Raw genomic sequence first — 115,343 nt, 5'->3', positions numbered from 1 at the left:
CTGTTTGTTGCCCGTATCGCCTGCGCCAGCTTTATGGCTTACGCGCTGGGTCAGATCCTCGACGTTCACGTGTTCAACCGTCTGCGTCGCCTGCCACAGTGGTGGATTGCGCCGGGCTGCGCCATGTTTCTCGGGAATATCAGCGATACGCTGGCCTTCTTCTTTATCGCCTTCTATAAAAGCCCCGATGCGTTTATGGCGCAGCACTGGGTTGAGATTGCCCTGGTGGATTACAGCTTCAAAGTGCTGATCTGCATGGTCTTCTTCCTGCCCGCCTACGGCGTGCTGCTCAACGCGGCGCTGAAACGTCTGGCTGAACGCCAGACCGCCCGCCAGGTCAATTTCGGCTAAGCGCCCATACGGTTTCCACTACTATCCGCTAAGATCTTCTGACAATCATCAGGTTGCGTTTGCAACCTGATTCCTGTTGTATTAATGCCTGACTGGAAACTTAAAAAGGGATTCTGATGCGCAACCTGGTGAAATATGTAGGAATGGGTTTACTGGTACTCGGCTTAGCGGCCTGTGACCAGAAGAAAGATGAAGCGGCGAATGACAACGGCGTCAGCGCCAGTCAGTCGGCGCAAACCGTCACGCTGATGGATGGCAAACTGAGCTTCTCGCTGCCACCAGGCATGTCCGATAAAAGCGGTAAACTGGGTTCGCAGACCACTAACATGCACGTTTATGCGGATGAAACCGGTGCCCGCGCCATTATTGTGATTGCCGGTGACCCGACCAATGATGGTCTGGATGTGCTGTCGCAGCGTATGGAACAGCAGCAGCGTAACCGCGATCCGCAGTTGCAGGTGGTGTCGAACAAATCTGTGACGCTGAAAGATCAGCCCGCACAGCAGCTGGATACGGTGATCTCTGCCAACAACCAGACCTCATGGTCTTCAGTGGTTCTGGCGAAAGTGGATGGCAAACTGGTGACGCTGCAGATTACACTGCCAGGTGATAATCAGCAGCAGGCGCAGAGCGATGCTGACAACATCGTGAAAAGCATTACGCTGAAGTAAAACAAAAGGCTGGCTTCCCTGCACGGGGAAGCCAGCCTTCGGTCAGAAGGGCTTTTTATAAACCTGCATTCTCGCGAATATATTTCCGCGCTTTCACCGCATATTCAAACGGATTGGCCAGTGCCGGATCCTGCTCCGCTTCAACCACCATCCAGCCTTTATAGCCGTAATCATCCAGGATTTTGAACACCGGTCTGAAGTCGATCACGCCATCGCCCGGTACGGTAAAGGTGCCCTTTTTCACTCCTTCCAGGAACGAGAGATGGTTCTCACGCACCTCGGCGACCACCTCATCACGCACATCCTTAAGATGCACGTGGAAGATGCGCGGCAGATATTTCTCCAGTACCGCCAGCATCTTCTGCTGGGAGCCTTCGGAGTAGTAGACGTGGCCGGTGTCATAGAGCAAACCGACCTGCTCGTCGGTCATCTCCATAAACCGGTCAATCTCTTCAGTGGTCTGAATGCCGGTGCCCATGTGGTGATGCAGCGTCACGCGCATCCCCTTCTCCGCCGCGATGCGGGCCAGTTCGTTGTAGCCTTCCGCGGTTAACTGCCACTCTTCATCGCTGAAAATGGCCTTCTCTTCAAACACCGCAAGCCCGGTGCCCTGAATACTTTTACTCTGTTCAGAACAGCCAATCACCCGCGCGCCCATCGCATGCAGGAAGTTCATATGCTCGATGAACTGTTCGATGGTTTTCTGTTTGTCGCCGTTGGCGAAAAAGGTGCTGAACCAGGCGTTACAGATTTCGATGCCGCGAATGTCGAGCATCGGTTTCAGGATCGCCGGATCGCGAGGATATTTGCTGCCTACTTCGCTGCCGGTAAAGCCAGCCAGCGCCATCTCACTGACGGTTTGCTGGAAGGTATTCTCACTGCCGAGATCCGGCATGTCATCGTTGGTCCAGCCGATCGGGGCGATCGCCAGTTTTACATTCTCTTTGTTCATTATCTTATTCCCAGGCGGAGAGCGGCCATGCCGCATAGACAGCTAAATCAGTTATAGAAAGCAGGACGCGGCGGCATCTCTACCGGCTCAATCGCACCACTGTTCTGCGCTTTAATGCAGGCATCGGCGGCGACTGAGGCGGCAAAGCCATCCCAGGCAGAAGGACCGGTCAACTGGCCCGCTTTGATGTCGTTGATAAACGCCTGAAGCTCAACGTCATACGCCTCGATAAAGCGATCTTTCCAGTCCACCAGAATGGTGTTCGACAGGCGGGCCTCTTTGCGCAGCTGCACCGAAGAGGGCTCTGGCAAGCGCGCAATCCCCTCTTCACCCACCACTTCACACTGGATGTCATAGCCGTAAGCGCAGTTAACGAAGATCTCGACGTCAATGCGAACCCCTTTCTGGGTTTCAAACAGCACGATCTGCGGATCTTTCAGCTGACTGTGTGACTTCGAGGTGACGCGCGGGAAGACCACCTGCACCGTTTTATAGTCATCGTTTGTCAGCCAGCGCAGCACATCCAGCTCGTGGATCAGGGTGTTGGTAATCGCCATCGGCGTGGTGTAGTTCTCCGGCACGGTCGGGTTGCGGTGCGCGCAGTGCAGCATCAGCGGCTCACCGATATCGCCATCGGTGATCACTTTTTTCAGTGCACGGTAGCCCGCATCGTAAGGACGCATAAAGCCGACCTGCACCAGGCGTTTACCCGCCTGAATCTCTGCATCCACGACCCGGCGGCAGCCCTCAGCGCTCATCGCCAGCGGCTTCTCACAGAACACCGGTTTACCGGCTGCAATCGCCGCTAAGGTGAACTCTTCATGGGTCGGATCCCATGAGGTGACCAGCACCGCATCAACATTCGGAGACTGAATCACGTCGTGTCCATTTTCGAATACCTCCGCCTCAATATTCAGGCGTTGCAGTGCGGCACGCGCGCCTTCGACATTAATGTCAGAGACGGCAACCACCTGTGCACCCTGCAGCACATGGCTGCAGCGACGAATATGTTCCTGACCAATTGCACCTGTACCGATGACGCCAAGTTTCAAAGTCATAATTACACCTGTGTAGGGTTCGTACGGAGAAGAGCAAAACGGGCCGCGGCACGGCCCTGAAATTAATATTTTCGTGCCTGATCCAGATGGCTGTTGAGCTTGTCCGCCACCGCCTGAGAACGTTCGGTCTTCGAGGCCTGCGCCACGCCGACGTGCCACCAGCTGAAATATTTGTGGATCATGGTTTTTGGCAGCACTTTGATGTCGATAAGGGTGGAAACCGTCTGGGTACGGGCATCTTCCAGCGCCGCTTTGAGCTGCTCCAGCGTGGTCACACGATAGGTTTTACAGCCATAACCGGCGGCGATAGCGGCGAAATCGACCGGAATAAAGCCGCCGTCCAGCTTGCCACCTTCCGCATTACGGAACCGGAACTCGGTGGTAAAGCTGTCCATGCCGTGTTCCATCTGCAGGTTATTGATGCAGCCGTTGGTCATGTTATCCAGCAGCACTACGTTGATCTTCGCCCCTTCCTGAATCGAGGTGACCAGCTCTGAGTGCAGCATCATAAAGGAGCCATCACCGACCAGCGCATAGACCTCGCGCTGCGGCTGCGCCAGCTTCACACCCAGCGCGGCATTCACTTCATAACCCATGCAGGAGTAGCCATATTCAACGTGGTAGGCGTTGTAATCTTTGGTGCGCCAGACGCGCTGCAGGTCGCCCGGCAGACTGCCCGCCGCTGCCACTACCACTGCGTCTTTTGGCAGTTGCTCATTTAAGGTGCCGAGCACGCTGCTTTGCGTCAGCAGCGACTGGGTCAGGCGGTTAAACTCAGCGAACACCGCTTTACGGTCGAGATGATCCGCAATCTCCGGCACAAAGTCGCCATCGTGATATTCCACCTGGTAGACACGCTGCGTCTCTTCCAGCAGTTGGCTCTGTGCCTGCTCAATCTGGTTGCCCCAGTCGTTGCTGTAGTGCTGCGAGGCCAGACCGGCGGTGAGCGCGGTCAGCCCTTCGCGGGCATCGGCCAGCAGCTGCACGCCATCGAGCTTGTAGCTGTCAAAGTTACTGACGTTGATGTTCAGGAAGCTGACATCGGGATGCTGGAAAATCCATTTCGACGCGGTAGTGAAGTCGGTGTAGCGGGTGCCGATGCCGATCACTAAATCGGCCTCTTTCGCCAGCAGGTTAGCCGCCAGACAGCCGGTTTCGCCCACGCCGCCGACATTCAGCGGATGGTCAGAGACCAGCGTGCCTTTGCCCGCCTGCGTCTCCGCAAAGGGAATCTGATAGCGCTCGGCAAACTGGCGCAGCGCCTCGCCCGCTTCGGAGTATTTCACTCCGCCGCCGCAGATAATCATCGGCTTGCGCTTACGGTTAATTAGCGTCAGGGCATCTGCCAGCTGCGCCGCCACGGGCAGGCGGCGATCCAGACGGTGCACCCGTTTCTGGAAGAAGTAGTCAGGGTAATCCCAGGCTTCGCCCTGCACATCCTGCGGCAGCGACAGCGTGACCGCGCCGGTTTCTGCCGGATCGGTCAGTACGCGCATGGCGTTGATACAGGCGGACATCAGCTGTTCCGGGCGGCTGACGCGATCCCAGTATTTGCTGACGGCGCGGAAGGCATCGTTGGTGCTGATGCTGAGATCGTAGCTCTGCTCAATCTGTTGCAGTACCGGATCGGGCTGGCGGGTGGCGAAGACGTCGCCTGGCAGCAGCAGCAGAGGAATGCGGTTGGCGGTAGCGGTCGCCGCGGCGGTGATCATATTGGCCGCACCAGGCCCCACAGACGAACTGCAGGCGATAATCTGGCGGCGCAGCGACTGGCGCGCAAAGCCGGTGGCAGCATGAGCCATGCCCTGCTCATTACGGCCCTGGTAGACCACCAGATCGCCGCTATCCTGTTCCAGCGCCTGGCCCAGCCCCAGCACGTTGCCATGTCCGAAAATGGCGAAGATGCCTTTTACGAACTTCGTCTCAACGCCATCGACATCAATGAATTGATTATCAAGAAATTTAACCAGCGCCTGTGCCGTGGTCAGTCTGATAGTGCCCATATTCTTCCTTACATGCTGGTGGACCCCGACTTCCGCGACAGAACGCCAGGCGTTGTCATCGGCGGAAAAGGCGACCTGAATAACTGAAACGTGAGGCGATTATAAACAAATATATTTTTCATAAAACACGATTACAGAAGAAACATTTCATTTTGCGAGTGAGATCAAATTTAATGACGGCAACAGGTCTGGCGGGCGATTGCAGTGGGGAAATCTGGAACGTTTAACAGAGAGTGGTGCCTGATGAAAAAATTCATTTCAATGCAGCAGCTTGCCTGACTGGCGTGCGGATTCCTGCGATCCCCTTCACAACCCTGACATACCGCACATCACGCTGGCAGAGTTCGCGCAGGCGGGCGGCAATCAGGAGTTTTACCTGGTTCACAAAATTGCGATGGATATTTCATTTCGTATTGAATATGGAATTTTTATTCCTCATACTCCCTTCATAGCCAGTCAGACACCTACAGACCCGGAAGCAGAGCGTAACTGGTGTCGGTCTTTACGCCCGCCAGCGCTGCTAATCACAGAAGGAAACCACAGGTATGAGTACACAACAGAAACCGCTTGATGTGATTTGTATCGGGCGCATCGCCGTTGATTTTTATGGCCAGCAAATCGGGGCGCGACTGGAAGATGTCACCTCCTTTGCTAAATATCTGGGCGGCTCCTCGGGCAATGTCGCCTATGGCACCGCGATTCAGGGGCTGAAATCGGCGATGCTGGCGCGGGTGGGAGATGAGCATAATGGTCGCTTTCTGCGTGAAGAGTTGCAGCGCGTAGGCTGTAACACCGATGCGCTAATCACCGATCCGCAGCGTCTGACCGGACTGGTGATCCTCGGCATCAAAGATGAAGAGACTTTTCCGCTGATTTTCTACCGCGATAACTGCGCCGATATGGGTCTGGTTCCGGACGATATCGATGAAGCCTTTATTACCTCTGCGCGCGCAGTGGCGGTTACCGGCACCCACTTATCCCATCCTCAGACCCGCGAAGCGGTGCTGAAAGCGCTGGATATCGCCCGCCGCAACGGCCTGCGCACGGCGCTGGATATCGATTACCGCCCGGTGTTGTGGGGACTGACCTCTCTGGGCGACGGTGAAACGCGTTTTATTGAGTCGTCACAGGTCACGCAGCAGTTACAGGAAGTGGTGCACTATTTCGATTTGATCGTCGGCACCGAAGAGGAGTTTCATATTGCCGGTGGCAGCACCGACACCCTGACCGCGTTGAAAAACGTGCGTCAGGCGAGTCAGGCGACGCTGGTCTGCAAACGTGGACCGCTGGGTTGCGTGGTGTTTGAAGGCGAGATCCCGGATAGCTGGGAACAGACTGAGCTGCACACGGGCGTACGCGTCGAGGTTCTCAACGTGCTGGGCGCGGGCGATGCCTTTATGTCTGGCCTGCTGCGCGGCTGGCTGAATGATGAGGGCTGGACTCAGGCGTGCCGTTACGCCAACGCCTGCGGAGCGCTGGTGGTATCACGCCACGGTTGTGCGCCCGCCATGCCAACCAAAGCGGAGCTGGATGATTTCCTGAGTCGCGACAAAGAGGTGAAACGTCCCGATCTCGACAGCCGTCTGAACCATCTGCACCGCGTGACTACCCGCAAGCAGCAGTGGCCGGAGCTGAATGTCTTCGCCTTCGACCACCGCAAACAGCTGGCGGATATGGCGCAGGAAGCGGGCGTGGACGAGAGCCGCATTCCGGAGCTGAAACTGCTGCTGCTGGAAGCCGCTCAGCAGGCTGCCAGAGAGGCAGGATTAGAGAATAAAAGCGGGATTCTGGCGGATACGACCTACGGTCAGAAGGCGCTGAACGCCATTACCGGTAAGAACTGGTGGATTGGCCGCCCGATTGAGCTGCCGAGCTCGCGTCCGCTGCGCCTGGAGCATGGCAACATCGGCTCGCAGCTGATCGACTGGCCTGCCGAACACGTGGTGAAATGTCTGGTCTTCTATCATCCGCATGACAGTGCTGAACTGCGTAAAGAGCAGGATGAGCTGGTGCTCGACGTCTGGAACGGCTGTAACAAAAGCGGTCATGAGCTGCTGCTGGAAGTGATTCTGCCTGACAACAACCCGGATAAGAACGAAGCGTATTACTTTGATATGTTGAGCCATTTCTACAGTCTGGGCATCCAGCCTGACTGGTGGAAACTGCCACCGCTGTCGGCGGAAAGCTGGCAGGCGATCAGCGGTCTGATTGAGCAGCAGGATCCCCACTGTCGCGGCATTCTGTTACTCGGTCTGGATGCGCCCGAAGAGAAGCTTAAAGCGGGCTTCGCCGCGGCGGCCAAAGCGCCCTGGGTGAAAGGTTTTGCGGTAGGCCGCACGATCTTTGGTCAGCCTTCCCGCCAGTGGTTACAGGGGGAGCTGGACGATCAGGCGCTGATTGAGACGGTTAAAGGCAACTATCTGCGACTGATTGAGTACTGGCGCGCTGCCCGCGCCTGATTTGCTGCTATGCCAGAGGCTGTCTCAACCAGGATAGCGTTGAAGGTCAATGACGACGTCTGTTACGGGCCGCTGTGAAACCGTGCGGACGCAGGGAACACGGTCAGATCGGAAAGACGCAAAAGCCGCCATCCATGGCATGCTCGGCCCGCGTCGTCCCTGACGCGGGACGCTTTCCTCCTCTGACCGTGTTCCCTGCTCATTTAGCTAATGCGTTGCTGCCAGACCCGATGCCTCAGCAATCTCACGCCATTCCAATCAGAATGGCATTTTTACTGATTATCCTTCCTCCCCTGCTGTGATTTCATCCGGGTTTCCACCCCATTATTGCCTGTGCAGAGGCGCGCCTCGGGTGCTGAGGCTAATCTGTGAACCATTTCATAAAGCCATGAAATAAACCGCGTCGTTGACGCAAAGAAATGAAATTTTCCATCCATCTGATACTATAGCGCTCATTATGCAGCCATTATTCTAATTATACGGGCAGAAGTGATGAACAATAATCCCACCCAACTTTCTCTCTTGCAGGACGATATTCGTCGCCGCTACGAAACGCTGAGCAAGCGTCTTAAACAGGTTGCGCGCTACATCCTTGATAACAGTAACAGTATTGCTTTCGATACCGTCGCCTCGATTGCTCAACAGGCCGATGTGCCACCGTCGACGCTGATCCGCTTTGCGAATGCTTTTGGCTTCAGCGGCTTCAACGAAATGAAACAGGTTTTTCGTCAGCATCTGATGGAGGAGACGGTCAACTATACCGAGCGCGCTCGCCTGTTTCGCCAGACCTCCACGGACGACAGCGCCAGTGCGCCTGAAAGTCCGGCGGAAATCCTCAACGTCTTTACCATGGTTAACAGCCAGGCGCTGCAGCAGCTGGCGATGCAGGTTAATCCTGAGCAGCTGAACAAAGCGGTGAAACTGCTGAATGAGGCTGAGAATATCTATGTTATCGGCCTGCGCCGCTCTTTCAGCGTCGCCTCCTACCTGGTCTACGCGCTGCGTCATCTTGAGCGCCGCGCTTTCCTGATTGATGGCCTGGGCGGGATGTTTACCGAGCAGCTCAGCCTGGTAAACCCGAAAGATGTGGTGATTGCGATCAGCTACTCGCCTTATGCACGTGAAGCGGTCGAGGTGGTTGAAATGGGTGCCAAACGCGGTGCGCATCAGATTGCCATTACCGACAGTCAGGTCAGTCCGCTGGCCGCCTTCAGCGATGTCTGCTTTGTGGTACGTGAAGCGCAGGTCGATGGCTTCCGTTCGCAGGTCGCTTCACTCTGCCTGGCACAGACGCTGGCGGTTTCGCTGGCACTGAACAACGCAAAGACCAGCTGAGTTCCACACACAAAAAAGGGCAGCGCGACAGGCTGCCCTTTTTACTGATATGAACGCGGGTTATAAACCGTGATTGCTGTTTATTTTTCTGCGATGACTTACGCTTTCCGCGGATAGCTGTCGCTGTTCACCCAGGCGTGATCTTTCTCCCAGGTAAATTTCCACAACCGCACCGGCCCCGCCATCACGTTCAGATAGTAGTTATTGTATCCCGCCAGCGTCGCTACCGGATGATAGCCGCGCGGTACCATCACCACGTCGCGATTATAGGGTGCCATACAGACATCCAGGGAACGGTCGTCGGTGTAAACGCGCTGCATGGCAAAGCCAGGTTCCGGATCGAAACGGTGATAGTAGGTCTCTTCCAGGTAGGTTTCGTTTTCACTCTCCTCCTGGTCGTGCTTGTGGCTGGGATAAGAGCTGGTATCGCCCTCGTTGGTATAGACTTCCACCACCAGCAGGCTATCAGCCGGTTCATTGTCAGGCAGGATATTGTGAACCAGGCGCTGGTTGCGCCCTTTTCCGCGATGCTCAACGCCGACATCGGCTGGCGCAATCAGGCGCGCAGGCAGATTCCCCTGACCGGGCGCATTACAGACCGCCAGCTCAAGATCGCTGTCAGCGTAAACCTCTACTTCATCATCATGCGGCACATAAACGGAATAAGGCGGTACGCGCTCAAAAGGCGACATGCGCTGACCGATACCGGGAAAATCAGCATGGCGGGTTTTTACCGAGGCCAGCCCGGCCACCAGCACCAGACACAGCTCTTTGTCACCACTACTGAGGCGCAGGGTTTCCCCTTTCTTCAGCAAATAGGCATCAAATCCCACATAACGCCAGCCGGCGCGCTCAGGCGTCACATGCTGAATACGACCCTGCGCGTCAGGGGCTTGTGCTTTCGACAGTAAAGACATCCTGATACTCCTCTCTGTCACGATTGACGCTGCGGTGGGCTCGCGGGCGCGGTGCCAGCGAACAAAGCGACCGGCAGATTATCCTGCCGGTCGCGCACCGGGATCAGCGTTGAAATGAATCAGCCTAAGGTTGGCATACTGAATTCAGACACAGTCTGCTGACCGGATGGCCAGCGTACGGTGGCCGTTTTCATGCGGGTATAGAAACGCACGCCATCCGGCCCATGAACATTGAGCGCGCCAAACACTGAACGCTTCCAGCCGCCGAAGCTGTGGAACGCCATCGGCACCGGAACCGGCACGTTGACACCGACCATACCCGCTTCAACGTTCTGCACAAACTCACGTGCGGTGTGACCGTTGCTGGTGAAAATCGCGCTGCCGTTGCCGAATTCATGGCTGTTAACCAGTTGCAGCGCACTGTCGTAGTCCGGCGCGCGCATGATGCTCAGCACCGGCCCAAAAATCTCTTCACGCCAGATCACCATCTCAGAGGTGACATGATCAAACAGCGTGCCGCCGACGTAGTAACCTTCGGCGTGACCTGCAACCTGCACGTTACGCCCATCGACCACCAGCTTCGCGCCTTCCTGCTCGCCTTTGTCGATGTAGCCCAGCACTTTCTTCTGGTGCGCCGCTGAAACGACCGGTCCCATCTCATTTTCATCAGCGCCCTGATTAATGCCAGGGCCGATACGCAGCGCGTTCACCAGCGGAGTCAGACGGGCGATCAGCTTGTCGGCGGTATCATCGCCCACGGCGACCACAACCGGCAGCGCCATGCAGCGTTCACCAGCAGAGCCAAACGCACCGCCCATAATGGCGTTGACGGTGGCATCCAGGTCGGCATCCGGCATAACGATAGCGTGGTTTTTCGCCGCGCCAAACGCCTGTACCCGCTTGCCGTGGGCACTGGCGGTTTTATAGATATGCTCAGCCACGCCAGAAGAACCGACGAAGCTCACCGCGGCAATACGCGGATCTTTATAGAGCTGCTCAGCATCTTCATTGGAACTGTGTACGACGTTAAATACGCCATCGGGCAGGCCCGCTTCGGTCAGCAGTTCAGCCATACGCACTGCCGCAGAAGGATCCAGCGCCGGTGGCTTCAGCACAAAGGTGTTACCGCAGGCCAGGGCTATCGGGAACATCCACAGCGGCACCATCGCCGGGAAGTTAAACGGCGTAATGCCCGCCACGACGCCGACCGGTTGCATCAGCGAGTAACTGTCAACGCCGCTGCCGACGTTCGGGGAATATTCGCCTTTGAGCAGATGGGGGATCCCGCAGGCAAACTCAATCACTTCGATGCCACGCGTCAGTTCACCCAGCGCATCAGACCAGACTTTGCCGTGCTCAGAGACAATCAGCGCCGCCAGCTCGTCACGATGCTGCTCCATCAGGGCTTTGAAGTTGAACAGAACGCGGGCGCGACGCAGCGGCGAGGTTTTCGACCAGGCGGCAAAAGCGTCATGCGCGACACCAATCGCCTGGGCCACTTCATCAGCGGTACTTTGCGTCAGTTCACGTACCACTTTGCCGGTTGCCGGATCGTAAACAGGAATGGTTTCGTTGCTGGCGCTGAAAGTGGTTTTACCGCCAATAAAGTTACCTATGATTGTCATGATGTTGCCTCTTTAGATGGTTAAGTTCCCTGCAGACGGACCATGCGACCTGCCACACTGCCTGACCAGGCAAACCTGAAAGCGTGCTATGAAGCTATTACAGTGGAACAAATTTTTCAAATGGTTCTTTTTGGAAAATTTGATTTTAGCGGCACAGATCGCATTTTTCCCGCCACTTAGTCTCTCCCGGCATCACGATGACGGGAGGCCACTAATAGCGGCCAGCCTTAGCGTAGCAGGGTAATAGCCGGGGAGTGGTTTGAGCGTTTTACTGCGAAGTCGATCCAGCCTTTATGCATCAGGCTGAAACGGAATATGAAATTAATGCGAGGCTGATCTAATAATTTGTGTTTCATTATTCACTATCAATGAAATAAATGTTCTCTTTGGTCACATCATCCTCCTGTCCCGGAGTCAGCGCATGGCCATCGATCCAACCCGTTTCTGTATCAACCGCAAAATTGCGCCCCGGCTCTCGCTGGAGGCATTTTTTCAGCTGGTTCAGCGTCTGGGGCTGAGCAAGGTTGAACTGCGTAATGACATGCCGGGCGGCAGCGTCACTGACGATCTCAGCACCGATCAGCTGCGCGCTCTGACCGACAGGTATCATATTGATATCATCACCATTAATGCGCTCTATCCGTTTAACCGCATTGATGACGCGCTACTGGCCCGGGCCGAAGCACTGTTACAGACAGCACAACAGATTGGTGCAAAGGCGCTGGTCATGTGTCCGCTGAATGAGGGGATTGCCGTGTCGCCTCAGCAAACCCAGGCGGCGATGCAGCAGCTGGCCCCGCGTTTTGCCCACTATGGCATTCAGGGGCTGGTGGAGCCGCTGGGTTTTCCGGTCAGCTCGCTGCGTTCGGCGGTACAAGCGCAGCAATTGATCGCCGCGGCGGACGTGCCCTTTAAGTTATTGCTGGATACCTTTCACCATCATCTCTATGAGCAGGCTGAGCAGGAGTTTCCAGCCGGCATTGATGTTAACCAGATTGGTCTGGTGCACCTTTCGGGCGTGGAAGATCGCCGTCCGACCGCCGAACTGACCGATGAAGAACGCATCATGCTGAGTGATAACGATGTACTGAAGAGCGTGGTGCAGGTGAAGCGGCTGGAGATGCTTGGCTATAAGGGCGTTTATGCCTTTGAGCCTTTCTCCAGTCAGCTCAGCAACTGGACCCCTGCGGAGGTTGAACGCCAGATCCGCAACAGTATTGAACTGCTGCAAGCCTGAATCCTGTTCTGCGCTTTGCGCGCACCATTAATCGGTTTATCTGTGTCTGAAAAGACGTTCTGGCCCGCTGCTGGGCCATTTTTTTTATCCTGAAGAATCGTCTGCTGCCGGCAACACCGCCTGACGCCGCTGCATGCGCAGCGTGCAGAAAAAAGCGACGCAGACCAGCAGCGCCGTGAGCAGGTAGACGCGTGAGACACCCGCATAAGTCATGATGAATCCGGCAAGTGGCCCGGTTATCCCCAGCGACAGATCCATAAAGGCGGTGTAGGTCGCCAGCGCGCTGCCCTGATTCTGCTGCGGCACCACTTTTACCGCCACCACGCCCAGCGCCGGGAATACCAGCGAGAACCCGGCACCGGTCAGAAATGCGCCCGCTTTTGCCATCCAGGGATCACCCGCTGCGGCCACCAGAAACAGTCCGGCGGCTTCAACCGCCAGACAGATGCTTGCGACCCGCAGACCGCCGTGGCGGTTAATCGCATTCGGGAACAGCAGGCGCGCGCCGACGAAAGCGCCGCTGAACAGGGAGAGCGCAAAGGCGGCCCCTTCCCAGCCTTTATCCTGATAGAACAGGGTAATAAAGGTGGCGATGACACCGAAACCCGCCGAACCCATCGCCAGAATCGCACCAAAACCGGCGATTTTCCCCAGCACCGCACGAAACGGCAGGGGTCTGGCCCGGCTGGCTTTTACGGCCGGACGCGGCACCGCGCAGACGATGCCTACCACGCAGATAGCAACAATGACCAGCGACAGCCACAGCAGGCCACCCGCCCGGAATATCACCACGCCGAGCGGCGCACCAATCGCCATCGCGCCATAAGTGACAATGCCGTTCCAGGAGATAACCCGGCCAATGTGCAGCGAACCCACCCGCGCCACACCCCACAACGAGGTGCCGGTGCCGGTAAAACTCTGACCCACGCCCAGAATCAAGCGGCCCACGCAGAGTAGCGTCAGGCTTAACAGCGGTGATTCGATGAGCGCCGCCAGCAAAATACACAACCCGCTGATCAGACAGCCCACCAGGCCGGTCACCACCACTTTCTTTGGCCCCCAGAGATCGGCATAGCGTCCGGCGTGTGGGCGGCTCAGCAGCGTCGCCACATATTGCAGGCTGATCACCAGGCCCGCCCAGAATGCGCTGAAGCCCAGCTGGTCATGCACCCATCCTGGCAATACCGCCAGCGGCAGACCGATAGTGAGATAGCTGGCAAAGTTGTAGGCCACGATAGAGAGGATCAGCAGAGAGATGTTCAGGTTTCCGGATGGGGTGTTCGGTTCCGCGGCAGGTTGTTCAGGCATGAGTCCTCGCGCTCGTATTTGGCTGAATGATAAGGTTTATCCTTTAACTATACCCGCTTTCGCCACTGGCGCATCTTAATGACACGGTTATCGGGCGGCTGCCCCTGCCTGGACGTGCAGCAGAAAGGCGGGTTAAAACCGGCACAATGGGGAGTTGCTGCTCTGCCGCGATAGCTGAGTGCTGTGGCGCTGATTACATCACCCACCTGCCACCGCGCTTTACCGTTTCTCTGATAAATCAGATTGTTAATTTTGTTTCAGCTACACTTTCAACAGCCAAATTACGTTATGAGAGAGAGAATGAGCGAGCTGCAACGGGAAAAGATCGGACAAAATATTCTGATAAAACTGGCGATGCTGGTCATTATCCTCGCCGGGGTTCGGGCAGCGTCAGACATTCTGGTCCCGCTTCTGCTGGCGGCGTTCTTTGCCATTGTGCTGAATCCGCTGGTGACGATGCTGATGCGGCGTGGCTTCCGCCGTGGACTGGCGATTGGACTGGTGATCACGGTGATCTTCTGCGCTCTCGTGCTGCTGGGTGCCATTATTGCCAGCTCAATGAGCGAGTTTTCCGATCTCTATCCGCAACTGCGCGCCACCATGGAGCAGAAAATGACGGTGCTGCAACATCTGGCGGCGGGCTTTCATCTTAATATTTCAACCGATGCGCTGGTACAGCGTTTCGATCCTAATACCATGATGAACCTGGCTACCGTGGCACTGAGCGGCTTTTCCGGCGCGATGACCAATACCGTGCTGCTGGTGCTGACCGTGGTCTTTATGCTGTTTGAGGTCCATCACCTGCCCTATAAAATGCGCAACGCGCTGGTGAATCCGAAAATCCGCATCGCCGGACTGCATAAAGCGCTGAAAGGCGTCACGCACTATCTGGCGCTGAAAACCCTGGTGAGTCTGATAACCGGCATCGCGGTCTGGCTGAGTCTCTATCTGCTGGATGTGAAGTTTGCGCTGTTATGGGGTGTCGTGGCGTTTATCCTCAACTTTATTCCCAATATCGGCCCGATTATCGCCGGTATCCCGCCCTTCCTGCAGGCGTTGTTACTGAACAGCCTGTTTGATGCCGCGATGGTGGCGGCGCTGTTTACCGCGATTCATATGGTGTTTGGCAATATGCTGGAGCCGCGCCTGATGGGCCGCGGTCTTGGCTTATCGACACTGGTAGTGTTTCTGTCGCTGGTGTTCTGGGGCTGGCTGCTCGGTCCGGTCGGCATGCTGCTCTCGGTGCCGCTCACCAGCATTACTAAAATTCTGATGGAAACCACGCCAGGCGGCAGCCGTCTGGCGATTATGCTGGGCACCGGACGACCCAAGCGGGCGCGGGCATTAACCAAGTAGCCGCTGCTGCACGTGCTGGAGATGGCTCTCCATCGCCTGACGGGCTGCTGCTTCATCGCCCGCCACAATCGCATTGGCGATCTGCTGATGGTCAGCGTTCATCTCCTGCGCGAAGCTGTTATCGGCATAATGGCGCTCCAGTCGCTGCACATGCGGGCTGTGGCGCCGGTTCCATAACTGCTCCAGCAGGTCGCGTAATACATCATTGCCGCTCATCTCACTGATCAGCAGATGGAAGCGCTTGTCCTGCTCCAGAAAGGCCGCGTCGTTTTCATTGTACTGCTGCAGTTCAGCGGTCAGCGCCAGCAATGCTGCCCGCTGAACGGTAGTGCCGTTACGTGCGGCAAATCCTGCCAGCATCCCTTCAAAGGCTTCACGTGCCTGCAACAGATCCTGCAGACTGCAGGTTTCGCTCTCCTGCGGAACCGCGGCTTGCGGCAGCGGCTGGGCGACGTAAACGCCGTTGCCAGTGCGGATATCGACCCAGCCGGTCATCTCCAGCGCAATCAATGCTTCACGCACTGATGAACGACTGACACCCAGCTGTTTTGCCAGCTCACGCTCCGGTGGCAGTAAACCACCTGCCACAAAGTCACCGCGCGTGATACCGGCCATGATGACGTTGGCGATCTGACGGTACAGGCGCTCGGTTTTTATTACTGGCAGCGTCATCACCCTCTCCTCTGATTGCACGTAAAAGCGATCTCTTCACCGATGCAGTTTGTCATGCTGCGATCCGGATCACGGCCCTGTTTTGTCCACTATCATACTCTTGGTCCAGCGGCCTGACCACTGGGCCACATCACAGTTGAGGAGTAAAAATGGAACATACATGGCGATGGTACGGCCCCAACGACCCGGTCTCACTGGATGATGCGCGTCAGGCGGGCGCGACCGGCATTGTGACGGCGCTGCACCATATCCCTAACGGCGAGGTGTGGCCGGTTGAGGAGATTAAAGCGCGTCAGGCACTGCTGGCGGAAAAAGGTCTGGTCTGGTCGGTGGTGGAGAGCATCCCGGTCCATGAGGCGATTAAAACCCAGCGTGGTGACTACCTTCGCTATATCGCTAATTATCAGCAGTCGATACGCAATCTGGCCGCCTGCGGCATTGATACCGTCTGCTACAACTTCATGCCGGTGCTGGACTGGACGCGAACCGACCTCGCCTGGACGCTGCCGGATGGCGCAAAAGCGCTGCGCTTCGACGCCGACGCTTTCGCGGCCTTCGAGCTTTATCTGTTGCAGCGTCCGGGGGCGGAGCAGGATTACAGCGCTGCCGAGCAGCAGGCCGCCGCTCAGCGCTTTGCCGCCATGAGCGCAGAAGAGAAAAGCACCCTGGTGCGCAATATTATCGCCGGTCTGCCAGGCGCCGAAGAGGGTTACACCCTGGAGCAGTTTCAGGCGCAGCTGACGCAGTATGACGGCATCGACAAAGCGAAACTGCGCGAGCATATGGCCACCTTCCTGCGCGCCATCGTGCCGGTTGCGGAGGAAACGGGCGTTAAACTGGCGGTGCATCCGGATGACCCACCACGTCCTATTCTGGGCCTGCCACGCATTATTTCTACCCAGGAAGATATGCAGTGGCTGAAAGAAACCGTGGACAGTCTGCACAACGGTTTCTGTTTCTGTACCGGCTCCTATGGCGTGCGTGCCGACAATGCGCTGGTTGAGATGGCGGAAACCTATGCCGACCGCATTAATTTTATCCATCTGCGCGCCACGAAACGCGAGGCAAACCCGGCCAGCTTCCATGAAGCAGCGCATCTGGCGGGCGACGTCGATATGGTCGGCGTGATCAAGGTTATTCTGGCGGAAGAGCAGCGCCGCCGTCGGGCGGGCAACCTGCGGGCGATTCCCATGCGTCCCGATCACGGCCATCAGATGCTGGACGACCTGCATAAGCGCACCAATCCCGGTTATTCCGCCATTGGCCGCCTGAAAGGCCTTGCCGAACTGCGCGGCGTTGAAGTAGCGCTGAAACAGATCTATTTTGCCGATTAAGTAAAACGTCCTGCCCTGCGCCCGCCCTGTGACGGGCCAGGGTCTCTCCTGGCCACTGCGGCGGATCGGCCTTTTACCCTGCCTGCCTCCCGTTTTCACCTGATTGTTTTGCTGCATCGCAACGAAAACCAAACAACCTGTCAAAAAATGCAATGTCTGGTCGATAATTGACCTTAGTCAGTTCTCCTGATCGCAAAAACGCTAATCTGCACCGCCCGGAGAGATGCTATGCTGCGCCACTGATCAGCACCTCCGCATAACACCAATAATACTCAGAGGATTCAGCGGTGCCGCTACTGAAACGAAAACGCGACTACGCCAGGCTGGTGATTATTATTTCCGGCGTGCTGCCTCTGATTATTGGCATTTTTTTCACCGCCCTGGATGCGCGCCACACCGTGTATCAGCAGCAGGTCACCGCGGCGAATACGCTGTTATCTCAGGCTGAAAGAATGAGCGACAGCGCCTGGGATATGATTACCGTGCTGCGCCAGTTTCATCATCAGCCCTGCAGCCAGATTGAAAACCAGTTGCAGCGCATTGGCTCGCTCAACCCCTATTTTCGCGCGATCGGTAAAATGGAGCAGGATCACATCGCCTGCTCGTCGGTGTATGGTTCACGCCCAGGCCTGCTGAAAGAGATGATCATGCGCGACGCGCCGGTTACCGGAAAAGCCTGGTGGAGTCTGTCCATTGCCGGGACATCGGGCGTACCGAATCGTCCGGCCGTGATTTTTATGCGCGATTTGCCCGATGGCGAGGGATTCTGGGCAGTGATTGATGGCCAGTATCTGATCGATTTTATGCGCGCGATCAGCAGTAGCCATCTCTATCATTTCAGCATGACGTTCAGCGGCGGCGCGCCGATCTCGTTTGGCGATCCACACATCGCCGCGTCCAGCTGGTTTGAACCCATGATTTACCAGGCTATCTCCCATCGCTATCCGCTCTCTGTCACCCTCATTGCCTCACCCTCTGAACTGATCTCGGCCTGGCGTCAGGTGATGTTTATCATCATGCCGATGGCCGCTATCTTCTCTATTCTGCTGATGATGCTGATGGCGAACTGGCTGAAACGGCGTATTTCATGGCGCGATGAGATTCGCCGGGCCATCACCAGCGGCCAGTTCAGGGCGCACTATCAGCCGGTCTATGACAACCGGCTGCAACGCTGCAGCGGTGCTGAAGCCCTGCTGCGCTGGACAACGCCCGACGGTAAAGGCGTGCGGCCAGATATTTTTATCGGCGCAGCAGAAGCGGAAGGCATGATTGTGCCGCTGACCCGCCATCTGCTCGATTTAATTGCAGAGGATGTGCAGGCGTGGCAGGTTGAGCCCCATTTCCACCTGGCCATTAACGTGGCGGCGGATCATCTGCAGCATCCTGACTTTGTCGACGATATGCTGCAGTTTGCCGAACGGATCAAAGATAAGCAGTTCCTGATTACCCTTGAGCTGACCGAACGCAGCCTGATCAAAGATGGCGCTGAGGTGGCTCGCAAGCTGGAGCAGTTACGTGGTTGCGGAATGAAGGTCGCGATTGATGATTTTGGGACCGGTCACTGTTCGCTGAGCTATTTACAGACCTTCACGATAGATTATCTGAAAATCGATCGCGGCTTTATCAACGCGATTGAATCTCTGGAAGGCAGAACGCCGGTGCTGGACGCCATTATCCAGCTCAGCCATGAGCTTGAGCTGGAAGTGCTGGGAGAAGGCGTTGAGACCGCGTTACAGTTCAGCTATCTGCAACGGCGCGGCGTGGTCTTTATCCAGGGCTATTATTATGCCCGCCCGATGGACAACACGGCGCTGGTTGCCTGGCTGACCGATCGGGGCGAACAGCCGATTGAACGGGAGCTGGCTCTTCAGACCCGGCAGGAACCCGACGTCTGAACCAGAGCAGATGGCAGCTGAACCGCCAGTCGAGCAACATTCACTCATCTTTCTGCTCTCCGCCCTGTGATGCAAAGCGGATAACCGCTTCCGGTGCCAGCATGGCCCGTAACTTCCCTCTCTTTGACCCTGTTTTGCTGAAAAAAACGGCGGTCGTCACGCTCAGTGATAATTTTTCTGCGGCTGCAAACAGCTCTATTTGTTGTAAAAACAGGCCGGATGTAGCCCAAACATGACAGATATCACACAAAAACGGTATACTCTGTCGCTGTTCGCAATAATCACAACAGTAATTATTGTGTCTGCCGGCGCATAAACAGTGCTTATTTACGGCTATGCTTAAATTTCTCAACGCAGCGGTCTGAACGACTCACACCCGGCTCGCGCCGTTGAGGACTTTCGTGTTCCAATACAGGGTAATTCTATGAAATTGCGTAGGAAGCGTGTAAAACCAATTGGGATCGATGATGTGACTATCATCGATGATACCCGTTTACGTAAAGCCATCACCGCGGCCTCTCTGGGCAACGCGATGGAGTGGTTCGACTTCGGTGTTTATGGCTTTGTGGCCTATGCGCTGGGTAAGGTCTTTTTCCCGGACGTTTCACCGGGCGTTCAGATGATTGCGGCGCTCGCCACTTTCTCTGTTCCTTTCCTGATTCGCCCGTTGGGTGGACTGTTCTTCGGTATGCTGGGCGACAAATATGGTCGTCAGAAAATCCTCTCCATCACCATCATCATCATGTCGGTCAGTACCTTCTGTATCGGCCTGATACCGTCCTACGCCTCCATCGGCATCTGGGCACCTATTCTGCTGCTGTTAGCGAAGATGGCTCAGGGCTTCTCGGTGGGCGGTGAATATACCGGTGCCTCAATCTTTGTGGCCGAATATTCGCCTGACCGTAAACGCGGCTTTATGGGAAGCTGGCTCGACTTTGGTTCGATTGCGGGCTTCGTGCTCGGTGCGGGCCTGGTGGTGCTGATTTCCTCCATTATCGGAGAAGAGAGTTTCCTTGAGTGGGGCTGGCGTCTTCCGTTCTTCGTCGCGCTGCCGCTGGGAATTATCGGTCTTTACCTGCGTCATGCGCTGGAAGAGACCCCGGCATTCCAGCAGCACGTAGACAAACTGGAACAGGGCGACCGCGAAGGCCTGCAGGATGGTCCACAGGTATCGTTTAAAGAGATTGCGACCAAACACTGGCGCAGCCTGCTCTCCTGTGTCGGTCTGGTTATCGCCACTAACGTCACCTACTACATGTTGCTGACGTACATGCCGAGCTACCTGTCACATAACCTGCACTACAGCGAAGACCACGGTGTGATGATTATCATCGCCATCATGATCGGTATGCTGTTTGTCCAGCCTATGATCGGCATGATGAGTGACCGTTTCGGCCGTCGTCCGTTTGTCATCATCGGCAGTATCGCCCTGATGATCTTCGCGATTCCTGCCTTTATGATGATCAACAGTGGCGTACTGGGACTGATTTTTGGTGGTCTGCTGCTGCTGGCGGTAATCCTCAACGCCTTTACTGGCGTGATGGCCTCTTCACTGCCTGCGATGTTCCCAACGCACATCCGCTACAGTGCGCTGGCGAGTGCGTTTAACATCTCGGTACTGGTTGCCGGTCTGACGCCAACGCTTGCCGCCTGGCTGGTAGAAACGACCAATAACCTCTACATGCCAGCCTACTATCTGATGGTGGTGGCAGTGATTGGTCTGATTACCGGTCTGTACATGAAAGAAACTGCCAATAAGCCCCTGAAAGGCGCGACACCGGCGGCTTCTGATATGGAAGAGGCGCGCGAAATCCTGCAGGAACATCACGATAACATCGAGCACAAAATCGAAGATATCGACGAAGAGATCTCCCGCCTGGAAGCGAAACGTAAAAACCTGGTGCAGCAGCATCCGGATATCAACGAGTAATCGTTCTGCTCTCCCGCCGTCCGGCGGGAGAGTTCTTTTCCCCCTCTCTTACCGCACACAAACCTTCATCCCTCGCGGGCAAAGGGAGTAAACTGTTGTCACTTTTTTCACCTGCGTAAGAATGAAAATGTCTGATTATTCCCTTATCCAGCGCCCAAGAAGATTGCGCGCCAGCGCCTCAATGCGTGAAATGTTCCAGGAGTCCTCACTGAGCCTGAACGATCTGGCTCTGCCCATCTTTGTTGAAGAAGAAGTCGACGATTACAAAGCGATTCAGGCGATGCCTGGCGTGATGCGTATTCCGGAAAAACGTCTCGCCTATGAAATTGAGCGCATCGCCAAAGCGGGTATCCGCTCGGTGATGACCTTCGGTATTTCGCACCACACCGATGCCACCGGCAGCGATGCCTGGAACGAGAACGGTCTGGTGGCACGTATGTCCCGCATCTGCAAAGATACCGTGCCAGAAATGATCGTGATGTCTGACACCTGCTTCTGTGAATACACCAGCCACGGCCACTGTGGCGTGTTGTGTGATCACGGCGTCGATAACGATGCAACCCTGGAAAACCTGGGTAAGCAGGCCGTCGTTGCCGCCGCAGCCGGTGCGGATTTCATCGCCCCGTCAGCGGCGATGGATGGTCAGGTTGAGGCGATTCGCCGGGCACTGGACGCCGCGGGCTTCACTCAGACCGCCATCATGTCTTACTCCACCAAATTCGCCTCCTCGTTTTACGGCCCGTTCCGTGAAGCGGCCGGAACGGCGCTGAAAGGCGACCGTAAAACCTACCAGATGAACCCGATGAACCGCCGTGAAGCGATCCGTGAATCGCTGCTCGACGCGGCGCAGGGCGCGGATTCACTGATGGTGAAACCGGCAGGTGCTTATCTGGATATCCTGCGCGATATCCGTGAACGTACCGAATTGCCGCTGGCGGCTTATCAGGTGAGTGGTGAATACGCGATGATCAAATTTGCCGCTCAGGCCGGTGCCATTGATGAACGCAATGTGGTGCTGGAAAGCCTGGGTGCGATTAAACGTGCCGGTGCAGACCTGATTTTCAGCTATTTCGCCCTTGATCTCGCCGAACAAAAAGTGCTCTGATCCCCTCCCTATAAAGAGCGTGATGGCTATGTCACGCTCTTCTTCTTCGCCGTAAGGCAAACACCAGAACCTGGCTTGAGCTAAAAAAATAAAGGGCTCTGTGATGAAAGCACCTGAAATCGCTGCCGACGAGGCACAACGTTTATCGCAGTTGCGTGCGCTGAACATAATGAACACACCAGCGGAAGAACGATTTGATCGTTTAACCCGTCTGGCGCGCCGCCTGTATGACGTTCCTATCGCGTTAGTCAGCCTGCTGGAAGCTGATCATCAGTGGTTTAAATCCGCTCAGGGCTATGAACCCGCAGGATCGCCCCGCGACATCTCCTTTTGCGGTCATGCCATCCTGCAGGATGAGATTATGATCGTTGAAGATGCCGCAGAAGATGAACGTTTTTATGATAATCCGCTGGTTACCGGCGAACCGCATATCCGCTTTTATGCCGGCTGTCCGCTGCGGGCACCGGGCGGCGCTAAAATGGGTACCCTCTGTATCATTGGTCGTGAACCGCGTCAGTTTAATGAAGAGGATCAGGCCACGATGCGCGACCTGGCCGCCATGGCCGAAGCGGAACTGGTCGCCTTTCAGACTGCCACCTGTGATGAACTGACGCAGATCACCAATCGTCGCGGCTTTATGACGCTGGGACAGATGGTGCTGAACGAGTGCCGGCTGAAAAACCGGCCCGCCTGCCTGACCTTTCTCGATCTCGACAAATTTAAGCAGATTAATGACTCGCTGGGCCACCGCGAAGGCGACCGCGCGCTGATGGACTTTGCCGATGCGATGAAAGTGGTGTTTAAGCATTCGGATCTGTTTGCCCGTCTGGGCGGCGATGAGTTTGTGGTGCTGTTTAATGGTCTGCAGCAGCAGCAGAGCGAAGCGCTGCTCCTGCAGTTTGACCGTTATCTGCAACAGCAATCAGTCAGTCTGAACCGCCGTTACCGCCTGCAATTCTCGTCCGGCGTCGTGGAGTTTGACGCGGCGCATCCGCAATCGCTGGAGCAGTTGCTGCACGACAGCGATGAGCAGATGTACCTCAGTAAAAAGCAGAAACGCGTGGCGATCTAAGGTCAGGCGCCGCAGCGCCTGACGGTTCAGGGACGCGCCAGATCGTCGAGCAGCGTCTGGTTAAATTTTGCCGGTTCTTCCATTTGCGGCGCGTGTCCCATACCGGGGAATTCGATTAAGCGCGCCCCCGGAATGCGTTTTGCGACCTCTTTCCCCAGTACCGCGTAATCACCCAGCCGGGCTTTCACCTCTGCCGGGGCGATATCACTGCCGATGGCAGTCGTGTCTGAGGTGCCGATCATCAGCGTGGTGGGCACTTTCAGATCGCCGAATTCATAAAATACGGGCTGAGTGAAGATCATGTCGTAGATTAAGGCGGAGTTCCATGCCACCTTCTGGTGGCCTGGCCCGCTGTTGAGTCCGGCCAGCATATCAACCCACTTGTCATATTCGGGTTTCCAGCGACCGACATAGTAGGTCTGCTGCTCATACTTCTTAATGCCCTCTGCGCTGAGTTTGAGTTCGCGCTGATACCACTGATCCACTGATCGCCACGGTGCGCCTTTGGCTTTCCAGTCCTCCAGCCCGATCGGGTTAACCAGCACCAGCTTCTGCGTCTGTTCCGGGTACATCAGCGCATAACGTGTTGCCAGCATTCCGCCAGTGGAGTGACCCATAATCACCGCCTTCTTCACACCCAGCCGGGCGAGCAGCTGATGGGTGTTATCTGCCAGCTGCTGAAAACTGTACTGGTAACTGGCTGGCTTGGTCGAGCTGCAGAAGCCAATCTGGTCGGGCGCGATAACGCGATATCCCTGCTGACTGAGTGCGCGAATGGTCTCTTCCCAGGTCGCGCCACAGAAGTTTTTACCGTGCATCAGCACCACGGTTTCGCCGTTGGCCCGCTGCGCCGGTTTCACATCCATATAGCCCATACTCAGCGTCTGCTGCTGGGATTTAAAATCAAAATGCTGCAACGGATAGGGGTATTGAAATCCTTCCAGCTGTTCGCCATACACACCAGCGGCACTGGCAGGCGCATGAGCAAATAACGCCAGCGAGGTGAGCAAGGCGGCAAGCGGTTTTTTCAGCGCGTATGTCGGGCTCATCCGGGGGGTTCTCCAGGTTAAAGGTGAGCCGTAAGCCTGGCATGTCGCAGCCAAAAATCTATTGATGTGCCGTGCTATAGCCGTGATTACAGAGATTCCGGCAAGGTAAACCGTGAGTCTGGCTGCGGACTCACGGCTCGTTTAGATTATTGTCTCGCGAAATCACTTATTCATTCACCTACAATTACCAACAGATTAATCACAATTCATCTTTTTTATTAATAACACCCCCTCAAATGAATATCTTCAGAGATAACGATTAAAATCCTGAAAAATCTTTACGCAAAGAATAAGCACATTAAGATAAATATTTTAGAATCTTCTTAAATCAAACAGGGGGTTCTATGAACGAAAATAAATATAACGAAAGCGTGATCGTCTCTATCACTGAGTGGATTAATAATAATCTGGATCAGCGTTTAAGCGTTGATGATATTGCAGAAAAGTCGGGTTACTCTAAGTGGTATTTACAGAAACTTTTTGCCCGTTATCATAATGAAACCCTGGCGCGATATATTCGTAAGAAAAAGCTTAACGCCAGTGTTCATGATTTAAAAAACAGCCGCACGCCCATCATCAGCCTGGCGCTGAAATACCATTTTGAAAGCCAGCAATCTTTTACCCGATCTTTTAAGCAGATTATGGGTTGCACGCCGAGCGTCTGCCGTAAACGTCTGATGAAGGACGAGGCAAAGCAGCAGCTGGACGACGTTGATGATCCCTGTGCGCTGTGCAGTTACGGTCGGGCGGAAAGCATAAAGCAGAGCTGTGGCGTAACAGTCCGGCCTGTTACGCGCTCAGCGCGCGGATATGCGCCATCAGACGCTTTCCGCGAAATAGGTTAATCAGGATTCATCCGGCTGATAATATTGCACACCAATCTGAATACGCTCACGTCCCTGGGTGACGCGATGACGATTGGTGTCGCGCAGTGAATAGACACAGCCACAATATTCCTGCTGATAGAAACTCTCGCGCTTGCTGATTTCAATCATGCGCGATGACCCGCCGCCTTTACGCCAGTTAAAATCCCAGTACATCAGATCCGGATACGCCGCCGCTGCGCGGACTCCGCAGCTGTTAATCTGCTTCATATCTTTCCAGCGCGAAATACCCAGGCAACTGGTCATCACCGGAAAGCCGTTCTCATGGGCATAGAGTGCCGTACGTTCAAAGCGCATATCAAAGCACATGGTGCAGCGTTCACCCCGTTCCGGTGACCACTCCAGGCCGCGCGCCCGCTCAAACCAGTTATCCCGGTCATAGTCCGCATCAATAAACGGCACACCAAATTTTTCGGCAAAGCGAATATTCTCCTCTTTACGCAGCTCATACTCTTTGAGCGGATGAATATTCGGGTTGTAGAAATAGATCGTGTATTCAATGCCGGATGCCAGCATCGCTTCCATCACCTCACCCGAGCAGGGTGCGCAACAGGAGTGCAGCAGGACTTTTTTATGACCGCCCGGCAGAGGCAGCGGCTGACGCTGGAAAGGTTCAGACATAAGCACCTTCAATCAATAGCAGTAAAGCGGCAGTGTAATGCCGCAGGCGGGCAGTTGCAAAACCTGACCTGACGCGCCCTGTTTTGCGTAATCGTGCCCCGGCCGCGGTTTCCCTCTCCTGAACCAACCCGCTGATCTCTGATGCTTTCTAATCGAGGCAATGCTGTGTAGCACCGGTGATAGCCGGAAGTGTGATCGCCCCCACACTGGCATCGACTATGTTTACATAACATTAACAATATTGACACAGAACCCCCGCAAGGAGACTCGCATGGTCGCGGCAAAAAAATCGGGAAATCAACAGAACCGCTTTACCTGGTTCGTCTGTTTTATGGCTGCGCTGTCCGGCCTGCTATTTGGTCTGGATATCGGCGTCATTGCAGGTGCCTTGCCGTTTCTGGCGAAGGATTTGCAAATCACTAACCATCAGCAGGAGTGGGTAGTGAGTTCGATGATGTTTGGCGCGGCGCTGGGCGCACTGGCGGCGGGCTGGATGTCATCAAAGCTGGGACGCAAGAAAAGTATGCTGGCGGGCGCGACGCTGTTTGTCATTGGCTCGCTGTGGTCAGCCTTCTCACCGGATGTGGAGTCGCTGGTCTGTGCCCGCGTGATGCTGGGTCTGGCGGTGGGAATCGCCTCTTACACCGCGCCACTCTATCTGGCGGAGATTGCGCCTGAACGTATTCGTGGCTCAATGATTTCGATGTACCAGCTGATGCTGACCACCGGCATTGTCGTGGCCTATCTCTCCGACACCGCGTTCAGCTACAGCGGTAACTGGCGCGGGATGCTCGGCGTGATCGCCATTCCGGCGGTGATCCTGTTTATCGGCGTGCTGTTTCTGCCCAACAGTCCGCGCTGGCTGGCGGCGCACGGACGCTTTAACGAGGCGCAGCGGGTGCTGGATCGGCTGCGTAACAGCAGCGAACAGGCCCGGGAGGAACTGGAAGAGATCCGGGAAAGCCTGCAGGTGAAGCAGCGCGGCTGGTCGCTGTTCCGTTCTAATGGCAATTTCCGCCGCGCGGTGTGGCTGGGTATGCTGCTACAGGTTATGCAGCAGTTTACCGGTATGAATGTGGTGATGTATTACGCGCCTAAAATCTTCAACATCGCCGGCTTCTCCAGCACCAGCGAGCAGATGTGGGGCACAGTGATTGTCGGGCTGGTTAATATGCTGGCCACGCTGATTGCGATCTTCTTTGTCGATCGCTGGGGTCGCAAGCCGATGCTCACCACCAGTTTTCTGGTGATGGCGGTTGGCATGGGCGTGCTGGGAACGCTATTGCACATCGGCGTTGAAACAGATTTCCGCAAATACTTTGCTGTCGCGATGCTGCTGATGTTTATCGTCGGCTTTGCGATGGCGGCCGGACCGGTGATCTGGCTGCTCTGTTCAGAGATTCAGCCACTGAAAGGGCGTGATTTCGGCATTACCGCCTCCACCACCACTAACTGGGTCGGCAATATGATTGTTGGCGCCACCTTCCTGACCATGCTGGATCAGCTGGGTAATGCCAACACCTTCTGGTTCTACGGCGCACTCAACCTGGTGTTTATCGTGCTGACGCTGATGCTGGTGCCGGAGACCAAACATGTGACGCTGGAGCACATTGAACGCAATCTGATGAAGGGTAAAGCGCTGCGTGACATCGGGGCGTAACCGCCCCGCTTCAGCCTACCACTGCAGTTGCTGGCCGGCGTAATCGACATAGTGATGACCACCACGACCGCGCCACTGGATCAGCTGCTGGACGATACCGGCGGCACTCTCTTCTGCCGTCAGGGGCGCACTCTCGCCGCCCATATCCGTTTTCACCCAGCCGGGATGCAGCGTCAGCAGCGTCCCGCTCTGCGCTTCCACTGCCGGAGTCAGCGTGCGGCTCAGCATATTCAGTGCGGCTTTGCTTGCCGAGTAAATCGGCATCTGCGCCTCCGGATTTTCATTCAGGCTGCCGAGCTGGGATGAGGTCAGCGCCAGCACGCCATCCTGTTTCAGCAGCGGCAACAGGATCTCTGCGCTGCGAACCGGGGCTATCGCATTGGTCAGGAACAGCTGCGCCAGCGCCTGATCGTCACTCTGCGACACCTTCTGGTGCGCAGGCCCGGAAATCCCGGCGTTAATCAGAATCGCATCGAACGACTTGCCACTGAGCTGGCTGGCAAACTGTTGAACCGCTGATGAGTGGGTCATATCCAGCGAATGCCAGTGAATGTCTGGCCGGTTACCCTGCTCCGGGATGCCACTGCGATGCGTGGCCGTGACCTGCCAGCCCTCATCGGCAAAGGCCTGCGCCACCGCCAGACCGATACCGCGTGAAGCACCAATAATCAGAACCTCTTTTTGCTGAGCCATATTCATTCCTCGTTGATTGTCTCGTCACAAGCTTAACGGTAAATCTGCCCAGGCAGCGGCCAGTTGTGCTTTTTAGCCAGACGACCGCACTGCAGGTAAAACCCCACGGCGTAGCGCTGTTGATGGTTTTCCATCATTAAATCGCTTTATCTTTTACTTTTAACCGGTTAGAAGAGATAAACAGTCTGGCAGGCAGCAGTCAATTTGCCATTTTCGCATGGAGTCTGAATGAAAAAGCTCACCTTAGAGGTGGTGGCAAAAATGGCAGGCGTCGGGATTGCGACGGTCGATCGGGTGCTGAATGAGCGCGGCGGCGTCTCCCTGGAGACCAGCCGTAAAGTCCTGAAAGCCGCACGCGAAGTGGGGCTGAAGCGTCTGCTGCCAGAGGAGTACCAGCATCCGTGGCAGATTGAGGTGTTCCTCAGCAATAACGGCTCATCCTTTTTTCAGCAGCTCACCACCCATTTCAGCGAGGTCGCCAGTCAGCTTGGCTATCGCCGCCTGAAACTACACAAAACCCTGGTGGCCGAAGCGCAGCCTGAGCAGCTGGCGCAAAGCATTATCGCCCGCAGCAGCACCCGCGACGGCATCATTGTTTTTGCGCATGACTCGCCGCCCATCTATCGGGCACTGGCGCTGTGCCGCAGCCGCAATGTGCCGGTGATCACCATCGTCACCGATCTGCCCGATGCCGACCGCTTGTGTCATGTTGGTATCGACCAGTATCAGGCGGGACGCACAGCCGGACTGCTGATGAGTAAGACAGTGAATCAGCCCGGCGACATTATGATGGTCAGTGGCCGTTTTGATTACCGCGCCCATCGTCAGCGCATCGCGGGATTTCGTGAGGCCATGGAGCAGCGCGCGCCGCAGCGTCATCTGCGTGAAGTGCTGTCGGGTCAGGATCAGCGGGAAACCATTCGCAGTGAACTGGCTCGCCATCTGCGTCCGTCGCAGGCGATTGCAGGGGTCTATAACACCGGGATGGGGAATAGTGATGTCAGCGACACCCTGCGCGCCCACCAGTTGCTGGGTAAATGTACCTACATCACCCATGAGCTTTATGATGTCACCCGCCAGCTACTGCTGAACGATGAAGTGGCCTTTACCCTGGATCAGCATGCTCAGCAGCATGCCCGTTTAGCGATTGATCTGATGCTGAGTCATCTCGAAACCGGCTATCAGCCGGATGTCTATCAGGCGGGCAAAGTGGCCTTTCGGCTGTTTACGGCGGAAAATATGGTGTGAGGTGGGCCATATTCAGGGGAGTGATCGCCTGATAACCGAGTCAGCGTTGTCTGGCGAATACGTGATGTGGCTGGTTAAAATTCAAAATCAGCCTTTTAAAGTGAATTTTTTTGAAAAAAAACCTTTCTAAACGATCGCGAAATAGCCAATTACCTTTTTTTCTGATAATTTTTTCTTACTTTATCCTGAATTGAAGGAACAATTCAAAATGGTGCCAATCAATTAACCAATTGATTGGTATCGTAAAAATATAAAAAACGACCTCTTGCATTCCGGAAGCTTCATTACCTCAGCTAATGAAGTTAAACACTATGGCTAAGAAGAACTAAAAACAGGGTGAGCTATGGATATTTTCAATAACCTCAATGGTCTTTCCGCTAAGATTCAGCAGCAAGCAGCAATTATTCAGACAGAAGAAGCCACTAAAAGCGCGTTTGTTATGCCCTTCATCAGTCAGATACTGGGATATGATGTATTTGACCCGACTGAAGTCATACCTGAATTCATTTGTGATGTCGGCACCAAAAAAGGTGAGAAGATTGATTACGCCATTTCTAAAGGCGGAGAGATTCAGATCCTGATTGAATGCAAAAAGATTGGCGAACCGTTAAATGTTAAACACGCCTCGCAACTCTTCCGTTACTTCCATGTGACTAACGCGCGAATTTCCATTTTAACAAATGGCCAGCTCTATAAATTTTTTACCGATCTGGATGCGCCGAACAAAATGGATGAAAAGCCATTTTTAGAACTGGATTTGCTGGATATTGATGAACACGTGGTTCCAGAGCTGGTTAAGCTCACCAAAAGTGCTTTTGATGTTGATTCGATTGTCAGTGCAGCTGGTGAACTTAAATTTATCAGCCAGATAAAGAAGATGATTTCCAGTCAGTTCAGTGAACCCGATGAGGACTTCGTTAAACTTTTTGCCTCACGTGTATATGACGGCATACTCACGCAGAAAGTCAGAGAGCAATTCTCTGTACTGACTAAAAAAGCTGCTACTCAGTGGCTAAATGATCAGGTGAATGAAAGACTCAAATCCGCGATCAGCGGTGGAGCGATGGTTTCGCCACAACCTAATAACGAGGATTCGGCAAAAAGCAGCAGTGACAAGAACGAGGCTGAAAGCGGCATGATTGTCACTACAGAAATGGAGATAGAAGGGTTTCACATCATAAAATCAATAATCCGAAAAGTTATTGAACCTCAGCGTATCACTTTCCGGGATACTCAAAGTTATCTTGGTATTTTAATCGATGACAACAATCGTAAGCCAATTTGTCGACTTCACTTCAATCGCAGTCAGCTATATATCGGGATGTTTGATGGCGAGAAAAAAGAGACTCGCCATCCGATTACATCACTCAACGATATCTACAACTTCACCGATCTGTTAAGGGATGCAGCGAAGCAATATTGTTGATAGCCAGGATGCAGTCCTGGCTCGATTAACCCGCGGCATCCCGGCTTTTATCGTCCGGGCTGTCCGCATCGTCATTACCCTGGCTCTTCTCCACTTCCTGCGGATGTCCCATCGAAAGCGCAGCCGCACTGGCCGGGTCGAACAGCGACAGACTCTCAATCTGGTCAACCATGATCACTTTACGGAACGACATCGCATCTTTGGGTTTCGAGTCGAGCGTGATGTCGTGCTCGGCGTACCACTTGCTGTAGTTATGTTCCACCGCCAGCTTCAGCGTCTTGCTGTCGCGATATCCGCTCAGCATCGGGATCAGCACGATATTTTTGGTGCTCTCATATTCAAAAGTCGAAGCATGAATCATGCCGATGTAAATGCGGCGCGACTTCATTGTAATCCACGCCAGTTCGCCCTCTTCCATGCACTGAAATAACAGTTGCTCCACACCATTAGAGCGTGACAGCTGCTGATAGAGGTCTTTACGACCGGAGACGTTCAGTCGTGCACTGCCTGCCCAGTTTGAGCGGTAAAGGCAGAGAAGAATGGCAAAGGTGAGCATGATCACCACGGGAGCCTGGATGCCCAGGAAACTCCAGTTCATAAACTCCACCTGCCACTTCAGGTGGACGCCGGGGATCATCTGGACGGCGTTGGCGATGCCGGAGATACAGAGCAGCACCAGCCAGATGATACCGGTCGCAAACACACCCTGCAGGACGAAAATACAACCGTAAAGCGCGACCAGGAAATAGACATCCCAGCCCGACGAACGACGGATTTTAAAGCGGCTGTTCAAATCACGGCTGGTGTACCAGTAACCACTGACCATCAACACCATAAATATTGCGGTACCCACCTCACACTCCCTTTAACGTATTCACGTGGCGGGCAAAATCTTCATGGACTTCCTCGCTCAGCGTGTTGACCGAGATATTGCCGTTTTCATCAATAATGATGCGCTCACCTTCAGCGATCGAGTCGTTGATATCCTGACGGGTCATGATCTGCAGAAACTTATCCGGACTGGCAAAGACCGACTTAACAAATTTAAACATAGCGATCCACTTGTTGGCCTTAAAATTGAAGTATGTGACCGAATCCACACTCTCGCCTGTTTAATTTCGGGTGAAATTTCTTAAAATCAATTAATTAGCGAAGCGGTAGTCACCTTGCCCATGCCGTTTTGCGCTGAAATCTTCAACGTAACCAGCAGCATGGCGTAGCAGCATCGTATTTTTACCGTGCAGGTCTGCAACGACGTCACATCGCCTCTCTGCCAGGAAGCGCTAAGCTCATTGGTTAGCCGCTTTCTGTCACCCTGTCTGAAACGCATCGAGGAATGTTTGCATGAAACTACGAACACTGGGCCGTACCGGTCAGCGCGTCTCCGAAATTGGCTTTGGCGCATGGGCCATTGGCGGAACCTGGGGGGAAGTGAGCATGGAGGATGCCAAAGCCGCGCTGAATGCTGCGCTGGATGCGGGCATTACCTTTATTGATACCGCCGATGTCTATGGCGATGGCCGTTCCGAAAAAATCATCGCAGAGGTGCTGAATCAGCGCGGCGGTGAACGTCCGTTTGTCGCCACCAAGCTGGGGCGTCGCCTCTCGCCACATGTGGCTGAAGGTTACAATGCTGAAAACCTCAACGCCTTTATTGACCGTTCACGCGAGAACCTGCAAACCGACACGCTGGATTTAGTGCAGCTGCATTGCCCGCCGACCGAGGTCTACTACAACCCGGACGTCTTTGCGGTGATGGATGAGATGGTCGCTGCCGGAAAAATCCGTCACTACGGTGTCTCCGTTGAGAAAGTTGAAGAAGGTCTGAAGGCGCTGGAGTTTCCAAACGTCTCGTCAATTCAGCTGATCTATAACATTTTCCGCCAGCGTCCGGCTGAACTGCTGCTGCGTGAAGCGAAACGCCGTGATGTGGCGATCATCGCCCGTGTGCCGCTGGCGTCGGGCCTGCTGACCGGCAAAATGCGTGCCGACAGCGTGTTTGCCGCTGACGACCACCGCACCTTTAATCGTAATGGCGAAGCGTTCGATAAAGGCGAGACCTTTTCCGGCGTACCTTATGAGGTGGCGCTGGAGGCGGTTGAAGAGATTCGCCGCTTTGTCACTGGCGACACCACCATGGCGATGTTTGCCCTGCGCTGGATCCTGATGAACGAAGATGTCAGCGTAGTGATCCCTGGCGCGAAAAACCGCGAACAGGCTGAAGCCAATGCCCGCGCCAGCGATATCGATGCGCTCTCTGCAGATACGATGGCGGCACTGAAACAGATCTATCAGGAGAAGATCGCGCCTCACGTGCATCAGCGCTGGTAAGCGCCTTACAACGCCTGGGCGCAGGCCCAGGCGGAACTCCACGCCCACTGGAAGTTATAGCCGCCCAGCCAGCCGGTGACATCAGCCACTTCACCAATAAAGTAAAGTCCCGGCACCGCACGCGCCTCCATCGTTTTCGAGGAGAGCTGTGTGGTATCCACGCCGCCCAGTGTCACTTCAGCAGTTCGATATCCCTCGGTACCGTTTGGCTGAATGCGCCAGGCGTGCAGCGTCTGCGCCAGCTCGGTTTGCTGTTTGCTGTTAAGTTGCTTCAGAGTGATATCCGGCACCACCTTCAGCGCCTGTAATACTTCCACCAGACGCTTCGGCAGGATTTTCGCCAGGCTGTTCTTCAGGCTGAGATTAGGGTGTGCTTCACGCTGCGCCGTCAGAAACGCCTCAAGCGGCGTGGCAGGCGACAGATCGATAGTGACGAATTCTCCGGGTAGCCAGTAGCTGGAGATTTGTAACACCGCAGGGCCGGAGAGGCCGCGGTGGGTAAACAGCATCGCCTCTTTGAAGCGGGTGCCATCCTGGGCATCGATAGTGGTCTCCAGCGCGACGCCTGACAGCGTCTGCAACTGCTCCAGCAGCGGCTTGTGCAGGGTAAAGGGCACCAGCGCCGCCCGCGTCGGAAAGACGCTCAGCCCGAACTGCTCCGCTATTTTATAGCCAAACGGCGTGGCGCCCAGGCCTGGCATCGACAGACCGCCGCTGGCGATGACCAGCTTCTCCGCCTGAACCGTGCTGCCGTTAAGTTGCAGGGTATAGCCGCTTTCATCGCGCGCCACGCTGAGCACTTCACTGCGCAGCCGCAGGGTGACATTGCCCTTGTCACATTCGGCCAGCAGCAGATCGACAATCTGCTGGGCGGAGTCGTCGCAGAAGAGCTGGCCCAGGGTTTTCTCGTGCCAGGCGATGCCGTGGCGATTAACCAGATCGATAAAATCCCACTGGGTATAACGCGCCAGCGCCGATTTACAGAAATGAGGATTGTGCGACAGATACGCCGCCGGTTCGGTGTAGAGATTGGTGAAGTTGCAGCGGCCACCGCCAGACATCAGAATTTTACGTCCCGGCTTTTTGCCGTTATCCAGCAGTAACACGCGGCGTCCCCGCTGCCCGGCCTGGGCGGCGCAGAACAGCCCTGCGGCACCGGCACCAATGATGATAACGTCAAACTGTTCCACTACGACTCGCTCACTTAACTGGAAAGGCGCAGATTGTAGTGATCTGCTCACTGAGACGCCAGCGTCAAAAAAATGCCGCAAATGTGTCATATTGTATCTGTCTAATATCTAACCCTTTTTCTCTGAGTTACCCTTACGCCTTACATCGAAAGGTTAAATTAGCGCTATATTTTCCTTTCCCATACAGCACGTTGTCGCGGATAATGCGCCGCGTTCATGTCCTCCAAAAATGGCGTAACGTTTATGCTACATCTGTTTGCTGGTCTAGACCTCAGTACTAGCCTGTTATTGGTTCTTGCCCTGCTGTTTGTATTGTTTTACGAAGCGATCAACGGTTTCCACGACACGGCCAACGCAGTTGCGACGGTCATCTATACGCGTGCCATGCGTGCCCAGCTTGCTGTGGTCATGGCGGGTGTATTTAACTTCCTTGGCGTGCTGCTCGGTGGATTGAGTGTCGCTTACGCTATTGTTCATATGCTTCCCACCGATCTGTTGTTAAACGTTGGATCGGCTCACGGTCTCGCCATGGTGTTTTCTATGCTGCTGGCGGCGATTATCTGGAACCTCGGCACCTGGTATCTCGGTCTGCCAGCCTCCAGCTCCCATACGCTGATCGGCGCCATTATCGGTATCGGTCTGACCAACGCCCTGATGAGCGGAACCTCGGTGGTTGATGCGCTCAACATCCCGAAAGTGCTGAACATCTTCCTTTCTCTGATCCTGTCGCCGATTGTCGGCCTGGTGATGGCGGGCGGCTTAATCTTTATACTGCGTCGCTACTGGAGCAATACCAAAAAGCGTGCGCGTATTCATATGACGCCTGCTGACCGTGAGAAGATCGACGGCAAGAAAAAGCCGCCGTTCTGGACCCGTATCGCCCTGATTGTTTCGGCAATTGGCGTGAGTTACTCCCACGGTGCGAATGACGGTCAGAAAGGGATCGGCCTGATCATGCTGGTTCTGATTGGCGTGGCACCTGCCGGTTTCGTGGTGAATATGAATGCCTCCGGTTACGACATCACGCGAACCCGCGATGCGGTCAATCACCTGGAGCAGTATTATCAGCAGCATAACGCCTCGCTGACCCATATCATCCAGATGGCACCGCCTAAGCTGCCAACGCCGGAAGAAGTGCCAGCAACCAGCCCGCAGGAGTTCCACTGTGACAGCGCGCGCGCATTACAGGCGGTACAGGGTGCGCAGGTGTTGCTGAATAACCTGCAGAGCTACGATCAGCTGACGGTTGATCAGCGCGGTCAGATGCGTCGTCTGCTGCTGTGTATCTCCGATACCGCCGATAAAGCGGCTCGTCTGCAGGAAACCTCGCCAGATGACAAACGCTTCCTCAATAAGCTGAAAAGCGACCTGCTTGGCACCATCGAGTATGCGCCTATCTGGATTATTGTGGCCGTCGCGCTGGCGCTGGGCATCGGCACCATGATTGGCTGGCGTCGTGTTGCCACCACCATTGGTGAGAAGATTGGTAAAAAAGGCATGACCTATGCGCAGGGAATGTCAGCACAGGTGACAGCAGCGCTGTCGATTGGTGTCGCCAGCTATACCGGCATGCCCGTCTCCACCACGCATATCCTCTCCTCATCGGTTGCCGGTACCATGCTGGTCGACGGTGGCGGGCTGCAGAGCCGGACCATCAAGAACATCGCCATGGCGTGGATCTTCACCCTGCCGGTCTGTATTCTGCTGTCAGGTTCGCTCTACTGGATTGCCTTAAAACTGGTGTGATGCCAGCAAAAAAAAGGGCGACGCAAGTCGCCCTTTTTTAATGCCAGATCGCCAGCGCCACCAGACTGATGACCACCAGTCCGCACAGCGCACTGGTCAGCATAAACTGCCCCCGCACCCGCTCGCAGCGCCGGATAAACTCATCGTCGTGATGATCAAGATAGCGCTTTGCCCAGATATAAGTGACCAGCCGCACCTGCTTGCTCGGCTGACCATGAGAGGTGAAAAAACCCGCCCCATCGACATACTGATACAGCAGCGGATCACAACCGCGTAAGACCGCCAGCAGGGCGCGCAGAGATGAAAAATAGCGCGCCATATTCACGATACACACCACGCAAAGCGCCCAAAAAAGCGCAATAGTGCTGATCATATTCTCCCCCTCCCGGCTGGAATCGCAGCAACAGGCCCAGCGTCAGACACTGAGTCCACCTGCAGAAATAACCAGCCACTGAATCACCGGACTGCGAAAGTTTTTCGACCCCCTGAGCGGTTGCGAATCGGACCGCCTTTTTTCAGTGTAGGAGAAATCTTTACATTTTTTCCAACGATGATTTTCGTTCAGCGCGAGTAAATCTGGCATAGCCTTGATCTTATTCATAAGCCAGGCGGCAACGGCAGCATTTACAGTGGGAGAAGGCTATACTGAGGACATAACAACATCATCACCTGCAATGCAGGTAGACACTTTGGTGGCGCTCATCGCCCGCTCGCGCAAGGGATTTCGCTAAGCTGTGACGCGGCAGGAACACCGGATGCCATCCTTAACCTCGTGAAAGGAGTTTTATCATGGCTTATAAACATATCCTGATTGCAGTAGACCTTTCTCCCGAAAGCCAGTTGCTGGTGGATAAGGCCGTCTCGCTGGCTCGTCCGTACGATGCCAGAATTTCCCTGATTCACGTTGATGTCAATTACTCCGACCTCTACACCGGCCTGATTGATGTCAACTTAGGGGATATGCAGAAGCGTATCTCTGAAGAGACGCATGCGGCGCTGAAAGGGTTGTCAGATGCGGCGGGCTACCCGATCAGTGAGACGCTGAGCGGCAGTGGCGACCTCGGCCAGGTACTGGTTGACGCGATCAGAAAATATGATGTTGACCTTGTAGTATGTGGTCATCATCAGGATTTCTGGAGCAAGCTGATGTCCTCAGCCCGTCAGCTGATCAACACCGTGCATATCGACATGCTGATTGTGCCGCTGCGCGATGAAGACGAGGCGTAATTTCGCCGTATAAATGATTAAAGCCGGCGCAGAGCCGGCTTTTTTATGCTTTAAAGCGGTGGGTAAATATCAAAGCGATGGCTTTTGGTTACCACGGCCGCCTGCGTCACAATACCCGCCAGCGGCGGTGCATAGTCTGGCCGTTTAACCACGATGCGTTTCTTCGCCAGCCGGCGAGCGGGTTCCAGTAATGCGTCAGCATCTTCATCCGGCCCCACCAGCGACTGAAACACCCGCATCTCCTTTTTCACCAGCGCACTTTTCTGGCGATGGGGATACATCGGATCGAGATAGACCACATCCGGCGGCGGCGTGATATCCCCCAGCGCCTGCGCGCTGGCCGCATGAATCAGCGTCAGCCGATCGCGCAGCCAGGGGCCAATTTCCGCATCCTGATACCCGCGCTGCAATCCATCTTCCAGCAGCGCAGCGACAACCGGATGACGCTCCAGCATTCGCACCCGGCAGCCCAGCGCCGCCAGTACAAATGCATCTCGTCCCAGCCCGGCGGTGGCATCGACCACATCCGGCAGATAACCGCCTTTGATGCCGACCGCTTTGGCGACGGCTTCGCCGCGTCCACCGCCGAAGCGACGGCGATGGGCCATCGCGCCAGTGACGAAATCAACAAAAATGCCGCCCAGCTTTGGCTCATCACGCTTACGCAGTTCAAGGTGGGTCGGGGTCTGCACCAGCGCCAGCAGTGCGTCTTCATCGTGCTCCAGCTGCCAGCGCTGCGCTAAACGTGATAAGGCGCCGTCTCCGGCGCCTGATTCATCGAGCAAACAGATTTTCACGAACCGACTTATCCCTGAATGCCGTAATGTTCCAGCATCGCATCGAGCTTCGGTTCACGGCCACGGAAGCGTTTGAACAGTTCCATCGGCTCTTCAGAACCGCCACGGGTCAGGATGTTATCCAGGAAGGACTGACCGGTTTCACGGTTGAAGATGCCCTCTTCCTCGAAGCGGGAGTAAGCATCCGCCGCCAGCACGTCTGCCCACAGATAGCTGTAGTAACCCGCCGCATAGCCACCGGCAAAGATGTGGCTGAAAGCGTGCGGGAAACGGCCCCATTCCGGACCCGGAACCACTGCCACGCGGCTTTTCACTTCGCGCAGGGTTTCCAGAATCTGTGCGCCTTTCTCCGGATTAAACTCGGTATGCAGGCGGAAATCGAACAGGCCGAACTCCAGCTGACGCAGGATAAACAGCGCAGCCTGATAGTTCTTCGCCGCCAGCATTTTATCCAGCAGCTCTTTCGGCAGCGGTTCGCCGGTTTCAAAGTGGCCCGAGATAAAGGCAAGCGCATCCGGTTCCCAGCACCAGTTCTCCATGAACTGGCTTGGCAGTTCCACTGCATCCCATGGCACACCGCTGATACCGGAGACGCCAGGCGCTTCGATACGGGTCAGCATGTGATGCAGGCCGTGACCAAACTCATGGAACAGGGTGATCACTTCGTCATGGGTGAACAGCGCAGGTTTGCCTTTCACCGGACGGTTAAAGTTACAGGTCAGGTAGGCAACCGGCTTCTGCAGGCTGCCATCGGCTTTACGCATCTGGCCGACGCAGTCATCCATCCAGGCACCGCCACGTTTATGTTCGCGGGCGTAGAGATCGAGATAGAAGCTGCCGCGCAGTTCGCCGGTTTCATCGAACAGATCGAAGAACTTCACGTCAGGATGATAAACCTCAACGTCGTTACGCTGCTTCGCCGTGATGCCGTAAATGCGTTTCACCACTTCAAACAGACCGGCGACCGCACGCTCTTCCGGGAAGTAAGGGCGCAGTTGCTCATCGCTGATGGTGTAGAGATGCTGCTTCTGCTTTTCACCGTAATAGGTGAGATCCCACGGATTAAGCTCGGTCACGCCGTGCTCTTTACGGGCAAAGGCGCGCAGCTGCTCCAGCTCTTTTTCACCCTGCGGACGGGCGCGTTCTGCCAGGTCATTAAGGAAGTCGATTACCTGGGACGGGCTTTGCGCCATTTTGGTCGCCAGCGATTTATCGGCGTAGGAGTCGAAGCCCAGCAGCTGTGCCAGCTCGTGACGCAGCGCCAGCTCTTCCGCCATGATTGGGCCGTTATCCCACTTACCGGCGTTCGGACCCTGATCGGAGGCGCGCGTCGCATAGGCGCGATACATCTCTTCACGCAGCGCCGCGTTGTCGCAGTAGGTCATGACCGGCAGATAACTTGGGATATCCAGCGTCAGCAGCCAGCCTTCCTGCTCTTTGGCTTCAGCCTGTGCTTTAGCCGCCGCCAGCGCGCTTTCCGGCATACCGGCCAGCTCGCTTTCATCGGTAATCAGCTTGCTCCAGCCCATGGTGGCATCGAGCACATTGTTGCTGTAAGCCGAACCCAGCTCAGAGAGGCGCGCGGCGATTTCGCCGTAGCGCTGCTGTTTATCTTTTGGCAGGCCGATGCCGGAGAGTTCGAAATCACGCAGGGCATTATCGACCGCTTTCTTCTGCGCCAGATCCAGTGCAGCGTATTGCTCGCCCTCTTTCAGGTTGCGATACGCCTGATAGAGCCCTTCATGCTGACCAACCCAGGTGCTGTATTCAGAGAGCAGCGGCAGCGTCTGCTCATAGGCTTCACGCAGCTCCGGGCTGTTTTTCACCGCATTAAGGTGGCTGACCGGTGAGAAGATACGGCTCAGGCGATCGTCAGTTTCCGCCAGCGGCTGAACCAGATTATCCCAGGTATACGGCGCACCCTGCGCCACGACTTTTTCGACTTCTGCGCGACAGTGGCTCAGCACTTCCGTCACGGCAGGCACCACATGTTCAGGCTTAATGGCAGAAAAAGGGGGTAGCGTAAAAGATGTCAGTAGCGGATTGGTCATAGCGCAGTCCTTTATAGATGTATGGGGCGCAGCGGGTCGCGCAACGCAATCTAAGTAACATGCGGCTTAGTGTAGCGAAAATCAATGGCAGCCAGGATGAGGTGGGGAAGAAACGCGCGAATAGCAGCACGGAAGATGCACGCTTTTATCTCATGCACATGATGCTGGCTGGCGCGTCGGGGAAGATTTGCGGTCGCTTTCCGTGACTGCGTGCCGGGAACCACACGCCCCGCCCTGAGCGGCTTGCGGTAATCCCGATTTGTTATCACGCTTCTGGCCCATCAACAGGTCATCCCTGATATAATCGCGGATTCTCATGCTTTTCCTGCGTCGGTTGCTGTGCGTCGTTCTGTGGGTAATACGTGAGGTAATAATTGGTATAAATTGATTTTCCATCAATTAAAACCTTATACATTCAACAGGATAAACAATGCTGAGTTATCGCCATAGCTTCCATGCTGGCAACCACGCCGACGTGCTGAAGCACACCGTTCTGAGCCTGATCATCACGGCGCTGAAAGAGAAAGAGAAACCGTTTTTCTACCTGGATACCCATGCGGGCGCAGGTCGCTATCAGCTTAGCGGCGAGCACGCCGAGCGTACCGGTGAATATCTGGAAGGCATCTCACGTATCTGGCAGCAGCCCGATGCGCCGGAATTGCTGCAACCCTATTTTGATGCGATTCGTGCGCTGAACCGTAACGGGACGCTGCGCTACTATCCGGGTTCGCCGCTAATTGCCCGCCATCTGCTGCGTGAAGATGACAAACTGCAACTCACTGAGCTGCACTCCAGCGACTATCCGCTGCTGCGTAACGAATTCAGCAAAGACAACCGTGCCCGCGTCGATCGTGCCGACGGTTATCAGCAGTTAAAATCGAAACTGCCACCGCCGTCACGTCGCGGTCTGGTGCTGATCGATCCGCCGTATGAGATGAAAAGCGACTACCAGGCAGTGGTGAAAGGGATTCAGGAAGGCCATAAACGTTTTGGCACCGGCGTCTTTGCCTTGTGGTATCCGGTGGTTTTACGCCAGCAGATCAAACATATGCTGCGCGACCTGGAAGCGACCGGCATTCGCAATATTCTGCAAATCGAACTGGCGGCCCGTCCGGACAGCGATCAGCGCGGCATGACCGCCTCCGGCATGATCGTGATTAACCCGCCGTGGAAGCTGGCCCAGCAGATGAATACCCTGCTGCCGTGGCTGCACCAGAAACTGGTTCCGACGGGTACCGGCCACTACGCGGTTAACCAGATCGTACCCGAATAACTCTCTTTGTCTTCTACGCCGCTCACTACCGGTGCGGCGGCGTTGTACCAGGTCTTTACCATGTGGATCATACTGGCTGGCGCGCTGGCCGCGCTGCAACCGGCCCGACGGCTGGCATTATTATTACTGGCGCTCGCCACACTGCTGGGTTTTTATCAGGACGTGTTAGCGTGGCCGGTGCTGCTGCTGTTTACCGGCACCGCCGCTGTGGTGGCACTCCGTATTTATGACCGTGACCATCATCGACGACAAATAGTGACCGAAGCGCTGCTGGTGCTGATCGCCATCGGGTTGCTCCTCCATCTTTTTCCAGGCTTTAATAATCCCCTTAAGGCAGAGGATGTGCAGGCCGGACCGCACAGCGTGCCTTTCAGCTTCGGGTTTAACTTTGATAAAGCGCTTATTCCTTTTGTACTGCTGGCCTGCCTGCCGACGCTGTTTCGCGCGCCTGCCACGCCACCACGCTATCGACTACCCGCCGCACTGGCGCTGATCGCCGCCATTCCGCTGCTGCTGTACTGCGCGGTATTATTGGGCGGATTAGCGTTTGAGCAACATACGCCGGACTGGCTGGGCCCATTTATGCTCGCCAACCTGTTCTTTGTTTCGCTGGCGGAAGAGGCCCTGTTTCGTGGCTATCTGCAGCAGCGATTAAAGCAGGTAGTGGGCGGCATCCCGGCGCTGTTACTGAGCGCGCTGCTGTTTGGTCTGGTGCATCTGAGCGGCGGCCTGTTGCTGGTGATCTTCGCCACCCTGGCCGGGCTGTTATATGGGCTGGCGTGGCACTGGAGCGGCCGCTTATGGCTGGCGACCGCCCTGCATTTTGGCCTTAATCTGACCCATCTGCTGTTTTTCACTTATCCCGCACTGCATCATTAGAGGTTAAAAACCGCCAGATCCCAGGCCAGCTCGGTGCAGGGAAAAATCGTCTGGCACTCCGCCAGCAGGCGGTTCATGTCTTTTGCCAGATAGCGTGAACTGAAATGGGTGGCGATCAGCCGTTTTGCCCCGGCGCGTTTTGCCACTTCGGCGGCCTGCAGTGTGGTGGAGTGCCCGCGCCCGTTGGCTTTTTCCACCATCGCGGCCTCCAGCGTGGTTTCATGCACCATCACATCAACATTGGCCGCCAGTTGCAGCGCGACCTCAGTAGGTGCCGTATCGCCAAAGATGGCCAGCGTTTTGCCGGGTGTCGCGGGGCCAAGATAGTCAGCACCGTTGATTACCCGCCCATCTTCCAGCGTCACGCATTCACCCTGCTTCAGCTGCTGAAACCACGGGCCGCGTGGCACCCCTTCCGCTTTCAGCCGCGCAGCATCCAGCAGACCGGGTTTGTCATGCTGTTCAATGCGATAGCCAAAACACTCCACCGGATGGCTCAGCGGCCAGGCGCTGATACGAAACTCACCGTCGTCCAGCGTCCAGCCCGCCTCAATCTCAACGATGGTCAGCGGGTAGTCGGTGTAAGAGCCGCTGATCGACAGCGCCGTCTCAACAAAGGTTTTTAATCCCCTGGGGCCATAGACCGTCATCGGTGTGGTCAGCCCGGCCATTGACCGGCTGGTGAGTAATCCCGGCAGCCCGAAAATATGATCGCCATGCAGATGGGTGATAAAAATCTTATCCAGCTTGCCCGGTTTGAGGCTGGAGCGCATAAACTGTAATTGTGTGCCTTCCCCGCAGTCGAACAGCCAGGTTTCACCACTCAGCGCGCGGGTAAAAGCAATAGACGTGACGTTACGTTGCAGGCTGGGAGCACCGCCGCCGGTGCCGAGAAAAGTAAGGTGCATGGTATGCTTCCCTGTAAGCGAGTGAAAAAACAGAACCCTATTACAATCATAGGCGCAAACTTTGCGTCATTTCGACCCGCAGCGTTACACTCAACCCCAATTTTTTATGCAACCGGATGGATACTTCAATGACCCGACATTTCGACTATCTCGCCATTGGCGGCGGCAGTGGCGGCATCGCCTCAATTAACCGTGCGGCTATGTATGGCCAGAAATGTGCCCTGATTGAAGCGAAAGAGCTGGGCGGCACCTGCGTGAACGTGGGCTGCGTGCCGAAGAAAATCATGTGGCATGCCGCGCAAATCGCCGAAGCGATCCATCTCTACGGACCGGATTATGGCTTCGACACCACCGTGAATCGCTTCGACTGGGCCACACTGGTGAAAAACCGCAGCGCCTACATCGATCGCATCCACAACTCCTATGACAACGTGCTGGGTAAAAACAAAGTTGAAGTGATCAAAGGCTTTGCCCGCTTTGTCGATGCGCACAGTGTTGAAGTCAACGGCGAGATTATCACGGCTAACCATATTCTGATCGCCACCGGCGGTCGTCCGGTCCACCCTTCTATCCCGGGTGCAGAGTACGGCATTGATTCCGACGGTTTCTTTGAGCTGGACGCGCTGCCAAAACGCACTGCGGTCATCGGCGCAGGCTACATTGCGGTTGAGCTGGCTGGCGTGGTTAACGCGCTGGGATCGGAAACGCATCTGTTCGTCCGTAAACACGCGCCGCTGCGCAGCTTCGATCCGCTGCTTACCGAAACGCTGGTCGAAGTGATGAACAGCGAAGGCCCGGCGCTGCACACCGAATCTATTCCAAAAGCTGTGATTAAAAACGGCGATGGCAGTCTGACGCTGCAGCTGGAAAACGGCAGCGAATATACCGTGGATTGCCTGGTCTGGGCGATTGGCCGTGAGCCCGCCAACGATGCCCTGAATATTGACGCCGCTGGCGTCGCGCTGGACGACAAAGGCTATATCAAAGTCGATAAATTCCAGAACACCAATGTGTCAGGCATCTACGCCGTGGGCGACAACACCGGTGCGGTTGAGCTGACGCCGGTTGCGGTCGCGGCGGGCCGTCGTCTCTCTGAGCGTCTGTTTAACAACAAACCGGACGAGCATCTGGATTACAGCAATATTCCGACGGTGGTGTTCAGTCATCCGCCGATTGGTACCGTGGGACTGACCGAGCCGCAGGCACGGGAACAGTATGGCGACGACCAGGTGAAGGTTTATAAATCGTCATTTACCGCCATGTACACTGCGGTAACCCAGCATCGTCAGCCGTGTCGCATGAAGCTGGTCTGTGTGGGTGCAGATGAGAAGATTGTCGGCATTCACGGTATCGGATTCGGCATGGATGAGATGCTGCAGGGCTTCGCTGTGGCGCTGAAAATGGGTGCCACTAAAAAGGACTTCGATAACACCGTGGCGATCCATCCGACCGCCTCCGAAGAGTTCGTGACGATGCGTTAATTCCCCGAACAAAATACTATTGGGAAAAACTGGTCATCAGGGCCAGTTTTTTCCTGCAACTTCGCTCAACGAAAATTAATGCGCCCGCTGACGCGAAATGTAAAACCTGCGTTTCTCTTCATATTATCAACACCCAGCAAGAGCCAGGCTGATTAACAGCGAAAAAACCGAACCGACAGTAATTAAATCCATTTATATATGAAATTATTTAATGACTACCGATTATATTCACAGGCGCGGCGTCCATTTCCACAGGATTATCGTTAGTGAATTTATCGCTGTGCTTAATGAATGCCTGAAGTGATACGACTGCTAAATAACCTCTCCACGCTGTCGCTTTTGAGGAGATAGCCTTTCTTCGAAACTCTCAGGATCACATCATCACTTAAACCCAGAAAAAAGAGCTTCGACTTTAAATTAGACATAACCTGCCAGACCCGCTGCGTAGAAGAACTCAGTCCATGTTTATCCCAGACGTTCTCCATAAGTTCCGAATCCGTGACAACATCAATAGTGGCATTTTCAAAAAGATACTCTAATACGTGCGACATGGTTTTTCTCAGGATGATATCGTCACCATACCCATTCAGACAAATTAGTCGCTTTGTCTTGTGTAAATAAACCACGTTCTCTTCAATAAGATAGCCAATAAAATTTACTTCATTACCCGGTAGCATGATATTCTCCAGAACAATGATGAAAACAAGATAATAACTTTTATTCAGGTATTTAAAAAACATCCCTTCATTATTTGTACATCACTTTTTAATCAGCCCTGGCCACGTCTTTCCATTGTTCCTGGTCTGTAATAGCGATGCCTCGATGATCGTCATGCATATAACCCTTTGTTGTGTGTTAAAATCCTGGCTATCCACCTCGCCACATCGTTAATAAAAAGTAATAATAAATAAGTCTGTTCTGGCGGAGAAGCAGACTGACCTTAATACTCATCCGACAGAGTGCAATAAGATGTTGTTGCTTATCATCGCCGGCAAGAAAACTTAAATATTTCTTAGTTAAATCAGAAACCACCGATAAACTGACCAGGATGGATTGCTGTCTGATTTGCCTCATCTTATGCGTAGCCGTTATGAAATCATCTAACGTTAATGAAGACAATAAAGTGGGATTTTTATTTTAGTTCAAAACTTACGGTTTTTATTACGACCATCTGTAGCAGAATCAGCCAAAATAAAGCTTAAAAGAAGAATCGCTTTGGATTGAAAGACGATTGCGTCATCCGAACACGCCCGCTTCAACGCTTTCATTAGTTTTTTTATAATCCATAAGACCTGATATTTCTGGCCAATTTTTGATCTGTATCAACTGGCAATATATCGATGGAAAAAGCAAAGTAATGGCGGAAAAACAGAAGCAAAAGATATGAGACAGGAATGTTCTTTGCCCGGGAATTAATCAGATCCGTTTGTTTATTAAGATAATTATTAAAGCGTCCTTATTTAGCTATTTTGTACCCTACTAACGGCAGGAGATTGTCATCTCATTGTATACAGAGTCAGAAATAAGCGTGAGTGCCCCTTAGCTCCGTACACCCTCGTTAACGTGATAAATAAGAATGAGTTATTAATGCGCCCTGACCTGTCAGCATAGTCCGCTGATATCAATATTAAGGGGTTGGGTCTGGCTCTGGATTGGGAGATTTAAGATGGCAGAGGGCGCAGCATTAACCGGGACCGGGACAAAGGGTCACCTTCGATCTGGTGACCTTGCGCCAGGCAGGGGGAGAACGGATCCCCCGGTGCAGTCGTGCACCGCGCCAGTGCAACTCAGCTCACGCGATCCAGCCAGCGAACATAAGCCTGATCCCATAGCGCCGCTGGCGTGCCCGCCTTGCCAAGGCCAAAGCCATGCCCGCCTTTGCTGATCTGAATCAGCTCAACCGGCACACGATTACGGCGGCAGGTATCGCGCATCAGCTCGGTGTTGAACGGATTTGAGGTGTGATCGTCCTCGGCCTGCGCCAGAAACGTCGGCGGATATTGCCGGGTTACGTAGTTCTGCACTGACCAGTTCGCCTCATCCTGCGGCGTGGCATTTTTGCCGACCATCATCAGATGGGTATTGGTGTGCTGATAAGGCGCTTCCAGGGTGATGACCGGATAGATCAGACCCACGCTGTCGACTTTGGGCACCACTTCATCCAGCGGATCGATGGCCGGATAGGATTCAAAGTCCGGACGCGCCGCCGCCAGCCCCAGCAGATGCCCACCTGCCGAGAAGCCCAGCACATGCACCTTGCGCTCAAAGGATCGCACCAGCCGGATGGCACGCTGCGCATCCTGCAGCGGTGCCAGCCGCCCCGCCTGCCACTTCTCATGCGGCAGCCGGTAGCTGAGCACATAGGCGGTATAGCCATTGGCATTGAGCCAGCGCGCGACCGGCCAGGCTTCGCGTCCCATGCCGATCCAGCGATAACCGCCACCCGCTGCAATTAATACCGCTTCGCCATTGGGATTTTCCGGTTTAAAGCGCTGAATCGCCGGGCTGACGATATTTGACCAGGAACCGGTGCTGTTAATATGCAACTGGCCCGATGGGCCGCCGCCGCCGGGCGGATCGTCCGGCCAGAGGGGAATAATGTCATCGCGGGCAAATATTTTGCCAGTGGTCATGGAGAGCCCGAGCGCTCCCGTGCCGAGAATAAAGCGTCGACGCGTAATCATAATGCCTGTTATGTGATACCAGAAGAGTGAGCAAACCGTTGCGGCAGGCTGCGGTAGAATCAACAGATGCAAGTCGGGTGCCATGGCTGGCGATTATGTACGCAATGGCCCCTGAAAAGCCATAAAAAAACGCGCCCGCCAGGCGTAATGCTGATCAGTTAAGATTAGATTTGTAAAGGCTGTCACGGTCAAACGTGGCAGCTTTTTTCCGGGCGAGCGAGCCGCAGTGCGGGCCTGAGCACCTCTGCTGCTGCCGGGCCGTCCTCGCGCCGCTCACGCGGTACCTTCGGCTTTGACGTCGTGCCGACGAACCGTTCGGGGATCGGCCCTCCCTGGCCGGCCCCGAACTGTCCACGCTTCCCGGCGTGGACTTCTGGCCCGCCGTCACGCCTCAGCGCTGCGGATAACCCTTTCAGCAGCAGAGGCGCTCAGGCCTCCACTCTCGTGCCCTTTTTAACAATGCACACTGAAGTTTCAGAGCAGGCCGGTGGCGATCAGGAGCAGGCAATCCGCAGCGCTGAACAGAATGAGTCTGCCAGGAGAGCCCGCAGGACGCGGGCGAAAGGCGGGGCGGCACAGGATGTGCCATCCCCGGCGGTCCGTCAGGCAGGCGAATGAAGTGAAGGAACCGCGCAGCGGCGCGAGGACCGCCAGCCCCTGAGCGGCACCAGACTGCGTTATCACCTGTCGCTTAACTGGCTGGCATTAGCCGGCAGGCGCGTTTTTATTTAATCCGATGCGGTTAATCTTCCTGCTGGAACTGCGCCATCACGGCCTGCTCACACTGCTGTTCGTTAACGCGCAGTTTGGCACGCTCATCATCACCCAGCTGCAGCCAGGCACTGGCCACTTCACGCGCGGACTCTTCATCGAACTCGGGCTGATTCATCGCCGATGACGACTGACTGCGCGCCACGGTGGACTTCATCTGGTCGACATATTGATCCGCGCTGGCGACCTTTTTCTCGCCGCTGACAATGTGGCACAGCTGACTGGCATAAACATTCTGCTCAGTGTCAGCCTCGTCCGCCGCCAGCGCGCTGCCGGTGGCGAGGATGCTCAGCAGCACTATCTGAGTTACTTTCATTCTTAACTCCTGTTAGTTCGGGTTAAACCTTACGCTGAAGGGCTTCAAGGCGTTTCTGACGCCAGTTCAGCAGCGGCGACACGGTGGTGCCGTGGACCACCACGCTGCAGACCACCAGCGTTAACGCCATATTGGTCATAATTTCCATCTGCGGGCCTTCCATACCGTGCGTCCAGGCATAGGCGATGTAGTTCAGACTGCCAATCCCGCGGATGCCCAGCCAGCCAATCAGCAGACGCTGCCCCAGCGGCAGTCCGGCGCGCAGCGTCACCAGCCAGACGGCCAGTGGCCGCACTACCACAAACAGCACCAGGCCAATCAGCACGCCGTAGATGTTCCAGTGTTGCGCCAGCGTCACGCCCAGCACCACCATCATGCCAGCCGCCAGTAAACGTTCAATAGTATCGCCAAAAGAGAGGGCGTCGCCTACCACAAACCCTATCGACTTCACCATATTGTTGTCGCCCTGATGCGCCAGGCGTTTGTTAGGGTTCACCAGTGCTTCAGAGGGCAGCACGCGCTCGTCGTCAGAGAGATCGTCCGGCTGATGGCGACGGAATACGCCCATCTCAGCACGGCGTAATCCCAGCCCGGCGGCGAAGGCAGCCAGGAAGCCGGAGGCACCCAGCCACTCCACCAGTGAATAACTCAGCGCAATCAGCGCCAGCGCCAGGAAATCATTGGGTGCCACATCGCCATTGGCATTGCGCAGTCGGGTCGCCAGCAGGCCAATCAACTGCCCCAGCACGAAACCGATGATCAGACCGCCGCCAATTGCCCAGAGCACCTCGACCGCACCCCAGTGCCCCAGCATCGCCACGCTCAGGCTTTCGCCATTAAACAGCAGCAGCGCCAGCATCAGCAGCGGCAGCGCGGAACCATCATTCATACCCGCTTCGCTGGAGATTGCCACGCGCAGCGAGTCATCATCCTGCGCATCGTTGACCGAGATTAAGCTCGCCAGCACCGGATCGGTCGGCGCAACAATAGCACCAAACGCCAGTGCAATCGGCCAGTCTAATCCCACCAGGAAGTGCGACAGCAGGGTCATCGCGGCCACGGTCAGCAGCATGGCGGGAAAAGCCAGTTTCAGCCCGGTGTGCCAGCAGTTATTTTGCAGCGGCTGACGCAGCTTGAGGCCGGTGATGAACAGCGAGGCAGCCATGGTGATTTCAGTGATGTGCGCCACGGCTTCGGAATGGGTAACAATATCGATGTGGATAACATCAAATCCCCACGGGCCGCACAGCATGCCCGCGATAAGGAACAGACCAAATGAGGTGACTGGCCCCCGGTGAATCCAACCGGAAGCCAGCGACATCAGCAGCAGAAGGCCGCCCGTCGCTGCTGTCCAGGCTAAAAAGTTCATAACACTCCAGATTATTTCGGGTTTATGAATAAGCCTGGCACATTTTTTGACGGGCGAGGTGTCAGTTTTTCAGGTGTCGACTGGCGAAGCGGACCGCCAGCGCGGCTGCACCGGCTAAGGTCGAGAGCGCAACCACGCCATTCCAGCCCCAGTGTGCCAGCGCCAGACTTCCCAGCGCCGCACCGGTGGCCATACCGATAAACACCACGGTAAACAGCAGCGCATTCAGGCGGCTGCGTGCTTCCGGCGCCAGGCCATAGACCAGCGTCTGATGCGCCACCAGGGTGGCCTGCACCCCTAAATCGAAGCCGATGGTGCAGAGGACAATCAGCGCCAGCTGGGCCGGCATCGGCAGCAGCGGCAGCAGAAACATCAGCGCAAAGGAGATTGTCACCAGCGCGGCGCCAGCCTGCGTGACCCTTGCCGGACCGATGCGGTCAGCAAAACTGCCCGCCAGCGGTGCCGCCATGGCACCCGCCGCACCGGCTAAACCAAACGCCCCGGCCACAGCACTGTCCAGATGAAAGCGGTCGCTGAGCATTAACGCCAGCGTCGACCAGAAGGCGCTAAAACCCACTGACAACAGCCCCTGAGCCAGTGCGGCACGACGCAGCGTCTGATGGTGACGCCACAGGTGCACCAGCGACAGCAACAGGCGCGGATAGCTCACCGAGGTGCCTGGCGCGAAACGCGGCAGTATCCGCCACAGCGTCAGCGTAATCAGCAGCACCGCCAGCGCGGCAATCATATACATGGTGCGCCAGCCGAAATACTCTGCCACCACCCCGCTGACCACCCGCGACAGCAGGATGCCCACCAGCAGCCCGGTCATCACCGTGCCGACTGTTTTACCCCGGCTGCGTTCCGGCGCCAGCGCCGCCGAAGCGGGTACAATATCCTGCGCCACCGTGGCGGTCAGGCCGGTGATAAAACTGGCAATCAGCAGCGCGCTGAGTCCACCGGAAAAACCACACAGCAGCAGCGCCGCCACCAGCATTAAGCCTTTGATAAAGATAATGGTGCGCCGGTCATGACGATCGCCCAGCGGAGCCAGCAGCAGGATGCCCAGCGCATAGCCGGCCTGGGTCAGCATCGGCACCATGCCGACCGCGCCGATGCCAGCGTTAAACTGCTTGCTGATGATATCCAGCATCGGCTGGCTGTAGTAGATCGACGCGACGCTGAGTCCGGCACCGGCGGCCAGGGTAAACACCAGCGGCGCAGAGAGCGGTTCATTTTGAGTCTGGGTCTGTATGGCTGACATGCTGTAATCCTCATCATTTCGTCCTGCCATTAAAGCGCATTGCGGTTATACGCGGTAGACTGACATCAGGCAAAACCGTTATACATGGTGCGTATGAACAATCCTAACAGCAGCGATCGCATCGATCTGATGCAGACTTTTATCCGTATTGTGGAGAGCGGCAGCTTATCCGCCGCCGCCGCGCAGCTCGGCACGACACAACCCACCGTCAGCCGCCGACTGCAGAGCCTGGAGCAGCGGCTGGGCCTCAAACTTATCCTGCGCACCACCCATGCGCTGAAGCTTACCGATGATGGCGAGCGCTGCTACGCCCAGGCGCGGCAGCTGCTGGCGACCTGGCATGCGCTGGAAGATGAGCTGACCGGGGCCAGCGATGACCCGGTCGGTACGCTGCGGGTTCGCGCCCCACACGCCTTTGGTCAGGATCAGCTGATCGCCCCGCTGGTGGACTATCTGCACCGCTACCCCCGGCTCAATATTGAGTGGATGCTGAATGACCGCACGCCCGACTTTATGGCAGAGAATGTGGACTGCGCCATTCAGGTCGGTGCGCCAACCGATCCTTCGGTGGTGGCGATACTGCTGGCAGAAGTGCCACGTATTGTGGTGGCCGCCCCGCACCTGCTGGCGCAGCAGCCGCCGATAGAGCGGGTTGAACAGCTGCGCGACCTGCCGTGGCTGGCACTGACCAGTTTTTACCGTAACGAAGTGGTGTTGCAGAAGATTGACGACGGCCAGCCGGTAAACCTGGCGATTACGCCCCGGCTGAGCAGCGACAGTTTATATGCGGTGCGCAAAGCGGCACTGGCTGGGATGGGAGCCGCGATCGTCTCCTCATGGGCAGTGCAGGAAGATCTGGCGGATGGCGGCCTGGTTCAGCTGATGCCTGCGTGGCAGGCACCGCCGCTGCCGGTGTGGCTGACCTATCCCTGGGCGAGTTACTACCCGGCCAGGCTGCAACACTTTTTTGCCATGATCAAAGAGGTGATGCCGCAGCTGGCGGGCACGCGTCCGGCCTCACAGCCAGCGGGTCGTTCAGGGGGAACAGAGCGGAAAGGGTAAAGCAGGCGCCCGCCTCAGCGGGCCGCCAGAGAGGTTACTTCGGTTTTTTATCGCTGCGCGACATCTGATCCAGCCAGCCCATCACAAAGGCGGAGAGCACAAAGGTCAGGTGGATAATCACGTACCACATCAGCTTGTCGTTTTCGACGTTGCGCGCTTCCATAAACACCCGCAGCAGGTGGATCGAGGAGATGGCGACAATGGAGGCAGCGACTTTGTTTTTCAGCGAGCCGGAGTCCATCTTGCCCAGCCAGCTCAGCTTCTCTTTATCTTCGTCGATATCGAGCTTAGAGATGAAATTCTCATAACCCGACAGCATCACCATCACCAGCAGGCCGCCAACCAGCGTCATATCCACCAGCGACAGCAGCAGCAGGATCAGATCGTTTTCCGCAATGCTGAAAATGTTGGGCAGCAGGTGGAAAATTTCCTGGAAAAATTTAATGGTCAGCGCCAGCAATCCCAGCGAAAGTCCAATGTAAACCGGGGCCAGCAACCAGCGCGATGCATACATCAGGTTTTCGGTAAAACGTTCCATACAATCCCACGAATAATCAAACAGGTCCGGGAGTATAACCGATCAACTGTGAAGTTATTTCAGCCCTTCGTCAGAAATTTCAGGGATCGGCGGCAGCGGCAGCGAGAGACGAAATGCCGCGCCACCTTCGGCCCTGTTCTCTGCCCAGATCTGACCGCCGTGGCTCTCGATAATGGTTTTACAGATTGCCAGACCCAGCCCGACGCCCGGCACCGCCGACTCTTTGTCGCCCCGCCAGAATTTATCGAATATCCGGCTTAAATCGTCTTCGGCAATGCCCGGTCCGCTATCCCAGACCGAGATCTCCAGCCGTGACGCCGCACGCCAGGCGCGAATGCCGCGTGGTGCGCTGTTACCGGCATACTTCAGGCTGTTCTCAATCAGGTTGGTGAAGACCCGCTCCAGCAGCGTGCTGTCGCCTTTGATCAGCACGATGTCGTCCGGCAGATCGAGCCGGACCTCATGCCCTTTCAGTGATGGTGCCATGCTGCTCAGCGCTCCGCCGACCACCTCTTCCAGCGCCAGCCACTCCTCACGCAGGTTGAGGCCGCCCGACTGAATGCGCGCCATATCCAGCATGTTGCTCACCAGCCGGATGGTGCTCAGCGTCTGCTCGCGGATCTGACTGGCCTGCGGCACATATTTTGAGTTGTCGCTGGCCAGGTCGAGCATCAGCATTTCCGCCTGACCAAACAGCACGGTCAGTGGGGTGCGCAGGTCGTGGGACAGCGCCGACAGCAGCGCATTGCGCAGCTGTTCACGCTCCGCCGAGAGCCGGGACGCCGCCTCGCTATGCGACAGCGCCATCCGTTCCAGTGCGTTAGCAATCAGCACCGTAAAGGTTTCCACCAGCCGCTGCTGCTCGGGGATCATCAGCTGACGCAGGTTCTGCGGCTCCACCACCAGCAAACCCCGGCAGTGCGCGCCACTTTTCAGCGGCAGGATCTGATAAGGCACCGCCGGTAAGGTATCAGTGCCCGCACCCGCAGGCTGGCCTTTGCTGTAACTCCATTTAGCAATCGCGCGATCCGGCTCGCTGGCCGGTAACGCATCGCCCACCGGTTGCAGTTCGCCCTGTTCATCCGGTAGCAGCAGCAGGCAGCGCGCCTGTAACGTGGCATCCAGCACCCGCTGGCTGGTGGCGGCGATATCCTGCGGCGTTAACGCACTGCCCAGCGATTTCGCCATCTCATAGAGCTGGCGCGCCCGCTGCTCGCGGTAGCGCGCCACCCGCGCCTGATAACGCACGCCTGCCGTGAGATTGCCGACGATTACGCCTACCGCCAGCATCACGCCAAAGGTGACCAGATATTGCAGATCGGAGACCGCCACCGTGCCGGTGGGGGCAACAAAGAAGAGGTCAAAGGCGACGATATTCATCACCGTGGCGATCACCGACGGCCAGCGGCCATAGCGCAGCGCCACGATCACCACCGCCAGCAGATAGATCATCACGCAGTTGGCGGGATCGAAACCGATCAGCACCGACTGCCCGGCGGCGGTTACAAGAATACAGAGCACCAGCGCCATCATTACGCCGCGCAGCTGAATACGCCATTTTTCGCTGGTGACGCGGCCATCCGGCAGCGGATGCGGCGCATCCTTCAGCGGCTCATCCAGCGCCACCACCAGCAGATCGAGATCCGGCCCCAGCTGGCCGAGCCGTTCGGCAAAGCTGTCACGCCGCCAGCGCCGCAGCGGGCGACGACCGGTGACAATTTTGCCCAGATTGTGCGCGCGGGCGTAACCCAGTACCGCTTCGGCTTCATCCGGCTCAGAGAGAGTCGCGGTTTCCGCGCCCAGCTCCTGCGCCAGCTGTAACGTGCGCAGAATCGCCCTTCGCCGCGCTTCCGGCAGCCGGTGCAGCCGGGGCGTTTCGACATAGACCGCATGCCATTCACTCCCAAGCCGTGCCGCCAGTCGGGCGGCGGTGCGCACCAGCTTTTCACTGCCGCTGTCGTCGCCAATGCAGAGCAGAATGGCGTCGCGAGTGTGCCAGACGCGCTCCCGTCCCTGCTGATCGCGCCAGGCGCGCATCTGATCATCCACCCGATCGGCGGTACGACGCAGGGCCAGCTCACGCAGGGCGAACAGGTTACCTTTGCGGAAAAAGTTTTCGATGGCGCGTTCCGCGCGGTCGCCAATATAGACTTTGCCCTCTTTCAGCCGCTGCCGCAGATCGTCGGGCGGCAGATCGACCAGTACCACTTCGTCGGCGCTGTCGAAAAAGGGATCGGGCACGGTTTCGCGCACCTGAATGCCGGTGACGCCGCCCACCACATCGTTGAGGCTCTCAAGATGCTGTACGTTGACGGTGGTCAGTACATCGATGCCCGCTTCCAGCAGCTCCTCAATATCCTGCCAGCGCTTGGGATGGCGCGAGCCCTGCACGTTGGTGTGCGCCAGCTCATCCATCAGGATCACCGCCGGATGGCGAGCCAGCGCGGCATCGAGATCAAACTCCGCATGACGCGAGCGGCCGGTTGCGCGACGCGGCAGCAGAGTTAACCCTGTCAGCAGCTGTGCGGTTTCCGGCCGGTCATGGGTCTCTACCACGCCGATTAAGACATCCAGACCCTGCGCGCGCAGCCGCTGTGCCTCCTGCAGCATGGCATAGGTTTTACCCACGCCCGCACAGGCACCAAAGTAAATTTTCAGCTGCCCGCGATGACTTTCGCGGTTAGCCTGCAGCAGCGCGTCGGGATCGGGACGCTGGGGTTCGTGGTTCATCGCTTCCTTAACACCATTACAGTTCGTTGAGCGCCATATTCAGCTGCAACACATTGAGGGTCGGTGTGCCGAGGAATGGCATCAGCGGACGATGCGTCATCTTATCTATCAGCGCCTCGACCTGCGGCAACGGCAACTGGCGGCTGGCGGCGATACGCGGTGCCTGCCAAAGGGCGGCCTGTGGCGAAATATCCGGGTCCAGCCCGCTGGCTGACGCGGTGACCAGTTCAACCGGGACGGCGGCAGGTGCCTGCGGATTCGCGGCCCGCAGCGCAGCGACGCGATCGGCTACCGCTTTGTCCAGCGCCGGGTTGCTGGCGGCCAGATTGCTGCCCCCTGAGGCCAGCGGATTATAAGGTTTATCACCACTGGCTGAAGGGCGGCCCCAGAAATAGTTGGGCTGGGTAAAGTTCTGGCCAATCAGCGCCGACCCGCGCGCCACGCCATCCTCCTCCAGCAGCGAGCCGCTGGACTGGGACGGAAACAGCCACTGCGCCAGACCGGTGGTGAGCAAAGGATAAACCACGCCGGTAACAAGCGTAAGCAGCAACAACAGTAAAATTGCCGGACGTAACTGACTCATTTTTCTCTCCTCAGGCCATGCCTGAAAACACTAACAGCAGATCGATCGCTTTGATGCCGACAAACGGCACCAGCAGGCCACCCAGACCGTAAATCAGCAGGTTGCGGCGCAGCAGCGCAGCAGCGCTCAGTGGGCGGTAGCTGACGCCTTTCAGGGCCAGCGGGATCAGGAAGACAATCACCAGGGCGTTAAAGATCACCGCCGACAGAATCGCACTGGCTGGCGAGTGAAGATGCATCACGTTAAGCATGTTGAGCTGCGGATAGGTCGCCGCAAACGCCGCCGGAATGATGGCGAAATATTTCGCCACGTCGTTGGCGATACTGAAGGTGGTCAGCGAACCGCGCGTCATCAGCATCTGTTTACCGATATGCACCACTTCAAGCAGCTTGGTCGGGTTCGAGTCGAGATCGACCATGTTGCCCGCCTCTTTCGCCGCCTGGGTACCGGAGTTCATCGCCACCGCCACATCCGCCTGCGCCAGTGCAGGCGCATCATTGGTGCCGTCGCCGGTCATCGCCACTAAACGCCCTTCCGCCTGATACTGGCGGATCAGCGCCAGCTTGGCTTCCGGCGTGGCCTCTGACAGGAAGTCATCCACGCCCGCTTCCGCAGCAATCGCTGCGGCCGTCAGCGGGTTATCGCCGGTGATCATCACCGTTTTGATACCCATTTTGCGCAGTTCGGCAAAGCGCTCTTTGATGCCACCTTTGACGATATCTTTCAGCGCCACCACGCCCAGCACGTTCGCGCCCTCTGACACCACCAGCGGCGTGCCGCCACTGCGTGCCACCTCTTCCACCTGCGCATTGACCTCGGCCGGGAAACGGCCATGGTTCGCTTCGATGTGGCGACGAACCGCATCGACCGCGCCTTTGCGGATCAGTCGATCCTGCACGTTCACGCCGCTCATGCGGGTCTGCGCAGAGAACGGAATAAAGCTGGCACCCATGCTGCTGAGATCGCGCTCACGCAGATTAAATCGCTGTTTTGCCAGCACCACGATGCTGCGCCCTTCCGGCGTCTCATCGGCCAGCGAGGCGAGCTGTGCGGCGTCGGCCAGTTGCTCTTCGCTGACGCCCGGCGCGGGCAGGAACTGGGTCGCCTGACGGTTACCCAGCGTGATGGTGCCGGTTTTGTCCAGCATCAGCACATCCACATCGCCCGCGGCTTCCACCGCACGCCCGCTGGTCGCAATGACGTTAGCACCCAGCATCCGGCTCATCCCCGCCACGCCAATCGCCGACAGTAAGCCGCCGATGGTGGTCGGGATCAGACAGACCAGCAGCGCCACCAGCACCGTGATGCTGACCGGCGTTCCGCCCCATGCCGAGAACGGCCAGAGTGTCACGGTCGCCAGCAGGAACACGATGGTCAGTGACACCAGCAGGATGGTCAGAGCGATCTCATTCGGGGTTTTACGGCGTTTCGCGCCTTCCACCATGGCGATCATCCGGTCAAGGAAGGTTTCGCCCGGGTTGGCGCTACAGGTGATCACCAGCCAGTCAGAGAGAATGCGGGTCCCGCCGGTGACGGAGGCGAAGTCACCGCCCGACTCGCGGATCACCGGTGCGGACTCACCGGTAATGGCGCTCTCATCCACCGAGGCACCGCCTTCCATCACTTCACCGTCGCAGGGGATGATGTCGCCCGCTTCCACCAGCACGGCATCGCCTTTGCGCAGCTCATCGGCACTGACCTGCTGCCACTCGGCGCCATAGCGCGCCGCTGAGAGTTTTTTGGCAAAGCTGGTCTTTTTCACCCCTTTCAGGCTGCTGGCCTGGGCCTTACTGCGCCCTTCTGCCAGCGCCTCCGCCAGGTTGGCGAACAGCACGGTGAACCAGAGCCAGACCGCAATCGCACCGGTAAAGCTGGCGCTGCCGCTGATCCGGCCGGTCAGCATCGCCAGCGCCAGCAGCGAGGTCAGAATACTGCCGAGGTAGACCACAAACATCACCGGGTTACGGAACTGCACCCGGGGATCGAGCTTTTTCACTGCATCCCAGGCCGAGGTACGCAGCAATGCTGCGTCAAATAACGCCTGTTGTTGACGACTCATGAGGATTGTCCCTGAACAAGTTGCAGATGCTCAGCCACCGGGCCCAGCGCCAGAGCAGGAATAAAGGTCAGTGCACCCACCAGCAGCACCGTGCCGATCAGCAGTCCGATAAACAGCGGACCGTGGGTTGGCAGCGTGCCGTTACCCACCGGCTGCACTTTTTTCACCGCCATCGCACCGGCAATTGCCATCACCGGAATGATGATGCCGAAGCGGCCCAGCAGCATGCAGGCAGCCAGTAGCAGGTTCCAGAACGGCGTGTTAGCACTCAGGCCGGCAAAGGCGCTGCCGTTGTTGTTGGCCGCCGAGGAGACGGCGTAGAGCACTTCGCTGAAGCCGTGAATGCCGGGATTGGCCATGGCACTGCGCCCGGCGTCGGTCATCATCGCCAGTGCGGTACCGATCAGCACCAGCGCCGGTGTGACCAGAATCGCCAGCGCGGTCATCTTCATCTCCCAGACATCGATTTTTTTACCGAGGAATTCCGGGGTACGACCGATCATCAGCCCGGCGATAAACACCGCCAGCAGCACAAACAGCAGCATGCCGTAGAGACCGGCACCGACGCCGCCAAACACCACTTCGCCCAGCTGCATCAGCCACATCGGCACCATGCCGCCCAGCGCGGTAAAGGAGTCGTGCATGGCATTCACCGCACCGCAGGAGGCGGCGGTGGTGATGACCGCGAACAGGCTGCTGTTAAGAATGCCAAAGCGCGTCTCTTTACCTTCCATGTTGATGGCGCTGTCAGCACCCAGCTGGAGGAAGTGCGGGTTGCCCTGTAGTTCGGCCCACATGACGACCGATACCGCCGCCACAAACATCAGCGTCATCGCCCACAGCAGCATGTGGCCCTGACGACGGTCACGCACGCTTTCGCCAAACGCGAAGCAGAGCGCCGCCGGGATCAGGAAGATGCTCAGCATCTGCACCAGGTTAGTCAGCACCGTCGGGTTTTCAAACGGATGGGAGGAGTTGGCGTTAAAGAAGCCGCCACCGTTGGTGCCCAGCATTTTGATCGCTTCCTGCGACGCTACCGGTCCCATCGACAGCGTCTGCTGCACGCCTTCCAGCGTGGAGAAACTGTGATAAGGCGCGAAGTTCTGGATGCTGCCCTGGCTGACAAAGAACAGCGCCATCAGCAGGCTGATAGGCAGTAAGACATAGAGCGTGATGCGCGTCAGGTCGCGCCAGGCGTTACCCAAGGTCGCAGAGCTGCGATTAGCGAAGCCACGGATCAATGCAAACGCCACGGCGATACCGGTCGCGGCTGAGAGGAAATTCTGCACCGTCAGGCCCACCATCTGACTGAAATAGCTCAGGGTGCTTTCGCCGCTGTAGGATTGCCAGTTGGTGTTGGTGACGAAGCTCACGGCGGTGTTCAGCGCCAGATGCCAGCTCAGGCCAGGCAGCTGCTGCGGATTCAGCGGCAGCGCGCCCTGCATCAGCAATATTGCCAGCAGCACCACGAAACCCAGCGCATTAAACAGCAGAATCGCCAGCAGGTAGTGCGGCCAGCGCATGTCCGATTGTTGTGCGCCCAGCAGTCGCCACAGCGGCGCTTCCAGGCGGGCAAACACCGGCTTGTCAGCCACTAACGACGCCAGACCCCGTCCGAGCGGCTGCGCCAGCACCATCAGCAGTAGCAGATAGAATGCGATGAGTAAAAAAGCATTGGCCGCCATCAGAAGGCCTCCGCATTTAACAGGGCATAGATCAGATAGCCCAGTAACAACACCACCAGCACAATGCCGGTTATTACGCCCACGCTCACAGGAACCTCCAGAGGATTGGATTTATGGCTTAGCTTGCGCGGAGGCGTATAAAGAAGGGGTTAAAATGCAGCGGGCGGGCGTAAAAATAGTGTAAAAATGGCCAAAAATCAGGCGACTTCCAGCGCCCATATACGATTGAGATCGACGTTACCCCACAGCGTGCTGTCCTCTGCGCCCACAATGCTGTCGGTGCAGAAGCTGTCGCCGAGGTCGAGCTCTTCCGGTTTCACTTCACGCTGGGCGTGCAGTGACCAGAAGACATGCACGCAGGGACGCATCAGCGATTTTTCGCCCGCTTTCACCACCAGCGCCACCCGGCCGGAGGCCAGACGCACCAGCGATCCCACCGGATAGATGCCGATGGTCCGCACGAAGGAGTGCAGCAAGCCAGGGTCGAAATGTCCGCGCCAGCTCAGCATCTGGTGCATCGCCTCGGCGGGTGTCCAGCCGTTGCGATAGGAGCGGGTCGAGGTCACGGCATCATAGACATCGCACACCGCCGCCATGCGGGCGTAGAGCGAAATCGCCTCGCCTTTCAGGCGGTGCGGATAGCCGCTGCCATCATATTTCTCATGATGATGCAGGGTGATATCGAGCAGATCGTCATCGGCGTCGGCTTCTATCAGCATCTGCGCACCGACCACCGGATGCTCACGCATCACCCTGAACTCCTCTTCAGTCAGCTTGCCCGCTTTATTCAGGATCGCCAGCGGCACGGCCGCTTTGCCGACATCATGCAGTAAACCGCCCATGCCCACCCGACGCAGCTCCTGCTCATCCAGTCCAAGTTTTTTACCCAGCGCAATCATCAGCCCGCAGACCGCCATGGAGTGCAGATAGGTGTAGTCATCATGATTTTTCAGTCGCGCCACGCTCAGCATGGCGGAGGGTTCACGCGTGATCGATCCGGCGATTTCATCCACCAGATCCATCATATAATCAAGCTTCAGGCCGTTACCCAGCCGCGCTTCGTTGAACATCGCCAGCACTTTCGGTTTGCCCTGCAAAAAGATCTGCTGTGCCTGATCCAGTTCCTGGAAAAACGGGGTGCGGCCAATGGTTCTCTTCGCGACCGTGGAGGCGATCGGCGCCTGCACCGATCGATCGAGGTCGATCCAGAGCTGGCGGATCCCTTCAGTGCGAAGCATGGCGATTTGTCGGGGATCGGTGATCAGCATCTCATTATGAATGCGCTGGTCTTTTATCCACCAGACCTCCAGCTTGTGGATAAACATCCCTGGGCGCAATTCATCAATGGTAATCAGCTTTATCACGCTATCACTCTTTAATATCAGCGGGTGGTAAGGTGATATCGGCAGCCGGACAAATTTTCTTCAGGCTGTTTTGTGCGAAGGTGAGGGTCTGGTGAGTGGTCAGAGGAGAGGCGTCCTGCCTCGCCCCCGTTTCAGCAGGGGGTTAAGACGCCGCGGTGGTTACACTACCCGGGTCAGCACCGGCTCACCACGGGCAAACGCCAGCATATTCTCAAAGACCAGGTCAGCCATCGCCGCCATGGTTTCGCGGGTACTGCTGGCGATATGCGGCGTGATCACCACATTGTCGCGCTGGCGCAGTGCGTCAGGCACCTGCGGCTCCTGTTCAAACACATCAAGCCCGGCACCGGCGATCTGCCCGGTTTCCAGCGCATCCACCAGCGCCTGCTGATCCACCACGCTGCCGCGCGCAATGTTAATCAGATAGCCCTGCGGTCCCAGCGCCTGCAGCACTTCCGCATTGATAATGTGGCGCGTCGCGGCACCGCCCGGCAGGGTCAGCACCAGGAAATCGGCCTGCTGCGCCAGCGCCACCAGGCTCTCATGACGGGTGTAGGGCACATCGGGGCGTGAACGCGGATTGTAATAGTGAATCGCCATATCAAACGCCTGCGCGCGCCTTGCCACCGCCTGACCGATATTGCCCAGCCCGACGATACCGCACACCTTGCCACCGATTTTGCTGCTCAGCGGAAAGCGGCCCTGCGTCCAGTGACCGGCGCGTGTGAAGCGATCGGCCTCGCTGATGCGGCGCGCCACATCCAGCAGCAGCGCCATCCCCAGATCGGCGACGCAATCATTGAGCACCTCCGGCGTGTTGGTCACCACAATGCCGCGCGACCGGGCGGCTTCCGTATCAATGCTGTCATAACCGACGCCGTTACTGCAGATCGCTTTCAGGTTTGGCAGCGCGGCGATCAGCGCGGCCGGTGCGCCCATCACCGCGTTGCCGCTGGTGACCAGCATGTCGATATCTGCGCCCTGCTCAGCCAGAAAGGCTGCCTCATCTTCCGCCTCCCACAGCCGGAACGCGGTGAACGTCTTTTCAATGTTCTCTATCAGCTGCGGCGGCAGGAATTTCCCTCTGATCAGCACCTTACATTGCTTTAATGCCATCTTCTTTCTCCTGATTGTTATAGGATGCCGGGCGATCGCTCTCTTCACCGACGCGTTCAATCGGTCCCATCACCAGCAGGAACAGCAGCGCCGCTACCACGCAGTGTGCCGCCACAAACGCCAGCCCGATGCTGTAGCTGCCGGTCAGACCGACGATGATGCCGAACAGCAGCGGCGTGGTGAAACCGGCAATATTGCCGATGCCGTTAAAAATGGAGCCGGCCAGGCCCACCGCCTCTTTAGGTGCGGTGTCGCTGATCACCGTCCAGGTGCCTGCACCGGCCGCGATGCCTTTACCGAAAAAGGCGAAGGACATAATGGCGATAATGCCGCCGTTACCGGGAATAATCGCCGCCAGCACCAGGCTGGACGCCATCAGCATGCCGACGATATAGGGCGTTTTACGCGCCCAGGAGACGCTCCAGCCCCGGGCGATTAACTTGTCTGACAGATAGCCGCCGCTGATCCCGCCCAGAAAACCAAACAGCGCCGGAGCCACGGTGGCGAAGCCCGCCTCCATGATGTTCATGCCGCGCGCCTGCACCAGATAGATCGGAAACCAGGTAATAAAGAAGTAGCTGAGCGCGATGATGCAGTACTGACCGAGATAGGCGCACCAGAGCATGCGATTAGTGAGCAGCTTTCTGAACATCGCTTTACTGACCGGTGGCCGCGCTTTCAGCGTCTGCGCCGAGTCGATATCCACCAGCGCACCACCGTCGACGATGTGGCGCAGTTCACTCTCTGACACGCCAGGGTGATTGCGCGGCTCGCGCATCCAGGCAGCCCAGACAAACACCGCCAGCAGGCCGATGCCGCCCAGCACAAAGAACGGCCACTCCCAGCCAAAGCGCGACACCAGCCAGCCTGACAGCGGCGAGAAGATGGCGACGGCAAAATATTGCGCCGAGCTGAACAGCGATGAAGCCCGTCCCCGCTCTGCGCCAGGGAACCACATAATCACCACGCGCGCATTGGCGGGAAAGCTGGGTGCCTCGATCAATCCCAGCATAAAGCGCAGACCAAACATCAGCATCAGCGCGCCGGTCATGCCGCTGGAGAACTCGCCAACGAATCCCATCGCCAGCGTCGAGACTGACCAGAGCGCCAGCGTGACGCCATACACTTTTTTAGCCCCGAAGCGGTCAAGAAACAGCCCGCCGGGGATCTGACCAATAACGTAGGCCCAGCTGAAGGCAGAGAGGATCAATCCCAGCTGGATCGCTGACAGGCCGAACTCCTCTTTGATCGCCGATCCGGAGATCGAGAGGATCGAACGGTCGGCATAAGCCACGACCGACAGAAAGAGGATCAGGCAGAGGATCCAGATGCGCACATGAGACGTCCGGTGAGTCGTTTGGTCTTTAAGCATGAGCTGAATTCCTTAAAAAGCGGCAGGTTGCGCCACGAGGTTTTTTTCAGGAATAACGCTGAGATTTCCCGCTTAAGGAAATATAGATAGGAGGCTAACGATGGATCATTGTGCGGATGTTGAGATCGTCAGGCCCGATTCAACGGTTTTCTGACAACCACCACAAAGGCCAGTGCGATGCTGCACAAAAGCGCAAAAAGCCGCGGCTGACTGCCGCAGAGTGTGCGCCACGTCGAGGATTTCATCGGCGCTGGCAGCTATGACGCGGCGATTTTACGGCAAAGTGTGGCGGCGCTAGCAAGAGTGAAAAGGGCCGGTTGTCAAACCCGGCGACTGTTCATAAGCTGCAAATGATAATCTTTGTCCATTTTTATAATAAATGAAAAATCTATTCCACTCAGTTAACCTCGGGAGTCTGCAATGAAAAAACGTGCATGGGCAATACTCTGTCTGCTCTCTCTTTCCACGTCGGCGCTGGCAGAGAAGATTGGCGTCTCAATGGCCTATTTCGACCAGAACTTTCTGACCATTATCCGCCAGTCGATCGAGAAAGAGGCTAAAGCGCATCAACTGGATGCGCAGTTCGAAGATGCACGCGGCGACGTGGGCCGTCAGACCGATCAGGTGCAGAGCTTTATCAGTTCCGGGGTGGACGCGATTATCGTCGATCCGGTCGACTCCGCCAGCACCCCTGCCCTGACCAGGCTGGCGCAGCAGGCTCACATTCCGCTGGTCTACGTTAACCGCACGCCGGGCGATAAAACCCTGCCGCCGGGCGTGGTGTTTGTCGGCTCTGACGAACGCGAATCGGGCACGTTGCAGATGGAAGCGCTGGCGAAGCAGGCGGGTTATCGTGGCAGGGTCGCCATTATCATCGGTAACCTCAGCGATGCGGGTGCGCTGCAGCGCACCAAAGATGTCGAGCAGGTGGTGGCAAAGTATCCCGACATGAAAGTGGTGCTGAAGCAGACCGCAAACTATTCGCGTAATGAGGGCATGGATTTAATGCTCAACTGGCTGTCGAACGGGGAAGAGATCGATATTGTCGCCGCCAACAACGACGAAATGGCGATTGGCGCAACCATGGCGATTGCCCAGGCGAAACCGAAGAAAACCATTCTGGTGGGCGGCATTGATGCCACGCCGGATGGCCTGAAAGCCCTGGCAAGCGGCAAACTGGCCGTCACCGTGTTCCAGGATGCCGTGGGTCAGGGCAAAAAATCGGTCGAGGTGGCGCAGCAGATGATCAAAGGGGAAAAAGTCGATTCCCACCAGTGGATCCCGTTTGAACTGGTAACGCAGCAGAACATGCAGCAATACAGCAATAAAAATCCGTAATGAAAAGCGGAGCGGCAGCGCTGCCGCTCCGGTTATCACTTCTCGTGCAGCAGTTTCGCCATCATCACCACATCGCGCAGCTGACCGTCGCGCAGGGCGGCCTGCCGCATCACCCCTTCACGCTCAAAGCCCAGCCGCTCATAGAGCCGCAGCGCCCGTTCGTTGTCGTGAAACACCTCCAGCTCCATACGCGTAATCCCCAGCCAGTTACGGGAATAGTCGAGCGCGGTGCGGATCAGGCGCTCACCGACGCCGCGACCGGCGTAATCGGGATGCACGCCCAGCCCAAAGCTGATGCAGTGGCGGGTGCGCGGCTTGTTATCCACAAACAGCGTCAGCTCACCGGCCAGCACGCCCTCGATCTCCGCGACAAAGGCGATAAACCCCTCGGCATCCATTCTGGCGATTTTTTTCTCCCAGGTGGCAACGCTGGGAAACGGCAGCTGCAGCGTCCAGGGATAGACATCGGGATGACTGTAGAGTCGCTGATAGGCGGCGGCATCCTGCGGTTCCCGTGCCCGAATAATGATTTCCATATTTTCTCCTTTTAGCCGAACGGGGTTCATGCACTAAGCTGTAGCTCTTTACCGGACGGAAAGAGTATCGCTATGTTGTATCGCCGTTTTGAGCGTTTTATCAATATTTTTCATGACGCGCCCACCGACTCGCCCCCCTCAACGGTCTGGTCGTTTTACCTCTACTATCTGCGGCAGGTCTGGCCGAGTTTCGCGGCACTGCTGGTAGTGGGACTGGCGTCAGCCCTGATTGAAGTGTCGCTGTTCAGCTATCTGAGCCGCATTATCGATATGGTCAATCACTCCACGCCCGCCACCCTGTTTCGGGATAACTGGCCGATACTGCTGTGGATGGGGGCGGTGGCGCTGATTCTGCGGCCGATTTTTATCGCCCTGCACGACATGCTGGTACATCAAAGCATCAGCCCGAGCATGACCAGCATGATCCGCTGGCAGAATCACAACTACGTGCTGCGCCAGAGCCTCAATTTCTTCCAGAACGATTTCGCGGGTCGCATCGCCCAGCGCATTATGCTGACCGGCAGTTCACTGCGCGATTCCGCGGTGCAGCTGGTGGATGCCATCTGGCACGTGCTGATCTACGCGGTGACTTCACTGGTGCTGTTTGCCGGTGCCGACTGGCGGCTGATGATCCCGCTGATTCTGTGGATGGTGGCCTACAGCGCCTCCCTGCGTTTCTTTGTGCCGCGCGTTAAAGCGCGTTCGGTGGTCTCCTCAGAGTCGCGATCTAAGCTGATGGGCACCATTGTCGATGGTTATACCAACATCGCCACCATCAAGCTGTTCGCCCACAGCGATCTGGAAAGGCAGTATGCGCGTGAGGCGATTCAGGAGCAGACCGAAAAAACCCAGAACGCCGGCCGCATGGTCACCAGCATGGATCTGACCCTGTCGGCGCTGAACGGCCTGCTGATTGTCTCGACCTCCGGGCTGGCGCTGTGGTTATGGAGCCAGTCGCTGATTAGCGTCGGGGCGATTGCGCTGGCGACCGGTCTGGTCATCCGCCTGGTGAATATGTCCGGCTGGATCATGTGGGTGGTCAATGGCATTTTCGAAAATATTGGTACGGTACAGGATGGCCTGAAAACCATCGCGCAGCCGCTGAGCGTGCAGGATGCGCCGCAGGCGAAGCAGCTTAAGGTGACGCGCGGCAACATCCGTTTTGAGGATGTGCGCTTCGATTATGGCGGTGGCCGTCAGGTGATTAACGGTTTTAACCTCGACATCAAACCTGGCGAGAAGATTGGGCTGATTGGTCCCTCGGGTGCCGGTAAATCGACGCTGGTGAACCTGCTGCTGCGCCTCTATGACCTGAACGCGGGGCGGATTGTGATCGACGATCAGGATATCGCCGCCGTGACGCAGGAGAGCCTGCGCAGCCAGATTGGTATGATTACGCAGGACACCTCGCTGCTGCACCGCTCAATCCGTGAAAACCTGCTTTATGGTCGTCCCGACGCCAGCGAAGAGGAGCTGCAGCTTGCGATTCACCGCGCCCGCGCCGATGAGTTTATCCCGCTGCTCTCCGACTCACTGGGCCGCACCGGGCTGGACGCGCACGTGGGCGAGCGCGGCGTGAAACTGTCGGGCGGTCAGCGTCAGCGTGTGGCGATAGCCCGCGTGCTGCTGAAGGATGCGCCGGTTCTGATCATGGATGAGGCCACCTCGGCGCTCGACTCTGAGGTGGAAGCGGCGATTCAGGAGAGCCTGGAGTCACTGATGCAGGGCAAAACCGTTATCGCCATCGCGCACCGCCTGTCGACCATCGCGAAGATGGATCGGCTGGTGGTGCTGGATAAAGGCGGCATTGCCGAGATGGGCAGCCATCACGAGCTGCTGGCGCAAAACGGTCTCTATGCCCGGCTGTGGCAGCATCAGACCGGCGGTTTTGTCGGCATCGATTAATCGCCGCGTCGATAGGGTAAGGCGTCGCGGGCTTCTTCCGCCCAGCCGCGCACGCCTTCCCGCTCCTGCACCAGAAAATCTGCCACGGCATCGCGCAGGCCGGGATGCAGCAGATAGTGCCAGGAGTGGGTAATCTGCGGCTCAAAGCCGCGCACCAGCTTGTGCTCGCCCTGTGCGCCGGCATCAAACCGCGTCAGCCCCTCATCAAGGGCCAAATCCATTCCCTGATAGAAACAGGTTTCGAAGTGCAGCCGGTCAAACTCCGCCAGACAGCCCCAGTAGCGGCCATAGAGCGCGTTGCTGTCCCGCAGATAAAACGCCATCGCGGCCGGTTGCTGCTGTAAACGGGCGATCACCACCACAATATTCTGCGGCATGCGTTCCGCCAGCAGGCTGAAGAAGTCACGCGTCAGATAGGGACGCTGACCGCGCACCGCATAGGTGTTGGCGTAACAGGTGTAGACAAAATCCCACTGATCTTCGCGCAGCTGGTAGCCCAGGTAGCGGTCAAACTCAAAGCCGCTCTGCATCACCTGCTCACGCTCTTTACGCAGTTGTTTGCGCTTGCGCGACATCAGCGAATCCAGGAAATCCTGAAAATCGCGGTAGCCACGGTTATGCCAGTGATACTGACAACCGAGCCGGGAGAGCCAGTCGGGCTGATCGGCCAGCAGCTGGTTAGCCTGCGCATCGGTAAAGTTGATATGTGCCCCGCTTAAGCCCTGCTGTAACAGGCTCTCAGGCAGGGCCGACAGCAGTTGCGCTGCGGCAGCGGTTTCGCCCAGCAGGCGCGCACCGCTGACCGGGCTGAAGGGGATCGCGCCCAGCCATTTCGGGTAGTAGCGGATCCCGGCGCGCTGGCTGGCATCCGCCCAGGCGTGATCAAAGACGTACTCGCCCTGTGAATGGCGTTTGCGGTAGCCTGGCAGCGCGGCGCGGGTCACCCCCTCCTCCCGCCACAGCAGATGATCGGGCTGCCAGCCCGCCTCTGACCGCACGCTGCCGCTCTGTTCTAACGTGAGCAGAAAGGCGTGGCGCAAAAAGGGCTGGTCATCAGGCAACAGCGCATCCCACTCGGCGGCCGGGATCTCCGCCAGTGACGTCAGGTGAATCAGCGACATGAATTACTCCAGAGAACGTCGGGCAGAGAGTCAGTCAAGCAGGTTTTCCGCGTCAGCGAAAGGGTTAAGGCACGCAAAGTGAAGGCTGCATCAGCGGAGCACAGCTTCTATACTGCGACTTTATCTCCACAGGACACCGCCATGGATCGACTCAATTGTGACCGGATGTTTGTCACGGTGCTGGAAACCGGCAGCTTTTCTGCGGCGGCGTTACGTCTCGGCACCAGCAGCAGTCAGGCTTCCAAGCTGGTTTCAAAGCTGGAGCAGCGGCTCGGCGTCCAGCTGTTTAAGCGCAGCACGCGCGCCCTGTCACCCACCGATGTCGGGCGCAGCTATTATGAGCGGGTCAAAAACCTGCTCGATGCGTTTGAGACGCTGGATGCCAGCGTGCGTGAAAGCGCTACGACGCCTACCGGCAGGCTGAAAATCAGCGCCCCCGGCTCCTTTGGTACTGTGGTGTTGTCTGAGGTGCTGGTGGCGTTTGCCCGGCGCTATCCGCTGATTGAACTGGATGTCAGCTTTTCAGACCGGTCCGTCAACATCGTCGATGAAGGCTTTGATATGGCGATCCGTATCGGCACCCTCAGCGACAGCAGCCTGGTCGCGCGCAAGCTGGGTGAGGTGCATGTGCGCATCGCCGCCTCGCCGGTCTATCTTGAGCAGTTTGGCACGCCGCAGCACTGGCGCGAGATGCCCAAGCATCAGTGCATCATCGACACCAATTTTCGCGATCCCTGGCACTGGCCGTTTGCCGGCGGCGACGGCGACGGCAGCAGCGAGATTGTCACCGTACCGGTCCGCGGGCGTCTGCGCTTCGCCAACACCGAAGCCTGCCTGCAGGCCGCGATGGCCGGACTGGGCATTGCGCGGCTGCCCGGTTTTATCGCGGCTCCCGCGCTGCAACGCGGTGAGATTGTCCGGCTGCTGGAGAATTTTGACACGCCACCGCTTGGCCTGTTTGCGGTTTATCCGCCCGCCCGTCATCTGGCACACCGGGCGCGCCTGCTTATCGACTTCCTGGTGAGCCACTTTACCCGTTTTCCGCCCGCGTAATTTCTTCCAGAATGGAAGAAATTATTGTCTTTATGACCGGATTATCAGCCGTTTAGTCATCAGTTAAGCTGCTTCTCACATTACAGAGGAGTCGCGCGATGTTAGTAGAAGGCAAATGGAGTAGTGACTGGCACCCGGTGCAGTCGACCGATAAACAGGGCGGATTTGTCCGTCAGACGTCCGGTTTCCGGGATTTTATCAGCAGCGATGGCTCCACTGAATTTGCGGCAGAAGCGGATCGCTACCACCTCTATGTGGCGCTGATCTGTCCGTGGGCGTCGCGCGCGTTAATTGCCCGCAAGCTCAAAGGGCTGGAGTCGCTGATTAGCGTGACGGTGGTTGAACCGCAGCTCGGTGCCCAGGGCTGGCGCTTTGGCAATTTTCCCGGCGCACAGCAGGACCCGCTGAATCACGCGCAGTACCTGCATGAAATCTATACCCGCGTCGCGCCCGATTACACGGGCCGGGCCACCGTGCCGGTCTTGTGGGACAAGAAAACCGGCACCATCGTCAGCAACGAGTCCGCTGACATTGTGCGTATGTTCAACAGCGGCTTTGGCGATCTGGCCGATAACCGCATCGACCTCTATCCCGCCGCGCTGCGCCCTGAGATTGATGCGCTGAATGAGAGTCTCTATCCGCGTCTGAATAATGGTGTCTATCGCGCCGGGTTCGCGACGACATCAATCAGCTATCAGCAGGCCTTTAACGACGTCTTCAGCCAGCTCGACGAACTGGAAGCCCTGCTCAGCGATGGTCGCACCTTCCTGCTGGGTGAACGGCTGACTGAAACCGATATTCGCCTGTTCGTCACCCTGATTCGCTTTGACGTCGCCTATCATGGCCTGTTCAAATGCAACCTGCGCCGGATACGCGACTATACGCTGCTGAATCGCTATCTTAAGAGCATGCTGTCAGTCTCCGGCGTGCGAGAGACGGTCAGCATCGATCATATCAAACAGGGTTACTACTCAATCAAGGCACTGAACCCGAACGGGATCGTTCCGGCAGGCCCGGATCTGAGCGAGTACGGCCTATAAAGGAGCAATAATGGCAAAAGCACTGGTAATTTTTCTGCATGGCGTAGGCAGTAACGGCGACGATCTGGCACCGATTGGCCGTCACTGGGCGACGCTGTTGCCGGATGTGATTTTTGCCTCACCCAATGCGCCCGAACGTTTTGCCGCCGGTTTTGGCTGGCAGTGGTTCAGCCTGGAGGAGGTGACGCCAGAGAACCGGCCAGGTCGGGTACGGGCCGCGCGGGCGGCGTTTGACGCGACCCTCAGCGACGTTATCGCACAGCACGGCTTCGCCGACCGCTGGCAGGATGTGGTGCTGGTCGGCTTTTCACAGGGGTCGATCATGGCGCTGGATGCGCTGGCATCTGGCCGTTATCCGCTGGCGGGCGTGGTCGCCTTTTCGGGTCGTCTGGCGGTTGACGGTGAGCTGACGCCACAGCCTCATCTGCCCGCGCTGCTGATCCACGGCCAGGCCGATGAGGTGATTCCGTGGCAGGAGAGCGAATCTGCCGCAGCACGACTCAGGGCCGCATTGGTGCCGGTAGAAGCGCGATTTGAACCCGCCACCGGCCACACCATCTCCGCTCAGGGTGCCATGCACGCCGCCGCGTTTATCGGGCAGTGCTTACAGGATTAACCCCAGCAGCGCTTTAATGCCTGCCAGGCATGACGGGCAGCAACCTCAGGCGGCAGGCGTTTCAGCGCATCATTAAAGACTTCAATGCCCACCGGCCCCTGATAGCCCGCGCTTTTGAGCTTATCGACAAAGCGTTCAATGTCGATAATGCCATCGCCGGGCAGCAGACGCTGGTGCTTCGCCATCGCCATCAGGCTCTGCTTATCCTGCGCGGGAACGGCGGCCATGTCACACAGCTGCACTTCATAGATGCGATCGGCCGGAATGCCGTCCAGCTGCGAGGCATCGCCGCCCAGCGCGCAGATATGAAACAGATCGACCACCAGCCCGATATTGGGCTGATCGAGCCGCTGCAATCGCTGCCACGCCAGCGGCAGGGTGTTATCCACGCTGCACCAGGCCATCGGCTCATACATAATGCGCATGTTGTAGCGCGCAGCTTCAGAGGCCATCCAGCGCAGGTCATCATCAATCTGGTCGGCGCAGCAATCCTCACGGGTACTGGCCGGCGCCTGAATAGTGTCGCAGCCCAGCACCTGGGCAATCTGAATAAACTGGCGCAGCTCTTCGCGCTTCTGTCCGCGCAACGCGCTGGGTGCCCCGGTGAAATCGCGCAGCACCTGGAGATTGGTAAAGCCAGGTCCCTGCCGGGCAGCGATCTCAGCCAGTGCCGCCGCGCCGCCCTCGCACGCCTCGACATCCTCGCGCCAGATCTCCACCTGATCGAAACCGGCGTCATGCGCCGCCTGGAGCTTCTGGCCGGGTTCACCGTTTAACAGCACCAGGTTAAGGAATGTGGGGTTAGTTCGCATTGCTCGGCTCCTTAATCGTCCGGAATAATCGGTGACGTTCAGCTTCTGCGCCCGTTCATGCGGGATGGTCGGGCGTAAAACCTGAAACAGTATCTACCTCTTAAGGAGTATGACAAGCGCCGCTTAGCCAGATCAGCCCAGCATCGTGACCAGTGCGAAACCGGCAAACGCCATCAGCAGCGAACCGATCACATGCACCAGCGCGCTGGTCATCGCCCAGAAATAGTTCCCTGATTGTAGCAACCCCATTAATTCCGCCGTAAAAGAGGAGAAGGTGGTCAGCCCGCCGCACAGTCCGGTGACGATCAGCAGTTTCCAGAATGGGTCGAGGTCGGGATGGCGAACAAACCAGGCCATCGCGCCGCCGATCACCAGACCGCCGATCAGATTCACCAGCAGCGTGCCCGGTGGCAGATTGGGAAAGAGCGCATTAAAGCGCATCGCAAAGAGCCAGCGCAGTACACAGCCGGCAGAGCCGCCGATCATCACAGCCAATAACGGTTTCAACATGTCTTGCTCCTGATTGCAGATTGACGCCGGGCTGAGGGGGAAAGGCAGAGATAAACTGCGCCTGACACCTCAGCTCCCGCGAAAGGATTGAGTGTCAGGCGTCATCAGCCGGTGTAAAGCCCACCGGCGGTTGGGAAAGGTGGCACGCCATCACCTTGAGCCGGTGATAATACGACGCCCGTTTCAGGCTGGCAACAGTGAGGTCATGGCGGCTGAAAACCTTGACGCGCACGCCACAGACGGAGTAATGCTGATGGTTTACAGCCTGTTGCGGAGACCCTATGCGTACCCTGATTTTTGATACCGATATCGGCGTGGATGACGCCTTTGCGCTGGCCTATGCGGCGCGGACGCAGCATCTGCTGGGGATTACCACGGTCTTCGGCAACGTGGCAGTGGGTCAGGCGGTGAAAAACGCCCGACTGTTTTGCGGGAAAATGGCGATTAACGCGGAGGTCTATCGCGGCTGTTCGCGACCGCTGGCGCTGCCACCCTCTGCGCCTGCCAGACTGCACGGTGAAGATGGGCTGGGCGATGCGTTTGATAATACCTGCAGCGATCAGGCGCCGGGCGCGGTGCAGTTTATTATCGACAGCGTGCGGGCGCAGCCGCATCAGATCACCCTGGTGGCGATTGGTCCGCTGACCAATATCGCCACGGCCATTAATCAGGCGCCGGATATTATTCCGCTGGTGAAAGAGCTGGTGATCATGGGCGGCGCATTTGGCACCGACGGGCACAGTGGCAACGTGACGCCCTTCAGCGAATTTAATATCTGGAAAGATCCGCATGCTGCCGATCAGGTGCTCGCCTCGGCGCTGAACGTGGTGGTGATCCCGCTGGATGTCACGCACAAGGTGCTGATCAGCGGCGATGAGGTTCAGCGTCTGAATCAGCCGGTGCTGAGTGCGATCTGTCGCCCTTACCTGGCTTACAGCCTGCAGAAAGAGGGGTTCGAGGGTATGGCGCTGCACGACACCCTGGCGGTGGCGTGGCTCACTCTGCCACAGGCGTTTACCCTGACCGAAAGCCCGCTTCGGGTAATCACGGAGGGCATCGCCTGCGGTCAGACGGTGCGTAAGCTGAGCGCGCTGGCATCCCGCCAGGATCCCTTTAACGGCCTGCCCGCCCAGCGTATCGCACTTGGCGTGGATGCTGACGCGGTGCGGGCGCACTTCTTTCAGACTCTCACCGCGCCCTGAACCACGCGAACCGACTGGCCGCGTTACCGGTCGAAATGAATCACGCCTTTGATCAGCTCGCGGTTGTTGATGATTTGCGCCTCGAAGGTTTCATCCAGCGTGGAGAAGGCCAGATGGTGATTCAGCATCATTTCGGCGCGCAGCTGGCCGCTGGCCATCAGCGCACGCACCCGATCGAAATCTTCACGGGTGGCGTTGCGGCTGCCCATCAGGGTGGTCTCTTTTTTATGGAATTCACTGTCCGGGATCACCAGATCGCCTTTGTGCAGGCCGACATAAACGATCGTGCCGCCGTGTCGCATCAGGTTGACCGCATTGTTCATCGCCGCCGGGCTGCCGGTGGCGTCGATCACCTTCAGCGCCAGACGGCCACCAAACTCCTCGCGCAGCGCGCTGTAAAACGCTTCATCAGCCGGATTCAGTGTCGCCAGGCCGAGCTGGTCAGCAACATGCTGGCGACGAAATTCGCTGGTATCCGCCACCACCACCTGCGCGCCGCTGGCGGCGGCGATAGCGGCAACACCCAGCCCAATCGGTCCGGCTCCCACCACCAGCACCTGCTCATCCGCCACAATTGCGGCACGACGCACTGCATGGGCGCTGATGGCAAACGGCTCAATCAGCGCAGCCGCTTCCGGCGCGACATCATCCACCACCAGCAGCGTGCTGACTGGCACGCTTAAGTAGTCGCAGAACCCGCCATCCTGATGCACACCAATCACTGAAATCTGCTCACAGCAGTTGGTCTTGCCGCTCTGGCAGGCGTCACAGCGCAGGCAGGAGATGTAGGGCATTAACGCCACCCGCTGGCCCGGCTGAAAGCTCTCCGCACCACTTCCCGGCGCCACGACTTCGGCACAGATTTCATGGCCCAGCACCCGTGGATAGCTGAAGAATGGCTGATTACCGGACCAGGCGTGGATGTCGGTGCCGCAGATTCCCGCGGTAAGGATTTTAATCACTACCTCGCCAGCGGCGGGCGTGGGGATATCGCGGGTGGCCCATACCATCTTACGTGGTTCAGCGATGACCAGTGCTTTCATTGTTGTCATGGTGATTCTCCGGTTGTCCTGCAGGCAGTTATGGCGAATCCTGCACGCGCTGCGGTGTTCGTTTGCGGGAAGTGTGAAGCACCGCGATTTTTTTGGGCTTTGAATGGTTTTTAATGCATAAAAAACCGGAGAGTGAGATGAGCCGCAGCCAGAATTTGCGCCAGAACGTCATCAACCAGATGCTGGAAAGCATCGCTCAGCACCACATTCGTTCACCGCTGCCGCCCCAGGCGGCACTGGCGGAAATGTTCAATATCAGCCGGACTACGGTGCGCCACACCCTGCACTATCTGCATCAGTGCGGCGTGCTGGATAAGGTGGATCAAACCTGGGTTATCGTGCGCGATCCGCGCGAAGATGACGGTTTTAGCGCGTTAACGCCGCCGATTGAGCAGCAGGCCAGTCACTTTGAGCAGATGTTTTTTAATATGATTAATCAGCGGCAGCTGGTGCCCGGCGATACCTTCAGCGAGCTGCAACTGGCGCAGCAGGTGAAAGTCAGTCCGGTGGTGGTGCGCGAATTCCTGCTGCGCTTTATGCGCTATGACCTGCTGGAGCCGGTCAGACGTGGCCAGTGGCGGATGAAAAAATTCACCCAGGATTACGCCGAGAAGCTGTTTGAACTGCGCGAGATGCTGGAAACCCACGCCCTGAGCCGCTTCCTGAATCTGCCCGCAGGCGACGAGCGCTGGGTTCAGGCGCGGGATCTGCTGGATCGTCACCGATCGATGCGCGACACCATCGCCAGCAACTATCGCCACTTTGCCGCGCTGGATCGTCAGATGCATTCGCTGATTTTATCCGCCGCCAACAACCCATTTTTCAATCAGTCGCTGGAGATTATCTCGGTGATCTTTCACTCGCATTATCAGTGGGACGAGAGCGACCTCAAGCAGCGAAATATTGTGGCGCTGGAGGAGCATATGGCGATTCTGACCGCGCTGATTGGCCGTCAGGATGTCGATGCCCTCTGTGCATTACATAATCATCTGGCGACCGCTAAAACCTCGATGGTGCGCTCAATCGGTCAGTACAATTAAAAACCGATTAAAAACCACAAAGCATTAGCTCCCGCACGATTCAGAAACATCTTTGCAACATCCTTAACCCTTTGCTCTTAGTCTCGACTGCAACGTCACGGCGGCCTTTTGCCGCTGCGCGCAGACCCCTTCTCACCATAACGATAAGTACCCAGTTTCGGGAGAGTGCAATGGAAAAGACTTCAGTAACCGGCCGCGACAGCGCAGCTGGTGACACGCCACCAGACCAGGATTTCGTGCCGATGCGTAGCGACGTGGTGCGTTCACCGCGTATCCGCAAGATTCAGATCACGGCGATGCTGCTGTTGCTGTTCGCCGCCATCATCAACTATCTGGATCGCAGCTCGCTGTCGGTCGCGAATATGACCATCCGCGAGGAGATGGGGCTGAGCGCCACCGAAATCGGCTTCCTGCTCTCCGCCTTTTCGCTGGCTTACGGCCTGGCGCAACTGCCGTGCGGCGCGCTGCTGGATCGTAAAGGGCCGCGCATTATGCTCGGCATTGGCATGTTTATCTGGTCGCTGTTCCAGGCCGCCTCTGGCCTGGTGCATAACTTTACCCAGTTCATCCTGGTGCGCATCGGCCTCGGCATTGGCGAAGCGCCGATGAACCCGTGCGGCGTGAAGGTAATCAACGACTGGTTCAACATTAAAGATCGCGGCATGCCGATGGGGATGTTCAATGCGGCTTCGATGATTGGACTGTCGGTGGCTCCGCCGATTCTGGCGGCGATGATGCTGGTGATGGGCTGGCGTGGCATGTTTGTCACGATCGGTATCCTCGGCATGTTCCTCGCTATCGGCTGGTATATGATCTACCGCGACCGCGACAACAACACCCTGAGCGCTGAAGAGATCCACTATCTGCAGGCGGGCAGCGTCGCCTCGCGTAAAGAGCCGATCAGCTTCAAAGAGTGGCGCGGCCTGTTTAAGCAGCGCACCATGTGGGGAATGATGATTGGCTTCAGCGGCATCAACTACACCGCCTGGCTCTATATCGCCTGGCTGCCGGGCTACCTGCAGTCGACCTATCATCTCGATCTTAAAAGTACCGGCCTGCTGGCGGCGATTCCGTTCCTGTTCGGTGCGGCGGGCATGCTGCTGAATGGCTATGTGGTCGACTCGCTGGTACGTCGCGGCTTTAACGCGGTGAAAACCCGCAAAGTCTGCATCGTCAGCGGGATGCTGCTGTCCGCCGGCTTTACCGCCGTGGTGACCCGCGCGACCGACACCACCAGCGCGGTAACGCTGATTGGGATGGCGCTGTTCTGTATCCACTTCGCCGGAACGTCGTGCTGGGGATTGATCCACGCCAACGTCACCGCCCGTATGACAGCGTCTGTCGGCAGCATCCAGAACTTCGCCAGCTTTATCTTCGCCTCGTTCGCGCCGGTCATCACCGGCTGGGTGCTCGACACCACCAAATCGTTCAGCATGGCGCTGATGATTTGTGCCTGCGTGACGCTGGTTGGCGCACTCGCCTACCTGCTGCTGGTGCGCCAGCCGATCACCGACGGCGAATAATCACGACTGACGGCGCGACTGCTACGTCAGCGCCGTCAGGGTGACCCCATGTTTTGCACCATAACGCTGAATACCCGTCATCACCTTCTCCGCGCTCAGCGCGGGTGGTGGTGGCAACAGCGGTGCCCGTTCACGCAGCGCCGAGTCGAAGCGGGCAAACGTCGCGAAATCACGCGGGAAACGTTCCTCATCCACGCCAATCAATACGCCTTCATCACGTGCATGGGAGAGCAGCGCCCGCCAGCGGTCAATCTCCGCCAGCCCGATGCTGTCGGTGCCGTGAGAAAAGAGCATCATGTCGATGTTGCGGAACGGCGGCTGTTTTTCCAGGAAGCGTTGCAGGGCCGCGGCCGAAGGCTCGGTGCAAAAGACCAGCCAGAACGGGATGGCGTGCTGATGCATGCTGCACCACGGGTCCATCAGCAGGAAGCTGTCCACCGTCAGCCGGGTCGGTAAAATTCCCGCCGCCAGATACCAGTCGCGGTAGATCTCTGCCACCACATAGCTCATCGCCTCTGGATCTTCATAACGAATCTCCATCAGCTTCCAGTTCTGAGCTTCCGCCAGTTTTTTCAGCGGCGAAATCAGATAACCATCCAGTCCCCACTCCGCTTCCGGCACGTGGTCAGTAATGGCCGGCGGCGTCCAGCGCTCGCGATCGATGCCATAGCGTGCCAGATATTCCGCCACCCGCGGGCCGCCCTGTAAGTACTCTTTTTCGGTTGCGCCGCCGAGCGCACCAAACTGGAAAAACGAGCGATCGCTGGTGCGGGTTACCGGCCACTGTCGGGTACAATGATTGATAAACAGCGTTGATCCGGCGGGCAGACTTCCCATCAGGAATTCGTTGAAGGCCAGCGGCAGCTCGCGCAGTTTTAGCCGGAAGTAGCGCATCTGATCGAGCATCAGCCGATCCTGATTCGGGTCCTGCATATGGTGCACCGCCAGCCGTGGCCAGGCAGCCAGCAGCGCGGCAGCAATCTCTTTGCCCTGCTCAAAGCTGGTCTGTGCGTCATCGGGATCGTTATTTGCGGCCCGCACCGGGCACAGAAAAGTCTGGGGCAACCAGGGCACACCCATCGCCGCCGCCAGATGCACCAGTGCACCGTTCGATGAACCGATAAAGGCCGCCGGATAATCCTGTTGCGGGTATTCACTCACCATCCATTCGGCGATCCCTTCCACATCCAGTTCACCCGCCTGACGCAGGCTGATGCCTTCTGCCATGCCGCCCAGCGCATAGCCCCACTCACGCAGCCCGGTCGGCAGCCGGTTAAGCGACGGCAACAGGCGATCCAGCGTCGGTGACTGGCTGGGGCTGGCAAAGGGGCGGTCGTGCAGCGCATTGGCCAGCGCAAGCAGCATGGCGGCAGCAGAGTCAAAGCGGGCAATCCCTCTTGGTGGTTTACTCATGTTGATCCTCCTGCTGAATACGTGCCAGGAACGGGCGGATGGCGTGACAGAAACTCCACGGGTAGACGTAGTGCAAAGTGTGCGTCCCGTCGCGTAATGTCAGTCTTTCGCTGCGCGGCATCAGGGCGGCGAGTTCATCCAGCCAGCGGGCCGGACAGACGGGATCGCGCGAGCCCCGCAGCAGCAACGTGGGTGCGTTAATGTAAGTAAGGCGATGCTCAATGCGGTCGCGCATCATGGCGCGCAGGGTACCGAAGGCGCGCCGCAGGCCCGCTTTGGCGTAATCGATTCGGGCCAGTGGCCCCGGTGGACGACGGGATTCCAGCCGGCCATTACGCCAGTCGCGCCAGAGCTGACGCGGCAGACTGCGGGCATGACGATCGACCGTCGGCCCCTGCAGCACCAGTCCCGCCACAGCCTGTGGATGTTTCACCGCCAGCGCGGCCAGAATCTGGCAGCCAAACGAATTGCCGACCCAGATAGCGCGCTGGAAACCGTTATGCTGTAACCACAGCCACAGCGCATCCGCCAGCTGATCCACCGACATGATCGGCGCAGAAGGGGGCAGTGTGCTGGCGCCAAAACCGGGCAGATCCGGCACCAGCACGTGATAGTCGCGCCCCAGCGCCAGCGCCAGTGACTCCATCGCCCGGCCCGACATCACCAGACCGTGGATTAACACGACCGGCAGTCCCTGAGCCTCATTGGGGGTAACGCGGGTAAACATGCGCCAGTCACCAATCTGCTGATAATAACCGGCCAGACCGGCGTGATGACTGTTCGGCGACACCGGCGGCGTCTCCTTAAGCTGCCGCCAGCGTTTCATGCCCCATAACGTGGCCGCCACACCCAATCCAACACCTGCCACAATCGCTGCCTGTTTTCGTCGATGCTTCTGGATCATCCGCTGCTCCTGTTTTGGGGAGAATAATTCAGTGTAGGTCGGGATCAGGCAGCAGGCGGGTTATCCGCGCGATGGTGTGAAAAAGTATGGGGTTTCGCATAAGAAGACGCTGGCATTGCGGGTGATGAACTCTGGCGGGAGATCTGTCTGGTGTAAGCGGGAAGGCAATGACTGAAACACCCGAGGAGTATCGCTTTACATTCAATGCCCGATATCCAGCGTTAGCAAAAGAAATGGATTACTTGCTGGTAATCAGTAATACGCCTCAGGGGAGCATCGCTGATTTCAAAAAGCGCGTTATGGCTTTTGCCCGATGGCTTAACGTCACATTTCATCACGAGCAGGGTTTATGAAGAGAGGATTAACATCGGGGTAGCCTGATAAACGCGGAGCAGGTCAACGGACCAGAGATGATGCGAATTTCAGGCAATAAAAAACCCGCACTGGGCGGGTTTCTTTTATTATCAGCAGATCTTATCTGCTCAGACTTATGTCTTCATCGCTATTGTAAGCGTCGCTGATAATGAGCGCGGCTTACTGCGCTGTGACGTTGCCAGCTGCAGGGCCTTTGGCGCCATTTTCAATGGTGAAGGAGACTTTCTGACCTTCATCAAGCGTTTTGTAGTTATCACCCTGGATAGCAGAGAAATGTACGAATACATCTTTGCTGCCATCATCGGGAGTGATAAAGCCAAAACCTTTATCTGAATTAAACCATTTTACTAAACCAGTCATTTTGTTAGACATAGATATTTCCTTAATCGATTAGCCACTAAGAGCGGCGAAGATGGCCTGTAGTTAGAGATTTACTTATTGGGCACTTAGGAGGAGGCTCTCGAAGAAGGATATCTGTGGATAACACTTGAACTGAGGACTACTTTACTAAAACTGCTTTCATAAGGTCTGTGTTCCAAACCGATGACGCATTAAGACATAGCGATAATAATTTAGCAATGTATATGTTTATTTATTTTAACCATTTAAACGCTCAGATGGCTGAATGGCTGTTTTATTTTGACTGCTCAGGAAGTGCTTCAGGCTCCGCTGTGTGCGAAGAGGAGCAGGCTAATCCTGTCATAATGACGGTGCCGATTTAACGTTGATGCTTAACAATAAACAGAGCCTGTAATGTCACATCGCCTAAAAATTTCCGCACGGCCAGCGAAGCGCTGTCACCGCCCTCTTCATCTGTGAGCTTTACCTGCTGCATATCGTACGCCCGGCTCTTCGGTATCTTTCATCCTGATACCGGTCAGTATCCGGACGACCTGCCCGCCCTCACCCTGCATCTGAAATGCTGGAGGTTTGCCACCCGCCTCCATTCTGGTGCAGAAGCAGCCTGCCGCGATGAGCGAGAAGCGGGCTAAACCCTACCTGTCCGCCCATTTTGGGCATGCTGACTGTCTCAGTGACCCGTGAACGGTCAATCCTACGAGCCGGATAACAACAGGACGGACAACCAGTATGCAAAAGAAAGCCGCTGGCATGGCGACCCGGTAAGCATTCATCACATTTGTCATGTAATGAGGCCCCATTCCGAATTCGGCTAACGTGATGACCAGACTCATCAGGAACGCCATGATGATCGCCATATAAAGCGCAAATATGTAAGGTGTCGTGCGCACCGGCAAGCGGGTTCGTAAGGTTTTTTTTGTTGCAGCATCAGTCATCTGAATATCCTGTTTAACAAAAGTAGATAAGACTGCGGCTAACTTAACAAGCTTATGCGGGGGGTTGTAGAGCGGTTATGCTTTAATCATTATTAAGTAAAAGTGACGAATTAACGGTTGAGGATACGATGGACATTTTAGGGCTGATTAGCACTTTTATCCGCGTGGTGGAAAACGGCAGTATTGCAGCGGCGGCACGCGCTAAAGGTATGAGTCCGGCAGCAGTCAGCCAGAGTCTTTCCCGTCTTGAAGCGCATCTGGGCGTGCGACTGCTATCGCGCACCACCCGCAGCATGACCTTAACGGAAAACGGTAAACGCTATTTCGAGAAAGTCCGTCACATCCCACATGATATCGAACTCGCCTCGCAGGCTGCTGCGAATGAAACCAAACCGCAGGGCCCACTTTGTATCGCTACAACAGCCGCGTTTGGTCGGTACGTTCTGGCTCCCCTTATGCCCGCTTTCAAAGCGTCTTTCCCCGATATAGATATTGAACTGATCAGTACCGATCGCAACGTCGATCATCGCCTGGAAGGCGTCGATGTCAGTATCCGCATCGAAGCACAGCTGAATGATCAACTAATCGCCAGAAAAATTGCATCGTTACCCTTTATATTCTGTGCGGCTCCCGCTTACCTTGATCGCGCTGGTACGCCTCAGACGCCTGGAGAACTTAGCCAGCACGCCTGCCTGGTTTTCCGCTATCCCACCGACAGACGGTTTCTGCCATGGACGTTTATGGTCAACGGACAGCCTGTTAATGCAAAACTCAACCCCAGTTTTATCAGCGATGATATTGATATCATCGCCAGAATAGCCGTAAACGGCGGCGGCATTGCCCGTCTGGCAAGCTTTGTAGCTCAGCCACTGATAGACAGCGGTCTGCTAAGGCCTTTGTCCTGGTCAGGTCACAGTGGCGAGAGCACCATTGAGTCCCTGCCGATGAATATCTATGCCTGTGTCACCGAACGTTCGGCACTCAATTCGAAAGTACGGACATTTATTGAATTTGTGGCCGATGCGATTTAAGACAGGAGCGTTTTTGCCGGGCGAAAATTGATGCATTTTCTGCTTATCCACCCGCAAAAGTAACTCACCGCTGCCGGTCGTGGTGATACAGAAAGCGGCCCTTTTGACGATGTGCAGAAAGGAATATAAGCACGCTTTGAGAAGGGGTTTAACGCGGTGAGATTGGGATCCAAAAGTATCTGGCAGTCAGTAAAAACTGCCAGAATTGAGGAATGAAAAGTCGTTATCAGTCGCTAATTCTGATGACGATTTTGCCAAATGCACCACGGGAGAGATGCCGGAAGGCTTCAACCGCCTCATTAAAGCTGTAAACCTGTTCAATGACGGGTTTAATATTATGTTTATTGAGGAACGGATTCATCCGATCAAACGAGGAGCGTGGTGCAACCGCAATGCCCCGGATTTTTGTCTGACGGAAAATTAACGGCATCAAATCAAGTTGTGCTGTCTGGCCGGTAAGAAATCCTACCTGAGCAATCGTACCGGCAACTTTTGTCGCAGCAATTGACTGATTGATGCCATTGCCCCCGGCGACATCTATCGTTACGTCAGCGCCTTTACCATCAGTCATTTCAAGCACTTTTCTTTCCCACTCAGGGTATTTTTTATAGTTAATCCCTTCATCTGCTCCCAGTGATTTAATGCGCTCAAGGTTTGCATCGTTACTGGAGGTGGCAATGACACGTGCACCATAGGCATGCGCTATCTGAGCAGCGAAGACCGATACGCCACCGGTTCCCTGTACGAGCACGGTCTGACCGGGCTGCAGATTGCCGATATCCATTAGCGAGTACCATGCCGTAAGTGCAGCGATGGGAAGTGTAGAGGCTTCTTCATCGGTCATGCTGTCAGGCGCTTTAACTGCGCTGTCCTCATGAATAATCATGTACTCAGCCAGCCCGCCGGGTAACGGCATTCCAATACACCATGCTGGCTCATCGGCCGCAGGTTCACCCTCTAACCAGCGTGAATAGAGATGCGAGTTAACGCGATCACCCGTGCTAAAACGGGACACACCCTGCCCCGTGGCAACAACGGTACCCGTGGCATCAGAGACAGGAATCAGTGGCTTTGGAACCAGATGAGGCTCATAGAAGCCCTCTACTATCGCCTTATCCCTGAAGTTCAGAGACACCGCGCCAACTTTAACCAGAAGTTCACCCGGACCGGGTACAGGCGTTTCCACCTCTTCAAGCTTTAAGTTTTCAAGGCCAAAATCTTTCAGTAACCATGCTTTCATTTTGTCATTTCCCATGTGTATGCATCGAATAGGGTGATGATAAAAAAAGCAGGCGGGCGTAAAAAGCCACGTAAAAGGACTTCAGTGTTACTGCAGGAGAAACAATCGGAATGAGATATAATCCGCAATACACTATTTCGGCAGGAATATTTTTTGCGGAGTTAAATGATGCGCTCGAACATGCTGGAATTGATGGATATTTTTGTTCACGTCGTTGAATTCCGTAGTTTCACCCGGGCCGCTGACGCCTTGCAGCTGCATCGCCCTGCGGTCAGTAAGTCCGTACAACAACTGGAAGACAAGCTTGGCGTTAAGCTATTGCACCGCACAACGCGCAGTCTGAGTGTGACCGTTGAAGGGGAGGAAATTTATCAGCGGGCTAAAACGCTGCTGAGTGATGCCAGCGATATAATGGCTTCTTACTCTTCAAATCAGCGACCTCGTGGCCAGCTGCGCATTGATGTTCCACTGGCGCTGGCACACAGTATCCTGATCCCACAATTAAGCGAGTTTCAGGCTTTATATCCTGAAATTGAAATAGTCTTAACCGCTTCAGATCGCCTGACCCATTTAATTACAGAAGGTGTGGACTGTGTTATTCGTCTCGGTGAGCTTGCTGATTCGAATTTTATTTCGCGCAGAATGGGCAGCCTGCAGATGGTCACCTGTGCAGCCCCCTCTTATCTGGATAAATATGGCACTCCTTTAACGCCTGATGACCTTAAAGATCACAGAGCCATTTATTTTTTTAATGAACACAGTCGGGACATCCAGGAATGGAAATTTGTCATGAATGGCGAAATTGTTTCACGGCATCCGGGAAGCAGCATACGAGTTAACAATTCTGACGTCCTTCTTTCCTGTGGCGTGGCGGGCCTCGGCATGCTTCACGCATTATATACGGCATTAAAGCCCTGCCTCGAAACAGGCCAGCTGAAGGAAGTATTATCGGGTTATGCGACTGTGACGAAACCGGTTTCTATACTCTACCCTGACCGACGCTATCTTCCGCCTAAGGTCCGGGTCTTTATCGAATGGTTTACTGAAATATTCAGGAAGAATCATCAGGGTTAACCGTGAATCTTTGTTTCGGCACAGGCAATCCCGTGACCCATTAAAAGTGCTTGTTTCCTGTTTAAGGTATGCCGCCATTTTGTCTGGCATCCGGAAATCTCCCGGGCAGATTAGATCACTGCAGCAACGTCTTTTCTGGCTCAAAGTGACGCATAACGGGAAAATCAGAAGGAGAGGAGTAGCAACAAACAGGATGCACCCGAAGTGCAAAAACGCGGGTTTAAATCAGCAGAAGCAAAGGCAGAAAAAGCAGAAAAGGTGATAATCACAGGTCGATCCCTGACCGCGATTATCGAGGGTTTCTTGCGGGGTGCTTAGTACATGGCACCCGGCGGTACGTGTTTGAACGTCTCAACGTAAGCGCGGAACACGTGTTTAAAAATACGTTTCATGGAACACCTGATTCAAATTTAGTTGAACATATACCGAAAAAGTATAGCTCCTGTGCGTTTTAACAGCAAATAAATTTGAACCAGATCACAAAAATGACGGTTTTATGTGCAAAAGCCCTACGCGGTATAGCCGAGATGCTGCAACAGAATGGTGGAGCCGACGGCAATCAGCACTACTCCACCCAGCACTTCCGCCCATTTTCCCAGGATCGGACCAATAAAGCGCCCGACTAATACGCCAGTCGTCGCCATCACCGTAGTGGCTGCACCAATGGTCAGCGCGGTAGTAATGATGTTCACCTGCAGGAAAGCCAGACCCACACCGACAGCCAGCGCATCCAGGCTGGTCGCTACCGCGGTGGTCGCCAGTACCATAAAGCCATGGCTTTGCGGGGCTTCACAGGGTTCTGCAACAGCAGTCTGACGGAAGCCTTCCATCATCATACGGCCACCCAGAAACGCCAGCAGGATGAAGGCAACCCAGTGATCCCACGCCATGATGTAACGGCTGGCGGCCAGGCCAAGCGCCCAGCCAATCAGCGGCGTCAGCGCTTCAATTGAGCCGAAAATCAGACCGGTACGCAGCGCTTCTTTAAAACCGGGACGATGCAATGTGGCACCTTTGCCCAGAGCAGCAGCAAACGCGTCCATCGACATGCCCAGCGCAAGAATTAAAGTGGCAATAAAGGTCATGATTTATTCACCTGGGGCGAAAAAGCGGCAATTCACGCTGAATTCACCACACAAAGTGTTCAGTTATGAAAAAGTGGGCGCAGTCTACCATGCAAACCCAAAGATAAAAAGACAGTAAAATCAGGGATTTAAGTATAGCAAAGGCTATAACTCTTATCATCCGCTATGAATCGCGCTAAGTCGATGGTAGCAAAGCGTTTTCTGACCATTTCTCTGGCCATGTAGCATGCCGGATGCGCACGAAGCAGCGCGCCACCATTGAACCGTGTCGCCGTTTACCGGAAAATGCCGGGCTGATAAATATGGGATACCGGTTATGAATAACCCTTTTGAAACGTTGATCGTGCCTGGTGGCATTTTACTGCTGGGCTTTCTCTCGGCGCTGCTGCTGCCCGCGCCCGCCTTTAGCGTGACGGTAGCGCAGCATCTGTTGCAGATGTTCCATTTGCAGGACCTGAATCAGCTCTATACGGTGGTGTTTTGCGTCTGGTTTTTGCTGCTGGGCGCACTGGAGTTTTTTGTTATCCGTTTTGTCTGGCGTCGCTGGTTCAGAGGCTGACAGCCTGCGCATCGACCAGCGCTTTTAGCCGTTCGGCACTGCGCGCATAACCTTCACGTGGCAGATGGGCCGCCCCCAGTAACAGGCCCGCACCGCGCTGATCCGCCTGCTGATACCAGATCGACAGCGGCGACGGTGCCATGCCCCACTCCACCGCATGCTGCGCAATCACCTGATCCGGTGAACCGGCGGGTAAACGGAGAATCACCGCCAGCCCGGCGCGTTGCAGGTCAGGAAAGTGAGGATGCAGCGCCGCGATCATCTGCTCCAGCCGCTCATGATAGACGCGCTTCATGCGCCGCAGATGCCGCATAAAGTGGCCATCCCGCAGAAATTCCGCCACCGCGTTGTGCAGCAATCCGGAGGAGGCAGGCGAAAGCAACGCGCAGACCTCACCGAATCGGGCCGTCAGCGCGGGTGGCACCACCATAAAACCGAGACGCAGTTGCGGCGTCAGCGTCTTGCTGAACGTGCCGATGTGCAACACCCGCCCCTGGCTGTCGAGCGCGGCCAGTGCCGGCGCGGCGCGATTGCCGGGCTGAAGCTCGCCGAGATAGTCATCTTCGATAATCCAGCGCTGCGCGCGGCTGGCCCAGTTAAGCAGGGCATGCCGGCGTGCCAGGCTCATCGTCATGCCAAGCGGCGCCTGCTGTCCCGGTGTGACCAGCGCAAAAGCGGCATCCGGCGCGCGGGCAATCCCGGCCTCAACCTGCAACCCTTCGGCATCAACCGGCACGGCAACCGGCGTGACGCGCAGCGCTTCAACCGCGCGACGCGCCACCCAGAATCCGGGATCTTCCAGCCATGCTGTTTTACCCTGAAAATTCATCGCCAGCCCAATCAGTCCCATTGCGCCAGCATAGCCGCTGGTAATAATAATCTGGTCCGCCTGACAGCGCAGGCCGCGTGCCACCGCCAGGTAGGCCACCAGCGCCTGCCGCAACGCTAAGCTGCCGCGGGGATCGGGATAGCTGGCCGGTCTGCTGACCTGCATGCGCGTCTGACGCTGCAGAATGCGCAGCCAGACTTTGGCCGGGAATGCATCGCTGGCAGGAATGCCCATCTGGAAGGTCAGCGGTGGCGCTTCATACTCCTCTGCACCCTCCAGCAGCTGGCGTTCAGCCTCGGCATTGACCGGTTTTAACGGCGGTAATGGGCTGACGAAGGTACCCGCTGCGCCTCTGGCCTGCAGAAACTGACCATCAACCAGCATGTCATAACTGGCGCGAACGGTGCCACGCGCCACGCCGAGCTGAGCGGCCAGATCGCGGCAGGAAGGCAGACGTGCGCCAGGTTGTAAACGTCCTTCACCAATCGCCTGTTCGATCAGCTGGCGCAGTTGTTCACTGAGGCCACGTGACGCGCCGCGCTGCAGTGTCAGCGTGGAAAGCGGCGATGGACCAGTCAGACTCTCATTTTTTGGCACTTTATCTGCTCCATTGAAAGGCTGAAAATCGCCTTATCAACCCTGAATGAGGCAATAAGATGAGCGAACGTATCGATTTTCACAGTGCAGCACCGGCGGGGATGAAAGCGCTGGGCGGCGTATACAGTTATCTGGCACAAACCGATCTGCCGCTCACTTTACTGGAACTGCTGTTCCTGCGCATATCGCAGATTAATGGCTGTGCCTACTGCATTGATTTACATACCAAAGCACTGAATAAAGCGGGCATGGGCTGGGATAAGATCGTGCTGACCTCGGTCTGGCAGGAATCCGGTACGCTGTTCAGTGATAAAGAGAAGGATGCCCTGCACTGGGCTGAATGCCTGACCCTGATTGCTCAGCAGGGTGCGCCAGACGACCGCTATACCGCACTGAAAGCGCACTTCAGTGAAAAAGAGATTGTCGATCTGAACATCGCGATTGGTCTGATGAACACCTACAACCGCATGGCGATAAGTCTGAAAAAGTTGCCCGCCAGCGCCAGTCTGTCATAAGTGAATCCGATGCGTGCGCCGGTGTGCACGCATTTTCAGACTCACAAAAATGTAACATTATTTTTACACAAGCAGCCTTTCAGCCTCTCTTCCCCCAATTCCCGTTATTCCTTACTGCATAATAAATCGCTAAATTTCAGCGGATTAAATAATTCCGCACGGTGCATATCCATTCCGTCGTTGCACCAGCACGGGGCTTTTCAGCAACATGCCATTTCCGTTAACCCACTGACTTCACACTAAAAAAATCCTAATACGCCGCTGGCCCTGATGATTAATTCTTATGCTGAATCATTTCTGCATTTAAAAAATAAACAAATGTTTAATTCAGATGCGAGAATGTTATATTCAGATGACAAAGCATAACGTGCAGTTAACGCGTTATTACCGCTTTAACCCTATACCTGAGACTTAACCTTTGAGAAATAGCGCAACGCGCTCGTAAGAAGCGTGACTATTTCGCCTGCAAAACTGTTGGGCTTCAGGTCAACAGAAGAGGAGATGTCGCCTCATGTGCAATTCAGCTGTAAACCTTGCGCTCGCGATGAGTGCCATGGCAAAGGACACCACTACTACCGCGCAGGAGCGCAAAGACGTTGACGTGCTGCTGATTGGCGCAGGTGTGATGAGCGCCACCCTCGGCGCGTGGCTGCAGGATTTAGAGCCGGACTGGTCCATCGAAATGGTGGAGCGGCTGGATAGCGTGGCCGAAGAGTCGTCAAACGGCTGGAATAACGCGGGCACCGGTCATGCGGCGCTGGCAGAGCTGAACTATACGCCTCAGCAGGCGGATGGCAGCATCGACATCTCTAAAGCGGTAACGATCAACGAATCGTTCCAGATTTCCCGCCAGTTCTGGGCTTATCAGGTTCAGAAAGGCAACCTGCGCAACCCTAAAAGCTTTATTCATAGCACGCCGCACATGAGCTTTGTCTGGGGTGACGACAATGTCGACTTTCTGCGCAAGCGCTTTAAGGCGCTGCAGAAAAGCACCCTGTTCCGTGGCATGGCCTACTCCGAAGATCCGCAGCAGATTGCCCGCTGGATCCCGCTGGTGATGAATGGCCGTGACCGCAGCCAGAAAGTGGCCGCGACCTGGACGGAGATGGGCACCGACGTGAACTTCGGTGAAATCACCCGTCAGCTGATCGCCTCGCTAGAGAAGAAAGCGAATTTCCAGCTGCGTCTGCGCCAGGAAGTGCGTGAGCTGAAGCAGCTCGCCGACGGTCGCTGGCAGGTGACGCTGCAGTGTCTGAACAGCGGCACACGTCGCACACTGACGGCGGGTAGAATATTTATCGGTGCTGGCGGCGCAGCGTTACCGCTGTTGCAGAAGGCTGGCATCCCGGAAGCCAACGGTTACGCTGGTTTCCCGGTGGGCGGTTCATTCCTGGTAACGGAAAATCCGCAGGTCGTCGCGCAGCACATGGCCAAGGTCTATGGCAAAGCCAGCGTCGGTGCACCGCCGATGTCCGTGCCGCACGTCGACACCCGCGTGCTGGATGGCAAGCAGGTGCTGCTGTTTGGCCCGTTCGCCACCTTCTCGACTAAGTTCCTGAAGCAGGGTTCGCTGATGGATATGTTCACCTCACTGAACAGCAGCAATATGCTGCCGATGGTGAAAGTGGGGCTGAAAAGTTTTGATCTGGTGAAATACCTGATGGATCAGGTGCTGCAAAGCGATCGCGACCGGATGGATGCCCTGCGCGCCTATGTGCCGCAGGCGAAGCAGGAGGACTGGCGCTTAGTGACTGCCGGTCAGCGTGTGCAGATCATCAAGAAAGATGAGAAAGAGGGCGCCGTGTTACGCCTGGGCACCGAAGTGGTCGCCTCACAGGATGGCTCGATTTCAGCACTGCTGGGTGCATCGCCTGGCGCCTCTACGGCGGCACCGATCATGCTGGAGCTGCTGCACAAGGTCTGTCCTGAGCAGATGGCTTCGCCGGAATGGCAGAACAAAATCCGTGCGGTGATCCCATCCTGGGGACGTAAGCTGAACGGCGACGTAGCGCTGACAGAGAAAGTGTTAGCCGAAACCAGCCGGATTCTGCAGCTCGACTATTCGCCGGTTACCCCGATGGCAGCAAACGATGAAGGACGGGAAACCGCGTTCGTCGTCGGCAAATAATTCAGCGCCATTGATAAAAAGGCTCCGCACTGCGGGGCCTTTTTTATTGGCCGGTTACCTGGTCGATCCGGGCATTCTCTATTAGGGTTAAGGCATCTTTTAGCTGCACGATCAGGAGGAAACTGCATGTCTTATTCCCCTGCTTCACCGGAATTCACGCTGCTCGACCGCTACTGGCGGGCAGCAAACTACCTCTCCGTCGGACAAATTTACCTGATGGATAACCCGCTGTTGCGTGAGCCACTCAGGCCGGAACACATTAAACCGCGTCTGCTGGGTCACTGGGGCACAACGCCAGGCCTGAATTTTATCTATGCCCACCTCAACCGTGTTATCCGGAAGCAAAACCTGGATATGATCTACATCTGCGGACCAGGACATGGCGGCCCCGGCATGGTGGCGAATACCTGGCTTGAGGGCAGCTACAGCGAGATTTATCCGCACATCACGCAGGATGCGGCGGGCATGCAGCGTCTGTTCAAACAGTTCTCCTTTCCGGGGGGCATTCCCAGTCACGCGGCACCGGAAACGCCTGGCTCGATTAATGAAGGCGGTGAGCTGGGCTATTCGCTCTCCCATGCGTTTGGCGCGGCCTTCGATAATCCCGAACTGGTTGTACCCTGCGTGATTGGCGACGGCGAAGCGGAGACCGGTCCACTGGCCTCCAGCTGGCACGGCATCAAATTCCTGAATCCTGAACGTGACGGCGCGGTCCTGCCGATTCTGCATCTCAATGGCTACAAAATCGCCAACCCGACGCTGCTGGGTCGCAGCAGCGATGAAGATTTGCACCAGTTGTTCAGTGGCTACGGCTATGAGCCGCTGTTCGTCTGCGGGCATGAGCCTGAAAAAATGCATCCGCTGATGGCGGAGGCGCTGGATAGTGCCTTCAGTAAAATCGCCGCTTATCAGCGCGAGGCGCGCCTGGGCAAAGCCACCACCGGGGTGCCGCGCTGGCCAATGATTATTCTTCGCAGTCCCAAAGGCTGGACCGGTCCGAAAACGGTCGACGGAAAGAAAGTGGAGGATTTCTGGCGGGCGCATCAGGTGCCGGTCGCGGCCTGTCGCGAAGATGAAGGACATCGCCAGATCCTTGAGACGTGGATGCGGAGTTATCAGCCAGACGACCTGTTTGATGAACAGGGTCGCTTAAAGCCGGAACTGCAGGCGCTGGCACCGGAAGGTGATAAACGCATGGGGTCTTCGCCTTATGCCAATGGCGGCCTGTTGCGCCGTGAGCTGGATGCACCTGAACTCGCGGAGTTTGCCTGCGATGTCAGCGAGCCAGGCGCACAGATGGCGCAGGCCACTGAGCATCTGGGCCGCTATCTCAGCGTGCTGTTCCAGCGCAACCGCGATAATTTCCGCCTGTTTGGCCCGGATGAAACCGCCTCTAACCGCCTGACGCCGGTCTTCGACGTGACCAGCCGTACCTGGCTGGAACGTACTGAGCCTTACGATGAGCAGTTGGCGCGTGATGGCCGGGTGATGGAAATTCTCAGTGAGCATCAGTGTCAGGGCTGGCTTGAGGGCTATCTGCTGACCGGCCGCCACGGGCTGTTTAACTGTTATGAAGCTTTTATCCACATCGTCGATTCGATGTTTAACCAGCACGCCAAGTGGCTGAAAGTGTCGCGTAAACTGGGCTGGCGTAAGCCGATCTCGTCGCTGAACTATCTGCTCTCTTCGCACGTCTGGCGACAGGATCACAATGGCTACAGCCATCAGGATCCTGGCTTTATCGATCACGTTGCCAATAAAAAAGCGGACATTGTGCGCATCTATCTGCCGCCCGATGCCAATACGCTGCTGTGGGTTGGCGATCACTGCCTGCGCACCTGGGACCGCATCAATGTGATTGTGGCGGGCAAGCAGCCTGCGCCGCAGTGGCTGGATATGGCGAGTGCGGTAACCCATTGTGAAGCGGGCATGGGCGAGTGGCGCTGGGCGGGCACCACGCCAGAGCATGCGGAGCCGGATGTGGTGATGGCCTGTGCCGGTGATGTGCCGACCATGGAGACGATGGCGGCGGTGGATCTGCTGCGCGGTATGCTGCCCGAACTACGTATCCGCGTGGTGAACGTGGTCGATCTGCTGGCGCTGCAGCCGCAGGATCAGCATCCGCATGGCAAATCTGATGCGGAATTCGACGCGCTGTTTACCCAGGATAAACCGGTGATCTTCGCCTTCCACGGTTATCCGACGCTGATACATCGCCTGACCTATTCGCGTACCAACCACCGCAACTTCCATGTGCGCGGCTTCAATGAAGAGGGAACCACCACCACGCCATTTGATATGACGGTGCTGAACGAGCTTGACCGCTATCATCTGGCGCAGGAGGCGATTCTTCGCGTGCCTGGCCTGGCCGATGCGCATCCTGAGCTGCTGGACTTTCTGCAGGAGCGCATCGCTGAGCATCATCGCTATGTGCGTGAACACGGTGAAGATGTGCCGGAGGTGCAGAACTGGAAATGGCCGTCGGCCACAGCACCTGGTGCACCCGATTAAACGGCCAGCAAGGCGTCGGTCAGCATCCAGATGGTAGTCGCCACCAGCGACAGCGCCATCAGGCTGTTAAATAACTGACGCTTCCAGGCAATCTGCAGATGGCTGCGCAGGCGATCGCCCAGCGCAGCCCAGATCAGAATGCAGGGCAGGTTCAGCAGCATAAAGCCGATCATCACCGTCAGCACGCCGCTGCTGGCGCTGTACAACAGCGCCACATTGGTCGCCATCAGCCAGGCTTTGGGATTGATCGCCTGGAAACAGGCTCCGCCCAGCATCGTCATGGGCTGCGGCTTGCTGCGCACTTCAGGTGCTGCTGCACGGAAAATCTTCCACGAGAGCCACAACAGATAGGCACAGCCTGCCAGCGTCAGCGGCAGGCGAATCGCCGCCATCCAGTGCAGTAAGACCTCCAGTGCGACGCCGGCGATCACCGTTTGCAGCGCACAACCTACCAGTATGCCAAACACCATCGGCAGCGTGCGGCGCATGCCGAAATTGACGCCTGAGGTCGCCAGCAACAGATTGTTCGGGCCTGGCGTAATCGACATGACGGTAACGTAACTGAAGAAAGAGGGATCGAGCATAGTGACTCTCCTGAAAACAGACAGAGTTCTATGCTACGGCGGGGAAAGGGATGGTAACAGTGACACAAAATCACTATTGTTATGGTTACAGTTCCCGTTAACAGCAATTGTACCCATCCAATCCGGAGGCTACTGTGTCCCTTGCTCCCACTTCCGATCGGCCGCTCTATCAGCAGCTGGCAGACAGCTTCGCTGAGGCTATCCATCAGGGAACGCTGAAACCTGGCAAACGCCTGCCGGCGATCCGCCGCGTCGCCCAGTCACATCAGGTCAGCGTCAATACGGTACTGAATGCCTGGCAGTTACTGGAAGATCGCGGGCTGATTGAGGCGCGTCCCCAGTCGGGCTATTACGTGCGCGGCGTGTTGCCCGCCGTGACCCGCCATGGTCAGCATAAAACCCGGGTACGCGACCCCAGCAGCAGCAAGCTCGACCTGATCGATAAGGTATTTGCGGCGCAGAACCATCCCGACTACATCAATATTTCCCTGGCCTGCCCCCAGGATAGCGAGCTGTTTCCTGCGGCGCGTATTGCCCGGATTACTGCCTCACTGCTGCGCCGTGATCCGAACATGATTGGGCGCTATGCGCTTCCACCCGGTAGTGAGCGCTTACGGGAGGAGATTGCGCGACGGGCGCTGCACGCCGGACAGACGCTCACCGCCGATGAGATCACCCTGACCCACGGCTGTATGGAGGCGCTTCAGCTGGCGCTGCGGGCGGTCACGCAGCCCGGCGACTGCGTGGGGCTGGAGTCGCCAACCTACTTTTTCCTCTTCCCGCTGCTGGCTTCACTGGGCCTTAAGGCGCTGGAAATCCCCACCGATCCGCAGCATGGGCTGTCGCTGGATGCGCTGGAGATGCTGCTTCAGGAGCAGCGAATTAAGGCGCTGATTGCGATGCCGAGCGCGCAGAACCCGCTGGGCTGCGGTATGTCGCTGGAGAACAAGAAGCGGCTGGCGAAGTTAGTGAATACTTACCACGTTCCGCTGATAGAAGATGGGCTGTATGACGAGTTACAGTTCGACTGGCCGCTCTCGCCCGCGGTAAAAGCCTTTGATCGCGACGGCTGGGTGATCTACTGCACCAGCTTCACCAAAACCGTGGCGCCCGATTTCCGTATTGGCTGGACCGCCGCTGGCCGTTTTCATGATGCGATTGCCCGACTGAAAGCGGTGTCGTCGATGGCAGAATCCGCCCTGCTCTCTGAAACGCTGGCGGAGTTTCTTGCTTCCGGCGGTTATGACCACCATCTGCGCACGCTGCGCCGTCGCTACGCGGCCAACCTGGATGAGGCGCGGGGGCTGATCGCCCGCTACTTCCCGGAGGGCACCCGCGCGACGCTGCCGCGCGGTGGCTTCGTCTTCTGGGTCGAGTTACCGGGCGGCGTAAATACCACCGAGATGTTTGATCGGCTGCTGCAGGAGCAGATTTGCGTCACGCCCGGCGCGCTCTATTCGCTGAGCGAGCGCTACAACCATGCACTGCGCCTCTCCTGCTGCTATCCGTTTGATGCGCGCTACAGCTGGGCGATCAGACGCGCGGGCGAAATCGCCTGTGAACTGGCGGGAGTATCCTGCGGCGAGGCTCAGGGTGTACCGTTGCGGCCCCAGACGGTATAGCCGTGGCGTTCAGTCAGGCGTTCGTAATAGGTGCGTACCGCCGGATAATCAGGGTGTTCGAGCGGGGTTTCAAACCAGCGGTTCACCGCCAGACCAATCGGAATGTCTGCCAGCGTGAAATTACGTCCGGCAACGTAGCGACCGGTTTTTTCCAGCTGCTGATTGAGAATGCTCATGGTGTGTGCCCAGCCTTTGCTGGCCGCGGCCAACAGACGTGGATCCTGATGAGCCGGTGAGTTTCGCACCAGCGACATAAATGCGTAGCGCCATGAGGTGTTGAGTTCAGTGGACTGCCAGTCCATCCACTGATCGACAGGCGCACGCGTTTGCGGATGATGAGGATAGAGCCACTCGCCGCCATAGGCGTTCGCCAGATAGCGCAGGATGGCGTTGGATTCCCACATCACAAAGTCATCATCTTTCAGTACCGGCACCATCGCATTGGGGTTGAGTGCCATGAATTCGGGCAGATGCGTTGAGCGGAATCCGTCGCCCCACTCTTCGCGCTGATAATCAAGGTCAAGCTCGTCACACAGCCATAATACTTTGCGCACGTTGATTGAGGAGGCGCGTCCCAGGATCGTTAGCATTCACAGTCTCCGGTAAAATCTTTAACTTATTGATAACGCTGTTAGCTGTTATAAGCAATCATCCGGCAGAGAAAAGGCCGCACTGAACCCAATCGCAAGGAGTCATCATGAAGGTCGCGTTTAAGCAAGTCGATGTGTTTACCTCAGCAGCCTTTAATGGCAATCCGCTGGCGGTGATTATGGATGCTCAGGGGTTGAGCGACAGCCAGCTGGCGGCGATTGCCCGCTGGACTAACCTGTCGGAAACCACCTTTGTGCTGCCGCCACAACATGAAGAGGCGGACTACCGGGTGCGTATTTTTACCGTGGAAGGCGAACTGCCGTTTGCCGGTCATCCGACGCTGGGCACCGCACACGCGCTGCTGGAGGCGGGCTGGCCAACCCGTACGCCGGGCGAAATCGTGCAGGAGTGCGGCGTCGGTAACGTGACGGTGAAGATTAATGAGACGGGCGGACTGGCCTTTGCCGCGCCTGCTGCCACCCTGATGCCATGGCAGGATGCGCTGATGGGTAACGCCTTAAACAGCGATGCGTTCGATTTGACGCAAAGCCCGACCGTGGTGGATATGGGTATCCGCTGGCTGCTGGTGCCGATGGTCAGCGCCGAGGCCGTGCTGGCGCTGCAGCCCAATGTCAGCGATTTGCAGCGCCTGATTAAACATGCGGGTGTCTCGGGCGTGATGCCTTTTGGCCGTTTGCCCTCGGGCGAGCATGAACAGTATGAAGTGCGTGGCCTGCTGGTGGAAAATGGCAGCCTGACCGAAGATCCGGTGACCGGCAGCGCCAACGCCTGTCTGGCGCGTTACTTTGCAGCCGCAGGCCATACCACCTCCTATCGCGTGCGTCAGGGTACTGCCCTGCAGCGTGCCGGTCGGGTGAACGTAACCTTTAATGGTGAAACCATCTGGATTGGCGGTAATACCGTTACCGTTATCGATGGCACCATTACGCTGTAAAAGGCGGCGACGTCGCGGGGTGCTTTCCGCGACGCCACCAGCGGTTAAATCCCCTGCCCGCCTGAGGCTTCAATACGCTGAGCGGTGATCCAGCCGGTTTCGTCACTGAGGATCGCGCTGATGGCGTCGCCGATATCATCCGGCAGTCCGACCCGGCCCAGCGCCGTCAGCCCGGCAATCTGATGGTTAATCTCGGGAGTATCGCGTACCCGGCCACCGCCAAAGTCGGTCTCTATCGCGCCAGGTGCCAGGATATTGACGCGAATGCGTCGTTCGCCCAGCTCCTTCGCCTGGTAGCGCGTCAGTACTTCCATCGCCCCTTTCATCGACGCATAGGTCGAGGAGCCAGGATAGATCAGCCGGGTCAGACCGCTGGAGATATTCAGGATGCGGCCACCGTCGTTGATCAGCGGCAGCAGCTTCTGGGTCAGGAAGTAAGGCCCTTTGAAATGCACATTAACCAGCGCATCAAATTCCGCCTCGGTAGTGTCGGTAAATGGCTTGTAGTGTCCGTGTCCGGCGTTGTTCACTAAATAGTCAAAGCGCTCCCGCTGCCACTGCTGTTGCAGTGCCTCTTTCACCTGGCCGACAAAGCGATCGAACTGACCGGTTTCGCCGACGTCCAGCGCCAGCGCCACTGCACGCCGTCCCAGCGCCTCAATCTCCTTCACCACCGTCTGTGCTTCATCGGCATGGCTGCGGTAAGTCAGGATAATGTCTGTCCCCCTGGCCGCCAGTTTTAACGCGCCATTACGGCCTAAACCGCGGTTTGCACCGGTAATTAACGCCACTTTCTGATTCATCTCTCGCACCTGTTGAAAAATTGAACACAGGTTAAGGATATTCGCGAATTATTGATCTATAAACAGTGTTAAATGCGCATCACTGTTTCAATAAAAACAACAATCGGTGAACAACATGGACAAAATTCACGCAATGCAGGTGTTTGTGCGGGTGGCCGAAATGGGCAGTTTTACCCGAGCGGCAGAGAGTTTAGGTGTCCCCAAAGGCAGCGTTTCGCGGCAGATACAGGCGCTGGAGAATCAAATGGCAACACGTTTGCTGCATCGCACCACGCGCCGGGTGCAACTAACCCAGGACGGGTTGGTCTATTACGATCGCTGTCTTGATTTATTGTCGATGATTGACGATATGGACAGCCTGTTCCAGCACGAGCCTGCCTCGCTCAGCGGTAAACTCCGGATTGATATGTCTGTGGCCATGGCCACCAGTTTTATCCTGCCACGGCTGCCGGAATTTTTGCAGCACTACCCCGGCGTAGAGATTGAGCTGAGCAGCAGCGACCGTCAGGTGGATGTAATCCGGGAAGGTTTTGACTGCGTAATCCGCGTCGGTGAGCTCAAAGATTCTGGCCTGATTGCGCGAAAAATTGGTACCCATACCTTGATCAACTGTGCCAGCCCTGGCTACCTTTCGCGTTTCGGCATGCCGATCCGGCTGGAAGAGCTGTCGCAGCATGCGATGGTGCATTACAGCCAGCAACTGGGTCAGGCCTCACCGGGTTTTGAATATTTTGATGGCAGGCAGTGTCACTATGTTCACACCGGCGGTGTGGTCACCGTGAACAGCACCGAAACCTATCGCGCCGCCTGTCTGGCGGGGTTAGGCATTATTCAGGTGCCTGCCGCCGGGATTCAGACATTACTGGAAAGAGGCGAGCTGGTAGAAGTGCTGCATCGCTTTCCCGCCAGACCGATGCCGATCCACCTGCTCTATCCGCACCGGCGCAATGTGGCGCGTCGCGTGCGGGTTTTTATGGAGTGGCTGAGTCAGGTGTTACAGGAGTACGTCACCTGAGCGGCTATACTTTGATTTTAATGATAAACAGGACAGTGAAGGTCTATGACAGACAAGCAGGAAAACCCGCAGGATACGCAGCCGCAAAAGCCGCTTATCGATATTAAAACCGGCAACGAGACGGTTGATCATTCGATTGTGCGCGTGTCGCGTTTTGCCGCCTGGTTTCAGGCGATCCCGGCAGTGGCGCATTTTATTCGCGCCCTTGACCGCTTTAATGATCGGCTCGGCAGCCAGTTTGGCGCGGCCATTACCTATTTCTCTTTTTTATCGCTGATCCCCATTCTGATGGTGTCGTTTGCGGCCGTGGGTTTTGTGCTGGCATCGAACCAGGATCTGCTGACCGATATCATCAACAAAATCGTCAGCAGCATCAGCGACCCGACGCTGGCCACCACGCTGAAGAATACGGTAAATACCGCCATTCAGCAGCGTGCCACCGTGGGTATTACCGGTTTACTGCTGGCGCTCTACTCCGGTCTTAACTGGATGGGTAACCTGCGCGAAGCGATTCGTGCCCAGTCGCGCGACGTATGGGAACGCAAACCGGATGACAAAGAGAAGATCTGGAAGCGTTATATTCGCGATTTCCTGTCGCTGACCGGTCTGATGCTGGCGCTGGTGATTACGCTGTCGCTGACCTCGGTAGCCGGTTCGGCGCAGGCAATGATCGTCAGCGCACTGGGGCTGGATGGCATCGACTGGTTACGGCCCGCCCTGACCATTATCGCCACCTCGATTTCCGTTATGGCTAACTATCTGCTGTTCCTGTGGATTTTCTGGATCCTGCCGCGTCATAAGCCGCGTAAGAAAGCGCTGTTTCGCGGCACGCTGCTGGCGGCAATCGGTTTTGAGGTGATCAAGTTTGTGATGACGCTGACGCTGCCGAAGCTGGCGACCTCGCCTTCCGGTGCGGCCTTTGGTTCCGTGCTTGGCCTGATGGCGTTTTTCTACTTCTTCGCCCGTCTGACGCTGTTCTGTGCGGCGTGGATCGCCACCGCCAAATATAAAGACGACCCACAAATGCCTGAAGCGGGCAGCGCGTCACGACACAAATCATCGTAATCCGTTAACAACAGCGGAAAATATCACCCCTCGGCTATTTTTTAACCAGATAACAGGATGAATAGCTGAGGGGTCACTTTTATTTAGCCCTTTCGTAGAGTATCCCGCCATATATCGTCCGGATTACCCCGGTATCACCCGACATTCGTCGCACCTCAGAAATTATCCTCTTTTTGCCCGCTGAAGCCAGACGCGGCGCGGGTTTTCATCATTGAATGCGCTCTGGCAGATGCGTAAGATTCTTTGTCTGTATTTACAAATAAGAAACAGTTATGCAAGCCTCCCTCACAGACACGCTCGACAAACAGCAGGATCCCACGCCGGTTAACTCACGCAGTAAAGTGGTGATTGCCTCGCTGGTCGGAACGGCCATCGAGTTCTTCGACTTTTATATTTATGCCACTGCTGCGGTGATTGTTTTCCCGCACATTTTCTTCCCGCAGGGTGATGCCACGGTCGCGACGCTACAGTCGCTGGCCACCTTTGCTATCGCCTTTATCGCGCGTCCGATTGGCTCCGCCGTGTTTGGTCACTTTGGCGATCGCGTGGGTCGCAAAGCCACGCTGGTTGCCTCGCTGCTGACCATGGGGATCTCCACCGTGGTGATTGGTCTGCTGCCCGGCTATGAAACCATCGGCGTGATGGCTCCGCTGCTGCTGGCGCTGGCGCGTTTTGGTCAGGGACTGGGACTGGGTGGTGAATGGGGTGGCGCGGCGCTGCTGGCGACGGAAAATGCCCCGGCGAAGAAGCGTGCGCTTTACGGCTCCTTCCCTCAGCTGGGTGCGCCGATTGGCTTTTTCTTCGCTAACGGCACTTTTCTGCTGCTTTCGTGGCTGCTGACCGACGAGCAGTTTATGCAGTGGGGCTGGCGCGTGCCGTTTATTCTCTCTGCCGTGCTGGTGCTGATTGGCCTGTATGTGCGCGTTTCGCTGCATGAGAGTCCGGTGTTTGCCAAAGTACAGAAAGAGAAGAAGCAGGTTCGGGTGCCCATTGCGGCGCTGCTGAGCAAGCATCTGACTGCCACCATTCTCGGCACCTTTATCATGCTGGCGACCTATACGCTGTTCTATATCATGACCGTCTATTCGATGAGCTACGGCACCACGGCAGCACCGGCCGGTCTGGGTATTCCGCGTAATAGTATGTTGTGGATGCTGATGCTGGCGGTGATTGGCTTTGGAGTGATGGTGCCGATTGCCGGTTTGCTGGCTGACCGTTTTGGTCGCCGCAAGACGATGATTACCATTACGCTGATGATTATCGCGTTTTCGTTCCTGTTTCCGGCGATGCTCGGTTCCGGATCGCAGGCGCTGGTGATGGCGTTTCTGTTGCTGGGTCTGAGCATTATGGGCCTGACCTTTGGTCCGATGGGCGCCCTGCTGCCGGAGCTGTTTCCGACCGAAGTGCGTTATACCGGCGCATCGTTCTCTTATAACCTCTCATCGATTCTGGGTGCCTCTGTTGCGCCTTATATCGCGACCTGGCTGAATGCGCATTATGGTTTGCAGGCGGTGGGGCTTTATCTGGCGTCGATGGCCGTGCTGACGCTGATTGCATTGCTCGCCTGTAAAGAGACACGTAATCAGACGCTGTATGACGTTTAATCCGGCTGGATGAAGGTCAGTGAAAACCCGGCGGCTGCCGGGTTTTTTTATGGAGCAGGCTCACAGAGTACAACCGCTCTGAAGGGTTAAACAATATCAGGCGACAGGCTCAGGGAGCATACGCCTTAAGCGGGTTAGCTTTCTGTTTGAAAAAACCGGACCTCGCTGAAAAGCGTATTGATACTGGCAGCAATAAAGAAGCTTAAGGGCACAGGGAATACGGTCAGAAGAGGAAAGCGTCCCGCGCCAGGGACAAAAACGCCGGGAGCGTTTTTGAACAACGCAAAGCGTTGGCCCGGAAACGGGCGCACCTCAGGGATGAGGTGCGTAATCGCGCGGGCCGAGCATGCCATGGATGGCGGTTTTGCGTCTTTCCGATCTGACCGTATTCCATGTGCCTGCACTGTCTCACAGCAGTGCAGGCACGGTCTCACAGAGAACCGTCCAGCCGTTGTTCACCAACAAAAAACCCCGGCAAGCCGGGGTTTGTTTTGCTGAAAACTGTGATGACGGTAATTAGCCCGCGACAGCGATACGCTTCATGTCGGTCATGTAGCCACGCAGCTTACGGCCAACGGTTTCAATCGGATGCTGGCGAACCGCTTCGTTAACGTCACGCAGCTGCGCGTTATCAACCTGCGTGCCTTCAACCGCTTTACCCAGATCGCCTGGCTGCAGCGTGGTCATGAACTCTTTCAGCAGCGGCACCGCGGCGAAGGAGAACAGGTAGTTACCATATTCGGCGGTATCGGAGATCACCACGTTCATTTCATACAGGCGCTTACGGGCGATGGTGTTCGCGATCAGCGGCAGCTCATGCAGTGATTCGTAGTAAGCAGACTCTTCAATGATACCGGCGTCCACCATGGTTTCAAACGCCAGCTCAACGCCCGCTTTAACCATCGCAACCATCACCACACCTTTGTCGTAGTACTCCTGCTCTTCGATTTTGCCTTCATACTGTGAAGCGGTTTCGAACGCGGTCTGGCCGGTCTCTTCACGCCAGGTCAGCAGGTTTTTATCATCGTTAGCCCAGTCCGCCATCATGCCGGAAGAGAATTCGCCGGAGATGATGTCATCCATATGTTTCTGGAACAGCGGTGCCATGATGGTTTTCAGCTGCTCTGACAGCGCATAAGCGCGCAGTTTAGCCGGGTTAGAGAGGCGATCCATCATCAGTGTGATGCCGCCAAACTTCAGTGATTCGGTGATGGTTTCCCAGCCGAACTGGATCAGTTTTTCTGCGTAAGCCGGGTCAGTGCCTTCAGCCACCAGCTTGTCGAAGCAGAGCAGTGAACCAGCCTGCAACATGCCGCACAGGATAGTCTGTTCACCCATCAGGTCAGATTTCACTTCTGCAACGAAAGAGGACTCCAGCACGCCAGCACGATCGCCGCCAGTTGCTGCTGCCCAGGCTTTGGCAATCGCCATGCCTTCGCCTTTTGGATCGTTTTCCGGATGGACCGCGATCAGCGTCGGTACACCAAAGCCACGTTTGTACTCTTCACGAACTTCTGTACCCGGACACTTCGGTGCCACCATCACCACGGTGATGTCTTTACGAATGCTTTCGCCCACTTCAACGATGTTGAAACCGTGCGAGTAGCCCAGCGCAGCGCCATCTTTCATCAGCGGCTGAACAGCCTGAACTACAGCGGAGTGCTGCTTGTCTGGCGTCAGGTTTACCACCAGGTCAGCCTGCGGGATCAGTTCTTCGTAGGTGCCCACTTTGAAACCGTTATCGGTCGCTTTGCGCCATGAAGGGCGTTTTTCCGCAATTGCTTCAGCACGCAGTGCATAGGCCACATCCAGACCGGAATCACGCATGTTCAGACCCTGATTCAGGCCCTGCGCACCACAGCCAACGATAACGACTTTTTTGCCTTTCAGGAAACTGGCACCATCCGCGAATTCATCGCGCGCCATGAAACGGCACTTGCCTAATTGCGCCAGCTGGTTGCGCAGGTTCAATGTGTTGAAATAGTTAGCCATGGGTACTCCGGTAAGGTTGTGTTTGCTTTTTTTGTTCAGGAACGGCGTGTCATGCAGCGCCGCGAATGACCCCATCATATGACAGGAATTCTGTTGCTTAAATTGATATATTAACAACGTCACATTGCAAGAAATGCAACACCACCCAGAGGCGACACGCACATGGATTTACGGGATCTGAAACTGTTTCTTCATCTGGCAGAAAGCTGCCACTTCGGGCGCACTGCGCGTGCTATGCACGTCAGCCCTTCCACGCTGTCACGCCAGATCCAGCGGCTTGAAGAAGATGTCGGCCATGCGCTGTTTCTGCGCGATAACCGCACCGTGACGCTGACAGAAGCGGGCGAACGCCTGCGCCAGTTTGCCCAGCAGACGCTGTTGCAGTATCAGCAACTGCGCCATGTGATGGATCTTAACGGTCCGTCGCTCAGCGGCGAGCTGCGCCTGTTCTGCTCAGTGACGGCGGCCTACAGTCATCTGCCGCCCATCCTCGACCGCTTTCGGGCTGAACATCCGCAGGTCGAAATCAAACTGGATACCGGCGATGCCGCGGATGCGGTGGAAAAAGTGCACTCCGGCGATGCCGATCTGGCCATTGCCGGCCGTCCTGAAACGCTGCCCGCCAGCATTGATTTTATGCCACTGGGGCTGATCCCGCTGGTGCTGATCGCGCCTGCACTGCCCTGTGCCGTTCGTACCCAGGCAACACAGCCGCAGCCCGACTGGTCAAAAATTCCGTTTATCCTGCCGGTGCAGGGACCGGCACGGCGACGTATCGATCTTTGGTTCCGCCGCCAGCGCATCCCGAATCCGGTGATTTACGCCACGGTCTCGGGGCATGAGGCGATTGTTTCGATGGTGGCGCTGGGCTGCGGTATTGCACTTTTACCGGATGTGGTGCTGGAAAACAGCCCGGATCCAGTGCGTAACCGCGTGCTGCTACTGGAGAATATTGACTCGGTTGCGCCGTTCGAACTCGGCATCTGCGTGCAAAAAAAGCGGCTCGGAGAGCCGCTGATCAGTGCTTTCTGGAGCCAGCTGTAATCAGTTGCCTGACAGGAAGAAGCGGAATGCCGGGTTCTGGCTTTCGTCATGAAAGTCGTAACCCAGATCGGTGAGATGCTCTTCGAAGCGTGGCTCATCGCTGCCAAGTTCAAAAGCGGCCAGCACACGGCCATAATCGGTGCCGTGGCTGCGATAATGAAACAGCGAGATATTCCAGTGGGTGCCCAGCGTTTGCAGGAACTTCAGCAACGCGCCGGGTGCCTCCGGGAATTCAAAGCTGAAGAGGCGTTCACGCAGTGGTTTAGAAGGACGTCCGCCCACCATGTAACGCACGTGCAGTTTCGCCATCTCATCATCCGAGAGATCGACCACCTGATAACCGCCGCTGGTGAGTTCGCTGATGATCTCGCTGCGCTCTTCTACGCCGCGCGTCAGTCGTACGCCAACAAAGATGCAGGCTTTGTCCGCATCGGCGTAGCGGTAGTTGAACTCGGTAATCGACCGTCCACCCAGCGTCTGGCAGAAACGCAGGAAACTGCCCTGCTGTTCCGGGATCGTTACGGCCAGCAGCGCTTCACGCTGTTCGCCCAGCTCGCAGCGCTCAGAAACGTAGCGCAGGCCGTGGAAATTGACGTTGGCCCCGGATAACACATGTGCCAGCCGCTCGCCTTTGATCCCGTGCTGCTGGATATACTTTTTCATGCCCGCCAGCGCCAGCGCGCCAGAGGGCTCCGCCACAGCACGGACATCTTCAAACAGATCTTTCATTGCGGCACAAATGGCATCGCTGTCGACGGTGATGATGTCATCGATGTATTCCTGACAGAGCCGAAAGGTTTCGCTGCCAATCCGTTTCACCGCCACCCCTTCGGCAAACAGCCCGACGCGCGGCAGATCGACCGGATGACCCGCCTCCAGCGCTGCTTTCAGGCAGGCTGAATCTTCTGACTCCACCGCAATCACTTTGATTTGCGGCATCAGCTGCTTGATCAGCACCGCGACGCCAGCTGCCAGACCTCCACCGCCAACCGGGACAAAGACCCGGTCGAGATGCGCATCCTGCTGCAGCAGCTCCATCGCCAGCGTGCCCTGTCCGGCTATGACGGCCGGATGGTCAAACGGCGGCACGAAGGTGTAACCGCGCTGTTCAGAGAGTTCTATCGCTTTGGCTTTCGCCTCGTCAAAGTTGGCCCCGAACAGGAAAGCCTCACCGCCAAATGCGCGCACCGCATCAACCTTGATGTCTGCCGTCGCCAGCGGCATCACAATCAGTGACTTGATGCCCAGCTTAGTGGCGGAGAGCGCCACGCCCTGCGCATGGTTACCGGCTGACGCCGTTACCACGCCGCGCGCTTTCTGCTCTTCGTTCAGACCGGCAATCATCGCGTAGGCACCGCGCACCTTAAAACTGTGCACCGGCTGACGATCTTCCCGCTTCACCAGAATGGTGTTGCCGAGACGCGATGAGATTTTTTCCATAACCTGCAGCGGCGTCACCTGTGCCACTTCATACACCGGTGAACGCAACACTGCGCGCAAATACTCGGCGCCACAAGGCGCCTCGGGTAGCGGTTGAGACTCGGCCATCGTTAGCCTCCCAGCTTGCTCTTATCGCGGACGGCGCCTTTGTCAGCACTGGTCGCGAGTAATGCGTAGGCACGCAGCGCAAAGGAGACTTCACGCTGACGATTGACCGGCGTATACGCCGCATCGCCACGTGCCTGCTGCTCTTCACGACGGGCGTGCAGTTCGTTATCCGGTACGGCGAGTTTGATACCGCGGTTAGGGATATCGATTTCGATGGTGTCGCCATCTTTGACCAGCGCAATGGTGCCACCGTTGGCTGCTTCAGGCGAGGCGTGACCGATAGAGAGGCCCGACGTACCGCCAGAGAAACGACCATCGGTGATCAGCGCGCAGCTTTTGCCCAGCCCCATCGATTTCAGATAAGTGGTCGGATAGAGCATCTCCTGCATGCCTGGCCCGCCTTTTGGACCTTCGTAGCGAATGACGACCACATCGCCCGCAACGACTTTGCCGCCCAGAATCGCTTCAACGGCGTCATCCTGGCTTTCATAGACTTTGGCCGGACCGGTGAAGGTCAGGATCTCTTTGTCTACGCCCGCAGTTTTTACGATACAGCCATCTTCCGCGATGTTGCCGTAGAGCACGGCCAGACCGCCATCCTGCGAGTAAGCGTTTTCACGGGTACGGATACAGCCTTCGGCACGGTCATCATCCAGCGTGTCCCAGCGGCAGTTCTGTGAGAACGCCTGGGTGGTACGAATACCCGCCGGACCCGCGCGGAACATATCTTTTACCGCCTGATCTTTGGTCAGCATGATGTCGTACTGATCCAGCGTTTCACGCATGGTCTGCTGCAGGATATTACGGGCGCTGCTGTCGAACAGGCCGGCACGATCCAGCTCGCCGAGAATGGCGAACACGCCACCCGCGCGATGCACATCTTCCATGTGGTATTTCGGGGTACTTGGCGCCACTTTACAGAGCTGAGGCACTTTGCGTGACAGGCGATCGATGTCGGAGATATTAAAGTCGATATCGCCTTCCTGTGCGGCTGCCAGCAGGTGGAGCACGGTGTTGGTGGAGCCACCCATGGCGATATCCAGCATCATGGCGTTCTCAAAAGCGGCCTTGTTCGCGATGTTACGCGGCAGCATGTTGACATCATCCTGCTCGTAATAGCGCTTGGTCAGGCTTACGATGCGCTTACCGGCATTGATGAACAGCTCTTTGCGATCGGCGTGCGTAGCCAGCAGTGAACCGTTGCCAGGCTGCGACAGACCGAGTGCTTCAGTCAGGCAGTTCATCGAGTTGGCGGTGAACATACCGGAGCAGGAGCCGCAGGTCGGACAGGCAGAGCGTTCGATCTGCTCGCTGTCGGCATCGCTGACGTTCGGGTTGGCACCCTGAATCATCGCATCTACCAGATCCAGCTTGATGATCTGGTCAGAAAGCTTGGTTTTACCCGCTTCCATCGGTCCGCCTGAAACGAAGATCACCGGAATATTGAGGCGCAATGACGCCATCAGCATACCCGGGGTGATTTTGTCGCAGTTAGAGATGCAGACCATGGCGTCGGCACAGTGGGCGTTGACCATGTACTCGACCGAGTCAGCAATCAGCTCACGCGACGGCAGTGAATACAGCATGCCGCCATGACCCATGGCAATACCGTCATCCACCGCAATGGTGTTGAACTCTTTAGCCACACCGCCTGCCGCTTCGATCTGCTCGGCGACAAGTTTACCAAGATCACGCAGGTGAACGTGGCCCGGCACAAATTGGGTGAATGAGTTAACCACAGCGATGATCGGCTTGCCGAAATCGTCGTCGGTCATTCCTGTCGCGCGCCATAAGGCACGGGCACCCGCCATATTGCGGCCGTGGGTGGTGGTGGCGGAACGGTACTTAGGCATACTCTATTTACTCCAGTAAGAATAAGCTCGCGGACGTCAGATGACGCCCGCGCTGTATCTGATTATGGGTTAACCGGATCTAACCAGCCCCATTTGTCTTCGGTTTCGCCGGTGAACAGGCCAAAGAAGGCCTCCTGGATGCGTTTGGTCACCGGGCCACGTTTGCCTTCGCCAACCTGAATGCGGTCAACGCTGCGCACCGGTGTAATTTCTGCCGCGGTGCCAGACATAAAGACTTCGTCAGCCAGATAGAGAGATTCACGCGACAGGGTCTGCTCACGCACTTCAATGCCCATATCGCGCGCCAGCGTGATGATGGCATCGCGGGTGATGCCCGGCAGTGCTGAAGAGGTAAATGGCGGGGTAAAGAGCACGCCATCTTTAACTTCAAACAGGTTTTCGCCTGCACCTTCTGAGATCAGGCCATTAGTATCCAGCGCAATCCCTTCCTGATAGCCGTGACGACGGGCTTCGCTGCCCACCAGCAGTGAGGAGAGGTAGTTACCGCCCGCTTTAGCGGCGGTTGGCAGGGTGTTCGGTGCTACGCGGTTCCATGAGGAGACCATGGCATCGATGCCGTTCTCAAGGGCTTCAGCGCCCAGGTATGCGCCCCACGGGAACGCCGCAATGATCACATCGGTGGTGAAGCCGTCTGGCGGGTTCACGCCCAGGCCCACATCGCCGACAAAGGCCAGCGGACGGATATAAGCACTTTTCAGTTTGTTCACGCGGATGACTTCGCGGCACGCTTCCATCAGCTCATCAACGCTGCTTTTAATCGGGAAGCGATAGATTTTGGCGGAGTCGTGCAGACGTTGCATGTGTTCGCGATGGCGGAACACAACCGGTCCTTTGTGAGAGTCGTAGCAGCGCACGCCTTCAAATACCGACGTACCGTAGTGCAACGCGTGGGACATGACGCTGACCTTCGCCTCTTCCCACTTAACCATCTCGCCATTGAACCAAATAAAGTCTGCTTTCTTCGTGCTCATTGTTATTCCCTCTCGCGGCTAAGCGCGGATTTGTTGTGTTGTCTGTTGTTGAATCTGAACGCATGCAACGTCGATCAATTTGCTTAACTGCGAAGACAGTAAATCGACGGAACGCTGACTGGCAACGGTCATTTCAATATTAATGTTTTCTGCGTTGGCGACTGAGGCCATGTTCATAGAACAGACCTGAAAACCGCGGTGACGCACTACGCGTAAAATGCGCTCCAATATTTCAGGGCGGAAACGGGCTTCGATAGACAATTGATGCTGGTTCATACAGTTTTCTCCATCATGTTTGCATTGCTGGCACCCGGCGGTACCAGTGGCCAGACGTTTTCATGCTCATCAATTGCAACATGCAGGAAGTAAGGACCTTCGCTGTTCAGCAGAGCATCAAGGGCGGCGTCGACCTGATCTTTACGGGTAATGCGCTGGCCGGGAATATTGAAAGCGCTGGCCAGCGTGAGGAAGTCGGGGTTGTCGGACAGATTGGTTTCACTGTAGCGGCCATCGAAAAACAGCTGCTGCCACTGACGCACCATGCCCAGACGCTGGTTATCCAGCAGTACGATTTTGACCGGCAGTTTGCCGCGCTTGATGGTGCCCAGCTCCTGGATGTTCATCATGATGGAGCCATCGCCCGAGACACAGATAACCGTATCTTCCGGGCGTGCAACCTGCGCACCGATGGCGGCGGGTAAACCAAAGCCCATGGTGCCTAAGCCGCTGGAGGTGATGAAGTTCTCTGGCGCGCTGAATGCCATGTGTTGCGCCGTCCACATCTGGTGCTGACCGACGTCGGTGGTCACTACGGTATTGGCCGGTTTGCGATCGGAAAGCTGCTTCAGCAACAGCGGTGCATAGATCGCTTCGCCCGGATGGTCGTAGCGCCATGGGTGACTGGCCTTAAGCGCTTTCATCTCATCGCGCCAGGCGTTGATATGCAGAGGCTGACTCAGGGCGGGCAGCAGTTCGTTGAGATCACCCTGCAGAGAGACGTGTGCACGACGTAATTTGTTTAACTCAGCGGGATCGATATCGAGATGAATTACGCTGGCATGGGGGGCAAAGGTGTCCAGCTTGCCGGTCACGCGGTCATCGAAACGGGCGCCGACCGCGATCAGTAAGTCACAACTCTGCACCGCCAGGTTGGCGGCTTTAGTACCGTGCATCCCCAGCATGCCGAGATACACCTCGCTGTGGGGATCTACGCTGCCCAGCCCCTTTAAGGTGGCCACTGCCGGGATGCCGGTCTCTTCTGCCAGCGCGCGCAGTGCCGGAACAGCCTGTGCCAGGCCAACGCCTCCACCAACATAGAGCATTGGTTTTCTGGCCTGCGCCATCAGTGCGCGTGCTTCCTGAATCGCCTGATGCGGCAGCGCGCTTCCCTCTTCTACCGGAACCAGATGCGGGGCAGGTTCTCCCTGCGCAATCTGAATATCTTTAGGAATGTCCACCAGTACCGGACCCGGACGGCCCGACTGCGCCAGCGCAAAGGCTTCTGCCATGATGGCGGGCAGCTCATCCAGCGATTCAACCAGGAAGCTGTGTTTGGTGCAGGCCAGCGATAAGCCCAGTACGTCGATTTCCTGAAAGGCGTCGGTACCAATAAAAGCGGAAGAGACCTGACCCGTTACGGCAACCACCGGAACCGAATCCATCATGGCATCTGCCAGACCGGTAATCAGGTTGGTCGCGCCAGGGCCAGAGGTGGCGATACAGACGCCGGTTTTGCCGGTTGAGCGCGCATAACCGATCGCCGCCATCACAGCGCCCTGCTCGTGGCGACACAGTAGGTGTTCCACGCCGCCGTCGTAGAGCGCGTCGTATACCGGCATGATTGCGCCGCCAGGGTAACCGAATACGGTATCAACACCCTGCGCGCGTAAAGCCTGAACTACCCACTGTGCACCTGTCATCGCTATTCTCCTGTGTCCTGACCGGAACAACAGAATTTTATGCTACTGTTCATTGTTTGTTCCTTGTGGATTTACTGATATTTCCTCTGGTCGAAAAAAAACCCCCGGACCTTTCGGTGCGGGGGTTTTTTCGGATTCGAGGCTTGATTTCTAAGCCTTTCTTTCTCCAAGCGTTGCCCCGCACGGTAGGTTAATAACCACCACCACGCTAATCACGACCAGGCTAATCACTTGTAGAAGGGCTTTCATGTGTTGTTCAATTCTTTCGCTTGTTCGAAGTAATGCCTACAGAGTTATCATAGTCAGGGGGCATGACACAACTTTTTTTACAGAATTTTTTTAGCGCCTGGCGCTAAATCGCGGTCTATCAATTTGTAATACAAGAAATAATTACATGATGATAATTATTCATCACTTTACTGACGTAATAATGTTTTGGTGAATTTGCGCGCAGACACGCAGCGTTTTAACAGGTTGTGAAAAAACTTCTGATAGGTTGTGCAATGACCCGAATAGTGCTGATGATGCCCTGGCTTTCCTTTGATGCTGTCACCAGACTGACGGTAACAAGGAGCGAGTATGTCATTGTCAAAAGTTCTGACCCGGGCAGCGCTGGGAGTGGAAGCCCCGCTGGTGACCATCGAGGCACACATCAGTAACGGACTGCCTGCGTTAACGCTGGTGGGGCTGCCTGAAACCACGGTGAAAGAGGCGCGTGAGCGGGTACGCAGCGCCATTATCAACAGCGGTTTTGCCTTCCCGGCAAAACGCGTCACCATCAATCTGGCACCCGCAGATTTACCCAAAGAGGGCGGGCGGTATGACTTACCCATGGCGATTGCCATTCTGGTGGCCTCTGAGCAGCTTCCTGCCGACAAGCTGACGCACTATGAGTTTCTGGGTGAGCTGGCACTCGACGGTGCACTGTGCGGTGTACAGGGCGCGATTCCAGCGGCCATGGTAGCCATTCAGGCTGGACGACAGCTGGTCCTCTCCGCTGAGAATCAGTGTGATGCCGGGCTAATCCGTCAGGGCTCGTCGCTGGTTGCCTCTCACCTCAGCGAAGTGTGCGCCTTTCTGCGCAATGAACTTACATTACCGACAGCCCAATATCCTGAGCATCAGGGCGATGCACCTGCTGACGATCTCGCTGATATCATTGGTCAGGAACAGGGACGCAGAGCACTGGAGATCACTGCGGCTGGCGGGCACAACCTGTTGCTGATCGGGCCCCCTGGCACCGGTAAAACCATGCTCGCTACCCGGTTGCCCGGCATCATGCCCTCTTTAAGCGATCAGGAAGCACTGGAGTGCGCGGCAATCGCCAGCCTGGTGAACAGCAATACCCTGCATCGACAGTGGCGCACCCGTCCTTTCAGATCACCTCACCACAGCGCCTCTCTCTATGCTCTGATTGGCGGCGGCTCACTGCCACGGCCCGGTGAGATCTCACTGGCGCATAACGGCGTGCTGTTTCTGGATGAATTACCGGAATTTGATCGCAAGGTACTGGACTCCCTGCGCGAACCATTAGAGTCGGGCATCATCGCTATTTCACGCGCACGGGCAAAAGTTACCTACCCGGCCCGGTTTCAGCTGATTGCTGCGATGAATCCAAGTCCAACCGGACACTATCAGGGACAGCATAACCGCTGCTCACCCCAGCAGGTGCTGCGTTATCTCAGTAAGCTATCCGGCCCTTTTCTTGATCGTTTTGATCTTTCGCTGGAGGTGCCGCTACTCCCCAGCGGCATGCTCAGCGGTCAGCGCGCCAAAGCGGAAGCATCTGAGCAGGTTCGTCATCGGGTGGTCGCAGCACGTGACATTCAGCTGACCCGTGCAGGAAAAATAAATGCGCATTTAAACAATGCAGAGATTATGCGCTGGTGTCAGCCTGCTAAAGAGGATGCGGAGTGGCTGGAGTCAGTGCTGGAGAAACTGGGTTTATCTGTACGGGCATGGCAGCGGATTTTAAAAGTGGCCCGTACCCTGGCCGATCTGGCTGGGGAAACAGACATCACCCGGCATCATCTGCAGGAAGCTGTCAGCTATCGCACGATAGATCGATTAATGATCCATCTGCATAACAGCCTGCAATAAAAAAGGGGCTTTCGCCCCTTCTCTGTTAATCGTCGCTGTCGGTGAAGTCTTCAACGGTGTCCATCTGCGGTTTACCGCCAGACAGCGTATGAAAACGTTTAGGACGCTTAATGCGGGTCATATACTTAGACCATACACGTTCAGCTTCCGTTTGCGGCTCACGCACGCCACGACACACTTCAATAAACAAACGTTCTTCTTCGGTTGCAGGCTCACGCTTTGATAAATCCAGCTCATTAAAGGCAAAACCGTGGCGTTCAAGAAGCTGAGCTTCTTTAATAGTAAAGTCACCGTGGCGTGAGAAACCACGCGGGTAATGTTTGTTATCAAAGAAACGATTCTCTGTTGAGAAGCTTTCCGCCATGTTACACGCTCCTGATTTTCTAATGCCGTGCTGTTAATGGCGCGGAGTATTAGATAGGCTTGACAGAGTGTAAAACAAAACATTTAAATCTATACGACAAACATTTTTTGGGAGAACGCTGTGGATACGGAATTACTGAAAACTTTCCTGGAAGTGAGCAGAACTCGCCATTTCGGGCGTGCTGCAGAAGCACTTTACCTCACGCAATCTGCTGTCAGTTTTCGCATCCGTCAGTTAGAGAATCAGCTTGGCGTTAACCTTTTTACACGGCATCGCAATAACATACGTCTGACGGCGGCCGGAGAGCGACTGCTCCCCTATGCTGAAAGCCTGATGAGCACCTGGATGATGGCGAAGAAGGAGGTTTCTCACACTCAGCAGCACCATGAGCTTTCAATAGGTGCCAGTGCATCACTATGGGAGGCTTATCTGACGCCATGGCTACAGACGCTCTACGAGAATCGGGAGAGCCTGCACTTAGAAGCGCGCGTGGCACAACGACATCTGCTGGTTAAGCAACTCCATGAGCGCCAGCTGGATCTGTTGATCACCACTGAAGCACCTAAGATGGATGAGTTAACCAGTCAGCAGATTGGTCATATTTCACTGGCGCTTTTCTGCGCCCGGCAGAGCGAGAAGCGTGAAAAATATGATTATATCAAGCTGGAATGGGGAGCAGATTTTCATCAGCATCAGAGCTATCTCTCCGGGGCTGATGATGTACCGGTACTGACCACCACGTCGGCACATGTCACCCGTGAACTGCTACATACCACCGGAGCATGCGCATTTCTGCCGGACTTCTGGCAGAGTGTGTACAGTGAGTTGATGGTGATTCCGGATACGCCCGTCGCCGTGCGTCCGCTCTATGCTGTCTGGTTGCAGAACAGCGAGCAGCAGGCACATATCCGTCAGTTGCTTAAATTCCCGATTCTGGTCAGGCAAAATAGCTGAATTTGCAGGCAGGACAGTAGGCAGGGAAGATCAGAGGCCAGTTAGATTTAGCTGGTTTTTCTTTTTTGCTTTTTTAAAGGCAAAAAAAAATCCTTTGCCGAAGCAAAGGATCGTTTTCTGGCAGGGGCGGAGGGACTCGAACCCCCAACACCCGGTTTTGGAGACCGGTGCTCTACCAATTGAACTACGCCCCTAATAGGGTGGCGGAACGGACGGGGCTCGAACCCGCGACCCCCTGCGTGACAGGCAGGTATTCTAACCAACTGAACTACCGCTCCACCGATTCCTTCACAGCTGTCAGCGACTGGCTGATGGCCGTCTGTTCCTGTTATTTTCCTTGTCAGGGGAAAAGGAACGAATTTGATGCCTGGCAGTTCCCTACTCTCGCATGGGGAGACCCCACACTACCATCGGCGCTACGGCGTTTCACTTCTGAGTTCGGCATGGGGTCAGGTGGGACCACCGCGCTAAAGCCGCCAGGCAAATTCTTTGTGCTCTGTCCTGTGTCTTTTGTGCTGATGCTGCGTTGGCCGCCCTCGCGCTACTCCGTCACATACTTCAGTATGCTCCTTCGTATCGGTCGGTTGCCGCCTTGCCTCAGCGCAAAATCCTTCGGACTTCAGTCCGCAGGACACAACTGTATCCGGTTAACAAGCTGAAAATCTGTCTCTCAAAAACGCCTCTGGCGTTGTAAGGTTAAGCCTCACGGGTCATTAGTACCGGTTAGCTCAACGCATCGCTGCGCTTACACACCCGGCCTATCAACGTCGTAGTCTTCAACGTCCCTTCAGGACTCTCAAGGAGTCAGGGAGAACTCATCTCGGGGCAAGTTTCGTGCTTAGATGCTTTCAGCACTTATCTTTTCCGCACTTAGCTACCGGGCAATGCCATTGGCATGACAACCCGAACACCAGTGGTGCGTTCACTCCGGTCCTCTCGTACTAGGAGCAACCCCCCTCAATTCTCCAGCGCCCACGGCAGATAGGGACCGAACTGTCTCACGACGTTCTAAACCCAGCTCGCGTACCACTTTAAACGGCGAACAGCCGTACCCTTGGGACCTACTTCAGCCCCAGGATGTGATGAGCCGACATCGAGGTGCCAAACACCGCCGTCGATATGAACTCTTGGGCGGTATCAGCCTGTTATCCCCGGAGTACCTTTTATCCGTTGAGCGATGGCCCTTCCATTCAGAACCACCGGATCACTATGACCTGCTTTCGCACCTGCTCGAGCCGTCACTCTCGCAGTCAAGCCAGCTTATGCCATTGCACTAACCTCACGATGTCCGACCGTGATTAGCTGACCTTCGTGCTCCTCCGTTACTCTTTAGGAGGAGACCGCCCCAGTCAAACTACCCACCAGACACTGTCCGCA

At 56.4% G+C, this 115,343-nt stretch carries 100 protein-coding genes, 2 tRNA genes, 2 rRNA genes and 1 riboswitch (1 of these 105 running past the window's edge); of the genes, 45 read left to right on the top strand and 59 right to left on the bottom strand.

Features of this window, described 5'->3' with window-relative positions; genetic code table 11:
* Positions 1-351, top strand: the 3' portion of a protein-coding gene (locus ACO6VX_RS16800) for a 7-cyano-7-deazaguanine/7-aminomethyl-7-deazaguanine transporter (protein ID WP_010253331.1). It extends 315 nt beyond the left edge of the window; only the last 351 of its 666 coding nucleotides appear in the window; the start codon falls outside the window, past its left edge; its stop codon occupies positions 349-351.
* Positions 352-467: 116 nt separating this feature from the next.
* Positions 468-1,022: a DcrB family lipoprotein gene (locus ACO6VX_RS16795; RefSeq protein WP_010253333.1), complete on the top strand. Its 555-nt coding sequence runs from the start codon at positions 468-470 to the stop codon at positions 1,020-1,022.
* A gap of 55 nt (positions 1,023-1,077) precedes the next feature.
* On the opposite strand, the gene iolE is transcribed toward ACO6VX_RS16795, so the two are convergent.
* The 3 genes from iolE to iolD all read right to left on the bottom strand — a co-directional run bounded on the left by iolE (position 1,078) and on the right by iolD (position 5,035).
* Positions 1,078-1,974 carry a myo-inosose-2 dehydratase gene (gene iolE / locus ACO6VX_RS16790; protein WP_010253335.1) on the bottom strand — a complete coding sequence of 299 codons (897 nt, stop codon included), beginning with the start codon at positions 1,972-1,974 and terminating at the stop codon, positions 1,078-1,080.
* Positions 1,975-2,021: 47 nt separating this feature from the next.
* Complete coding sequence (locus ACO6VX_RS16785) at positions 2,022-3,032, bottom strand: Gfo/Idh/MocA family protein (RefSeq protein ID WP_033780961.1); 1,011 nt, start codon at positions 3,030-3,032, stop codon at positions 2,022-2,024.
* 62 nt (positions 3,033-3,094) lie between these two features.
* The gene (iolD, locus tag ACO6VX_RS16780; RefSeq protein WP_256850117.1) at positions 3,095-5,035 is read right to left on the bottom strand and encodes a 3D-(3,5/4)-trihydroxycyclohexane-1,2-dione acylhydrolase (decyclizing); all 1,941 of its coding nucleotides are present in this window, start codon (positions 5,033-5,035) and stop codon (positions 3,095-3,097) included.
* A gap of 545 nt (positions 5,036-5,580) precedes the next feature.
* Between iolD and ACO6VX_RS16775 the strand changes: the two genes are divergently transcribed.
* Together ACO6VX_RS16775 and ACO6VX_RS16770 are read left to right on the top strand one after the other, a co-directional pair.
* Entirely contained in the window at positions 5,581-7,494 is a 1,914-nt protein-coding gene (locus ACO6VX_RS16775) for a bifunctional 5-dehydro-2-deoxygluconokinase/5-dehydro-2-deoxyphosphogluconate aldolase (RefSeq protein ID WP_064704118.1), read from the top strand.
* Between the two features lie 492 nt (positions 7,495-7,986).
* Positions 7,987-8,829, top strand: coding sequence for a MurR/RpiR family transcriptional regulator (locus tag ACO6VX_RS16770; protein ID WP_010253340.1), 843 nt, complete (start codon positions 7,987-7,989; stop codon positions 8,827-8,829).
* 98 nt (positions 8,830-8,927) lie between these two features.
* Here the strand turns inward: ACO6VX_RS16770 and iolB are convergent, their stop codons facing one another.
* Positions 8,928-9,746, bottom strand: a complete 819-nt coding sequence (gene iolB / locus ACO6VX_RS16765) for a 5-deoxy-glucuronate isomerase (RefSeq protein ID WP_010671521.1) — start codon at positions 9,744-9,746, stop codon at positions 8,928-8,930.
* Between the two features lie 119 nt (positions 9,747-9,865).
* Positions 9,866-11,371: a CoA-acylating methylmalonate-semialdehyde dehydrogenase gene (locus tag ACO6VX_RS16760; protein WP_010253344.1), complete on the bottom strand. Its 1,506-nt coding sequence runs from the start codon at positions 11,369-11,371 to the stop codon at positions 9,866-9,868.
* Positions 11,372-11,792: 421 nt separating this feature from the next.
* Between ACO6VX_RS16760 and ACO6VX_RS16755 the strand changes: the two genes are divergently transcribed.
* Complete coding sequence (locus ACO6VX_RS16755) at positions 11,793-12,608, top strand: TIM barrel protein (RefSeq protein ID WP_033759068.1); 816 nt, start codon at positions 11,793-11,795, stop codon at positions 12,606-12,608.
* An 84-nt stretch (positions 12,609-12,692) separates the two neighbouring features.
* On the opposite strand, the gene ACO6VX_RS16750 is transcribed toward ACO6VX_RS16755, so the two are convergent.
* A complete protein-coding gene (locus ACO6VX_RS16750; protein WP_033773075.1) occupies positions 12,693-13,916 on the bottom strand; it encodes an MFS transporter in 1,224 nt (407 codons plus the stop codon).
* Positions 13,917-14,216: 300 nt separating this feature from the next.
* Between ACO6VX_RS16750 and ACO6VX_RS16745 the strand changes: the two genes are divergently transcribed.
* The gene (locus tag ACO6VX_RS16745) at positions 14,217-15,272 is read left to right on the top strand and encodes an AI-2E family transporter (protein WP_010253354.1); all 1,056 of its coding nucleotides are present in this window, start codon (positions 14,217-14,219) and stop codon (positions 15,270-15,272) included.
* On the opposite strand, the gene ACO6VX_RS16740 is transcribed toward ACO6VX_RS16745, so the two are convergent.
* Positions 15,261-15,944: a FadR/GntR family transcriptional regulator gene (locus ACO6VX_RS16740; RefSeq protein ID WP_010253357.1), complete on the bottom strand. Its 684-nt coding sequence runs from the start codon at positions 15,942-15,944 to the stop codon at positions 15,261-15,263. The two genes, ACO6VX_RS16745 and ACO6VX_RS16740, sit on opposite strands and share 12 nt — an antisense overlap.
* A gap of 149 nt (positions 15,945-16,093) precedes the next feature.
* Here ACO6VX_RS16740 and uxuA point away from each other — a divergent pair, with 149 nt between their 5' ends.
* The 5 genes from uxuA to ACO6VX_RS16715 all read left to right on the top strand — a co-directional run bounded on the left by uxuA (position 16,094) and on the right by ACO6VX_RS16715 (position 23,280).
* Positions 16,094-17,278: a mannonate dehydratase gene (gene uxuA, locus ACO6VX_RS16735; protein ID WP_010253360.1), complete on the top strand. Its 1,185-nt coding sequence runs from the start codon at positions 16,094-16,096 to the stop codon at positions 17,276-17,278.
* Positions 17,279-17,565: 287 nt separating this feature from the next.
* A complete protein-coding gene (locus tag ACO6VX_RS16730; protein WP_159227129.1) occupies positions 17,566-19,173 on the top strand; it encodes an EAL domain-containing protein in 1,608 nt (535 codons plus the stop codon).
* Positions 19,174-19,597: 424 nt separating this feature from the next.
* On the top strand, positions 19,598-21,103 hold the full coding sequence (proP, locus tag ACO6VX_RS16725; RefSeq protein ID WP_010253365.1) for a glycine betaine/L-proline transporter ProP: 1,506 nt from the start codon (positions 19,598-19,600) through the stop codon (positions 21,101-21,103).
* Positions 21,104-21,230: 127 nt separating this feature from the next.
* On the top strand, positions 21,231-22,208 hold the full coding sequence (hemB, locus tag ACO6VX_RS16720) for a porphobilinogen synthase (RefSeq protein WP_010671515.1): 978 nt from the start codon (positions 21,231-21,233) through the stop codon (positions 22,206-22,208).
* 103 nt (positions 22,209-22,311) lie between these two features.
* Positions 22,312-23,280, top strand: coding sequence for a GGDEF domain-containing protein (locus ACO6VX_RS16715; protein ID WP_010671514.1), 969 nt, complete (start codon positions 22,312-22,314; stop codon positions 23,278-23,280).
* A 26-nt stretch (positions 23,281-23,306) separates the two neighbouring features.
* On the opposite strand, the gene ACO6VX_RS16710 is transcribed toward ACO6VX_RS16715, so the two are convergent.
* On the bottom strand, positions 23,307-24,329 hold the full coding sequence (locus tag ACO6VX_RS16710) for an alpha/beta fold hydrolase (protein WP_010671513.1): 1,023 nt from the start codon (positions 24,327-24,329) through the stop codon (positions 23,307-23,309).
* Positions 24,330-24,673: 344 nt separating this feature from the next.
* On the opposite strand from ACO6VX_RS16710, the gene ACO6VX_RS16705 reads away from it, so the two are divergent.
* A complete protein-coding gene (locus ACO6VX_RS16705) occupies positions 24,674-25,174 on the top strand; it encodes a helix-turn-helix domain-containing protein (protein ID WP_422458232.1) in 501 nt (166 codons plus the stop codon).
* On the opposite strand, the gene ACO6VX_RS16700 is transcribed toward ACO6VX_RS16705, so the two are convergent.
* A complete protein-coding gene (locus ACO6VX_RS16700) occupies positions 25,175-25,834 on the bottom strand; it encodes an epoxyqueuosine reductase QueH (protein ID WP_022623997.1) in 660 nt (219 codons plus the stop codon).
* A 271-nt stretch (positions 25,835-26,105) separates the two neighbouring features.
* Between ACO6VX_RS16700 and ACO6VX_RS16695 the strand changes: the two genes are divergently transcribed.
* Complete coding sequence (locus ACO6VX_RS16695) at positions 26,106-27,494, top strand: sugar porter family MFS transporter (RefSeq protein ID WP_010253379.1); 1,389 nt, start codon at positions 26,106-26,108, stop codon at positions 27,492-27,494.
* Between the two features lie 15 nt (positions 27,495-27,509).
* Here the strand turns inward: ACO6VX_RS16695 and ACO6VX_RS16690 are convergent, their stop codons facing one another.
* Positions 27,510-28,187 (bottom strand): SDR family oxidoreductase, encoded by a 678-nt coding sequence (locus ACO6VX_RS16690; protein WP_010253382.1) that lies wholly within the window; start codon positions 28,185-28,187, stop codon positions 27,510-27,512.
* Positions 28,188-28,415: 228 nt separating this feature from the next.
* On the opposite strand from ACO6VX_RS16690, the gene ACO6VX_RS16685 reads away from it, so the two are divergent.
* On the top strand, positions 28,416-29,435 hold the full coding sequence (locus ACO6VX_RS16685; RefSeq protein WP_033773085.1) for a LacI family DNA-binding transcriptional regulator: 1,020 nt from the start codon (positions 28,416-28,418) through the stop codon (positions 29,433-29,435).
* 343 nt (positions 29,436-29,778) lie between these two features.
* The gene (locus ACO6VX_RS16680; RefSeq protein ID WP_010671510.1) at positions 29,779-30,861 is read left to right on the top strand and encodes a type I restriction endonuclease; all 1,083 of its coding nucleotides are present in this window, start codon (positions 29,779-29,781) and stop codon (positions 30,859-30,861) included.
* 25 nt (positions 30,862-30,886) lie between these two features.
* Here ACO6VX_RS16680 and ACO6VX_RS16675 read toward each other — a convergent pair whose 3' ends face one another.
* Both ACO6VX_RS16675 and ACO6VX_RS16670 read right to left on the bottom strand, forming a co-directional pair.
* Positions 30,887-31,714, bottom strand: coding sequence for a hypothetical protein (locus ACO6VX_RS16675; RefSeq protein ID WP_010253387.1), 828 nt, complete (start codon positions 31,712-31,714; stop codon positions 30,887-30,889).
* Position 31,715: 1 nt separating this feature from the next.
* Positions 31,716-31,913 (bottom strand): hypothetical protein, encoded by a 198-nt coding sequence (locus ACO6VX_RS16670; protein WP_010253388.1) that lies wholly within the window; start codon positions 31,911-31,913, stop codon positions 31,716-31,718.
* A 292-nt stretch (positions 31,914-32,205) separates the two neighbouring features.
* On the opposite strand from ACO6VX_RS16670, the gene ACO6VX_RS16665 reads away from it, so the two are divergent.
* Entirely contained in the window at positions 32,206-33,192 is a 987-nt protein-coding gene (locus ACO6VX_RS16665) for an aldo/keto reductase (RefSeq protein WP_060681249.1), read from the top strand.
* Between the two features lie 5 nt (positions 33,193-33,197).
* Here the strand turns inward: ACO6VX_RS16665 and ACO6VX_RS16660 are convergent, their stop codons facing one another.
* Positions 33,198-34,382 (bottom strand): NAD(P)/FAD-dependent oxidoreductase, encoded by a 1,185-nt coding sequence (locus ACO6VX_RS16660; RefSeq protein WP_010671506.1) that lies wholly within the window; start codon positions 34,380-34,382, stop codon positions 33,198-33,200.
* Between the two features lie 243 nt (positions 34,383-34,625).
* On the opposite strand from ACO6VX_RS16660, the gene pitA reads away from it, so the two are divergent.
* Positions 34,626-36,128: an inorganic phosphate transporter PitA gene (pitA, locus tag ACO6VX_RS16655; protein ID WP_010253391.1), complete on the top strand. Its 1,503-nt coding sequence runs from the start codon at positions 34,626-34,628 to the stop codon at positions 36,126-36,128.
* Positions 36,129-36,165: 37 nt separating this feature from the next.
* Here the strand turns inward: pitA and uspB are convergent, their stop codons facing one another.
* A complete protein-coding gene (uspB, locus tag ACO6VX_RS16650; RefSeq protein WP_010253393.1) occupies positions 36,166-36,501 on the bottom strand; it encodes a universal stress protein UspB in 336 nt (111 codons plus the stop codon).
* A 416-nt stretch (positions 36,502-36,917) separates the two neighbouring features.
* On the opposite strand from uspB, the gene uspA reads away from it, so the two are divergent.
* Positions 36,918-37,355 (top strand): universal stress protein UspA, encoded by a 438-nt coding sequence (gene uspA, locus ACO6VX_RS16645; RefSeq protein WP_010253396.1) that lies wholly within the window; start codon positions 36,918-36,920, stop codon positions 37,353-37,355.
* Positions 37,356-37,405: 50 nt separating this feature from the next.
* Here the strand turns inward: uspA and rsmJ are convergent, their stop codons facing one another.
* Positions 37,406-38,152 (bottom strand): 16S rRNA (guanine(1516)-N(2))-methyltransferase RsmJ, encoded by a 747-nt coding sequence (gene rsmJ / locus ACO6VX_RS16640; RefSeq protein WP_010253398.1) that lies wholly within the window; start codon positions 38,150-38,152, stop codon positions 37,406-37,408.
* 8 nt (positions 38,153-38,160) lie between these two features.
* Positions 38,161-40,203 (bottom strand): oligopeptidase A, encoded by a 2,043-nt coding sequence (gene prlC, locus ACO6VX_RS16635; protein ID WP_045139537.1) that lies wholly within the window; start codon positions 40,201-40,203, stop codon positions 38,161-38,163.
* A gap of 430 nt (positions 40,204-40,633) precedes the next feature.
* On the opposite strand from prlC, the gene ACO6VX_RS16630 reads away from it, so the two are divergent.
* Both ACO6VX_RS16630 and ACO6VX_RS16625 read left to right on the top strand, forming a co-directional pair.
* The gene (locus ACO6VX_RS16630; RefSeq protein ID WP_033768001.1) at positions 40,634-41,476 is read left to right on the top strand and encodes a 23S rRNA (adenine(2030)-N(6))-methyltransferase RlmJ; all 843 of its coding nucleotides are present in this window, start codon (positions 40,634-40,636) and stop codon (positions 41,474-41,476) included.
* A gap of 60 nt (positions 41,477-41,536) precedes the next feature.
* Complete coding sequence (locus tag ACO6VX_RS16625) at positions 41,537-42,355, top strand: CPBP family intramembrane glutamic endopeptidase (RefSeq protein ID WP_022623988.1); 819 nt, start codon at positions 41,537-41,539, stop codon at positions 42,353-42,355.
* Here ACO6VX_RS16625 and rnz read toward each other — a convergent pair.
* Entirely contained in the window at positions 42,352-43,263 is a 912-nt protein-coding gene (gene rnz / locus ACO6VX_RS16620; protein WP_022623987.1) for a ribonuclease Z, read from the bottom strand. The genes ACO6VX_RS16625 and rnz overlap by 4 nt on opposite strands.
* Before the next feature lie 128 nt (positions 43,264-43,391).
* Here rnz and gorA point away from each other — a divergent pair, with 128 nt between their 5' ends.
* On the top strand, positions 43,392-44,744 hold the full coding sequence (gene gorA / locus ACO6VX_RS16615) for a glutathione-disulfide reductase (protein ID WP_062759566.1): 1,353 nt from the start codon (positions 43,392-43,394) through the stop codon (positions 44,742-44,744).
* A gap of 284 nt (positions 44,745-45,028) precedes the next feature.
* On the opposite strand, the gene ACO6VX_RS16610 is transcribed toward gorA, so the two are convergent.
* The 5 genes from ACO6VX_RS16610 to ACO6VX_RS16590 form a co-directional block, all read right to left on the bottom strand.
* The gene (locus ACO6VX_RS16610; protein ID WP_422458231.1) at positions 45,029-45,421 is read right to left on the bottom strand and encodes a winged helix-turn-helix domain-containing protein; all 393 of its coding nucleotides are present in this window, start codon (positions 45,419-45,421) and stop codon (positions 45,029-45,031) included.
* 1,110 nt (positions 45,422-46,531) lie between these two features.
* Positions 46,532-47,428, bottom strand: a complete 897-nt coding sequence (locus ACO6VX_RS16605; RefSeq protein ID WP_022623984.1) for an alpha/beta hydrolase — start codon at positions 47,426-47,428, stop codon at positions 46,532-46,534.
* 742 nt (positions 47,429-48,170) lie between these two features.
* On the bottom strand, positions 48,171-48,515 hold the full coding sequence (locus tag ACO6VX_RS16600) for a hypothetical protein (protein WP_033780939.1): 345 nt from the start codon (positions 48,513-48,515) through the stop codon (positions 48,171-48,173).
* Between the two features lie 22 nt (positions 48,516-48,537).
* Positions 48,538-49,884 carry a cation:proton antiporter gene (locus ACO6VX_RS16595; protein ID WP_010253425.1) on the bottom strand — a complete coding sequence of 449 codons (1,347 nt, stop codon included), beginning with the start codon at positions 49,882-49,884 and terminating at the stop codon, positions 48,538-48,540.
* Positions 49,885-49,945: 61 nt separating this feature from the next.
* Positions 49,946-51,148 carry an MFS transporter gene (locus tag ACO6VX_RS16590; RefSeq protein ID WP_122889840.1) on the bottom strand — a complete coding sequence of 401 codons (1,203 nt, stop codon included), beginning with the start codon at positions 51,146-51,148 and terminating at the stop codon, positions 49,946-49,948.
* 93 nt (positions 51,149-51,241) lie between these two features.
* Here ACO6VX_RS16590 and ACO6VX_RS16585 point away from each other — a divergent pair, with 93 nt between their 5' ends.
* A complete protein-coding gene (locus tag ACO6VX_RS16585; protein ID WP_052270753.1) occupies positions 51,242-52,210 on the top strand; it encodes a LysR family transcriptional regulator in 969 nt (322 codons plus the stop codon).
* A gap of 34 nt (positions 52,211-52,244) precedes the next feature.
* Here the strand turns inward: ACO6VX_RS16585 and ACO6VX_RS16580 are convergent, their stop codons facing one another.
* From ACO6VX_RS16580 to ACO6VX_RS16540, 9 genes are all read right to left on the bottom strand, one after another.
* The gene (locus ACO6VX_RS16580; RefSeq protein WP_010253431.1) at positions 52,245-52,748 is read right to left on the bottom strand and encodes a TIGR00645 family protein; all 504 of its coding nucleotides are present in this window, start codon (positions 52,746-52,748) and stop codon (positions 52,245-52,247) included.
* 54 nt (positions 52,749-52,802) lie between these two features.
* Positions 52,803-55,478, bottom strand: a complete 2,676-nt coding sequence (gene kdpD, locus ACO6VX_RS16575; protein WP_422458230.1) for a two-component system sensor histidine kinase KdpD — start codon at positions 55,476-55,478, stop codon at positions 52,803-52,805.
* A gap of 16 nt (positions 55,479-55,494) precedes the next feature.
* On the bottom strand, positions 55,495-56,061 hold the full coding sequence (kdpC, locus tag ACO6VX_RS16570) for a potassium-transporting ATPase subunit KdpC (RefSeq protein ID WP_022623980.1): 567 nt from the start codon (positions 56,059-56,061) through the stop codon (positions 55,495-55,497).
* Between the two features lie 10 nt (positions 56,062-56,071).
* A complete protein-coding gene (kdpB, locus tag ACO6VX_RS16565; protein ID WP_010671495.1) occupies positions 56,072-58,120 on the bottom strand; it encodes a potassium-transporting ATPase subunit KdpB in 2,049 nt (682 codons plus the stop codon).
* Positions 58,117-59,805, bottom strand: coding sequence for a potassium-transporting ATPase subunit KdpA (gene kdpA, locus ACO6VX_RS16560; RefSeq protein WP_010253440.1), 1,689 nt, complete (start codon positions 59,803-59,805; stop codon positions 58,117-58,119). Before kdpA ends, kdpB begins: the two co-directional genes overlap by 4 nt.
* Positions 59,805-59,894 (bottom strand): K(+)-transporting ATPase subunit F, encoded by a 90-nt coding sequence (gene kdpF, locus ACO6VX_RS16555; protein WP_010253443.1) that lies wholly within the window; start codon positions 59,892-59,894, stop codon positions 59,805-59,807. Before kdpF ends, kdpA begins: the two co-directional genes overlap by 1 nt.
* A gap of 108 nt (positions 59,895-60,002) precedes the next feature.
* A complete protein-coding gene (locus ACO6VX_RS16550) occupies positions 60,003-61,169 on the bottom strand; it encodes an HD-GYP domain-containing protein (RefSeq protein WP_010671493.1) in 1,167 nt (388 codons plus the stop codon).
* Between the two features lie 159 nt (positions 61,170-61,328).
* Complete coding sequence (locus tag ACO6VX_RS16545; RefSeq protein ID WP_022623978.1) at positions 61,329-62,285, bottom strand: 2-hydroxyacid dehydrogenase; 957 nt, start codon at positions 62,283-62,285, stop codon at positions 61,329-61,331.
* The gene (locus tag ACO6VX_RS16540) at positions 62,266-63,657 is read right to left on the bottom strand and encodes an MFS transporter (protein WP_033759126.1); all 1,392 of its coding nucleotides are present in this window, start codon (positions 63,655-63,657) and stop codon (positions 62,266-62,268) included. The genes ACO6VX_RS16545 and ACO6VX_RS16540 overlap by 20 nt, the downstream gene beginning before the upstream one ends.
* A 420-nt stretch (positions 63,658-64,077) precedes the next feature.
* On the opposite strand from ACO6VX_RS16540, the gene ACO6VX_RS16535 reads away from it, so the two are divergent.
* Entirely contained in the window at positions 64,078-64,995 is a 918-nt protein-coding gene (locus ACO6VX_RS16535; protein WP_307378653.1) for a sugar ABC transporter substrate-binding protein, read from the top strand.
* A 35-nt stretch (positions 64,996-65,030) separates the two neighbouring features.
* Here ACO6VX_RS16535 and ACO6VX_RS16530 read toward each other — a convergent pair whose 3' ends face one another.
* Positions 65,031-65,531, bottom strand: a complete 501-nt coding sequence (locus ACO6VX_RS16530; RefSeq protein ID WP_010253457.1) for a GNAT family N-acetyltransferase — start codon at positions 65,529-65,531, stop codon at positions 65,031-65,033.
* Positions 65,532-65,603: 72 nt separating this feature from the next.
* Here ACO6VX_RS16530 and ACO6VX_RS16525 point away from each other — a divergent pair, with 72 nt between their 5' ends.
* On the top strand, positions 65,604-67,436 hold the full coding sequence (locus tag ACO6VX_RS16525; RefSeq protein WP_010253459.1) for an ABC transporter ATP-binding protein: 1,833 nt from the start codon (positions 65,604-65,606) through the stop codon (positions 67,434-67,436).
* On the opposite strand, the gene ACO6VX_RS16520 is transcribed toward ACO6VX_RS16525, so the two are convergent.
* Positions 67,433-68,557, bottom strand: coding sequence for a GNAT family N-acetyltransferase (locus tag ACO6VX_RS16520; RefSeq protein WP_033780931.1), 1,125 nt, complete (start codon positions 68,555-68,557; stop codon positions 67,433-67,435). The two genes, ACO6VX_RS16525 and ACO6VX_RS16520, sit on opposite strands and share 4 nt — an antisense overlap.
* A 141-nt stretch (positions 68,558-68,698) precedes the next feature.
* Here ACO6VX_RS16520 and ACO6VX_RS16515 point away from each other — a divergent pair, with 141 nt between their 5' ends.
* The 3 genes from ACO6VX_RS16515 (at position 68,699) to ACO6VX_RS16505 (ending at position 71,266) form a co-directional block, all read left to right on the top strand.
* On the top strand, positions 68,699-69,610 hold the full coding sequence (locus tag ACO6VX_RS16515) for a LysR family transcriptional regulator (RefSeq protein ID WP_422458229.1): 912 nt from the start codon (positions 68,699-68,701) through the stop codon (positions 69,608-69,610).
* A 98-nt stretch (positions 69,611-69,708) separates the two neighbouring features.
* Positions 69,709-70,650 (top strand): glutathione S-transferase family protein, encoded by a 942-nt coding sequence (locus ACO6VX_RS16510; RefSeq protein ID WP_062759574.1) that lies wholly within the window; start codon positions 69,709-69,711, stop codon positions 70,648-70,650.
* 10 nt (positions 70,651-70,660) lie between these two features.
* Positions 70,661-71,266: an alpha/beta hydrolase gene (locus tag ACO6VX_RS16505; protein WP_010253470.1), complete on the top strand. Its 606-nt coding sequence runs from the start codon at positions 70,661-70,663 to the stop codon at positions 71,264-71,266.
* Here ACO6VX_RS16505 and ACO6VX_RS16500 read toward each other — a convergent pair.
* Together ACO6VX_RS16500 and crcB are read right to left on the bottom strand one after the other, a co-directional pair.
* Positions 71,263-72,078, bottom strand: a complete 816-nt coding sequence (locus ACO6VX_RS16500; protein ID WP_163763343.1) for a sugar phosphate isomerase/epimerase family protein — start codon at positions 72,076-72,078, stop codon at positions 71,263-71,265. The genes ACO6VX_RS16505 and ACO6VX_RS16500 overlap by 4 nt on opposite strands.
* Before the next feature lie 132 nt (positions 72,079-72,210).
* On the bottom strand, positions 72,211-72,588 hold the full coding sequence (crcB, locus tag ACO6VX_RS16495) for a fluoride efflux transporter CrcB (protein ID WP_033773110.1): 378 nt from the start codon (positions 72,586-72,588) through the stop codon (positions 72,211-72,213).
* An 88-nt stretch (positions 72,589-72,676) separates the two neighbouring features.
* Positions 72,677-72,752: riboswitch (Fluoride riboswitch) on the bottom strand.
* Positions 72,753-72,869: 117 nt separating this feature from the next.
* On the opposite strand from crcB, the gene ACO6VX_RS16490 reads away from it, so the two are divergent.
* Positions 72,870-73,790, top strand: a complete 921-nt coding sequence (locus ACO6VX_RS16490; RefSeq protein WP_167433519.1) for a nucleoside hydrolase — start codon at positions 72,870-72,872, stop codon at positions 73,788-73,790.
* A 23-nt stretch (positions 73,791-73,813) separates the two neighbouring features.
* Here ACO6VX_RS16490 and ACO6VX_RS16485 read toward each other — a convergent pair whose 3' ends face one another.
* On the bottom strand, positions 73,814-74,842 hold the full coding sequence (locus tag ACO6VX_RS16485) for a zinc-binding alcohol dehydrogenase family protein (RefSeq protein WP_187507242.1): 1,029 nt from the start codon (positions 74,840-74,842) through the stop codon (positions 73,814-73,816).
* Positions 74,843-74,979: 137 nt separating this feature from the next.
* Here ACO6VX_RS16485 and ACO6VX_RS16480 point away from each other — a divergent pair, with 137 nt between their 5' ends.
* Positions 74,980-75,882 (top strand): GntR family transcriptional regulator, encoded by a 903-nt coding sequence (locus tag ACO6VX_RS16480; RefSeq protein ID WP_010671481.1) that lies wholly within the window; start codon positions 74,980-74,982, stop codon positions 75,880-75,882.
* A gap of 170 nt (positions 75,883-76,052) precedes the next feature.
* Positions 76,053-77,405 (top strand): MFS transporter, encoded by a 1,353-nt coding sequence (locus ACO6VX_RS16475; RefSeq protein WP_010253488.1) that lies wholly within the window; start codon positions 76,053-76,055, stop codon positions 77,403-77,405.
* A gap of 21 nt (positions 77,406-77,426) precedes the next feature.
* Here ACO6VX_RS16475 and ACO6VX_RS16470 read toward each other — a convergent pair whose 3' ends face one another.
* Both ACO6VX_RS16470 and ACO6VX_RS16465 read right to left on the bottom strand, forming a co-directional pair.
* The gene (locus ACO6VX_RS16470; protein ID WP_031593039.1) at positions 77,427-78,818 is read right to left on the bottom strand and encodes a hypothetical protein; all 1,392 of its coding nucleotides are present in this window, start codon (positions 78,816-78,818) and stop codon (positions 77,427-77,429) included.
* Complete coding sequence (locus ACO6VX_RS16465) at positions 78,811-79,722, bottom strand: alpha/beta fold hydrolase (protein WP_163763345.1); 912 nt, start codon at positions 79,720-79,722, stop codon at positions 78,811-78,813. The genes ACO6VX_RS16470 and ACO6VX_RS16465 overlap by 8 nt, the downstream gene beginning before the upstream one ends.
* Before the next feature lie 167 nt (positions 79,723-79,889).
* Between ACO6VX_RS16465 and ACO6VX_RS16460 the strand changes: the two genes are divergently transcribed.
* Positions 79,890-80,075, top strand: coding sequence for a hypothetical protein (locus tag ACO6VX_RS16460; RefSeq protein WP_422458228.1), 186 nt, complete (start codon positions 79,890-79,892; stop codon positions 80,073-80,075).
* Between the two features lie 181 nt (positions 80,076-80,256).
* On the opposite strand, the gene cspE is transcribed toward ACO6VX_RS16460, so the two are convergent.
* Together cspE and ACO6VX_RS16450 are read right to left on the bottom strand one after the other, a co-directional pair.
* Complete coding sequence (gene cspE / locus ACO6VX_RS16455) at positions 80,257-80,469, bottom strand: transcription antiterminator/RNA stability regulator CspE (protein WP_010671477.1); 213 nt, start codon at positions 80,467-80,469, stop codon at positions 80,257-80,259.
* A 623-nt stretch (positions 80,470-81,092) separates the two neighbouring features.
* A complete protein-coding gene (locus tag ACO6VX_RS16450; protein ID WP_422458227.1) occupies positions 81,093-81,392 on the bottom strand; it encodes a DUF2798 domain-containing protein in 300 nt (99 codons plus the stop codon).
* Positions 81,393-81,520: 128 nt separating this feature from the next.
* On the opposite strand from ACO6VX_RS16450, the gene ACO6VX_RS16445 reads away from it, so the two are divergent.
* Positions 81,521-82,423 carry a LysR family transcriptional regulator gene (locus ACO6VX_RS16445; protein WP_022623963.1) on the top strand — a complete coding sequence of 301 codons (903 nt, stop codon included), beginning with the start codon at positions 81,521-81,523 and terminating at the stop codon, positions 82,421-82,423.
* A 226-nt stretch (positions 82,424-82,649) separates the two neighbouring features.
* On the opposite strand, the gene ACO6VX_RS16440 is transcribed toward ACO6VX_RS16445, so the two are convergent.
* Positions 82,650-83,663 carry a zinc-dependent alcohol dehydrogenase family protein gene (locus ACO6VX_RS16440; RefSeq protein ID WP_022623962.1) on the bottom strand — a complete coding sequence of 338 codons (1,014 nt, stop codon included), beginning with the start codon at positions 83,661-83,663 and terminating at the stop codon, positions 82,650-82,652.
* Between the two features lie 168 nt (positions 83,664-83,831).
* Between ACO6VX_RS16440 and ACO6VX_RS16435 the strand changes: the two genes are divergently transcribed.
* Positions 83,832-84,737 (top strand): LysR family transcriptional regulator, encoded by a 906-nt coding sequence (locus ACO6VX_RS16435; protein ID WP_122889875.1) that lies wholly within the window; start codon positions 83,832-83,834, stop codon positions 84,735-84,737.
* Between the two features lie 314 nt (positions 84,738-85,051).
* On the opposite strand, the gene azuC is transcribed toward ACO6VX_RS16435, so the two are convergent.
* Positions 85,052-85,129 (bottom strand): stress response protein AzuC, encoded by a 78-nt coding sequence (azuC, locus tag ACO6VX_RS16430; protein WP_111534772.1) that lies wholly within the window; start codon positions 85,127-85,129, stop codon positions 85,052-85,054.
* A 117-nt stretch (positions 85,130-85,246) separates the two neighbouring features.
* Positions 85,247-85,822 (bottom strand): manganese efflux pump MntP, encoded by a 576-nt coding sequence (mntP, locus tag ACO6VX_RS16425; protein WP_010253515.1) that lies wholly within the window; start codon positions 85,820-85,822, stop codon positions 85,247-85,249.
* Positions 85,823-86,138: 316 nt separating this feature from the next.
* Between mntP and ACO6VX_RS16420 the strand changes: the two genes are divergently transcribed.
* Positions 86,139-86,381: a DUF1158 domain-containing protein gene (locus tag ACO6VX_RS16420; protein ID WP_010253517.1), complete on the top strand. Its 243-nt coding sequence runs from the start codon at positions 86,139-86,141 to the stop codon at positions 86,379-86,381.
* Here ACO6VX_RS16420 and ACO6VX_RS16415 read toward each other — a convergent pair.
* Positions 86,371-87,807, bottom strand: coding sequence for a PLP-dependent aminotransferase family protein (locus ACO6VX_RS16415; RefSeq protein ID WP_122889826.1), 1,437 nt, complete (start codon positions 87,805-87,807; stop codon positions 86,371-86,373). The genes ACO6VX_RS16420 and ACO6VX_RS16415 overlap by 11 nt on opposite strands.
* A gap of 59 nt (positions 87,808-87,866) precedes the next feature.
* On the opposite strand from ACO6VX_RS16415, the gene ACO6VX_RS16410 reads away from it, so the two are divergent.
* The 3 genes from ACO6VX_RS16410 to ACO6VX_RS16400 all read left to right on the top strand — a co-directional run bounded on the left by ACO6VX_RS16410 (position 87,867) and on the right by ACO6VX_RS16400 (position 92,961).
* Positions 87,867-88,322: a carboxymuconolactone decarboxylase family protein gene (locus ACO6VX_RS16410; protein ID WP_122889825.1), complete on the top strand. Its 456-nt coding sequence runs from the start codon at positions 87,867-87,869 to the stop codon at positions 88,320-88,322.
* A gap of 511 nt (positions 88,323-88,833) precedes the next feature.
* Complete coding sequence (gene mqo / locus ACO6VX_RS16405; RefSeq protein WP_062759585.1) at positions 88,834-90,450, top strand: malate dehydrogenase (quinone); 1,617 nt, start codon at positions 88,834-88,836, stop codon at positions 90,448-90,450.
* A gap of 126 nt (positions 90,451-90,576) precedes the next feature.
* Positions 90,577-92,961: a phosphoketolase family protein gene (locus ACO6VX_RS16400; RefSeq protein WP_122889823.1), complete on the top strand. Its 2,385-nt coding sequence runs from the start codon at positions 90,577-90,579 to the stop codon at positions 92,959-92,961.
* Here ACO6VX_RS16400 and ACO6VX_RS16395 read toward each other — a convergent pair.
* Complete coding sequence (locus tag ACO6VX_RS16395; RefSeq protein WP_422458226.1) at positions 92,958-93,545, bottom strand: LysE family translocator; 588 nt, start codon at positions 93,543-93,545, stop codon at positions 92,958-92,960. The two genes, ACO6VX_RS16400 and ACO6VX_RS16395, sit on opposite strands and share 4 nt — an antisense overlap.
* Before the next feature lie 134 nt (positions 93,546-93,679).
* Here ACO6VX_RS16395 and ACO6VX_RS16390 point away from each other — a divergent pair, with 134 nt between their 5' ends.
* The gene (locus tag ACO6VX_RS16390) at positions 93,680-95,167 is read left to right on the top strand and encodes a PLP-dependent aminotransferase family protein (protein ID WP_052270739.1); all 1,488 of its coding nucleotides are present in this window, start codon (positions 93,680-93,682) and stop codon (positions 95,165-95,167) included.
* Here ACO6VX_RS16390 and ACO6VX_RS16385 read toward each other — a convergent pair.
* A complete protein-coding gene (locus ACO6VX_RS16385) occupies positions 95,134-95,757 on the bottom strand; it encodes a glutathione S-transferase family protein (protein WP_010253536.1) in 624 nt (207 codons plus the stop codon). The genes ACO6VX_RS16390 and ACO6VX_RS16385 overlap by 34 nt on opposite strands.
* 107 nt (positions 95,758-95,864) lie before the next feature.
* Here ACO6VX_RS16385 and ACO6VX_RS16380 point away from each other — a divergent pair, with 107 nt between their 5' ends.
* The gene (locus tag ACO6VX_RS16380) at positions 95,865-96,713 is read left to right on the top strand and encodes a PhzF family phenazine biosynthesis protein (RefSeq protein WP_010253539.1); all 849 of its coding nucleotides are present in this window, start codon (positions 95,865-95,867) and stop codon (positions 96,711-96,713) included.
* Positions 96,714-96,757: 44 nt separating this feature from the next.
* Here ACO6VX_RS16380 and ACO6VX_RS16375 read toward each other — a convergent pair whose 3' ends face one another.
* Entirely contained in the window at positions 96,758-97,516 is a 759-nt protein-coding gene (locus ACO6VX_RS16375) for an SDR family NAD(P)-dependent oxidoreductase (protein WP_010671464.1), read from the bottom strand.
* A 115-nt stretch (positions 97,517-97,631) separates the two neighbouring features.
* Here ACO6VX_RS16375 and ACO6VX_RS16370 point away from each other — a divergent pair, with 115 nt between their 5' ends.
* From ACO6VX_RS16370 to ACO6VX_RS16360, 3 genes are all read left to right on the top strand, one after another.
* Positions 97,632-98,531 (top strand): LysR family transcriptional regulator, encoded by a 900-nt coding sequence (locus ACO6VX_RS16370; RefSeq protein WP_010253546.1) that lies wholly within the window; start codon positions 97,632-97,634, stop codon positions 98,529-98,531.
* Between the two features lie 45 nt (positions 98,532-98,576).
* Complete coding sequence (gene yhjD, locus ACO6VX_RS16365) at positions 98,577-99,596, top strand: inner membrane protein YhjD (RefSeq protein WP_010671463.1); 1,020 nt, start codon at positions 98,577-98,579, stop codon at positions 99,594-99,596.
* Between the two features lie 272 nt (positions 99,597-99,868).
* The gene (locus tag ACO6VX_RS16360) at positions 99,869-101,200 is read left to right on the top strand and encodes an MFS transporter (RefSeq protein ID WP_010671462.1); all 1,332 of its coding nucleotides are present in this window, start codon (positions 99,869-99,871) and stop codon (positions 101,198-101,200) included.
* Between the two features lie 516 nt (positions 101,201-101,716).
* Here the strand turns inward: ACO6VX_RS16360 and ilvC are convergent.
* On the bottom strand, positions 101,717-103,192 hold the full coding sequence (gene ilvC, locus ACO6VX_RS16355; protein ID WP_010253551.1) for a ketol-acid reductoisomerase: 1,476 nt from the start codon (positions 103,190-103,192) through the stop codon (positions 101,717-101,719).
* A 162-nt stretch (positions 103,193-103,354) separates the two neighbouring features.
* Here ilvC and ilvY point away from each other — a divergent pair, with 162 nt between their 5' ends.
* Positions 103,355-104,236 carry an HTH-type transcriptional activator IlvY gene (gene ilvY, locus ACO6VX_RS16350; protein ID WP_008926355.1) on the top strand — a complete coding sequence of 294 codons (882 nt, stop codon included), beginning with the start codon at positions 103,355-103,357 and terminating at the stop codon, positions 104,234-104,236.
* Here ilvY and ilvA read toward each other — a convergent pair whose 3' ends face one another.
* From ilvA to ilvL, 6 genes are all read right to left on the bottom strand, one after another.
* Entirely contained in the window at positions 104,237-105,784 is a 1,548-nt protein-coding gene (gene ilvA / locus ACO6VX_RS16345) for a threonine ammonia-lyase, biosynthetic (protein WP_010253553.1), read from the bottom strand.
* A 2-nt stretch (positions 105,785-105,786) separates the two neighbouring features.
* Positions 105,787-107,637 (bottom strand): dihydroxy-acid dehydratase, encoded by a 1,851-nt coding sequence (gene ilvD / locus ACO6VX_RS16340; RefSeq protein WP_010253556.1) that lies wholly within the window; start codon positions 107,635-107,637, stop codon positions 105,787-105,789.
* Between the two features lie 62 nt (positions 107,638-107,699).
* Positions 107,700-108,629, bottom strand: coding sequence for a branched-chain amino acid transaminase (locus ACO6VX_RS16335; RefSeq protein ID WP_010253558.1), 930 nt, complete (start codon positions 108,627-108,629; stop codon positions 107,700-107,702).
* 18 nt (positions 108,630-108,647) lie between these two features.
* A complete protein-coding gene (gene ilvM, locus ACO6VX_RS16330) occupies positions 108,648-108,905 on the bottom strand; it encodes an acetolactate synthase 2 small subunit (protein WP_008926359.1) in 258 nt (85 codons plus the stop codon).
* Positions 108,902-110,548: an acetolactate synthase 2 catalytic subunit gene (gene ilvG / locus ACO6VX_RS16325; RefSeq protein ID WP_050680328.1), complete on the bottom strand. Its 1,647-nt coding sequence runs from the start codon at positions 110,546-110,548 to the stop codon at positions 108,902-108,904. The genes ilvM and ilvG overlap by 4 nt, the downstream gene beginning before the upstream one ends.
* Before the next feature lie 150 nt (positions 110,549-110,698).
* On the bottom strand, positions 110,699-110,797 hold the full coding sequence (gene ilvL, locus ACO6VX_RS16320) for an ilv operon leader peptide (protein WP_072101316.1): 99 nt from the start codon (positions 110,795-110,797) through the stop codon (positions 110,699-110,701).
* 330 nt (positions 110,798-111,127) lie between these two features.
* On the opposite strand from ilvL, the gene ACO6VX_RS16315 reads away from it, so the two are divergent.
* Complete coding sequence (locus ACO6VX_RS16315) at positions 111,128-112,648, top strand: YifB family Mg chelatase-like AAA ATPase (RefSeq protein ID WP_325177573.1); 1,521 nt, start codon at positions 111,128-111,130, stop codon at positions 112,646-112,648.
* 25 nt (positions 112,649-112,673) lie between these two features.
* Here ACO6VX_RS16315 and ACO6VX_RS16310 read toward each other — a convergent pair whose 3' ends face one another.
* Positions 112,674-113,012, bottom strand: a complete 339-nt coding sequence (locus tag ACO6VX_RS16310; RefSeq protein ID WP_010253568.1) for a DUF413 domain-containing protein — start codon at positions 113,010-113,012, stop codon at positions 112,674-112,676.
* Positions 113,013-113,132: 120 nt separating this feature from the next.
* Here ACO6VX_RS16310 and hdfR point away from each other — a divergent pair, with 120 nt between their 5' ends.
* A complete protein-coding gene (gene hdfR, locus ACO6VX_RS16305; protein WP_422458225.1) occupies positions 113,133-113,966 on the top strand; it encodes an HTH-type transcriptional regulator HdfR in 834 nt (277 codons plus the stop codon).
* Positions 113,967-114,084: 118 nt separating this feature from the next.
* Here the strand turns inward: hdfR and ACO6VX_RS16300 are convergent.
* The 4 genes from ACO6VX_RS16300 to ACO6VX_RS16285 form a co-directional block, all read right to left on the bottom strand.
* A tRNA-Trp gene (locus tag ACO6VX_RS16300) sits at positions 114,085-114,160 on the bottom strand.
* Between the two features lie 7 nt (positions 114,161-114,167).
* Positions 114,168-114,244: transfer RNA gene (locus tag ACO6VX_RS16295), tRNA-Asp, on the bottom strand.
* Between the two features lie 87 nt (positions 114,245-114,331).
* Positions 114,332-114,447 (bottom strand): 5S ribosomal RNA (gene rrf / locus ACO6VX_RS16290).
* Between the two features lie 211 nt (positions 114,448-114,658).
* Positions 114,659-115,343 (bottom strand): 23S ribosomal RNA (locus ACO6VX_RS16285); the annotation flags it as partial.

Source organism: Pantoea sp. BJFS-204, assembly GCF_049310725.1.
Classification (GTDB): domain Bacteria; phylum Pseudomonadota; class Gammaproteobacteria; order Enterobacterales; family Enterobacteriaceae; genus Pantoea; species Pantoea agglomerans.
Note: the sequence above shows the minus strand (reverse complement) of the source record. Positions and strands in the feature narration are given on the sequence as shown.

Coding starts and splice junctions, on each gene's coding strand:
- ACO6VX_RS16795 (WP_010253333.1), top strand. CDS start 468: ATGCGCAACCTGGTGAAATATGTAGGAATGGGTTTACTGGTACTCGGC.
- iolE (WP_010253335.1), bottom strand. CDS start 1,974: ATGAACAAAGAGAATGTAAAACTGGCGATCGCCCCGATCGGCTGGACC.
- ACO6VX_RS16785 (WP_033780961.1), bottom strand. CDS start 3,032: ATGACTTTGAAACTTGGCGTCATCGGTACAGGTGCAATTGGTCAGGAA.
- iolD (WP_256850117.1), bottom strand. CDS start 5,035: ATGGGCACTATCAGACTGACCACGGCACAGGCGCTGGTTAAATTTCTT.
- ACO6VX_RS16775 (WP_064704118.1), top strand. CDS start 5,581: ATGAGTACACAACAGAAACCGCTTGATGTGATTTGTATCGGGCGCATC.
- ACO6VX_RS16770 (WP_010253340.1), top strand. CDS start 7,987: ATGAACAATAATCCCACCCAACTTTCTCTCTTGCAGGACGATATTCGT.
- iolB (WP_010671521.1), bottom strand. CDS start 9,746: ATGTCTTTACTGTCGAAAGCACAAGCCCCTGACGCGCAGGGTCGTATT.
- ACO6VX_RS16760 (WP_010253344.1), bottom strand. CDS start 11,371: ATGACAATCATAGGTAACTTTATTGGCGGTAAAACCACTTTCAGCGCC.
- ACO6VX_RS16755 (WP_033759068.1), top strand. CDS start 11,793: ATGGCCATCGATCCAACCCGTTTCTGTATCAACCGCAAAATTGCGCCC.
- ACO6VX_RS16750 (WP_033773075.1), bottom strand. CDS start 13,916: ATGCCTGAACAACCTGCCGCGGAACCGAACACCCCATCCGGAAACCTG.
- ACO6VX_RS16745 (WP_010253354.1), top strand. CDS start 14,217: ATGAGCGAGCTGCAACGGGAAAAGATCGGACAAAATATTCTGATAAAA.
- ACO6VX_RS16740 (WP_010253357.1), bottom strand. CDS start 15,944: ATGACGCTGCCAGTAATAAAAACCGAGCGCCTGTACCGTCAGATCGCC.
- uxuA (WP_010253360.1), top strand. CDS start 16,094: ATGGAACATACATGGCGATGGTACGGCCCCAACGACCCGGTCTCACTG.
- proP (WP_010253365.1), top strand. CDS start 19,598: ATGAAATTGCGTAGGAAGCGTGTAAAACCAATTGGGATCGATGATGTG.
- hemB (WP_010671515.1), top strand. CDS start 21,231: ATGTCTGATTATTCCCTTATCCAGCGCCCAAGAAGATTGCGCGCCAGC.
- ACO6VX_RS16715 (WP_010671514.1), top strand. CDS start 22,312: ATGAAAGCACCTGAAATCGCTGCCGACGAGGCACAACGTTTATCGCAG.
- ACO6VX_RS16710 (WP_010671513.1), bottom strand. CDS start 24,329: ATGAGCCCGACATACGCGCTGAAAAAACCGCTTGCCGCCTTGCTCACC.
- ACO6VX_RS16705 (WP_422458232.1), top strand. CDS start 24,674: ATGAACGAAAATAAATATAACGAAAGCGTGATCGTCTCTATCACTGAG.
- ACO6VX_RS16700 (WP_022623997.1), bottom strand. CDS start 25,834: ATGTCTGAACCTTTCCAGCGTCAGCCGCTGCCTCTGCCGGGCGGTCAT.
- ACO6VX_RS16695 (WP_010253379.1), top strand. CDS start 26,106: ATGGTCGCGGCAAAAAAATCGGGAAATCAACAGAACCGCTTTACCTGG.
- ACO6VX_RS16690 (WP_010253382.1), bottom strand. CDS start 28,187: ATGGCTCAGCAAAAAGAGGTTCTGATTATTGGTGCTTCACGCGGTATC.
- ACO6VX_RS16685 (WP_033773085.1), top strand. CDS start 28,416: ATGAAAAAGCTCACCTTAGAGGTGGTGGCAAAAATGGCAGGCGTCGGG.
- ACO6VX_RS16680 (WP_010671510.1), top strand. CDS start 29,779: ATGGATATTTTCAATAACCTCAATGGTCTTTCCGCTAAGATTCAGCAG.
- ACO6VX_RS16670 (WP_010253388.1), bottom strand. CDS start 31,913: ATGTTTAAATTTGTTAAGTCGGTCTTTGCCAGTCCGGATAAGTTTCTG.
- ACO6VX_RS16665 (WP_060681249.1), top strand. CDS start 32,206: ATGAAACTACGAACACTGGGCCGTACCGGTCAGCGCGTCTCCGAAATT.
- pitA (WP_010253391.1), top strand. CDS start 34,626: ATGCTACATCTGTTTGCTGGTCTAGACCTCAGTACTAGCCTGTTATTG.
- uspB (WP_010253393.1), bottom strand. CDS start 36,501: ATGATCAGCACTATTGCGCTTTTTTGGGCGCTTTGCGTGGTGTGTATC.
- uspA (WP_010253396.1), top strand. CDS start 36,918: ATGGCTTATAAACATATCCTGATTGCAGTAGACCTTTCTCCCGAAAGC.
- prlC (WP_045139537.1), bottom strand. CDS start 40,203: ATGACCAATCCGCTACTGACATCTTTTACGCTACCCCCTTTTTCTGCC.
- ACO6VX_RS16630 (WP_033768001.1), top strand. CDS start 40,634: ATGCTGAGTTATCGCCATAGCTTCCATGCTGGCAACCACGCCGACGTG.
- ACO6VX_RS16625 (WP_022623988.1), top strand. CDS start 41,537: ATGTGGATCATACTGGCTGGCGCGCTGGCCGCGCTGCAACCGGCCCGA.
- rnz (WP_022623987.1), bottom strand. CDS start 43,263: ATGCACCTTACTTTTCTCGGCACCGGCGGCGGTGCTCCCAGCCTGCAA.
- gorA (WP_062759566.1), top strand. CDS start 43,392: ATGACCCGACATTTCGACTATCTCGCCATTGGCGGCGGCAGTGGCGGC.
- ACO6VX_RS16610 (WP_422458231.1), bottom strand. CDS start 45,421: ATGCTACCGGGTAATGAAGTAAATTTTATTGGCTATCTTATTGAAGAG.
- ACO6VX_RS16605 (WP_022623984.1), bottom strand. CDS start 47,428: ATGATTACGCGTCGACGCTTTATTCTCGGCACGGGAGCGCTCGGGCTC.
- ACO6VX_RS16600 (WP_033780939.1), bottom strand. CDS start 48,515: ATGAAAGTAACTCAGATAGTGCTGCTGAGCATCCTCGCCACCGGCAGC.
- ACO6VX_RS16595 (WP_010253425.1), bottom strand. CDS start 49,884: ATGAACTTTTTAGCCTGGACAGCAGCGACGGGCGGCCTTCTGCTGCTG.
- ACO6VX_RS16590 (WP_122889840.1), bottom strand. CDS start 51,148: ATGTCAGCCATACAGACCCAGACTCAAAATGAACCGCTCTCTGCGCCG.
- ACO6VX_RS16585 (WP_052270753.1), top strand. CDS start 51,242: ATGAACAATCCTAACAGCAGCGATCGCATCGATCTGATGCAGACTTTT.
- ACO6VX_RS16580 (WP_010253431.1), bottom strand. CDS start 52,748: ATGGAACGTTTTACCGAAAACCTGATGTATGCATCGCGCTGGTTGCTG.
- kdpD (WP_422458230.1), bottom strand. CDS start 55,478: ATGAACCACGAACCCCAGCGTCCCGATCCCGACGCGCTGCTGCAGGCT.
- kdpC (WP_022623980.1), bottom strand. CDS start 56,061: ATGAGTCAGTTACGTCCGGCAATTTTACTGTTGTTGCTGCTTACGCTT.
- kdpB (WP_010671495.1), bottom strand. CDS start 58,120: ATGAGTCGTCAACAACAGGCGTTATTTGACGCAGCATTGCTGCGTACC.
- kdpA (WP_010253440.1), bottom strand. CDS start 59,805: ATGGCGGCCAATGCTTTTTTACTCATCGCATTCTATCTGCTACTGCTG.
- ACO6VX_RS16545 (WP_022623978.1), bottom strand. CDS start 62,285: ATGGCATTAAAGCAATGTAAGGTGCTGATCAGAGGGAAATTCCTGCCG.
- ACO6VX_RS16540 (WP_033759126.1), bottom strand. CDS start 63,657: ATGCTTAAAGACCAAACGACTCACCGGACGTCTCATGTGCGCATCTGG.
- ACO6VX_RS16535 (WP_307378653.1), top strand. CDS start 64,078: ATGAAAAAACGTGCATGGGCAATACTCTGTCTGCTCTCTCTTTCCACG.
- ACO6VX_RS16530 (WP_010253457.1), bottom strand. CDS start 65,531: ATGGAAATCATTATTCGGGCACGGGAACCGCAGGATGCCGCCGCCTAT.
- ACO6VX_RS16525 (WP_010253459.1), top strand. CDS start 65,604: ATGTTGTATCGCCGTTTTGAGCGTTTTATCAATATTTTTCATGACGCG.
- ACO6VX_RS16520 (WP_033780931.1), bottom strand. CDS start 68,557: ATGTCGCTGATTCACCTGACGTCACTGGCGGAGATCCCGGCCGCCGAG.
- ACO6VX_RS16515 (WP_422458229.1), top strand. CDS start 68,699: ATGGATCGACTCAATTGTGACCGGATGTTTGTCACGGTGCTGGAAACC.
- ACO6VX_RS16510 (WP_062759574.1), top strand. CDS start 69,709: ATGTTAGTAGAAGGCAAATGGAGTAGTGACTGGCACCCGGTGCAGTCG.
- ACO6VX_RS16505 (WP_010253470.1), top strand. CDS start 70,661: ATGGCAAAAGCACTGGTAATTTTTCTGCATGGCGTAGGCAGTAACGGC.
- ACO6VX_RS16500 (WP_163763343.1), bottom strand. CDS start 72,078: ATGCGAACTAACCCCACATTCCTTAACCTGGTGCTGTTAAACGGTGAA.
- crcB (WP_033773110.1), bottom strand. CDS start 72,588: ATGTTGAAACCGTTATTGGCTGTGATGATCGGCGGCTCTGCCGGCTGT.
- ACO6VX_RS16490 (WP_167433519.1), top strand. CDS start 72,870: ATGCGTACCCTGATTTTTGATACCGATATCGGCGTGGATGACGCCTTT.
- ACO6VX_RS16485 (WP_187507242.1), bottom strand. CDS start 74,842: ATGACAACAATGAAAGCACTGGTCATCGCTGAACCACGTAAGATGGTA.
- ACO6VX_RS16480 (WP_010671481.1), top strand. CDS start 74,980: ATGAGCCGCAGCCAGAATTTGCGCCAGAACGTCATCAACCAGATGCTG.
- ACO6VX_RS16475 (WP_010253488.1), top strand. CDS start 76,053: ATGGAAAAGACTTCAGTAACCGGCCGCGACAGCGCAGCTGGTGACACG.
- ACO6VX_RS16470 (WP_031593039.1), bottom strand. CDS start 78,818: ATGAGTAAACCACCAAGAGGGATTGCCCGCTTTGACTCTGCTGCCGCC.
- ACO6VX_RS16465 (WP_163763345.1), bottom strand. CDS start 79,722: ATGATCCAGAAGCATCGACGAAAACAGGCAGCGATTGTGGCAGGTGTT.
- ACO6VX_RS16460 (WP_422458228.1), top strand. CDS start 79,890: ATGACTGAAACACCCGAGGAGTATCGCTTTACATTCAATGCCCGATAT.
- cspE (WP_010671477.1), bottom strand. CDS start 80,469: ATGTCTAACAAAATGACTGGTTTAGTAAAATGGTTTAATTCAGATAAA.
- ACO6VX_RS16450 (WP_422458227.1), bottom strand. CDS start 81,392: ATGACTGATGCTGCAACAAAAAAAACCTTACGAACCCGCTTGCCGGTG.
- ACO6VX_RS16445 (WP_022623963.1), top strand. CDS start 81,521: ATGGACATTTTAGGGCTGATTAGCACTTTTATCCGCGTGGTGGAAAAC.
- ACO6VX_RS16440 (WP_022623962.1), bottom strand. CDS start 83,663: ATGAAAGCATGGTTACTGAAAGATTTTGGCCTTGAAAACTTAAAGCTT.
- ACO6VX_RS16435 (WP_122889875.1), top strand. CDS start 83,832: ATGCGCTCGAACATGCTGGAATTGATGGATATTTTTGTTCACGTCGTT.
- azuC (WP_111534772.1), bottom strand. CDS start 85,129: ATGAAACGTATTTTTAAACACGTGTTCCGCGCTTACGTTGAGACGTTC.
- mntP (WP_010253515.1), bottom strand. CDS start 85,822: ATGACCTTTATTGCCACTTTAATTCTTGCGCTGGGCATGTCGATGGAC.
- ACO6VX_RS16420 (WP_010253517.1), top strand. CDS start 86,139: ATGAATAACCCTTTTGAAACGTTGATCGTGCCTGGTGGCATTTTACTG.
- ACO6VX_RS16410 (WP_122889825.1), top strand. CDS start 87,867: ATGAGCGAACGTATCGATTTTCACAGTGCAGCACCGGCGGGGATGAAA.
- mqo (WP_062759585.1), top strand. CDS start 88,834: ATGTGCAATTCAGCTGTAAACCTTGCGCTCGCGATGAGTGCCATGGCA.
- ACO6VX_RS16400 (WP_122889823.1), top strand. CDS start 90,577: ATGTCTTATTCCCCTGCTTCACCGGAATTCACGCTGCTCGACCGCTAC.
- ACO6VX_RS16395 (WP_422458226.1), bottom strand. CDS start 93,545: ATGCTCGATCCCTCTTTCTTCAGTTACGTTACCGTCATGTCGATTACG.
- ACO6VX_RS16385 (WP_010253536.1), bottom strand. CDS start 95,757: ATGCTAACGATCCTGGGACGCGCCTCCTCAATCAACGTGCGCAAAGTA.
- ACO6VX_RS16380 (WP_010253539.1), top strand. CDS start 95,865: ATGAAGGTCGCGTTTAAGCAAGTCGATGTGTTTACCTCAGCAGCCTTT.
- ACO6VX_RS16375 (WP_010671464.1), bottom strand. CDS start 97,516: ATGAATCAGAAAGTGGCGTTAATTACCGGTGCAAACCGCGGTTTAGGC.
- ACO6VX_RS16370 (WP_010253546.1), top strand. CDS start 97,632: ATGGACAAAATTCACGCAATGCAGGTGTTTGTGCGGGTGGCCGAAATG.
- yhjD (WP_010671463.1), top strand. CDS start 98,577: ATGACAGACAAGCAGGAAAACCCGCAGGATACGCAGCCGCAAAAGCCG.
- ACO6VX_RS16360 (WP_010671462.1), top strand. CDS start 99,869: ATGCAAGCCTCCCTCACAGACACGCTCGACAAACAGCAGGATCCCACG.
- ilvC (WP_010253551.1), bottom strand. CDS start 103,192: ATGGCTAACTATTTCAACACATTGAACCTGCGCAACCAGCTGGCGCAA.
- ilvY (WP_008926355.1), top strand. CDS start 103,355: ATGGATTTACGGGATCTGAAACTGTTTCTTCATCTGGCAGAAAGCTGC.
- ilvA (WP_010253553.1), bottom strand. CDS start 105,784: ATGGCCGAGTCTCAACCGCTACCCGAGGCGCCTTGTGGCGCCGAGTAT.
- ilvD (WP_010253556.1), bottom strand. CDS start 107,637: ATGCCTAAGTACCGTTCCGCCACCACCACCCACGGCCGCAATATGGCG.
- ACO6VX_RS16335 (WP_010253558.1), bottom strand. CDS start 108,629: ATGAGCACGAAGAAAGCAGACTTTATTTGGTTCAATGGCGAGATGGTT.
- ilvM (WP_008926359.1), bottom strand. CDS start 108,905: ATGAACCAGCATCAATTGTCTATCGAAGCCCGTTTCCGCCCTGAAATA.
- ilvG (WP_050680328.1), bottom strand. CDS start 110,548: ATGACAGGTGCACAGTGGGTAGTTCAGGCTTTACGCGCGCAGGGTGTT.
- ilvL (WP_072101316.1), bottom strand. CDS start 110,797: ATGAAAGCCCTTCTACAAGTGATTAGCCTGGTCGTGATTAGCGTGGTG.
- ACO6VX_RS16315 (WP_325177573.1), top strand. CDS start 111,128: ATGTCATTGTCAAAAGTTCTGACCCGGGCAGCGCTGGGAGTGGAAGCC.
- ACO6VX_RS16310 (WP_010253568.1), bottom strand. CDS start 113,012: ATGGCGGAAAGCTTCTCAACAGAGAATCGTTTCTTTGATAACAAACAT.